Annotated in this window: 84 protein-coding genes, 1 tRNA gene and 2 pseudogenes; 32 read left to right on the top strand and 55 right to left on the bottom strand. The window is 69.1% G+C overall.

What is annotated here, in order from left to right; translation table 11 throughout:
• Positions 1-210: 210 nt before the first annotated feature.
• Positions 211-292 (bottom strand) — tRNA-Tyr (locus tag ACT3TD_RS07190).
• Between the two features lie 72 nt (positions 293-364).
• On the bottom strand, positions 365-1378 hold the full coding sequence (locus ACT3TD_RS07185) for a polyprenyl synthetase family protein (RefSeq protein WP_301442296.1): 1014 nt from the start codon (positions 1376-1378) through the stop codon (positions 365-367).
• Positions 1379-1544: 166 nt separating this feature from the next.
• Here ACT3TD_RS07185 and ACT3TD_RS07180 point away from each other — a divergent pair, with 166 nt between their 5' ends.
• Entirely contained in the window at positions 1545-2843 is a 1299-nt protein-coding gene (locus ACT3TD_RS07180) for a geranylgeranyl reductase family protein (RefSeq protein WP_441578932.1), read from the top strand.
• A gap of 15 nt (positions 2844-2858) precedes the next feature.
• Here ACT3TD_RS07180 and ACT3TD_RS07175 read toward each other — a convergent pair whose 3' ends face one another.
• The 5 genes and pseudogenes from ACT3TD_RS07175 to ACT3TD_RS07155 form a co-directional block, all read right to left on the bottom strand.
• On the bottom strand, positions 2859-3548 hold the full coding sequence (locus ACT3TD_RS07175; RefSeq protein ID WP_441578931.1) for a demethylmenaquinone methyltransferase: 690 nt from the start codon (positions 3546-3548) through the stop codon (positions 2859-2861).
• A gap of 11 nt (positions 3549-3559) precedes the next feature.
• A complete protein-coding gene (locus tag ACT3TD_RS07170) occupies positions 3560-4048 on the bottom strand; it encodes a DUF3592 domain-containing protein (RefSeq protein ID WP_441578930.1) in 489 nt (162 codons plus the stop codon).
• Positions 4049-4052: 4 nt separating this feature from the next.
• Complete coding sequence (gene menD, locus ACT3TD_RS07165; RefSeq protein ID WP_441578929.1) at positions 4053-5918, bottom strand: 2-succinyl-5-enolpyruvyl-6-hydroxy-3-cyclohexene-1-carboxylic-acid synthase; 1866 nt, start codon at positions 5916-5918, stop codon at positions 4053-4055.
• A gap of 45 nt (positions 5919-5963) precedes the next feature.
• Positions 5964-8293: pseudogene (locus ACT3TD_RS07160) on the bottom strand (excinuclease ABC subunit UvrA).
• 48 nt (positions 8294-8341) lie between these two features.
• The gene (locus ACT3TD_RS07155) at positions 8342-9394 is read right to left on the bottom strand and encodes an o-succinylbenzoate synthase (protein WP_441578928.1); all 1053 of its coding nucleotides are present in this window, start codon (positions 9392-9394) and stop codon (positions 8342-8344) included.
• A 22-nt stretch (positions 9395-9416) separates the two neighbouring features.
• Between ACT3TD_RS07155 and ACT3TD_RS07150 the strand changes: the two genes are divergently transcribed.
• The 6 genes from ACT3TD_RS07150 to ACT3TD_RS07125 all read left to right on the top strand — a co-directional run bounded on the left by ACT3TD_RS07150 (position 9417) and on the right by ACT3TD_RS07125 (position 15167).
• A complete protein-coding gene (locus tag ACT3TD_RS07150) occupies positions 9417-10361 on the top strand; it encodes a 1,4-dihydroxy-2-naphthoyl-CoA synthase (RefSeq protein ID WP_301442302.1) in 945 nt (314 codons plus the stop codon).
• A 362-nt stretch (positions 10362-10723) separates the two neighbouring features.
• A complete protein-coding gene (locus ACT3TD_RS07145; protein ID WP_301442303.1) occupies positions 10724-12142 on the top strand; it encodes an inorganic phosphate transporter in 1419 nt (472 codons plus the stop codon).
• Between the two features lie 3 nt (positions 12143-12145).
• Positions 12146-12433 (top strand): hypothetical protein, encoded by a 288-nt coding sequence (locus ACT3TD_RS07140; protein WP_301442304.1) that lies wholly within the window; start codon positions 12146-12148, stop codon positions 12431-12433.
• Positions 12434-12610: 177 nt separating this feature from the next.
• Positions 12611-12982 carry a hypothetical protein gene (locus ACT3TD_RS07135; RefSeq protein ID WP_301442305.1) on the top strand — a complete coding sequence of 124 codons (372 nt, stop codon included), beginning with the start codon at positions 12611-12613 and terminating at the stop codon, positions 12980-12982.
• 31 nt (positions 12983-13013) lie between these two features.
• On the top strand, positions 13014-14237 hold the full coding sequence (locus ACT3TD_RS07130) for an AMP-binding protein (protein WP_441578927.1): 1224 nt from the start codon (positions 13014-13016) through the stop codon (positions 14235-14237).
• A gap of 48 nt (positions 14238-14285) precedes the next feature.
• Positions 14286-15167 carry a 1,4-dihydroxy-2-naphthoate polyprenyltransferase gene (locus tag ACT3TD_RS07125; protein WP_441578926.1) on the top strand — a complete coding sequence of 294 codons (882 nt, stop codon included), beginning with the start codon at positions 14286-14288 and terminating at the stop codon, positions 15165-15167.
• A gap of 118 nt (positions 15168-15285) precedes the next feature.
• Here ACT3TD_RS07125 and ACT3TD_RS07120 read toward each other — a convergent pair whose 3' ends face one another.
• Positions 15286-15687 (bottom strand): DUF4229 domain-containing protein, encoded by a 402-nt coding sequence (locus ACT3TD_RS07120; protein ID WP_441578925.1) that lies wholly within the window; start codon positions 15685-15687, stop codon positions 15286-15288.
• A 119-nt stretch (positions 15688-15806) separates the two neighbouring features.
• On the opposite strand from ACT3TD_RS07120, the gene ACT3TD_RS07115 reads away from it, so the two are divergent.
• Positions 15807-16322: a hypothetical protein gene (locus ACT3TD_RS07115; RefSeq protein WP_441578924.1), complete on the top strand. Its 516-nt coding sequence runs from the start codon at positions 15807-15809 to the stop codon at positions 16320-16322.
• Between the two features lie 34 nt (positions 16323-16356).
• Here ACT3TD_RS07115 and rfbA read toward each other — a convergent pair whose 3' ends face one another.
• Both rfbA and ACT3TD_RS07105 read right to left on the bottom strand, forming a co-directional pair.
• Positions 16357-17232, bottom strand: a complete 876-nt coding sequence (rfbA, locus tag ACT3TD_RS07110; RefSeq protein ID WP_301442308.1) for a glucose-1-phosphate thymidylyltransferase RfbA — start codon at positions 17230-17232, stop codon at positions 16357-16359.
• The gene (locus tag ACT3TD_RS07105) at positions 17232-17903 is read right to left on the bottom strand and encodes a dTDP-4-dehydrorhamnose 3,5-epimerase family protein (protein WP_441578923.1); all 672 of its coding nucleotides are present in this window, start codon (positions 17901-17903) and stop codon (positions 17232-17234) included. Before ACT3TD_RS07105 ends, rfbA begins: the two co-directional genes overlap by 1 nt.
• 116 nt (positions 17904-18019) lie before the next feature.
• Here ACT3TD_RS07105 and ACT3TD_RS07100 point away from each other — a divergent pair, with 116 nt between their 5' ends.
• Together ACT3TD_RS07100 and ACT3TD_RS07095 are read left to right on the top strand one after the other, a co-directional pair.
• Positions 18020-19159: a flavin reductase family protein gene (locus ACT3TD_RS07100; RefSeq protein WP_441578922.1), complete on the top strand. Its 1140-nt coding sequence runs from the start codon at positions 18020-18022 to the stop codon at positions 19157-19159.
• 63 nt (positions 19160-19222) lie between these two features.
• Positions 19223-20503: a fatty acid desaturase family protein gene (locus tag ACT3TD_RS07095; protein WP_441578921.1), complete on the top strand. Its 1281-nt coding sequence runs from the start codon at positions 19223-19225 to the stop codon at positions 20501-20503.
• A gap of 36 nt (positions 20504-20539) precedes the next feature.
• On the opposite strand, the gene ACT3TD_RS07090 is transcribed toward ACT3TD_RS07095, so the two are convergent.
• Positions 20540-21361: a hypothetical protein gene (locus tag ACT3TD_RS07090; protein WP_441578920.1), complete on the bottom strand. Its 822-nt coding sequence runs from the start codon at positions 21359-21361 to the stop codon at positions 20540-20542.
• Between the two features lie 119 nt (positions 21362-21480).
• Here ACT3TD_RS07090 and acuR point away from each other — a divergent pair, with 119 nt between their 5' ends.
• Positions 21481-22140 carry an acrylate utilization transcriptional regulator AcuR gene (acuR, locus tag ACT3TD_RS07085; RefSeq protein ID WP_301443981.1) on the top strand — a complete coding sequence of 220 codons (660 nt, stop codon included), beginning with the start codon at positions 21481-21483 and terminating at the stop codon, positions 22138-22140.
• 85 nt (positions 22141-22225) lie between these two features.
• Positions 22226-23215, top strand: a complete 990-nt coding sequence (acuI, locus tag ACT3TD_RS07080) for an acrylyl-CoA reductase (NADPH) (RefSeq protein ID WP_441578919.1) — start codon at positions 22226-22228, stop codon at positions 23213-23215.
• 34 nt (positions 23216-23249) lie between these two features.
• Here acuI and ACT3TD_RS07075 read toward each other — a convergent pair whose 3' ends face one another.
• From ACT3TD_RS07075 to ACT3TD_RS07045, 7 genes and pseudogenes are all read right to left on the bottom strand, one after another.
• The gene (locus ACT3TD_RS07075; protein WP_441578918.1) at positions 23250-23951 is read right to left on the bottom strand and encodes a hypothetical protein; all 702 of its coding nucleotides are present in this window, start codon (positions 23949-23951) and stop codon (positions 23250-23252) included.
• A 200-nt stretch (positions 23952-24151) separates the two neighbouring features.
• Positions 24152-25204, bottom strand: coding sequence for a dTDP-glucose 4,6-dehydratase (gene rfbB / locus ACT3TD_RS07070; RefSeq protein ID WP_301443317.1), 1053 nt, complete (start codon positions 25202-25204; stop codon positions 24152-24154).
• Between the two features lies 1 nt (position 25205).
• Positions 25206-26321, bottom strand: coding sequence for a c-type cytochrome biogenesis protein CcsB (gene ccsB / locus ACT3TD_RS07065; RefSeq protein WP_301443316.1), 1116 nt, complete (start codon positions 26319-26321; stop codon positions 25206-25208).
• An 88-nt stretch (positions 26322-26409) separates the two neighbouring features.
• A complete protein-coding gene (locus ACT3TD_RS07060) occupies positions 26410-28152 on the bottom strand; it encodes a cytochrome c biogenesis protein ResB (protein ID WP_301443315.1) in 1743 nt (580 codons plus the stop codon).
• Between the two features lie 67 nt (positions 28153-28219).
• Positions 28220-28984 (bottom strand): annotated as a pseudogene (locus ACT3TD_RS07055) (cytochrome c biogenesis CcdA family protein); the annotation flags it as partial.
• Positions 28977-29597, bottom strand: coding sequence for a TlpA family protein disulfide reductase (locus ACT3TD_RS07050; RefSeq protein ID WP_301443313.1), 621 nt, complete (start codon positions 29595-29597; stop codon positions 28977-28979). The pseudogene ACT3TD_RS07055 and the gene ACT3TD_RS07050, both read right to left, overlap by 8 nt.
• A 4-nt stretch (positions 29598-29601) precedes the next feature.
• Positions 29602-30207, bottom strand: a complete 606-nt coding sequence (locus ACT3TD_RS07045; protein WP_301443312.1) for a histidine phosphatase family protein — start codon at positions 30205-30207, stop codon at positions 29602-29604.
• A gap of 106 nt (positions 30208-30313) precedes the next feature.
• Between ACT3TD_RS07045 and ACT3TD_RS07040 the strand changes: the two genes are divergently transcribed.
• Positions 30314-31372, top strand: coding sequence for an iron-siderophore ABC transporter substrate-binding protein (locus ACT3TD_RS07040; protein WP_441578916.1), 1059 nt, complete (start codon positions 30314-30316; stop codon positions 31370-31372).
• 17 nt (positions 31373-31389) lie between these two features.
• Here the strand turns inward: ACT3TD_RS07040 and hemL are convergent, their stop codons facing one another.
• The 14 genes from hemL to ACT3TD_RS06970 all read right to left on the bottom strand — a co-directional run bounded on the left by hemL (position 31390) and on the right by ACT3TD_RS06970 (position 46596).
• The gene (hemL, locus tag ACT3TD_RS07035) at positions 31390-32694 is read right to left on the bottom strand and encodes a glutamate-1-semialdehyde 2,1-aminomutase (RefSeq protein WP_444614793.1); all 1305 of its coding nucleotides are present in this window, start codon (positions 32692-32694) and stop codon (positions 31390-31392) included.
• 95 nt (positions 32695-32789) lie between these two features.
• Positions 32790-35531 (bottom strand): heavy metal translocating P-type ATPase, encoded by a 2742-nt coding sequence (locus ACT3TD_RS07030; protein WP_441588151.1) that lies wholly within the window; start codon positions 35529-35531, stop codon positions 32790-32792.
• A gap of 3 nt (positions 35532-35534) precedes the next feature.
• Positions 35535-36035 (bottom strand): hypothetical protein, encoded by a 501-nt coding sequence (locus ACT3TD_RS07025; protein WP_301442159.1) that lies wholly within the window; start codon positions 36033-36035, stop codon positions 35535-35537.
• A 12-nt stretch (positions 36036-36047) separates the two neighbouring features.
• Positions 36048-36773: a hypothetical protein gene (locus tag ACT3TD_RS07020; protein ID WP_441579051.1), complete on the bottom strand. Its 726-nt coding sequence runs from the start codon at positions 36771-36773 to the stop codon at positions 36048-36050.
• A 28-nt stretch (positions 36774-36801) separates the two neighbouring features.
• Positions 36802-37806: a porphobilinogen synthase gene (gene hemB / locus ACT3TD_RS07015; RefSeq protein WP_441579052.1), complete on the bottom strand. Its 1005-nt coding sequence runs from the start codon at positions 37804-37806 to the stop codon at positions 36802-36804.
• A gap of 31 nt (positions 37807-37837) precedes the next feature.
• Positions 37838-39691 carry a uroporphyrinogen-III synthase gene (locus ACT3TD_RS07010; protein WP_301442157.1) on the bottom strand — a complete coding sequence of 618 codons (1854 nt, stop codon included), beginning with the start codon at positions 39689-39691 and terminating at the stop codon, positions 37838-37840.
• Positions 39692-39761: 70 nt separating this feature from the next.
• Entirely contained in the window at positions 39762-40751 is a 990-nt protein-coding gene (gene hemC, locus ACT3TD_RS07005; protein ID WP_441579053.1) for a hydroxymethylbilane synthase, read from the bottom strand.
• The gene (locus ACT3TD_RS07000) at positions 40748-42199 is read right to left on the bottom strand and encodes a glutamyl-tRNA reductase (RefSeq protein WP_441579054.1); all 1452 of its coding nucleotides are present in this window, start codon (positions 42197-42199) and stop codon (positions 40748-40750) included. The genes hemC and ACT3TD_RS07000 overlap by 4 nt, the downstream gene beginning before the upstream one ends.
• A gap of 166 nt (positions 42200-42365) precedes the next feature.
• Positions 42366-42668 (bottom strand): glutaredoxin family protein, encoded by a 303-nt coding sequence (locus ACT3TD_RS06995; RefSeq protein WP_441579055.1) that lies wholly within the window; start codon positions 42666-42668, stop codon positions 42366-42368.
• 118 nt (positions 42669-42786) lie between these two features.
• Positions 42787-42888 (bottom strand): 30S ribosomal protein bS22, encoded by a 102-nt coding sequence (locus ACT3TD_RS06990; protein ID WP_003855542.1) that lies wholly within the window; start codon positions 42886-42888, stop codon positions 42787-42789.
• Positions 42889-43116: 228 nt separating this feature from the next.
• Complete coding sequence (locus ACT3TD_RS06985) at positions 43117-43317, bottom strand: helix-turn-helix domain-containing protein (protein ID WP_301442153.1); 201 nt, start codon at positions 43315-43317, stop codon at positions 43117-43119.
• A gap of 242 nt (positions 43318-43559) precedes the next feature.
• Positions 43560-44390 carry a pyrroline-5-carboxylate reductase gene (proC, locus tag ACT3TD_RS06980; RefSeq protein WP_301442152.1) on the bottom strand — a complete coding sequence of 277 codons (831 nt, stop codon included), beginning with the start codon at positions 44388-44390 and terminating at the stop codon, positions 43560-43562.
• A gap of 47 nt (positions 44391-44437) precedes the next feature.
• Entirely contained in the window at positions 44438-45352 is a 915-nt protein-coding gene (locus tag ACT3TD_RS06975) for a hypothetical protein (protein ID WP_441579056.1), read from the bottom strand.
• A 275-nt stretch (positions 45353-45627) separates the two neighbouring features.
• Positions 45628-46596 (bottom strand): Ppx/GppA phosphatase family protein, encoded by a 969-nt coding sequence (locus ACT3TD_RS06970; RefSeq protein ID WP_301442150.1) that lies wholly within the window; start codon positions 46594-46596, stop codon positions 45628-45630.
• 33 nt (positions 46597-46629) lie between these two features.
• On the opposite strand from ACT3TD_RS06970, the gene ACT3TD_RS06965 reads away from it, so the two are divergent.
• Positions 46630-47562 (top strand): hypothetical protein, encoded by a 933-nt coding sequence (locus tag ACT3TD_RS06965; RefSeq protein ID WP_301442149.1) that lies wholly within the window; start codon positions 46630-46632, stop codon positions 47560-47562.
• A 22-nt stretch (positions 47563-47584) separates the two neighbouring features.
• Here the strand turns inward: ACT3TD_RS06965 and ACT3TD_RS06960 are convergent, their stop codons facing one another.
• From ACT3TD_RS06960 to ACT3TD_RS06935, 6 genes are all read right to left on the bottom strand, one after another.
• Positions 47585-48292 (bottom strand): response regulator transcription factor, encoded by a 708-nt coding sequence (locus tag ACT3TD_RS06960; protein WP_301442148.1) that lies wholly within the window; start codon positions 48290-48292, stop codon positions 47585-47587.
• 147 nt (positions 48293-48439) lie between these two features.
• On the bottom strand, positions 48440-49672 hold the full coding sequence (locus tag ACT3TD_RS06955) for a sensor histidine kinase (RefSeq protein ID WP_441579058.1): 1233 nt from the start codon (positions 49670-49672) through the stop codon (positions 48440-48442).
• 38 nt (positions 49673-49710) lie between these two features.
• Positions 49711-50466, bottom strand: coding sequence for a phosphoglyceromutase (locus ACT3TD_RS06950; protein WP_301442146.1), 756 nt, complete (start codon positions 50464-50466; stop codon positions 49711-49713).
• A 53-nt stretch (positions 50467-50519) separates the two neighbouring features.
• Positions 50520-51068, bottom strand: a complete 549-nt coding sequence (locus ACT3TD_RS06945; RefSeq protein ID WP_441579059.1) for a YbjN domain-containing protein — start codon at positions 51066-51068, stop codon at positions 50520-50522.
• 10 nt (positions 51069-51078) lie between these two features.
• On the bottom strand, positions 51079-52431 hold the full coding sequence (gene mshA / locus ACT3TD_RS06940; RefSeq protein WP_301442144.1) for a D-inositol-3-phosphate glycosyltransferase: 1353 nt from the start codon (positions 52429-52431) through the stop codon (positions 51079-51081).
• Positions 52432-52465: 34 nt separating this feature from the next.
• Positions 52466-53605 carry a UDP-N-acetylmuramate dehydrogenase gene (locus ACT3TD_RS06935; RefSeq protein ID WP_441579066.1) on the bottom strand — a complete coding sequence of 380 codons (1140 nt, stop codon included), beginning with the start codon at positions 53603-53605 and terminating at the stop codon, positions 52466-52468.
• A gap of 89 nt (positions 53606-53694) precedes the next feature.
• Between ACT3TD_RS06935 and ACT3TD_RS06930 the strand changes: the two genes are divergently transcribed.
• The 10 genes from ACT3TD_RS06930 (at position 53695) to ACT3TD_RS06885 (ending at position 67492) form a co-directional block, all read left to right on the top strand.
• Positions 53695-54192 carry a DUF2505 domain-containing protein gene (locus tag ACT3TD_RS06930; protein WP_301442737.1) on the top strand — a complete coding sequence of 166 codons (498 nt, stop codon included), beginning with the start codon at positions 53695-53697 and terminating at the stop codon, positions 54190-54192.
• 92 nt (positions 54193-54284) lie between these two features.
• Positions 54285-55220, top strand: a complete 936-nt coding sequence (locus ACT3TD_RS06925; protein WP_301442736.1) for an LmeA family phospholipid-binding protein — start codon at positions 54285-54287, stop codon at positions 55218-55220.
• 291 nt (positions 55221-55511) lie between these two features.
• Positions 55512-57245, top strand: coding sequence for an acyclic terpene utilization AtuA family protein (locus tag ACT3TD_RS06920; protein WP_441579060.1), 1734 nt, complete (start codon positions 55512-55514; stop codon positions 57243-57245).
• Entirely contained in the window at positions 57239-58837 is a 1599-nt protein-coding gene (locus ACT3TD_RS06915) for an acyl-CoA carboxylase subunit beta (protein WP_441579067.1), read from the top strand. The genes ACT3TD_RS06920 and ACT3TD_RS06915 overlap by 7 nt, the downstream gene beginning before the upstream one ends.
• A gap of 26 nt (positions 58838-58863) precedes the next feature.
• The gene (locus tag ACT3TD_RS06910) at positions 58864-60942 is read left to right on the top strand and encodes an ATP-binding protein (RefSeq protein WP_441588150.1); all 2079 of its coding nucleotides are present in this window, start codon (positions 58864-58866) and stop codon (positions 60940-60942) included.
• A 46-nt stretch (positions 60943-60988) separates the two neighbouring features.
• The gene (locus ACT3TD_RS06905; RefSeq protein WP_301442738.1) at positions 60989-62146 is read left to right on the top strand and encodes an acyl-CoA dehydrogenase family protein; all 1158 of its coding nucleotides are present in this window, start codon (positions 60989-60991) and stop codon (positions 62144-62146) included.
• Positions 62147-62179: 33 nt separating this feature from the next.
• A complete protein-coding gene (locus ACT3TD_RS06900) occupies positions 62180-62929 on the top strand; it encodes an enoyl-CoA hydratase family protein (RefSeq protein ID WP_301442732.1) in 750 nt (249 codons plus the stop codon).
• 64 nt (positions 62930-62993) lie between these two features.
• Positions 62994-63599: a TetR/AcrR family transcriptional regulator gene (locus ACT3TD_RS06895; protein ID WP_441582111.1), complete on the top strand. Its 606-nt coding sequence runs from the start codon at positions 62994-62996 to the stop codon at positions 63597-63599.
• 98 nt (positions 63600-63697) lie between these two features.
• Positions 63698-65575: an AMP-dependent synthetase/ligase gene (locus tag ACT3TD_RS06890; protein ID WP_441579062.1), complete on the top strand. Its 1878-nt coding sequence runs from the start codon at positions 63698-63700 to the stop codon at positions 65573-65575.
• Between the two features lie 12 nt (positions 65576-65587).
• On the top strand, positions 65588-67492 hold the full coding sequence (locus ACT3TD_RS06885) for an AMP-dependent synthetase/ligase (protein ID WP_441579063.1): 1905 nt from the start codon (positions 65588-65590) through the stop codon (positions 67490-67492).
• Here ACT3TD_RS06885 and ACT3TD_RS06880 read toward each other — a convergent pair.
• The 9 genes from ACT3TD_RS06880 to ACT3TD_RS06840 form a co-directional block, all read right to left on the bottom strand.
• The gene (locus tag ACT3TD_RS06880) at positions 67483-68133 is read right to left on the bottom strand and encodes a 2-deoxyribose-5-phosphate aldolase (protein ID WP_441588149.1); all 651 of its coding nucleotides are present in this window, start codon (positions 68131-68133) and stop codon (positions 67483-67485) included. The genes ACT3TD_RS06885 and ACT3TD_RS06880 overlap by 10 nt on opposite strands.
• The gene (locus ACT3TD_RS06875; protein WP_301443330.1) at positions 68130-68432 is read right to left on the bottom strand and encodes a DUF2516 family protein; all 303 of its coding nucleotides are present in this window, start codon (positions 68430-68432) and stop codon (positions 68130-68132) included. The genes ACT3TD_RS06880 and ACT3TD_RS06875 overlap by 4 nt, the downstream gene beginning before the upstream one ends.
• Positions 68433-68453: 21 nt before the next feature.
• Positions 68454-69782, bottom strand: coding sequence for a DUF445 domain-containing protein (locus ACT3TD_RS06870; protein ID WP_301443333.1), 1329 nt, complete (start codon positions 69780-69782; stop codon positions 68454-68456).
• A 155-nt stretch (positions 69783-69937) separates the two neighbouring features.
• A complete protein-coding gene (locus ACT3TD_RS06865) occupies positions 69938-70270 on the bottom strand; it encodes a hypothetical protein (RefSeq protein ID WP_301443329.1) in 333 nt (110 codons plus the stop codon).
• Positions 70271-70393: 123 nt separating this feature from the next.
• Positions 70394-71143: a succinate dehydrogenase/fumarate reductase iron-sulfur subunit gene (locus ACT3TD_RS06860; RefSeq protein WP_301443328.1), complete on the bottom strand. Its 750-nt coding sequence runs from the start codon at positions 71141-71143 to the stop codon at positions 70394-70396.
• Positions 71143-73179 (bottom strand): fumarate reductase/succinate dehydrogenase flavoprotein subunit, encoded by a 2037-nt coding sequence (locus ACT3TD_RS06855; RefSeq protein ID WP_301443327.1) that lies wholly within the window; start codon positions 73177-73179, stop codon positions 71143-71145. Before ACT3TD_RS06855 ends, ACT3TD_RS06860 begins: the two co-directional genes overlap by 1 nt.
• A 28-nt stretch (positions 73180-73207) precedes the next feature.
• Positions 73208-73951 (bottom strand): succinate dehydrogenase cytochrome b subunit, encoded by a 744-nt coding sequence (locus ACT3TD_RS06850; protein ID WP_301443326.1) that lies wholly within the window; start codon positions 73949-73951, stop codon positions 73208-73210.
• Between the two features lie 92 nt (positions 73952-74043).
• Complete coding sequence (locus ACT3TD_RS06845; protein ID WP_441579862.1) at positions 74044-74673, bottom strand: response regulator; 630 nt, start codon at positions 74671-74673, stop codon at positions 74044-74046.
• A 17-nt stretch (positions 74674-74690) separates the two neighbouring features.
• A complete protein-coding gene (locus ACT3TD_RS06840; RefSeq protein ID WP_441588147.1) occupies positions 74691-76001 on the bottom strand; it encodes a sensor histidine kinase in 1311 nt (436 codons plus the stop codon).
• Positions 76002-76147: 146 nt separating this feature from the next.
• Here ACT3TD_RS06840 and ACT3TD_RS06835 point away from each other — a divergent pair, with 146 nt between their 5' ends.
• The 3 genes from ACT3TD_RS06835 to ACT3TD_RS06825 are packed head-to-tail and all read left to right on the top strand — an operon-like array spanning position 76148 to position 78444.
• Entirely contained in the window at positions 76148-77170 is a 1023-nt protein-coding gene (locus ACT3TD_RS06835; protein WP_441579859.1) for an FtsX-like permease family protein, read from the top strand.
• Positions 77171-77217: 47 nt separating this feature from the next.
• On the top strand, positions 77218-77838 hold the full coding sequence (locus tag ACT3TD_RS06830; protein ID WP_441579863.1) for an ABC transporter ATP-binding protein: 621 nt from the start codon (positions 77218-77220) through the stop codon (positions 77836-77838).
• Positions 77839-77886: 48 nt separating this feature from the next.
• On the top strand, positions 77887-78444 hold the full coding sequence (locus ACT3TD_RS06825; RefSeq protein ID WP_441588146.1) for a dihydrofolate reductase family protein: 558 nt from the start codon (positions 77887-77889) through the stop codon (positions 78442-78444).
• 32 nt (positions 78445-78476) lie between these two features.
• On the opposite strand, the gene ACT3TD_RS06820 is transcribed toward ACT3TD_RS06825, so the two are convergent.
• The 3 genes from ACT3TD_RS06820 to ACT3TD_RS06810 form a co-directional block, all read right to left on the bottom strand.
• Complete coding sequence (locus ACT3TD_RS06820) at positions 78477-81152, bottom strand: glycoside hydrolase family 65 protein (protein WP_441588145.1); 2676 nt, start codon at positions 81150-81152, stop codon at positions 78477-78479.
• A 77-nt stretch (positions 81153-81229) separates the two neighbouring features.
• Positions 81230-81949, bottom strand: coding sequence for an HAD family hydrolase (locus ACT3TD_RS06815; RefSeq protein WP_301443181.1), 720 nt, complete (start codon positions 81947-81949; stop codon positions 81230-81232).
• 229 nt (positions 81950-82178) lie between these two features.
• Entirely contained in the window at positions 82179-84374 is a 2196-nt protein-coding gene (locus ACT3TD_RS06810; protein ID WP_441588144.1) for a malate synthase G, read from the bottom strand.
• Positions 84375-84817: 443 nt separating this feature from the next.
• On the opposite strand from ACT3TD_RS06810, the gene aceA reads away from it, so the two are divergent.
• Entirely contained in the window at positions 84818-86110 is a 1293-nt protein-coding gene (aceA, locus tag ACT3TD_RS06805) for an isocitrate lyase (protein WP_301443179.1), read from the top strand.
• Positions 86111-86211: 101 nt separating this feature from the next.
• On the opposite strand, the gene ACT3TD_RS06800 is transcribed toward aceA, so the two are convergent.
• Positions 86212-87480 (bottom strand): MFS transporter, encoded by a 1269-nt coding sequence (locus ACT3TD_RS06800; protein ID WP_441579645.1) that lies wholly within the window; start codon positions 87478-87480, stop codon positions 86212-86214.
• A gap of 70 nt (positions 87481-87550) precedes the next feature.
• On the opposite strand from ACT3TD_RS06800, the gene ACT3TD_RS06795 reads away from it, so the two are divergent.
• Positions 87551-88516, top strand: a complete 966-nt coding sequence (locus tag ACT3TD_RS06795; protein WP_441579644.1) for a GlxA family transcriptional regulator — start codon at positions 87551-87553, stop codon at positions 88514-88516.
• Between the two features lie 29 nt (positions 88517-88545).
• On the opposite strand, the gene ACT3TD_RS06790 is transcribed toward ACT3TD_RS06795, so the two are convergent.
• Together ACT3TD_RS06790 and lpdA are read right to left on the bottom strand one after the other, a co-directional pair.
• Positions 88546-89658 (bottom strand): hypothetical protein, encoded by a 1113-nt coding sequence (locus ACT3TD_RS06790; RefSeq protein ID WP_441579643.1) that lies wholly within the window; start codon positions 89656-89658, stop codon positions 88546-88548.
• Between the two features lie 284 nt (positions 89659-89942).
• The gene (lpdA, locus tag ACT3TD_RS06785) at positions 89943-91367 is read right to left on the bottom strand and encodes a dihydrolipoyl dehydrogenase (protein WP_444614796.1); all 1425 of its coding nucleotides are present in this window, start codon (positions 91365-91367) and stop codon (positions 89943-89945) included.
• Positions 91368-91814: 447 nt separating this feature from the next.
• Between lpdA and ACT3TD_RS06780 the strand changes: the two genes are divergently transcribed.
• Both ACT3TD_RS06780 and ACT3TD_RS06775 read left to right on the top strand, forming a co-directional pair.
• Complete coding sequence (locus ACT3TD_RS06780) at positions 91815-93206, top strand: alpha/beta hydrolase (RefSeq protein WP_441579641.1); 1392 nt, start codon at positions 91815-91817, stop codon at positions 93204-93206.
• A gap of 22 nt (positions 93207-93228) precedes the next feature.
• A complete protein-coding gene (locus ACT3TD_RS06775; RefSeq protein WP_441579640.1) occupies positions 93229-94494 on the top strand; it encodes a hypothetical protein in 1266 nt (421 codons plus the stop codon).
• Here ACT3TD_RS06775 and ACT3TD_RS06770 read toward each other — a convergent pair.
• The gene (locus ACT3TD_RS06770) at positions 94451-95689 is read right to left on the bottom strand and encodes an MFS transporter (protein ID WP_441588141.1); all 1239 of its coding nucleotides are present in this window, start codon (positions 95687-95689) and stop codon (positions 94451-94453) included. The two genes, ACT3TD_RS06775 and ACT3TD_RS06770, sit on opposite strands and share 44 nt — an antisense overlap.
• 72 nt (positions 95690-95761) lie before the next feature.
• On the opposite strand from ACT3TD_RS06770, the gene ACT3TD_RS06765 reads away from it, so the two are divergent.
• Positions 95762-97858, top strand: a complete 2097-nt coding sequence (locus ACT3TD_RS06765; protein WP_441579639.1) for an acyl-CoA dehydrogenase family protein — start codon at positions 95762-95764, stop codon at positions 97856-97858.
• A gap of 881 nt (positions 97859-98739) precedes the next feature.
• Here ACT3TD_RS06765 and ACT3TD_RS06760 read toward each other — a convergent pair.
• The coding region (locus tag ACT3TD_RS06760; protein ID WP_444614797.1) for a hypothetical protein at positions 98740-98972 on the bottom strand (233 nt) is incomplete at its 5' end.

The raw sequence follows: 98972 nt of genomic DNA, 5'->3' as shown, positions 1-98972 counted from the left end.
CCACCGCTTCCCGGGACTTGACCCGTACGACCCGGTCGCCTGCAGGTCGGGACGGGCTGAGCCTTCGTCATGACGCGCCCGAGGCAGACACACATCCTGACCATTACCCCCATCAACCCGATGCTGAGGCCTCGACCCCACGCACGCGAAAACCGCCCGGGGAGTGTCTCCACTCCACGGGCGGTTCGCGGTACTCGACGTACCATGTTGTGCCAGGTAAAGGATTCGAACCTTTGAAGGCAATGCCGGCGGATTTACAGTCCGCTCCCTTTGGCCGCTCGGGCAACCTGGCGTGCACCTCACGGTGCGATGGATACCCTACTACGACCTCACACGGTTCAGGCAAATCAGCTGGTCAGCGAGGCTATCCCAGACGTTCCAGCGAGTAGTCCATGAGGTTGCGCAGCGCGCCCGTCGCCGGGAGCGCCGGCAGCTGCGCCAGCTCGTCCTCGCCCAGCCCGCGGTAGCGCCGCACGTCCTCCAGGGCGCGCTCACGCCCGTTGGACGCCCGGATCAGGGTCAGGGCCTCGTCGACCAAGGCATCGTCGGTCACGGGCCCGGTGAGCAGTTCACGCAGGCGCGCCCCACCCTCGGTCTGTTCACGCATGGCGTAGAGCACCGGCAGGGTGAACACGCCCTCGCGCAGGTCCGTGCCGGGGGTCTTGCCGGACTCCTCGGGGTCGGACCAGATGTCGATGATGTCGTCCACGATCTGGAACACCTGGCCCAGGTGGCGGCCGAACCGGAACAGCGCGTCGCGGTGCTCGGCGGACGCCCCGGAGTGCAGCGCCCCCAGGTAGCCGGCCGAGGCGATGAGCACACCGGTCTTCTCCTGGATGACCTGCATGTAGTGCTCGATCTCGTCCTCTTCACCGTCCGGCCCGATGGTCTCGCGCATCTGGCCGGTGACGAGCTCACCGAAGGTGTCGGCGAAGTGCCGGACGGTGTCGGTGCCGAGGTCCGCCATCAGTCCGGAGGCGACGGCGAAGATGTAGTCGCCGGCGAGGATGGCCACGGAGTTCGACCAGCGGGCGTTGGCGCTCGGTGCGCCGCGACGGCGCTCGGCCTCGTCCATCACGTCATCGTGGTACAGCGTGGCGAGGTGGGTGAGCTCGACGACCACAGCGGCGTCGGTCACCGTGTCGGTGAGTTCCCGGTCCTGCCCGTACTGTCCCGCCAGCAGGGCGAACATCGGACGGAAGCGCTTTCCACCGGAGACCGCGAGGTGACTGATCTTGTCGGTGAGGAAGCTCTCCCCGGACGACAGGACCTCGCGGAGCCTGGCCTCCACACGCGCCAGGCCGTCCGGGACAGCGGTGTTCAGGTACTCGTCACCGAGGTCGAGCCCCACCCGCACATCCGAGTTAGTGCTTGCCATGAATTACGTAGCCTCTGTCCGTCAAACGTCTTCTCTGGGTAATCTTGCTCCACGCTACTGTAGACCAGCACCTCGGCACGGACCCAGACGGACACCTGCGCCGCCACCCGTGCCGACACCTGTGCCAATGACCTCCACCCACGACACCGTGCCAGAATAGTCGACGATGAATGACATACAGTGCGAAGTTCTCGTCGTCGGTGCGGGCCCGGCAGGATCCGCCGCCGCACACCGCGCCGCCGTCGCCGGCCGCGACGTCCTGCTGCTCGACATGCAGGACTTCCCCCGCGACAAGACCTGCGGCGACGGACTCACCCCGCGCGCCGTCCACGCCCTGGAGGCGCTCGGCGCCGGTGACCTCGTCGCCCCCGCGGCAGGACGCCCCGAGATCCGCGGCCTGAAACTGCACGGCTTCGGCGGATCGGTCACCGCCCCCTGGCCCGACCACCCGGAGTTCCCCGCCCGCGGCACCGCCGTGGCCCGCACCGACCTGGACAACGCACTGGTGGACCTCGCCGTGGCGTCCGGCGCGCGTCGACTGACCGCGAAGGCGGTGGACGTGGAGACCGACCTGGTGGCCGGCGCCCGCCGGGTACGCGCCGTGCGTCTCGCCGACGGCTCCGCCGTGCACTGCCGCTACCTCGTCCTCGCCGAGGGCGTGCGCAGCGGACTGGCCAGGACGCTGGGCCTGCAGTGGCTGCGCGGGCTCGTCCACGGTGTGGCGGCACGGTCCTACTGTCCCTCCCCCTACAGCGACGAACCGTGGATCCACTCGCACCTGGAGCTACGCGACGCCGACGGCGTGGCGCAGCCCGGCTACGGCTGGATCTTCCCGCTCGGCGCCGACGGCGAGCACGGCCCGGCGGTGAACCTGGGGTGCGGGGCACTGTCGACCTCACGGCGTCCGGCGAAGGTGAACGTGCGCAAGCTGCTGGCGTCCTACGCCGCGCAGTGTGAAGAGGAGTGGGGCCTCGGCGCACCGACGCACGTCGCCAGCGCACTGCTGCCGATGGGCGGGGCGGTCACCCGGGTCTCCGGGGTGAACTGGGCCGCCGTCGGTGACACCGCCGCGCTGGTCAACCCGCTCAACGGGGAGGGCATCGACTACTCCCTGGAGTCGGGCGTGGACCTCGTCGACATGCTCGCGGCGGCCGACGGGACGTCCGACGGTCTGCGCTACATCTGGCCCGAGCACCTGCGCGCCCGCTACGGCGACGCCTTCTCCCTGGCCCGACGCGCCGCGACCCTGCTGACCATGCCCGGCCTGCTCTCCGCGGTGGGGCCGTTGGGGATGCGCGGGCCGGTCGCCGACCGGCTCATGGGCTCGGCCGCACGCCTGATGGGAAACCTCGTGACCCCCGAGGACCGCGACCTCACCGCCCGGCTCTGGCTCGGTGCCGGACGCCTCAGCAGCGCCCACGACCGCTTCTGGCACGCGGAGTCACGTCCCCTGTTCGGGGCGTGAGCGCCGCGCCAGCGCTCAGTTCGGCTTGGTGGCGCTGTGCATCGCGGTGATGCCGAAGGTGAGGTTCTGCCAGCCGCAACCCTGCCAGCCGGAGTCGTTGACCAGCGCGGCCAGGGCCTCCTGGTCCGGCCAGGCGCGGATGGACTCCGCGAGGTACACGTAGGCCTCCGCGTTGGAGGACACCGCACGGGCCACCGCCGGCAGCGCACGCATCAGGTACTCCATGTACACGGTGCGGAACACCGGGACCACCGGGGTGGAGAACTCGCACACCGTGAGACGCCCACCAGGCTTCGTCACCCGCGCCATCTCCCGCAGCCCGGCGGCAGGGTCGACGATGTTGCGCAGCCCGAAGCTGATGGTGACCGCGTCGAAGGTGTTGTCCGGGAACGGCAGGTTCATGCCGTCGCCGCAGACCTTCGGCACGTCGCGGTCCGCCCCGGCGGCCAACATGCCGTGCGAGAAGTCGCAGGCCACGCACCATGCGCCGGACTCGGAGAGCTCCACGGTGGACACCGCCGTGCCCGCCGCCAGGTCCAGCACCTTGTCGCCCGGCGCCAGGTCGAGGCGGCGACGCGTGCGCTTACGCCACAGACGGTCCTGCCCGAAGGAGAGCACCGTGTTGGTCAGGTCGTAGTTCTTTCCGACGGCGTCGAACATGCGGGCGACGTCGGACGGGTTCTTCTCCAGGCTGGCTCGTGACACGCTGACCAAGCCTAGTCGATCGCCGCGTCCCGCCCGTTCTTCCCCCGCCGCCACCACAGCCGTTCCACGCCGAACAGCAGCCCGACCACGACCATCGACACCAGCCACACCGACAGGGCGGGCACGATCGACAGCGTCCACCCGCGGCCCTGGACCTTCACGTTGTCGGGGTCGGAGCGCTGGTAGTCCACGTACACCCGGTCGCCCTGCGACAGGCCGGTCGGGTACTTCAGCCCCCGGTCCGGCTGGTGGTAGACCCCGGCGTCGTCGCGGTAGCGCACCACGGTGGTGTTCCCGCCGCCGAGGACGTCGGCCACGGCCACACCGCGGTCGCGGGCGATCTTCGCGTCGCCGATCGCGGCGTTGACGACCAGCATACCGCTGACCGCGGTGGCCAGCACCGCCAGCGCGAGGATCGTCTGCACCAGGCGGCGGTGCACGGTCGCCCGCGAGGGGCGCAGCGCCTCCACGGAGCTCAGGAACGACGGGCGGGAAACCACGGCGTCACCCCTCCTGTGCCGGCGTCGCCGGGGTGACAGTGGTCTTCTCCGTGAGCTGACGGTGCATGCGCTCGCGCGGGGCGCGTGTCACCGCGGCCTCGACGACGAGCATGCCACCGGCGCCCTCGGCGTGGTCCTCCAGCGCCAGGGCCAGTTCGTTGATGTTCGTCACGCGCCGGTGCGCCACGTTGTAGCCGTCGCACAGCGCCTCCAGGTCCGCGCCGGTGGGCGTGCCCACCACCCGGTCGAAGGCGGACACGCCGTCCTCGAACTCGCGCAGCCCCGGTACGCCGACCTCGAGGGTCTCGAAGATCGCGCCGCCGTCGTCGTTGGACACCACGATCACCAGGTTCTCCGGGCGCGGTTCGCCCGGGCCCACCGACAGGCCGTTGACGTCGTGCAGGAACGTCAGGTCACCCATCAGAGCCACGGTGCGCGGTGCACGCATCAGGTCCGGTTCCGCCGAGGCGTGCGCCAGGGCCACACCCACGGCCGTGGACACGGTGCCGTCGATGCCGGCGGCACCGCGGTTGGTCACCACGTGCACGCCGGGGAACGGCAGGCCGGTCAGTGAGGCGTCGCGCACGGCGGAGGACGCCCCGAGCACCACTGCGTCCCCGTCCGACAGGCTGTCCGTCACCGCGGCGGCGACGTGCAGGCCGGTGAACTCACCGGCGGCGATCTCCTCACGCACCGCCGTGGCGGCGACCTCGCCGGCGGCGGCGCAGGTGCGCAGCCAGCCGCGCGGGTGCTCACCGGTGACGCGCACCCCACGGAACGGTGCGGCGGTGTCGACGTCGGAACGTCCCACACTCGGGGCGGTGGGACGGTCGGAGACCGGCACGACCCGGATCGCCGGGTCCGCCAGCAGCCGGGCGGTGCCGCGGTGCAGCGTGGGACGTCCGACGAGGACGATCTGCTCCGGACGCATCTGCGCCCGGTAGTCGCCGTCGCCGACGCCCGCGCCGATCTCGGCGGCGAACAGGCCCGCGGCGGCCGGGTGCACCGGGGTGTCCGGGGCGGGGCTGCCGGGCTCGGCGATGGTCGGCACACCCGCGAGCTCGTCGAGGACCTCCTGCGCCCAGACGCGGTCACGCACATCACCGGTGACCACCAGGGTGCGCAGCGACAGGTCCACCGTCGCCGCCGGGTCGTGCGGGGTGCGCAGCCGGTCCGGGACGCTCCGCTCGCTGCCGGCGAGCGTCGCGGCGAGGGTCACGTCCGCCGTGGTGGCGGGGACCAGGGGCTCGGCGAAGGGGACGTCGACCTGCACGCCGCCGGCCCCGACCGGGCCCATGGCGTGCAAGACGGCGTGGGCCACCCGGTCGCGCACGGTGGCGTCGGCGGATGCGGCGTCCTGCGCGTCCCCCTCAGAGCCACGGACGGCGGCGTCGATGCCGACGGCCTCCACGGCGTGGCTGCCGAAGATGCCGAACTGGTCGATGGTCTGGTTCGCCCCCGAGCCCAGCATCTCCCACGGCCGGTTCGCCGACAAAACGATCAACGGCACCCCGGCGGCGGTGGCCTCCACCATCGCCGGCATGCAGTTCGCCACCGCCGACCCGGAGGTCATCACCACCGGCACCGCCCGTCCCGAGCGCTTGGCCAGGCCCAACGCCAGGAAGGACGCCGACCGCTCGTCCGTGCGCACGTGCAGGCGCAGCCGGTGACGCCGGTCCGCCTCGGCGAAGGCCAACGCCAACGGCGCCGACCTGGACCCCGGGCAGACCACCGCCTCGCGCACCCCGTTGGCGATGAGGGCGTCCACGACGACCGCCGCGACGCGGGTCGCCGGGGCCAGATGCGCGGCGCCCGTGTGGTCGCTACCGTTGTCGCCGCTGTGGTTGGGGGTGTCGATCAGGTCAGTCACACCCTCTGACGCTACCTGTCGACCTCGCCGCGACCACAGCCGGACCTACCTGCCCACCGCGCGGGCGAGGTGGCGTCCGGTGAGGGTCGTCGCATCCACCAGCTCCGCCGGCGTGCCGGTGAACACCACCTGCCCACCCTCGTGGCCAGCCCCGGGGCCGACGTCGATGATGTGGTCGGCCTGCGCCATCACCGCCATGTTGTGCTCGATGACGACGAGGCTGTAGCCGTCGTCGACCAGCGACTGCATCATCGTGACCAGCGTGCCGGTGTCCGCCAGGTGCAGGCCCGAGGTCGGCTCGTCGAGCACGATGACGTGTCTCCGTCCACACCCTTGAGCCCCTCACCGATCTTCGCCGCGAGCTTCAGACGCTGCCGCTCGCCGCCGGACAGGGTGTTCAACGGCTGACCGAGGCGCAGGTACCCCAGCCCCACCTGGGCCAGGCGCTCCAGCACCGCCACCACGTTGCGCGAACCCGCACTGGCCTTCACCTCCCCGGCGAAGAACTCGCGGGCGGCCCGCACCGTCATGTCCAGTACGTCGCTGATGGTGCGTCCGGCCAGGGTGAACTCCAGGACCTCCGGTCGGAAGCGGCGTCCCCCGCACTCCTCGCACGGGGTGGACACCCCCGCCATGATCGCCAGGTCGGTGTAGACCACGCCGAGGCCGTTGCACACCGGGCACGCGCCCTCGGAGTTCGGACTGAAGTGCGCCGGTGTCGCCCCGGCGGCCTTGTTCGCCCGGGCGAAGAGCTTGCGCACGTCGTCGAGCAGACCGGTGTAGGTCGCCGGGGTGGAGCGGCGCGAGCCGCGGATCCCGGACTGGTCCACCACCGTGACCCCGTCCCTGCCGGTCAGCCCGCCGTGCACCAGCGAGGACTTGCCCGACCCCGCCACGCCGGTGACCACGGTGAGCACGCCGAGGGGCACGTCGACCGAGACGTCCTTCAGGTTGTTGTCGTTGACGTGCTGCAGCGCGATCGTGCCGGTGGCCTCGCGCACGTGTCCGCGCAGGCTCACGCCGCGCTCCAGGGAGCGCGCGGTGACGGTGTCCGCCCCGCGCAGACCCTCGTAGGTGCCGGCGAACACGATCTCGCCGCCGGCGTCGCCGGAGCCCGGACCGACGTCGACCACGTGGTCGGCGGCGGCGATGACCTCGGGTTTGTGCTCGACGACGAGCACGGTGTTGCCCTTGTCGCGGATGCGGCGCAGCAGGTCGATCATCCGGTCGATGTCGTGCGGGTGCAGCCCGATGGTCGGCTCGTCGAAGACGTACGTGACGTCCGACAAGGACGACCCGAGGTGGCGGATCATCTTCACCCGCTGCGCCTCACCGCCGGACAGGGTGCCCGCCGGGCGGTCGAGGCTGAGGTAGCCCAGGCCCACGTCCACCAGGTTGTCGAGCATGCCGAGCAGGTTGGTGCGCACGGGTGCCACCGAGGGTTCGGCGTCCAGCGCCAGCACGAGCTCGCGGAGCTCTGTGACCTGCGTGGAGTTCCACTCGCCGATGGTGCATCCGGCGACGGTGGCCGTGCGCGACGCCTCCTTGAGGCGGGTGCCGTGGCAGTCCGGACACGGGCCGGTGGTGCTGATGCGCTCCACGAAGTTCACGATCTGCTTCTGCTTCGGCGGGGTGTCGCGGTCGATCCACAGGCGGCGGATGCGGGTGACCAGCCCGTCGTAGCTCAGGGTGGAGAATCCGCCGTTGGCGTCCTTGTCTTCCTTCGGGACCTTGATCTTCTGCGCCGGGGCGTACAGGAAGAACTCGCGCTGCTCCTCGGTGAAGTCGGCGACCGGGACGTCCGGGTCCAGGCGCGGGTTCTTCGCGTAGGACGACCAGTACCAGTCCCCCACGCCGAAGCCCGGCGCGTCGATCGCGCCCTCGTTCAGCGACTTCGACTCGTCGAGGAATGCCGACAGGTCCAGCGTGGCGCCCACGCCGGTGCCCTCACAAGTCGGGCACCAGCCCTCGGGCAGGTTGAAGGAGAAGTGGCCGGACGCGCCGACGTACGGCTGCGACAGGCGGCTGAACAGCAGCCGCACCAGGGAGGACGCGTCGGTGGCGGTGCCGACGGTGGAGCGTGAGTTCGCGCCCATGCGTTCCTGGTCGATGATGATCGCCGGCGAGAGGTTCTCCAGGACGTCCACGTCCGGTCGCGGCAGGCTGGGCATGAAGCCCTGGATGAACGCGCTGTAGGTCTCGTCGATCAGCCGGCGCGACTCCGCGGCGACGGTACCGAACACCAGCGAGGACTTACCGGACCCGGAGACGCCGGTGACCACGGTGAGCTTGCGCTTGGGCAGGTCGACGTCGATGTTCTTGAGGTTGTTCGCCCGGGCACCCCGGACGTGGATGGTGTCGTGGCTGTCGCTCATTGGCCCCTTTATAGCCGAAGGCGCGGGGTGGGCCGACCTCGCTACGGCTCACCCCAGGTGCCGGTAGGACGCCGCGAGGCGCTCGAACCACCAGTCGCGGCGCTCGGCGGAGGACGCCAGGGCGTCGAGCCGGTCGGCGTCGGGCGTCAGCGGTTCCACGGCGAGGCGTCCGTCCACGATCTGGCGCGGCGCGCAGATGTCCTCGGCGTACAGCGAGCCAGTGGCCAGGCCCGCGGCCTGCGGGACGACAGTCATCTCGTCGTCGTCGGTGTAGCCCGGCAGCGTCGCCGCCGCGAGGATGCCGGCGTACATGCCCACCCCGGACTCCAGGGCGGAGGACACGGTGACGGCCACGCCGAAGCATCCGACCTCCTCGGCGATCGCGCGGACCTGCGACACCCCGCCCAGCGGCGCGGCCTTGAGCACGGCCACGTCGCAGGCCCCGGCCTGCACCGCGGCCATCGAGTCGGTGGACTTGCGGATGAGTTCGTCGGCGGCGACGCGCACCATCATGCCGCGCGAGCCGAGGCGCTTGCGCAGTTCGGCGAGCTCGGCGACGGTGGCGCACGGCTGCTCCACGTAGTCCAGGGGCCCGCCGCCGCGCGAGGGGTCGGTCAGCGCGGTCGCGGCCTCGAAGGCCTCGTCCACGGTCCAGCCGGCGTTGGCGTCGACCCGCACGGCGATGCCGGGACGCGCCTCACGCACGGCGCGCACCCGCGCCAGGTCGTCCTCCAGCGTCTGTCCCTTCTCGGCGACCTTCACCTTCACGGTGGTGCACCCGGGGTAACGCTCCAGCAAGCGCGGCACGGCCTCCGGGTCGACCGAGACGTCCACCGCGGGGATCGTGGCGTTGACCTCCACTGACCCCGTGGTGGGCGCGGCCACCTCACCCCAGCCGAGCTCCACGGCGCTGCGCAGCCAGCGGGAGGCCTCCGGGGCCCCGTACTCCAGGAACGGCGACCACTCGACCCAGCCGGACGGTGCCTCGAGGAGCATCAGCTCGCGCTCGGTGACGCCGCGGAAGGGCACACGCAGCGGGCAGGTGACCACGCGGGCCCGGTCGCTGAGCTCGGAAAGGGACGGAAGGGCGTGAGGCAGCATGACCACACCCTACGATGGTCCCATGAGCGACAATCCTTTTGACCCTTCCCAGTGGCGCGAGGTCCCCGGCTTCGACTTCGACGACATCACCTACCACCGGCACGCCGGTGAAGGACGCGAGAACGGCATCGTGCGCATCGCCTTCGACCGTCCCGAGGTGCGCAACGCCTTCCGACCGCACACCGTCGACGAGCTCTACCGCGCGCTCGACCACGCACGGCGCTCCCCCGACGTGGGCACGATCCTGCTGACCGGCAACGGGCCGAGCCCGAAGGACGGTGGCTGGGCGTTCTGCTCCGGCGGCGACCAGCGCATCCGCGGCCGTTCCGGCTACCAGTACGCCACCGAGCACGACGGTGACGTCACCGAGGCCACCGCGGACAAGGTCGACGAGGCCCGCGTCAAGGCCGAGGGCGGACGCCTGCACATCCTCGAGGTGCAGCGGTTGATCCGCACGATGCCGAAGGTCGTCATCGCCGTGGTCAACGGCTGGGCCGCCGGCGGCGGACACAGCCTGCACGTGGTGTGCGACCTGACCATCGCCTCGCGCGAGCACGGCATGTTCAAGCAGACCGACGCCGACGTGGGATCCTTCGACGCCGGCTACGGCTCGGCCTACCTGGCCAAGCAGGTCGGTCAGAAGAACGCCCGCGAGATCTTCTTCCTGGGACGCTCCTACTCCGCCGAGCGCATGATGCAGATGGGCGCGGTCAACGAGGTCGCCGACCACATCGAGCTGGAGGACACCGCGGTGCAGTGGGCGCGCGAGATCAACGGCAAGTCCCCGACGGCGCAGCGCATGCTGAAGTTCGCCTTCAACCTGCCCGACGACGGACTCATGGGCCAGCAGGTCTTCGCCGGGGAGGCCACCCGCCTGGCGTACATGACCGACGAGGCCGTGGAAGGCCGCGACTCCTTCCTGAAGAAGCGGGCGCCGCGGTGGGACGAGTTCCCCTACTACTACTGACGGGGCGCCGGGCCCGCCGGGGGACGGCACAGCCCGGCACCGGTACCTGAGTGCCACATGTGAATCCGGGGAGCCGGAGGTCAGCGTCCTGCGAGAACAGGGGCGATGATGGGCGGGGTCAACGATCAGTCCAGCCCCGGATTCATTCCGCAGGTCACTCCGGTAGCACACTTTCCGATTTTCCCTTGAATTCACCCACTGTTTACCTGTTCCGTCATTCGCGGTGAATACGACCACTTCCACGACCTGCGGTTATGCCGCCTGTCCGACCCGCTTAAGTGAATACGATATACCCCCATTTAATACCCCCGTCGACGTCCGGGGAGTAGACGTTTGCGCCGATAAGCGGGATATTTCTAGGTGTGACTGAGCTTCTCATCCTCGTGCTCGTGATCGGGACCGCCCTGGCGTTCGACTTCACCAACGGTTTCCACGACACCGCCAACGCGATGGCCACCTCCATCGCCACCAAAGCCCTGAAGCCGAAGACGGCCGTCGCCCTCGCGGGCCTGCTGAACCTCGTCGGAGCGTTCCTCTCCGTGGAGGTCGCCAAGACCGTCGCCAACGGCATCGTGAACCTGGAGGACTTCGACCTCAGCGTCGTCGCGGAGGCCGACAAGCTTCTGCTCGTGGTCTTCGCCGGTCTCATCGGCGGCATCCTCTGGAACCTGTTCACCTGGCTCTTCGGGCTCCCCTCCAGCTCCTCCCACGCCCTGTTCGGCGGCCTGATCGGCGCGGCGATCGCCGCCCTCGGCGTCTCCGGCGTGGTGTGGGACGGCGTCCTGCAGAAGATCATCGTGCCGGCGCTGGCCGCCCCGGTGATCGCCGGGCTGGTCGCCGCCGTCGGCACCGCCGGGGTCTTCAAGCTCACCCGTCGCACCCGTGAAGGCGAGCGCGACAACCTCTTCCGCCTCGGCCAGATCGGCTCCGCCTCCCTGGTCGCCCTGGCGCACGGTACCTCCGACGCGCAGAAGACGATGGGCGTCATCTTCCTCGCCCTCGTCGCCAGCGGGAACCTGGACGCCGCCGCGGACATGCCCTTCTGGGTCACCGCGAGCTGTGCCATCGCCATCGCCGCGGGCACCTACGCCGGCGGCTGGCGCGTGATCCGCACCCTGGGCAAGGGCCTGGTGGAGATCACCTCCCCGCAGGGCATGGCCGCCGAGACCTCCTCGGCCGCGATCATCCTGACCTCCGCGCACATGGGTATGGCGCTGTCCACCACCCACGTGGCCACCGGCTCGATCCTGGGCTCCGGTGTCGGCAAGCCCGGTGCGAAGGTCCGCTGGAGCGTCGCCGGACGCATGGCCATCGCCTGGGTCACCACCCTGCCGCTCGCCGCCGCCGCGTCCTGGCTGGTGTGGTCGGCGTCCAACCTGGTCGCCGAGGCCACCTCGATGGCCGTCGGTTCGCTGTTCTCCTTCCTGATCCTGGCCATCGGTGTGGGCCTGATCGTGTACAAGGCGCGTAAGCAGCCGGTGCACGCCGACAACGTCAACGAGGACTGGGACGAGCACGGCCTGTCCCCCGAGGACGCCGCCACCGCCGCGGACGCTACCGCCGCCACCAACGCCGCCAGCGCCGCTGACGCTGCCGAGCCCGGGGCCCCCGCAGCCACCGACAACGACACCCTCGTCCACGCCCTGGCCGGCTCCGGCGCAAGCTCCGCCGACGCCGCCGCGGCCCCCACCGACGCTGCCGGGGACCCGGGGATCGGACGCGGCGACCCCGCCTCCGTGCTCGACACCTCCGCCGGACACCCGACCAGCCAGGAGAACTAGATCATGACCATCCTCGAGTCACTGCTCCAGGTCACCATCGCCGGACTCGTGCTGGGCGCCGGTCTGCCGATCCTCTTCGGCGTGGGAATCCGCCTCTGGGTGCCCGCCGCCGACGGCGCCGACAGCACCGTCACCCACAACACCGGGTGGCGCCGCTCCGCCGCCATGGTGATTTTCGCCCTCATCGCCCTGGCGATCCTGGTCGGACTGATGTGGGTCACCCAGGGCCGCATCTACTCCACCTTCGGCTGGGACGTCTTCGGGACGGCGACCACCGGCGGCGGGCACTGACGGCAGGCACTGCCACAGTCACATTCTGGACGGGCAACATCCCCTTCACGCAGGAGAAACAGAGATAATACTTGACGTCTCCCATTGTTTGCATCTACCATCTTGGGTAGATCGACGAACGTCGTCCTCTGTTCCCCCGCCACAACGGCGGTTACCTGCCTGAAGGAAGTGAATCCCGTGCCGTCCACGACATCCATCACCCGGCGACTGGTCAGCCTCTTCGACTGGTACCGCCGCCCCAGTTCCGGAGACCAGGCCTTCATCGACAACACCGTGCTCGGCGTCCTGCCCGGATCCTGCACCATGACGTTGCCGCGCACCGTGCGCCGCGAGGACACCGGCCCCAACACCCGCGTGTTCTCCCCGTCCGACCTGGGCGTGGGCACCGGTTCGACCGACGTCCTCGCCCTGCTCATTGACGAGGGACGCACCCCGGCAACCCCGCGCGAGGTACGCTACACCTTCCGCGCCCTGGAGGGCCGCCACCCGACCGACGCCGAGGCGTCCGCCGCCTGCTCCTACGTCGCCTCCTTCGGCCTGCTCGCCTGAGCGGGCACCACGGCGGCGTAGCGTTGGAGCAGTGAAGCTCGAAGCACTGCCCGTCGCCCTGAACACCGCCAGCGTCGCCGCCGCACTGCCTGTCCTGCAGGACGTGCTCGCCGGACGCCGCGCCGTCCTCCCCGTCCCGCCCGACGCCCGCGCGGCGACGGACCTGCAGGACGCCATGCGCGTCACGGACGTCACGCTCGACGAGGCCCCGGGCACGCTGATCGCCTGCACCTCCGGCTCGACCGGACTGCCGAAAGGCGCGCGCCTGCGCGCGGCCAACCTCCTGGCCTCCGCCGACGCCACGGCGTCCTACCTGCGTGCACGCTTCGGCACCGCACCCGGACCCTGGCTCCTGGCCCTGCCGCCGCACCACATCGCCGGTCTCCAGGTGATCCTGCGCAGCCAGCACGCCGGCCACTCCCCCACCGTGATGGACGACGACGGGCGGTTCACCGCGGCCGGCTTCGTGCGCGCCACCGCCGACCTGCGCGACCGCCATCCCGGGGAGAACCTGCACACATCCCTGGTGCCGACGCAGCTGCACCGTCTGCTCGACGGCACCGACGACACCGACGGCACCGACACTTCCCGCGCTCTCGCCGCGCTGCGCGAGTACGCCGCGATCCTCGTCGGAGGGGCGGCGACCTCGCCGGAGCTCGTGGCACGGTGCAGGCAGGAAGGCGTGCCGATCGTGCTGACCTACGGCTCCTCAGAGACCGCCGGCGGCGTGGTCTACGACGGTGAACCGATCCCCGGCACCGTCGCCACCATCGAGGAGGCCTCCGGGCGCATCCTGCTGAGCGGGCCGACCGTCGCCGACGGCTACCGCAACGTCGACGGTGCGGCGGAGCAGGACGCCTTCCCCGCCACCGGCACTTTCCGCACCAGTGACCTCGGCGCGGTGGAGGACGGGGTGCTCACCGTGCGCGGACGCGCCGACGGGGCACTCAACAGCGGCGGACTGAAGATCCTCCCCGAAGAGGTCGAGGCCGTGCTCTCCGCCATCGGGTACCGCTCGTGCGTGGTCGGCCTGGCTGACGACGACCTCGGCGAGGCCGTCGTCGCACTCGTGGAGTCCGAGGCCACCGCGGCCGAACTCACCGACGAGGTACGCGCCGCGCTGAAGGCGTCCGGCACCGCGGGCCACCTCATCCCCCGTCGCGTCCTCACCACGTCCGCCCTGCCGGCCACCGGACCAGGCAAGGTCGACCGGCGGGCCGTGCACGCGCAGATGCGGACTAGGCTGAGGAGCTGAGAGACACCGGGAGCAACCGGTGACGCACGCGCCCGTCAGGAGATCGACTTGTCCCACAACACCGCCACCGCCGGCGACTGGCTGACCGGAGCCCGCCCGCACACCTGGGCCAACGCCGTCGCCCCCGTGCTCGCCGGCACCGCCGCCGCCGTGTACGACGGACAGGCCTCCTGGATCCGCGCGGTACTCGCCAGCGTGGTCGCCATGGCACTGATCATCGGTGTGAACTACGCCAACGACTACTCCGACGGTATCCGCGGCACCGACGACGACCGCACCGGCCCACTGCGGCTCACCGGGTCAGGCCTGGTGCCGCCGGAGCGGGTGAAGTACGCCGCCTTCCTCAGCTTCGCCGTGGCCGGGGTCGCCGGTATCGTCCTGTCGCTGATGTCGGCCTGGTGGCTGATCCTCATCGGCGCACTGTGCATCCTCGGCGCCTGGTTCTACACCGGCGGCAAGAACCCCTACGGCTACCGGGGGCTGGGCGAGGTCGCCGTGTTCGTATTCTTCGGCCTGGTGGCGGTGACCGGCACGGAGTTCACCCAGTCCGGCACGGTCAGCTGGGTGGGACTGCTGCTGGCGGTCGGCGTCGGCAGCCTGTCGGCCTCGGTGAACCTGGTCAACAACCTGCGTGACATCCCCACCGACAGGGAGGCCGGCAAGACGACGCTGGCGGTGATCCTCGGCGACCGTGCGACCCGGGTGCTCTACGTGGTGCTCGTCGCGGTGTCGGTGGTGGTGACCGTGGCGGTGTCCGCCGCAGGCATCGCCGCCCTCATCGCGCTCGTCGCCGTGCCGTTGCTGTTCGTCGCCGCCCTACCGGTGGTCAAGGGTGCACAGGGCAAGGACCTGATCCCGGTGCTGGGGCTGACCGGCCGCGGGATGCTCGTGTGGTCGGCGGCGATGTTCATCGCGATGCTGCTGAGCTGACGCCCCGGGCGGGTCCGGGACCGTTCCTGGGCGGGCCCCAGAGACAGCAATCCCGGAGGTTGGTCGTACCCAACCTCCGGGGTTGCTGTCTGCCCGGGCCTTTCACGGCGCGGCACGCTCAGTCGAGGCGCTCCTCGAGCTGGGCACGCATCTGCTCCTTGTGGGCCCGACGACCCGCGTCGCGCACCGCGATCTGCTCGTTCACACGCAGCCGCAGCTTGCGGAACAGGAACATCGACAGCGGCAGGGCCACGATCAGGGCCAGCAGCGCGCTCATCAGCAGCGGGAACGACTGCCCCATCCCCATCAGGATCGCCACCGACTGGATGACCACCGTCAGCACCACGAACACCAGCACCCGGGCCAGGCCGTACAGGGCGATGTCGCGCCAGGCGCCGGCGGGCAGCTTGCCGGGGTTCAGGTCGGCGTCGGCGGTACCGGAGGCACCGGTGTTCTCGGCGCTGTCGGCGTCGACCGTGTCGTCGGTGTCCCTGGTGTCCCTGATATCCCTGTCTTCCACGTCCCCCACCTTACGACCCCGTGCAGCACGCCCCCAAAACCCTGCGGACCCCGCACCGCCGGACCGGGATGAATGTGATTCACACCCGCCGATCGACTCTGTGTCCCCAGGTGGTTAGCATGGAGGGACGTGTCGGTCCGGCGACCGACCACCCCTACGCCGACAGGAGGTCGACAACAATGGGACGTGTAATACTCGTGGTGCTCGTGATCGTCACGGTCATCGTGCTGTGGAAGGCATTCGGTCCGAAGACCTGGAACAACGCAGCCGGGGGATCGCAGAAGAGCCAGTTCCCGCCGCTGGGAATCCAGAAGAACCGGGGCGGCAAGGGTTCCGGAGGCGCGGGCGCGAAGGGCCCGGACGACGACCCCGACTTCCTCTGGAACATCAAGAAGGAACGCTTCAAGGCCCAGCGTGAGGCGGAGAAGCGTGAGCAGGAGGCGGTGGAACGCGCCCGGCGCGGGGAGCACTGGGACGCCGGCGAGACCGGGAAGGCTCCGGAGAAGCAGACGGAGAACCCGCCCGCCCAGGACCCCTCCACGGAGAAGCCCGAGAACAAGCCAGAGAACAAACCCGAGCACAAGCCCGGCTCCAACGGCTCCCAGGAGAAGAAGGACGGCGAGGCTGGCGCCTAATTGGGCCTGACCAGCCCGCACCTGCCAGCCCCCGTCAGTTCTCCTTGCCCCGCTTCAGCAGCGTGAACAGGTACGAGGCGTACGCCGAGGCCCCGTGGGCCCCCGCGCGCTCGGCGAGGTCGTCGTCGCTGAGGTACCCCATCCGCCAGGCGACCTCCTCCGGGCACCCGATCTTCAAGCCCTGACGTTCCTCGATGGTGCGCACGAAGTCCCCGGCGGCCATGAGGTTGTCCACGGTGCCGGTGTCCAGCCAGGCGGTCCCCCGCGGCAGGATCTCCACCTGCAGGTCGCCGCGCTCCAGGTACGCACGGTTGAGGTCGGTGATCTCCAGCTCGCCTCGGGCGGACGGCTCCAGCGACCGGGCCACGTCCACCACGTCCGGGGCGTAGAAGTACAGCCCCGGCACCGCGAAGTTCGACCGTGGGTCGGTCGGCTTCTCCTCCAGGGACGTCGCCGTACCGTCGGCGTCGAAGTCCACCACACCGTAGGCGGTCGGGTCGGCGACCCAGTAGGCGAAGATCGCCCCGCCGGCCACGTCGTGGAAGCGGCGCAGCTGGGATCCCAGGCCCGCGCCGTAGAAGATGTTGTCGCCGAGCACCAGGGCGACCGGTTCATCGCCGATGAAGTCGGCGCCGAGGATGAACGCCTCGGCCAGCCCGTTCGGGGCGTCCTGCACGGCGTAGGTGATCTCCACGCCGAACTGGGATCCGTCGCCGAGCAGGCGGCGGAACTGGTCGTTGTCCTCCGGGGTGGTGATCACCAAGATCTCCCGGACGCCGGCGAGCATCAGGGTGCTCAGCGGGTAGTAGATCATCGGCTTGTCGTACACCGGGACGAGCTGCTTGGAGACCCCCAGGGTGATGGGACGCAGCCGGGACCCGGTGCCGCCGGCGAGGATGATGCCGCGCATCACTCGCCCTCCCAGTTCTCCGCGTCCTGCTGGGCCTGCTCCCACGCCAGACGCAGCTCCTTCTCCCAGCCGCGGCACTCGTTCCAGGACGGCAGGACGACCCCGTCAACGCCGCCGCGTTCCACGTCGGCGACCGTCGGGGCCTCACGGTCCTTGTCGGACAGGACGATCTCCTGCACGCCGAGGGACGCCCAGTCGATGCCGATCCCGGCGTCCAGCGGGCTGACCGCGTGCTCGGCGCCCGGGTCGTAGCCCTCGGAGACCAGGTAGCTCATGGTGGCCTGGCCGGCACCGGCGGGCACGCCGAAGGCGTGGCCCACGCCGATCGGCACGTAGACCCCGCGTCGGTTCTCCGCGGAGAGTTCCACGGCCACGTGCTGCAGGAACGTCGGCGATCCGCGGCGCAGGTCCACGAGCACGTCGACGACGCGTCCTGCCACGCAGGTCACGTACTTGGCCTGTCCGGGGGGCACGTCGGCGAAGTGCACGCCGCGCACCACGCCCTCCCGCGACGTCGAGAGGTTTGCCTGGGGGATGTCGAAGGGGTGGCCGAGCTTGTCGGCGACGACGTCGGCGCGGAACCACTCGTGGAAGGTTCCGCGGTCGTCGCCGAAGATGCGGGGTTCGGCGACCCAGGCACCGGGGATCTCGAGGTCGGAGATGTCAGTCATGCCCACCACTGTAACGGCCCCCGCCGGCGGCGCCGCGTCGCCGACAGGGGTACACCAGGATATTCACATCTCCTTTATCTTGGAACATATATCTTTCTGTCTGTAATATCGCTGTGATGAACAAAGCGCGACTCGGGAAGGTCGTGGCCCGCGCCACGAAACCGCTCACGCCTGCCCTCCGCAAACTGACGACCCCGCTGACCCCCACCGACTACGCCGGTCTCTTCGACCCGCTGCGTGGCCGGGAGATCCGCGGACGGATCCTCGGGGTGACCCGCCACGGCGGCTACACCACCCTGACCATCTCCCCGGGCCCGGGCATGGGCGGCGCCTTCCACGCCGGGCAGTTCATCGGCCTCGGCCTCCAGATCGACGGACGGTGGCGGTGGCGCTGCTACTCGCTGACCAATGCACCGGTGCGTTCCGGGCACGGGCGCGGCCGCACCCTGACCGTCAGCGTGAAGCCGGTGCCCGGCGGCATGGTCTCCGTCCACCTCGCCGAGCACGCCAACGTGGGCCAGATCATCCGCCTGTCCGCCCCCGGCGGCGACTTCCACCTCCCGTCGCCGCTGCCGGAGCGGTTGCTCTTCGTCACCGCCGGCGCCGGCATCACCCCGGTGATGTCGATGCTGCGCTGGCTGCGCGAGGAGTGCACGCCGCAGACCTGGCCGGACGTCGTGCACGTGCACAGCGAACGCGGTGCGCGTCCGCCGTCGCCCTTCGCCGACGAGCTCGAGGCGCTGGACGCCCTGGACGCCCTGGACGCCGACGAGGCGTCCTACCGTCTCATCGGCTGGGACTCCTCGCGGCGTGGCCGCCTGAGTGCGCAGGACGTCACGACGGCCGTGCCCGACTGGGCGGCGCGCGAGACCTTCGCCTGCGGTCCCGGCCCGCTGCTGGAGTCCCTCACCGAGGCGATGCCCGGCACCCGCACCGAGACCTTCCACGCCCAGGGCGCCGCCTCCGGCAGCGCCGGCACCGGACCGGACGCCGCCGACCTCGGCGGCACCATCGAGTTCGGTGACTCCGGCGTGACCACCGAGTCCACCGGTTCCACGACGATCCTCGACGCCGCGGAGAACTGCGGGGTCAACCTCGTCCACGGCTGCCGGATGGGCATCTGCCGCACCTGCGTCGCCCCGATCACCGACGGCACCGCCGTGGACCTGCGCGACGGCGCCACCTACGGCCCAGGCGAACAGGTGCGCACCTGCTGCAGCGTCCCCTCCGGATACCTCCACATCGCCAGCAGCTGACCGGCACAACCCCGCCCGAACCCCCTGCACGACCCCTTGCCGACCCACCCCTGAGGAGCACCCATGGCAGTCCAGGACATCACCGCCTACGCCCACCTGTCCGACGACGACGTCCGCGACATCGGCCGCCGCCTCGCCGCGATCGAGAAAGCCCACCGCGATTCCCTGGGCACCAAGGACTCCGACTACATCAAGAGCCTCATCCGCGCCCAGCGCGCCCTCGACCTGATCGCACGCATCGCCACGTCCACCTCCTCCAACGTGGCCGTGCCCGCCGGGCTGATGCTGGGGCTGGCGAAGATCCTCGAGAACCTCGAGATCGGCCACAACGTGATGCACGGCCAGTGGGACTGGATGAACGATCCGGAGATCCACTCCTCCACCTGGGAGTGGGACAACACCGGCCCCTCCTCCGGCTGGAAGCACTCCCACAACGTGGTGCACCACACCTACACCAACATCATCGGCATGGACAACGACGTGGGATACGGCATCCTGCGCGTGACCCGCGACCGCAAGTGGACCCCGCAGGCACTGTTCCAGCCGCTGATCAACGTCGTGCTCGCCAGCCTCTTCGAGGTGGCCGTGGGCTTCTACGACGTGGAACTGGGCCGCTACTTCACCGGACGCCAGAGCTGGGAGGAGACCAAGCCCCGGCTGATCGCCGCGGTCGCCAAGACCGGACGCCAGTTCGGCAAGGACTACGTCGGATTCCCCGCCATCGCCGCGGCCACCGGCTTCCTGTTCCCCGGGTCGAAGGACGGGGTGAAGCTGTCGCGCGCCGCCGGGGCGAAACGCCGCGCGGCGGCGGCGCTGAAGACCGCCGTCATGGCCAACCTCACCCGCAACGTGTGGGCGTACGCCGTGATCTTCTGCGGCCACTTCCCCGACGACGTGGAGACCTTCACCCGCCGCACCCTCGCCGAGGAGACACAGGACGAGTGGTACCTGCGTCAGATGCTCGGCTCCGCGAACTTCCGTGGCGGCCCGGTGCTCTCGGTGCTGTCCGGGAACCTGAACTACCAGATCGAGCACCACCTCTTCCCCGACATGCCGTCCAACCACCTCGCCGAGATCAGCAAGGAGGTGGAGACCATCGCCAACGAGTACGGGCTGCCCTACAACACCGACAGCTTCCCCAAGCAGCTCCTGCAGGTGCAGCGCACGCTGATGAAGCTCTCCCTGCCGAACTCCATGCTGCGTGCGGACGCCTCCAACGCCCCGGAGGTCCGGTCGGACGCCGCATTCAGCTCCAACCCGGACATCGCCGAGCAGACCGGACACAAGGAACTGAGCAAGGGCCTCAAACTGCTGAAGAAGGCCCGCCCGAAGTTCCTGGCGTAGGTCGCCCTCCCGGACCGTCACGGACGGTCCCGGTGGTCAGCTCCAGCGGATCGGCTCGGTGCCGTCGAGGTCCTCGACGTCGGTGACCGCAGAGCTCCCGGTGGTCTCGGTGTTCTCGGTATTCGCAGTGTTCTCGTTGCCGCCGACGGTCTCCGCGGTCTCGCCGAGGTCGTAGGCGAACGCCATCCCGGTCGGGTTGATGCCGCGGGTGCGCTCCTTGTCGACGTAGCTCAGGCCGAACCCCGAGTAGGTGGTGCCGACCTCGACGTCGTTCATGTCGCCGGGCAGCATATCCTCCTCGTCGACACCGCACACCGACGGCTCAGCGCGTTCGACGAGGTTGGCCGCGGTCCCCGCGTCATCGGAGGGGTACGGCACCGGGGCGACGAGGTCGGCGCCCTCCCCTGCCCCGAGGAACTCCACCTCGTAGGGCAGGCACAGGAAATGGTCGACGTCGTCTGCCCCGTCGCCCACCGCGACCTCGTCGGCGTCCAGCACACTGGACCTCAGCGCGGTGACCTTCCAGAACTGCAGCGGTGCGTCCGACGCGACGTCCGTCTCACCACCACCGTCGCCAGCGGCCTGGCGGGTGACCACGTAGGCCGGCTCGTCGAGATCGAGCTCCGTGCCCGGCTCCGTCGGACGGAAGCCCTTCGGTGCGTCCCCGAGATCCAGGCCCGCTATGAGTTCGCTCTCGTCGGTGTCCTCCTCGACGACGTCGGAGGTCGCCGCCTCGTCGCTGTCGCCGCCGTCCTCACCGATGGAGCATCCGGTGACGGCAAGAACAGGGACGGTGAGCGCGGTGAACAGCACTCTTTTCCAGGTCGACGGCACCATCGGTGGCAGCGAAACAGTCATACTCCCGAGGATAGTGCAGGGGGTACCCACCGAGACGGCGGCGTCGCCTAGCCTGAGGTGACCCCCTCGTAGCCCCTGCGACCTCGACCCACCTCTCATCCGACGGAGCACGCACCCCCATGACCGAGACCCCGCCTACCAGCACCCGACCCCGGAAACGTGGCCGTCCGCGGAAGTCGGAGAGCGCACGTCAGGACACCCGCGAGCTCCTGTGCCGTACAGGTGTCGCCGCCCTGACCGAGAAAGGCTACTGCGCGACCGGCATCGAGGAGATCCTCACCTCCGCCGGGGTACCGAAGGGTTCCTTCTACGCCTACTTCGACAGCAAGGAAGCCTTCGGGGCGGCGGTCATCGTCGAATACGACCGCTACTTCACCCGCAAGCTCGACCGCCACCTGGGTGACGGGTCCGTCCCCGCCCTCGACCGCATCGACGCCTTCTGCGCGGATGCCGAGGCAGGCATGCAACGCCACTCCTACCGGCGCGGCTGCGTGATCGGCAACCTCGGCCAGGAGATGAACGCACTTCCCGAGGCCTACCGCGCGCAGATCGTCGATGTCCTCGCCGGATGGCAGGCCCGGGTCGCCGCATGTCTGACGTCCGCCAAGGACAACGGTGAGATCCCCGACGGGGTCGACTGCCGTCAGGCGGCGGAGGCCTTCTGGATCGGCTGGGAGGGCGCGGTACTGCACGCCAAGCTCCACCGTAGTGCGGAGCCGTTGAGGATCTTCCGGCGCTTCTACCTCGCTGGCCTGCGCGTACCGCCGGAGGATGCATAGGTTTCGCACCAACCGTCGAATTTCATAGACGATCGGTCTAATATTGGCGGGCGAACCCTTCCCCGCCCAGCAAGGAGCACCCGCCATGTTCACAGGTGTACTGATCGAGAACGACGACGCCGGCTACCGCGCACGACTGGCCGAACTCGACGAACAGCAGTTGCCCGACGGCGACGTCACGGTCCGCGTGAGCCACTCGGGCATGAACTACAAGGACGCCCTGGCGATCACCGGAAACGGCAAGATCGTGCGCGACTTCCCGATGGTGCCCGGCATCGACTTCGTCGGCCAGGTCGAGCACACTGACGGCGGTGCCGACTACGCGGAGGGCGACTGGGTCGTCCTCAACGGTTGGGGCGTCGGGGAACGCCGGTGGGGCGGACTGGCCCAGAAGGCCCGGGTCAACGGCGACTGGCTCGTGCCCCTCCCCGACAACTTCACTCCCGCCCAGGCCATGTCCATCGGCACCGCCGGCTACACCGCCATGCTGTGCGTGATGGCCCTGGAGCGCCACGGTGTCACGCCCGACCAGGGCGAGATCGCCGTGACCGGGGCCTCCGGCGGTGTCGGCAGCGTCGCTGTCGCCGTGTTGGCGAAGTTGGGGTACACCGTGGTGGCGATCACCGGCCGACCCGACGAGAACCGGTACCTTAAGGACCTCGGCGCATCGGAGATCCTCGACCGGTCGGACTTCTCCGGGGCCGGAAAGCCGCTGCAGAAGGCACGCTGGGCCGGCGCCGTCGACGTGGCCGGGAGCCACACCTTGGCGAACGTGCTGGCGGGGACGAAGTACCGCGGCGTCGTCACCGCCTGCGGCCTGGCCGCGGGCATGGACCTGCCCGCATCGGTGGCACCGTTCATCCTGCGCGGCGTGACCTTGGCCGGCATCGACAGCGTGATGTGCCCGATCGAGGACCGGCTGGAGGCCTGGCGCCGGTTGGGCGAGGACCTGGACCCGGAGAAGCTGGCGATGATCACCGAGGACGTCGGCCTGGACGAGGCCGTCCCCGCCGCCGAGCGGCTCCTGGAGGGCAAGGTGCGCGGACGCGTGGTCGTGGACGTCGACAAGTTCTGACGGCCCGGCGGCACCGCGGGAGGACGGCGCCGCCTCAGCGCCAGACGACGCGCCTGCCGTGCAGGGGGTCCAGGTCGGAGCCCTCGGCCTGGAACAGGAAGCGCACGCCGACAGGCTTGCGCGCGGCGCCGGAACCGTCCTTGCGCACGCAACCCAGCACCGCACCACGGTACGTCCTACCCTCGACCAGCTCGTCGAGGACGCCGGGGACCATGCCGGACGGTTCGACACCGCAGTGCAGCTCCGCCGAGTAGAGCAGCGGCTCCACAGCGTTGCCGTCGGCGTCGGTGGCGATCAGCACCGGAACGGCGACGGCGGGCTGGACGACCGGGTTGCCGTCTCCTCCGTCACCGAGGAAGGTGATCTCGTAGGGGGTCAGGATGTAGTGGTCGACCTCCTCCGGCGCGGGGTTCACCCCGACGGCGAAACTGCGGCCGAGGTCGAGGTCCTCCGGCGGGACGGTGCGGGAGCAGCCGGTGGCGATCTCCCAGTAGAGCGTGGGGCCGTGGGGCAGCCGGGTGAGCACCTCGGCGGTCTGACCGTGGGTCAGCGTGGAGTCCGGCAGGGTGAGTTCGAAGTCGGCCGGCGGGCCCGGCAGGACGACCGCCTCGTCGCCGACCTGGTAGCCGTCGCAGGGCTTGGCGCAGGCCAGACGGGGCACCGTAGCGCCGGTGTTGAGCATCGTGCGCCAGGTACGGCGGGCGGAGGGGACGGTGACGACTCGTGACGTGGTCATGCTGGTGGTCCTTTCCCCGGTGTGGCGCCGGGTGGGGGCATGTGGAGGCTTACATCGGTCAACCTACCCTTATTTGTTTTCACGAAAGGACACTCTGGAGCAATTGCTCCGGAACAATCCCCCACCACAAGAGTGTCCCAGCTCACAGCACACTTCCGATCCCCCCGGACGCCACCCCCGTACCGCCGACTGTCGGCAGATCAGTCGAGGATCTCCTCGGCCTCCCGGTAGGTGACCTCGGCGTCCTTGCGGCTGACCTCCCACCACGACCGGTTGTCCCGGTACCACTGCACGGTGGCCGCCAGTCCCGCCGAGAAGTCGGTGTAGCGAGGCTCCCAGCCCAGTGACCTCATCGACGAGGGGTCGATCGCGTAGCGGCGGTCGTGCCCGGGACGGTCGGTCACGTGGACCACGTCCCCGGCGTCCCGCCCGAAGAGTTCGAGCAACGCCTCGACACACTGCCGGTTCGAGCGTTCCCCGTCCGCACCGATCAGGTAGGTCTCCCCCGACACCCCACGGTCCAGGATCGCCCACACCGCATGGTTGTGGTCGTCGACGTGGATCCAGTCGCGCACGTTGTCGCCGGCGCCGTACAGGCGCGGGGTCTCCCCCTCGATCAGCCCGGTGATCTGCCTCGGCAGGAACTTCTCCGGGTGCTGGCGCGGACCGTAGTTGTTCGAGCAGTTCGAGATCGTCGCGCTCAGGCCGTGACTGCGCACGAAGGCGCGGACCAGGTGGTCGGCGGACGCCTTGGACGCCGAGTATACCGACGACGGTGCGTACGGGGTGTCCACGGTGAAGCGGTCGTCGCCGTCCAACGGCAGGTCGCCGAACACCTCGTCGGTGGAGATGTGGTGCAGGTGCACACCGTGGCGCACGCACGACTCGGCGAGCACACCGGTGCCCTCGGTGTTGGTGCGCACGAAACGCAGCGGGTCCCGCAGGGCGTTGTCGTTGTGGCTCTCCGCGGCGAAGTGCACCACCGCGGCCCCGCCCGCCTCCTGACCGGGAATGGCCAGTCCGGCGACCAGCTCGTCGACCAGGGCGGCGTCGCACACGTCACCCTCGACGAGGCGCACACCGTCCAGGCCGGCGAGGTTGGCCGGTTTCGCCGCGTAGGTCATCGAGTCCAGGACGGTGACCTGCACGTCCGGCCGGGTGAGGCGGGTGAGCCGGACGAAGTTGGAGCCGATGAAACCGGCACCGCCGGTCACCAGCAGTCTGGTGATCCGGCGGTCGGGGGTTCGCGTCATGTCAGTTCAGTCCGGCGTAGGAGTGCAGACCCGAGATGACGATGTTGATGAAGAACAGGTTGAACACCATCGTGGCGAACGCCAGGACGTTGATCCACGCCGCGGGCTTGCCGCGCATGCCCGGCGTCGCGCGGGCGTGCAGGTAGGCGGCGTAGAGCAGCCAGGTGATCAGCGAGACGGTCTCCTTGGGGTCCCAGCCCCAGAAGCGGCCCCAGGCGAAGTGTGCCCATGTGGCGCCGAAGATGACACCGAGGCCGAACACCGGCAGCGTCCAGATCGCCGCCCGGTAGGCCAGGGCGTCCAGCTTGGAGGCGTCCGGCAGCGGGGTCGCGATGGCGCCGAAGAACCCCTTCTCCTGGCCCTTCGGCTGAGCACGACGCAGCAGGTAGAGCAGCGAGGCCATACCGGAGACCAGACCGATGCCGCCACCGATCGACACCGTGGACACGTGGATGACGAACCAGTAGGAGTTCAGCGACGGAACCAGCGGCGCGACGTCGGCGTAGAGCTCGGTGCCCGCGTAGAACATCAGGACCAGGATCGGGGTGAGGATCCACGGCCACAGCACACGCATCGCCTTGCGGCGAAGGACGTAGCAGGCGATGACCATCGAGACACCCGAGACCACGGAGACGTACTCGAAGAGGTTGCCCCACGGGAAGCGTTCCGCGGCAAGCCCGCGCATCACGAGGAAGAGAATGTGCATCGCCACACCGAGCCAGATGACGGCCTGGGCCATGCCACCCCAACGGTCCGCACGGCGGAACCCTGCCCGGATGGACTCGACCTGGAACCGCGGCGGCAGCTCGTCCTCCGACAGAGAACCCGTCGCGATTCCGGAGACGTCGTGGGATCCGCCGTCAGCGGCGTCCTTGTCGGTGCCCGCGCCCGCCTCGTCGCTGGCGCTACCGGCCCCGGCGGAGACGGCGACCTTCTGCTTCTCCGCCTTGCCCTCGCCCAGGATCCGCGCCCGCTCACGCCTGGCTTCGGTGGCGGAACGGAGCATCCCGTAGAAGATGAGGGAGATGGCGAGACCGACCAGGTACAGCCCTGCCGTCGTGGCATAGGCCAGGTCGGAAAAATTCGCCAAGCCCTCGTTGACGTCATGGATGTCCATCCGTCGTTTCCTCCGTCGATAGTCACTGGACCGTATCTCGGCCCACGTTACTGCGCTCTACTAGCCAAAACCAAAAGTGAACTGGGGTTTAGCGTTCCTCAGGACGGTCTTCTGTGTCCCCGGTCTCAGTGGGCTCGGCCGGGTCGGCGAGCTCACCCTCGGCCTTCTCGCGGGCGAGTTCGCGATCGAGCTCGTCCTCCCAGTCCTCCCACTCGCTGTCCGTCTGGTCGAACTCCTCGTCCAGCTCCTCGTCCTCGAGGTGCAGCAGCTCCTCGGCGACACGGTTGAACTCACGGCCCCAGCCGGCGGAGTCCGTACGGGCCAGCCCGGCGATCTGCAGCGACGTGGTGCCGTCCTGGTTGTCGGTGACCCGCACCCAGAAGCGGCGGCGCTTGATCGTGAGTGAACCGACCAGGCTGATCAGCATCAGCAGGGCGAAGCCCAGAACAAACGGGGTCGTGGGATCGCGACTGACCTGGAGGTTCACGAACTCCTGGGCACCGTCGAAGCTGATCTCCGTGCCGTCGTCCAGGGTGACCGACTCGCCCTCCATGAGGTTGACGCGGTCCAGCTTCTGCAGGGCACCGCTGTGCATCTGCGTGGAGTCGAGCGAGAAGATGTCCTGGCCGGTACCGGCGTCCAGCCCCGTGTCGCCACGGTAGATGTCGATGGCGACCGCCGGATCGTTCATGGCCGGGAAGCTGGAGGTCAGCAGGGCGTCGTTCTCACCGGAGAACTCTGCGGTCGGGGCGAACAGACCCTGGATCGCCAACTGGTTCTGGCGGCGGTCGTAGAGGTCGTCGTACATCCCGGCCGGCGGGTCCATCTTGATCGCACCGGAGGACAGGAAGTACGTCAGGTCGTCCGGACGGAACTGGATGGTCTCGGTACGGGTCTCACCGTTCGGCCACTTCACGGTGAACGTCGGCGCGTAGCCGTGTCCCTGGAGGTAGACCAGGTCGCCGTCCACGTTGAGCGGGTGGTTGACCCGCAACTGCTCCTTGTCCCACTCGTCGGTGGGCAGCATCGCGTCCTCGCCCTCGGCGAAGTCGATGTCCGAGGAGAAGCTGGTGGCCTGTCCGGTGGCCTCGTACTCCGCCTCGAAGTTCTTCACGTTCACGCAGAACGGGGTCAGCGTGGTGCCGTCGAACAGGGGGCCGTAACGCATCGAGTCGAAGTTCGCGACCGCGGAGTTGCAGAACTCCGAGCTCGGCGAGTCGGTGCCGGCGATCACGATGACCTGGCCCTCGTAGTAGACCATGCGCCCCAGCAGCACGGTGATGAGGATCCCGACCAGGGAGAGGTGGAAGACGAGGTTCGAGGCCTCGCGCATGTAACCACGCTCGGCGGCGAAGGACCACTTCCCCGCCCGGTCCTCGGAGGCCTCGGTCGCCCCGCCACGCCATTTCGCGAAACGACGGGACACCTGCTTCTCCACGTCCTCCGCCGGGGCGTCGACCGTACCCTCCACGAAGTTGGGCATCCGGGTCAGCCGCTTCGGCGCCGACGGCGGGCGCGTCTTCAGCGCCTTGTAGTGGTCCCACGTGCGCGGCAGGATGCAGCCGATCAGCGACAGGAACAGCAGGACGTAGATGGCGGCGAACCACGGCGAGCTGAAGACGTCGAACAGTCCCAGCTTGTCGTAGATCTCGCCGACCCGACCGTTGTTCTCGATGTACTCCGTGACGTTGCCCTCGTTCAGCGACCGCTGCGGAAGTATGGCACCGGGAAGGGCGCCGAGGGCGAGCAGGAACAGCAGGACCAGTGCCGTCCGCATACGGGTCAGCCATTGCCAGGCCCGTTTCGGCAGACGCAGGAGCCAGCGGATCATGGAAACCTTTCGGGAGGGGAACTCGGGTGAAACCTAGAACGGCCTTGATCGGCAGAGTGGTGTCGGAGACCAGGCCCTGTCGGAGCCAGTCGACGAACACCGCCCACTGGCCGGTGACCAGCAGGATGCCGACGATGATCAGCAACGCGCCGCCGATGATCTGGATGGTGCGGGAGTGCTTCCGCAGCCATCCGACGCCGCGCAGTGCCCTGGCGGAACCCAGGGCGACCAGAATGAACGGTAGTCCCAGGCCCAGGCAGTACGAAATGATGAGGATGACGCCGCGCGCCGCGGTCATGCCTCCGGTGCCCGCGGACACCGAGATGATCGCGCCCAGCGTCGGCCCCAGGCACGGCGTCCAGCCCAGGGCGAAGACGCCGCCGAGCAGCGGCGCGCCGGCGAGGGTGGACCAGCGCTTCGGGGCCATGCGGGTGTCGTTCTGCAGCGGGCGGATGAAGCCCATGAAGACGACACCCATGAGGATCGTCACCACACCGCCGACGCGCATCAGCGTCTCCTGATTGATCTTCAGCGCACTGATCGCGCCGAAGACCGTGGCGGTGGCCAGGACGAAGACGACGGTGAAACCGGCGACGAAGAGCAGCGCCGCGCCACCGGCGCGGCCCCGCCTGCCCGTGACGACCGTGCCGTCCTTCGTGTACTCGGTGTCCGCGCCGACGACACCGGCGAGGTAGGAGACGTAGCCCGGCACCAGCGGGATCACGCACGGGGAGGCGAAGGACACCAGACCGGCGACGGCGGCGGCGAGCAACGCGAGCAGGATCGGCCCGGTCGTCACCGCCTCCGAGAACGCGGTACCGAGGTCACTCATCGTTCAGCAGCGGCTCCACGGCCGCCCACAGCTCGTCGTCGTTGACCTCCCGCAGGAAGACCTTCGCCGGACGGTGCTGCTTGTCCAGCACGATCGTCGTCGGGATGACCGAGGCGGGCAGGCCACCCAGGGCCAACGCCGACTTGAACGGCGGATCGTAGATCGACGGGTAGCTGATCCCGTTGTCCGTGACGAAGTCGCGGGCCTTGTCCGCCACCGAGTCACGCACGTTGATGCCCAGGATGGTGCCACGCCCGTCGTCCTCGAGCTTCTCCTGGACGCGCTGCAGATCGTCCGCCTCGCTGCGGCAGGGTCCACACCACTGGCCCCAGGAGTTCAGGACCACGACCTGGTCCTCGAAGTCGTCGAGCTCGATCGTCTCGCCCGGCTCCATGAGCGACTCGCCCTGGAGGTTGCCGACCGGGTCGCGGTCGTCCTCGTCGTAGCTGATCTCCGTCTGCCCGCCCGGGGAGACGAACTCGAAGGTGCCACCACTGGCCACGGCATCGGTGCCGGCGGTGTTGCTCTCGCCGCACGCGGCCACGGTGAGCGCCAGCGACGCGGTGACCAGCGCCGCCGCGATCCGTCGTCCCTGCTGTCCCACGTTGCCCATCAGATCAGATCTCCTGTGCCGGCTCCGAGTAGACCATGTCCACGAGGTCGTCGCCCTCGAAGACCAGCGAGGTCACCGAGGCCAGCTCACACCGGCGTGCCGCCGGGTTGTGGCTCAGCGGCAGCCCCTGCACGTCGCGCTGCACGCAGACGATGGGCAGCTGGTGCGTCACGCACACCGCTTCCCCGCCCTCGGCACCCTTGCGGGCGCGGTCGACGGCCCGCCACATGCGGTCGAGGATCTCGGAGTAGGGCTCGCCCCAGCTCGGGACCGTCGGGTTCTTCAGCATGGGCCAGCGCTTCGGGTTCCACAGCGCCGAGCGCACACCCTTGATGTGCAGACCCTGCAGGTCATTACCGGCCTCCAGCAGGTCCTCGTCCACACCCGGGGCCACGTCGAGCGACTCCGCCAGCGGCGCGACGGTCTCGCGCGCGCGCTCCAGCGGGGAGGAGACGACGTACCGGATATCGTGGTCGGCGAGGTCCGCGGCCACCGCGGCGGCCATCTGCCGACCGCGGACACTGAGGTGCCAGTCGGGCAGACGACCGTAGAGGATGCGGTCGGGGTTGTGGACCTCCCCGTGACGGACGAGGTGGACGATCGTTGTCATGGGTCCCGACACTACCTCGCATGGTGCTCAGGTCATAAGCGAACCACGCCAAGCAGACCACTCGGTGAACGACGATCACCCGCTGGTGTCATGCTAGCCTGCCCTCATGCATTCTATCCCCCGGAAAACCTCTGGACGCGGCCTGCGCCGCGTCGTCGCCACCATGGCGGCAACCCTCCTGACCTCGGCCACCCTGGTCGCCTGCACCTCAGAGTCCACCGACGGATCCTCCGACGGCTCCGGGTCAGGGGACTTCGAGCCCGTGACCATCACCCACGCGCTCGGTGAAGCCGAGATCACCTCGAAGCCCGAGAGGATCGTCACACTCGGCCAGGGTTCCGCCGAGACCGCCATCGCCCTGGGCGTGACCCCGGTGGCCACCGAGAGCTACGAGTGGGGCGCGGACGACTCCGGCCAGCTCCCCTGGGTCCGCGAGGCCGTCGAGGAGCAGGACGGCGACCTGCCCGAACTCATCACCGGTGGTGACGACGTCAGCGCCGAGGAGATCGCCGCCCTGGACCCCGACCTCGTCCTGGCACCGTGGTCCGGACTCACCCAGGACCAGTACGACCAGATCTCCGAGGTGGCCCCCACCGTGGCCTACCCCGAGAGCCCGTGGACGATCGACTGGAAGGACCAGATCACCACCATCGCCACCGCGCTGGGTGAGTCCGACCAGGCCGAGGACCTCATCACCGGTATCGAGGACGACTTCGCCGCCGTGCGTGAGGAGCACCCCGAGTTCTCCGAGCACGACTTCGCCTTCATCTACAACCAGGGCCCCGCGGAGAACATGGGCGTCTTCCTGCCCACCGAGCAGCGCGCCGCGATGGTCGCGAACATGGGCCTGAAGGTCGCACCGGTCGTGGAGGAGATGAAGGAGGACGAGGTCGTGGGCACCGACTCCGCCCAGTTCAGCCTCGAGGACGCCGACCGGCTCAACGACGTGGACCTGATCTTCACCTTCTACTCCGACGAGACCAACCGCGAGGAGATGCACGACAACCCGGTCTACGGCAACATCAGCGCCATCCGGGACGGCCGGGAGGTCGCCCCCACCGACCAGTCCTTCGTGACCGGGTCCTCGATGATCAACCCCCTGACCGTCCCCTGGGCCCTGGAGCGCTACGTCCCGATGATCACCGAGGCGCTCGACGCAGAGTAACGGGTCAGGGTGACGGGTCAGTCGGACGCCGGGCGCGCGGCAGCCGCCGCCTTCGCCGCGGGCACCAGCGCCGACTCGATCCGCTCGAAGTCGGCGTCCGTCAACGCGGTGGAGACGAACCAGGTCTCGAAGACGCTCGGCGGGGCGAAGACCCCGTTGTCCAGCAGCGAGTGGAAGAACGGCGCGTAGCGGAAGGTGTCCGCCGCCTGCATCTCGCCGAAGTTGTGGCCCTGCCCCTCGGCGAAACGCACGGACAGCATCGTCGTGGCCCGCTGCATGTGGTGCGCCACTCCCTCCCGCGACAGCGCCTCGCTGACCAGGTCGGACAACCGGTCGGCGTTGGCCTGCAGGGTGGTGTAGGTCGACTCGTCGGCCAGACGCAGCGACGCCAGCCCCGAGGCCGTGGCCACCGGGTTCCCCGACAGCGTGCCCGCCTGGTAGACGGGCCCCTCCGGGGCGAGCATGCCCATGATGTCGGCGCGTCCGCCGAAGGCCGCGGCCGGCATACCGCCGGAGACGACCTTGCCGAAGGTCGTCAGGTCGCCCGCCACGCCGTCCACCCCGAACCAGCCGGAGCCCGAGGTACGGAAACCCGTCATGACCTCGTCGAGGATCAGCAGCGCGCCGTCGGCGTGGGTGATCTCCTTGAGTGCGGCGTTGAAGCCGTCCTGCGGGTGCACGGTACCCATGTTGCCCGCGCTGGCCTCGGCGATGACCGCGGCGATCTGGCCGGGGTTCTCGGCGAAGGCCGCGCGCACGGCGTCGAGGTCGTTGTAGTCCACCACGATGGTCTCCGCCGCGGCGGAGGCGGTGATCCCCGGGGAGTCCGGCAGGCCCAGGGTCGCCACACCGGAACCGGCGGCGACCAGCAGCGAGTCCACGTGGCCGTGGTAGCAGCCGTTGAACTTCAGGATCTTGTCGCGTCCGGTGAAACCACGCGCCAGGCGCACGGCCGACATCGTCGCCTCCGTCCCGGAGTTGACCAGGCGCACCTGCTCCACGCTGGTGCGGTCGATGATCTCCTGGGCCAGATCGATCTCGGCCAACGTCGGCGCGCCGAAGGACAGTCCCTTGCCCGCGGCCTCACGGACCGCCTCGACGACCGCCGGGTGGGCGTTGCCGTGCAGCATCGGGCCCCAGGAGCAGATGAGGTCGACGTAGTCGTTGCCGTCGATGTCGGTCAGACGCGAACCGGCCGCCGAGGCGATGAAGGGGGCGGTGCCGCCGACCGAGCCGAAGGCCCGCACCGGGGAGTTCACCCCACCCGGGGTGACCGCCCTGGCCTGGTCCATCGCCTGCGAACTGTTCGTCCGTCCACTCATCTGCCGCTCCTTCGTCGTCCTGCTGGTTCGCGTGTCTTACTGACGTGCCCCAGCATAATGAGTGGGCTGCGGTCCCGGGTGCGCGGGGGAAGCGCTCAGCGCGACTGCCAGGGGCTCAGGTTCTCCCCCGCCCAGGCGCGCAGCCGGGCCAGGCGCGAGTCGCCGTTGCTGCCCGGCACCTCCGCACCGTCCCTGCCCAGCGGGTCGCCGATGCTGAAGTCACGGTGGCTGATGCGCGCCGACCGCCACTCGATGAGCAGCGAGGACCCCAGCATCAGGGCCGTGGCCAGCAGCGGGTTCAGCAGGCCGGAGACCGCCAGCACCAGGGCGAGGATGTTGTAGCCCCAGGCCAGCCACAGGTTCCAGTCCACGGTGGCACGCACGTGCCGGGCGAGGTTCACCGACTCCGCCACCACGGACACGTCGTCGCGGATGATCACCACGTCGCTGCCCGCGGAGTCCAGCCCACGGACCTCCCCGTGCTCCCCGCCGATGTTGTCGAGCCGGTCGGCCGACCCCATGAGGATGCCCACGTCGGCGACCTCGAGGCAGTCGAGCACGTCCTGGTCGCCGACCATGGCCACGGTGGCACCGTGGGCGTGCACGTTGCGCACCGCCGGGGCCTTCTGGGAGGGGATGATGCCGGCGAGCACCTTGGAGATGCCGATGGAGTCCGCCATCCTCCGTGCCACCGGGTAGGTGTCGCGGGAGAGCATGTAGGTCTCGACCCCGGCGTCCTCGAGCCAGTGGACGGAGGACTCGGCGTCCGGCTTCACCGCGTCGGCCACGTTGATCACCCCGCGCGTCCTGCCCCGCCAGCTGACCACCAGCGGGGTCCCGCCGCTGAGCACGGCGTTGGCCAGGGTGGGGTCGGTGAGTTCGGAGAGGTCGCGTGGACGCCACAGCTGGGCCTGGACCGGGCGCAGCGCCTTCTCCCCGGTCTGGGGGTCGGCGACGGGCAGGTCGACGGTGGCGGTGAACACGCCCTTGCCGTCGACCTCCACCGGGCCGGCCTCCAGCCAGTGCGGCACGTCCGCTCCCCCGGCGCCGCTGTCACGCGATTCCCGGTCGGCGCGCACGATCGCGCGCGAGACCCCGTGGGGGCTCTCCAGGCTCAGCACGCCGGCGACGCGCAGCACCAGTTCACCGACCTCGCCCTTGGCCGGGGTCACGCCGACGACGTTCATCGGACCCTTCGTCAGCGTGCCGGCGCGGTTGAAGATGATCGTGTCCACTGCGGCGAGTCGGTGGACGGTGCCGGTGTCACGCAGCAGCATCCCGTCGGACGCCGCGCGCGCCAGCCCCAGGCGCAGCGCCAGGGTGGTCGACAGGGCCAGGGCGACGGGGGCGACGGCGACGAGCACGGTCAGCGTGGTGGAGACCGCCGCGGTCATGCTGGACGAGGCCGTCCACCAGGCGATCCCGGCGATCACCGCGATCACCGCGGCCCAGGGCACCAGCAGCGAGGCGGTGCGCGTGGCGAGTTGCTCCAGGCGGTTCTCCTCGCGCTCGGCGGCGGCGATCCAGCGACGCACGGCCGCGACCCTGGTCCGTGACCCGGTGCGGTTCACCCGCACCTTCAACGGGTCGCCGGAGTTGGTGGACCCGGCGAAGACCGTGGCGCCGACCTCGACGGGCACGTCGCCGCGTCCGCCACTGAAGGGGCCGACGTCGACGACGGAGCGTCCTCCCACGACCTCACCGTCGCACGGGATGACCTGGCCGGTGCCGACGAGCACGTCGTCACCGACGCGGATCTCGGTGGCGGGGATGACCGACTTGGTGGGTTGGCCGCCGCGGGACTTGCGCACCACGGTCACGTCGCCGCCGCGCTCCACCGACAGCATGTTCAGCGCCAGCAGGGAGCGCAGCCGGGTACGGCGCGAGGCGAGCCTGCCGAACAGCAGCAGGATCGTGCAGCCGCAGGCGACGTCGAAGAACAGCGCGTCGGTCTGGTAGCCCCAGGAGATCAGGATGTTGCCGGCCCGCCAGCCCGGGTCACCGGCGGGGCCGGTGAGCAGTTCCACCAGGGAGTACAGGTAGGCCAGCAGGATGGCGGCGGAGGACGCCGCGTCGAGGGCGGGCATGCCACGGCGCAGCCCGCCGAGCATCGCGCGGTGGAACGGCCACGCGCTCCACAGCACCACGGGCGTGGCCAAGCCCAGGCACAGCCACTGCCAGTGGTCGAACTGCCACGACGGCACGAGCTGCAGCACCACCACGGGCAGGCCGAAGAGCAGCGCGACGAGCAGGCGCGCCCCGGTGATCAGGTTGCGGGCGGTGTAGAGCACCTCGGTGCCGACCTGGTGGCGTCGACGGCCCTGGCCGAGCTGGTGGAAGGACTCCCCCTCCAACGCCATGCGGGCACGGTTCTCCCTGTGCCGGTGCGCGTAGAAACTCGCCGGACGGGGCCGGGCCAGGCGTTCGGCGCGGCGTCGCAGCGAGGCGACGGTCAACCAGGACTCCACGCCCGCGTCGGTCATGACGTTGCGCAGCACGTCCGGTTTCAGCGACTCCGGCGCCGTCACCCACGCCATGGATGTGGAGTACACGACGCGGGCCTGCACGCCGGGCAGCACGTTGAGCGCGCCCTCGACGCGTCCTGCATGCGCGGCGGACTCCAGCCCCTCCAGGTGGAAGGTGAAGGACGTGAGCCGCATCCCGCCGCGACCCTGCCGACCCTGCCGGCCCTGCCGTAAGGAGTGCTCGAACGCCTCGGCGTCCTCGGGGTCATCGGGGTCGTCGGGGGCGAGTCCGGCCGCGCGGGCGGCCTTGCGTGCCTCGGCGATGGCCCGCGACACCGCGTCGGACACCTCGTCCGATACCTCCGGTTCCACGGCTCAGCCCTCCCGGTCCTGCAGTTCGCCCGGGGACCCGCCGAAGTAGGTCCGCACCGCCGGGCGGTACATCGCCAGGCAGGCCACCGCGAGGAACAGGGCCACGAGCGGCTGCTCCAGGCCGCCGACGTTGAAGACCCAGCCGACCAGGGTGAAGCCCATGGCCACCGCGGCGGCGATCATCAGCCGTCGGCGCCGACGGGCGTCGCCCTTCAGCAGCCCCGGCACCAGCACCCCCACCGCCACGGCGGCGATGACCTGGACCGTACCGACCCAGCGCATATTCGCCGAGAGGGTCTCGACGTAGGCCATCTGCTCGGCGTCGTCGACGACCGGGCGCTCGACCACCCACATCATCACCCCGCTGAGCAGCAGGCCGATGCCGGCTGCCACGAACAGCACCACGGCGACCTTCACCGAGCCGGGGATTCCGTCACCCGGGGTCCAGTAGCGGATCGCACGGTTGCGGTCACCGGGGTCGGAGTTGTGGGAGACCGGGAACATGCTGGGCACGGTTCAGCGTCCCCTGTTCTTCTTCTCGGCCTTACGCTTCTTCTTCTCGGCGCGTTCCTTGTCGAGTTCCTCGTTGCGCCTGGCCATCTTGTCGGCGTACTCCTCGACCTCCTGCTTGTCCGGCAGGCCGAACCAGTCGGCGTTGTCCGGGCGGGTGATCAGCCAGATGCCGACGGCGGCGACGACACCGGAGATGATCGTGCCCGCTCCGACGAGCAGCACCAGCGGCGTCGCGCCCGTGTCCGGCGGGGACGAGAACACCTGCAGCAGCGCCATGAGCGCCAGGTACACCGAACCGACGCAGAGGAACAGCCGGCTGCGCACCCCACCCCGGGCGACCCGGGAGGTCAGGTACACGCAGACCGCCACCGCCACGAGGTTGAACAGCAGGTTCAGGATGGCGGTGCCGGTGACCAGCGTGGTCTCCGACACCCCGTCGGGGATCGAGCCGGAGCTGACCTGCTCACGGACCTGACTGGTCAGCTGGCGGGGGTCCTGCAAGGTCATGACCAGCTGCAGGACCGCGGTGAGAGCCTGCACGGCACCGACGATGTACCAGGCACGCGCACCGTCGCGGACGTTCTCCGGTGCATCCTTCGACGAGGACGCGAGCCCGCCCGGGCGTCCGACCTTCGGCGGTTGCGGCCTGTCGGACCTGCCGGGGTCCTTCGGGCCGTCCGGCATGCCCGGCAGTCCCTGCTGCTTGTTCGGGGGTGTCTGCTGTGTCATATCGACGCCCAGCTTAGCCAACGGGCAGTCAGCCGCGCAGGAGGTGGGCCGCCTCGGTGGCCCAGTAGGTCAGGATGATGTCGGCGCCGGCGCGGCGGATGCCGGTCAGCGAGTCCATGATGGCGGCCTCGCGGTCGATCCAGCCCTTCTGCGCGGCGGCGGTGATCATCGAGTACTCCCCCGACACCTGGTAGGCGGCCACCGGCACGGTGGAGAAGTCGGCGACCTGGCGCAGGATGTCCAGGTGCGGCATGGCGGGCTTGACCATCACCATGTCCGCGCCCTCGGCGATGTCGAGCTCGACCTCCATCAGTGACTCGCGGGCGTTGCGGGGGTCCTGCTGGTAGGTCTTGCGGTCGCCCTGCAGCGAGGAGCCGACGGCCTCACGGAAGGGACCGTAGAAGGCGCCGGCGTACTTCGCGGAGTAGGCGAGGATGGAGACGTCCTGGAAGCCGGCGTCGTCCAGCGCCTCGCGGATGACGGCGATCTGGCCGTCCATCATGCCCGACGGGCTCACGACGTGCGCCCCGGCCTCGGCCTGGGCCACGGCCATGCGCGCGTAGAGCGGGAGGGTGGCGTCGTTGTCCACGACGGTGGCCCCGAAACGGTCCACGGTGAGCACGCCGCAGTGGCCGTGGTCGGTGAACTCGTCGAGGCAGGTGTCCGCCATGACGATGAGGTCGTCGCCGAACTCGCGGCGCAGGGCGGCCAGGCCCCGGTTCAGGGCGCCGTCGCGGGCCCAGGCCTGCGAGCCCTCGGCGTCCTTCGCCTCCGGGAGGGGGACGCCGAACAGGTCGACGGAGCCGACCCCGGCGTTCAGCGCCTCCTCGGCGGCGCGCAGCAGCGAGGAGTCGGTGTGCTGGTACACCCCGGGCATCGCGGAGATCTCGCGTGCCTCGTCCAGCCCGTCGGCGATGAACATCGGCAGGACCAGCTGGTTGGGTTCCAGGTGGGTCTCGGCGACGAAGTTTCGCATCGCCGGGGTGGTGCGCAGGCGGCGGGGACGGCGGACGGGGTGAGCGTGATCAGTCATGGTGCTGATCGTACGCCGGGCGCCGCGCGGGTTACTGCCCGGTGGTCGGACGACGCCGGCGACGGCGCTTGCGCGGCGGCGGGAGCTGGCCGGCGGTGCGCAGCTCGGCGACGTGGTGCGCCAGGGCGTCGATGAGCTCGGGGACCCCGGCGACCTCCGGCATCACGTCCACACGCAGGCCGTGCTCGCGGGCGGTCTGCGCGGCCATCGGGCCGATGCAGGCGATGATGGTGCGGGTGTGCGGCTTGCCGGCGATGCCGACCAGGTTCTTCACCGTCGACGAGGAGGTGAAGCACACCGCGTCGAAGCCGCCCGACTTGATCATGTCGCGCACCTCCTGGCTGGGCGGGGCGGCGCGCACCGTGCGGTAGGCCACCACGTCCTCCACGGACCAGCCGAGCTCCACCAGGCCGTCGACGAGGGTGTCGGTGGCGATGTCGGCTCGCGGCAGCAGGACCCGGTCCACCGGGTCGAGGTCGGCGTCGTACGCCGGGAAGACGTCCACCAGGCCCGAGGCGTTGCGCGCATTGGACTTCGGCAGCAGCTCCGGAGTGATGCCGAGGTCGCGGACCGCCTGGGCGGTCTTCGCGCCGACGGCGGCGACGCGCACGCCGGCGAGTGCCCGGGCGTCCAGACCGAACTCGGCCAGCTTCTCCCACACGGCCTTCACGGCGTTGACGGAGGTGAACACGATCCAGTGGTAGCGGCCGTCCACCAGCCCCTTGATCGCACGTTCCATCTGGGCGGGGCTGCGCGGCGGCTCCACGGAGATCGTGGGCACCTCGATGGGGATCGCACCGTGGGAGGCCAGGCGCGCGCTCATCGGACCGGCCTGGTCCTTGGCGCGCGGCACCAGCACGGTCCACCCGTACAGCGAGCGGTTCTCCCACCAGGAGTACTTGCTGCGCCGGCTGGCCTGGGTGCCCACCGTGACGACGAGCTCCTGGGGCATCTCCCCCTCCTTCGCCAGCGGCCCGGAGGCGGCGACGACGGACTTGAGGGTGTCCAGGGTGACGTCGTAGGAACGCTGACGCCGGGTGGTGGCGTGGGTGGTCACGGTGACCTGGGTGCTGCCCACCACGTCGCGCTTCTTGAGTTCGCTGGTGATCACCGGCAGGTCGGACGGTGCGGCGGTGAGGATCAGCGGCTTGGGTGCCGCGGCGATGCCGTCCCAGTCGGGCCCGGAGCCGGTGTCGGTGGTCAGGTCCACCGCCGTGTAGCCGTCGCCGGTGGCGATGCCGGTGTAGGCGGGCAGTGCCGAGGCCCCGGTCATACCGGGGACGACCTCGAACTCCACGCCGAGGGCGGCGACCTCCTGCAGCTCCATGAGCACCGCGGGGTTGCTCACCGGGTTGCCGGCGACCAGGCGGACCACGCTGTGGCCGTGGTGCACGTGATCGACCATGGAGTGGGCGACCTCGGCGGCCTCGACGGGACGGATCTCGTCCGGGTCCGGGCTGTCGGGGTAGGCGGCGTAGCCGGACGCCTCGGCGTCGCGGGCGGCCTCCTCGGCGGCGGCGTGCACGGCCACCGCCTCGGCGGTGTGGGGCGCGGCGAAGACGATCTCGGCGGCGGTGACCTCGGCGGGACGGCGCGGGCGGCGGCGGGCGCCGGCGGCCTTCGCCGCCTCCAGCTCGGCCTCCCACTCCTTCTCCGCGGCGGCGCGCTTGTCCTCGGGGACGGGCAGCCGGTCGGCGATGATGCCGCGCACGGCGGCGGTGACGGCGGGGTCGACCCACACCCTCGAGGTGTTCTCGAGGATCTCGCGGGCACGGACAGTCAGCAGCTCCGGGTTTCCGGGGCCGGCGCCGACGAACAGGACGCGTCCGCGGCCAGTCAGGGGACTGTTCGTGGGTCCCGTCTGGGGGATTCCGGCATTCGTCATGGAGGTGACTTTCTCAGGTAGGTCAGGCTGTGCTGTGTGGACGTGGTGCGACGGACCGGTCAATACCAGGTCAACGTGCACCGACGATGTCGGTGATGATCTCGGCGGCCCCGCCGTCGATGAGCTCGCGTCCCACGGCATGGCCGAGGTCGGCGGCGGTGGACAGCCACGGGCCCTGCGGTATCTCCAGGTCGACGGACCGCTCCCGGAGCAGCTGTCTTGACCCGTCGAGGGCGAAGACGCCTCCACGCAGGGTCAGGGTGCCGTCGACGTAGGTCGACCAGGCACCGACCGGGGCGGTGCACCCGGCCTGGAGTTCCGCCAGCACGGCACGTTCGGCGACGGCGGTGGCGTGGGCGACCGGGTCGTCCAGCCCGAGCACGGCGGCGACGGCCTCCTCGTCGTCGGCGCGGACCTCCACACACAACGCACCCTGGGCGGGTGCGGGCAGGATGTCGTCCACCGACACCGTCTCCGAGGCCCGGTCGAGCACGCCGACGCGCTCCAGCCCGGCACGGGCGAGGACGACGGCGGCGAGGTCGTCGTCGCTGACGCGTCCCATGCGGGTGTCGATGTTGCCGCGCAGCGGGCAGACCTCGAGGTCCGGGCGCAGGGCGCGGATCTGGGAGACCCGTCGCGGTGCACCGGTGCCGACCTTGGCACCCTCGGGCAGCTCGCGCAGGGACAGTCCGTCGACGCTGACGAGAACCTCACGCGGGTCCACCCGCGGCGGCACGACGGCGATGAACCGGTCGTCCGGCGCGGTAGGCAGGTCCTTGAAGGAGTGCACCGCGACATCGCACTCGCCGTCGGCCAGCGCATTGCGCAGGGTCTCGGTGAACACACCGACGCCGATCCGGTTCACCGGCGTCTGCGCCTTCTGCGAGGCGTCGCCCGGGGTGTGCACGAAATGCAGTTCGGCGACACCGGCGGCGTCCCCGAGCATGTCCTTCAGGACGCCGGTGAGGGCGTCGCGTACGGTGCCGGCCTGGGTGCGTGCCAGGTTGCTGGCCCGCGTCCCGACGAGGAGGTCGCGCGCCTCAGCGGACTGACTGCTCACGAAGCCTCCTCGATGTTCTGTCCGTTCTCCGACTCATCCCCTGCTGGCGCTGGTGTGGTGGCGTCCTGCGCCGGGGGTTGCAGCACGTTGCCGATGCGGGCCTTGCCCGCGTCACCCGGCTCGATGGCCTGGGACACCGAGGACGTGGAGCCGGCCGGCAGGTTGAACAGTGTGGCCAGCGCCTCGGCGTAGTTCACCGTCCCGTCCTGCGAACTCAGCTTCTTGACCTGCACCGTCGGGGTGTGGAGCAGCTTGTCCACCACGCGGCGCACGGTGCGGGCGACCTCGGCACGGTCCTCGTCGGCCATGCCCGGGGTCCGTCGGACCAGCTGGCCCAGCTCGTCGTCGACGACGTCGGCGGCACGGCGGCGCAGCGCCTTCACCGTCGGCACCACCGACTGCACGCGCACCTGCTCCAGGTACTCCGAGAGCTCCGTGGCCACGATGTTGCGGGCCGCGGACTCGTCACGGGCCCCGTCACCGGCCAGGGCGGTGAGCTCCTCGATGTTGAGCAGCCGCACGTCGGCGACGTCCGTCACCGCGTCGTCGATGTCACGCGGCATCGACAGGTCGACCAGCACCATGCGGTGCGGGCTGTTGCGCTGTGCCTGCGCCAGGTCGTCCGGCCCCAGCACCGTGCCCACGGCACCGGTGGCGGAGACGACGACCGCCGCGCCGTCCAGCGCGTCCTGCAGTCCGTCGAAGCCGCTCGCCGCGGCGTCCACCCCGGCCTCCCGGGCGTGGGCGGCGAGGTTCTCCGCACGCGCCACCGTGCGGTTGACCACGGTGACGTGGCGGACGCCGGAGCGTCCGAGGTAGGTCGACGCCAGCGAGGCCATTGCCCCGGCGCCGATGACCACCGCGTCGCGTCCCTCCATGTCCGCCACGCCGAGCTCGGCGAGCGCGTGGTCCAGCGCGAAGCTGACCATCGAGGAGCCGGCCTCGTCGACGGCGGTCTCGGTGTGCACCCGCTTGCCCGTGCGCAGTGCGCGCTGGGTGAGGTCGTGCAGCGTGGTGCCCACCGCGCCGTTGTCCGAGGCGGAGGTGTAGGCGTTGCGCAGCTGACCGATGACCTGCTGCTCCCCCACCACCATCGAGTCCAGACCGGCGGCCACGGTGAGCATGTGCTCCGCGGCGGCGTCGGCGTAGCGGACGTAGAGGTAGGGCTCCAGCTCCACGGCCTCCATGTCGGCGTGGGCGGCGATCGTCTCCACGACGTGGTCGAGTGCGGGGTGGAAGGCGGAGGTCGCGACGTAGAACTCCATGCGGTTGCACGTCGAGAGGATCAAGGCCTCGGTGACGCAGTCGCCGGCGACCAGGTCGCGCTCCAACCGGTTGAGTTCCGCCGGGGAGACCGACGCCTTCTCGAGAACCGGCACAGGTGCCGACCGGAAGGACAAGCCGACCAGGAGGACGGCCGCCGGTCCGGTGATCCCGAGTCCTGCCATGGCTGCACAGCCTCCCGCGAAATCGTCAGTGGTTACTCTTTCGCTGCGACGGTCCCACCCACCGACGCGCGGCGGGCGACGCCGTCCAGCGTTACCGGGTACCTACGGTATCCCCTTATGGTCCCCAATAACAAAAGCACCGGAGAGCACTCCTACCGACCCCCGGTTAACGGGAGCGGGCTGAGGGAGCGGCCGGGGGCGCCTCCGGACGGGCCGTGGAGAGGGCCTCCAGCAGCTCGTCGTCGTCGATCTCCCAGCACGCCACCTCCTCGTCGTCGACGAGGACGACCGGCACCCGGTCGCCGAACTCCACGGCGAGAGCGCGGTCGGTGTCGACGTCGACGACCTGCAGGACGACGCCCTGCCCGGCGCACACCGGCTCGATCTGCCGGCGGACACGTCCGCAGGACCCGCAGGTCTCGCGGACCATGATCGTCACCGTCGGGCTGTACCCACTGCTCTGGTCCATGTCCCCCACCCTAGAACAGCCTCCCGGCGGACACGACGGGCCATGCCGGGACACAACGAAGGCGCGGCCCCGTTCCCCGAAGAAGGGGAGGCGGAGCCGCGCCTTGGCTGGCATCGGCCTATTTACCGAGCTTCCGTCGCTGAACGCGGGTACGGCGGAGCATCTTGCGGTGCTTCTTCTTCGACATGCGCTTGCGACGCTTCTTGATGACAGAACCCATGGGTCCTCCCTCGTGGTAGGTCTTCGGTTAAGGATCATGCTGCTGGTCGGTTCCCGCACGGTACGCGACGGCACCGCAGGCGGACGGCAAACGGCAGGATAACCTCACCGATCGGGACCGATCCGACACGAATGCGGTCCAGTTTAACTGGCGGAGCGTTGCAACGGCAAAAGACCCCTCCCTCACACCGACTCAGGGTCGACGCGAGGGAGGGGTCTGGAGTCCCGGCTAGCCGGTCTGGCCCGCCTCGTAGATCGAGGCACCCAGGTATTCCTGCACCGCCTGCTCATGCACGCGGAAGGAACGTCCGACACGCACCGCCGGCAGTTCACCGGAGTGAACCAGGCGGTAGACGGTCATCTTGGACACCCGCATCAGCTCGGCGACCTCTGCGACCGTCAGGAACGTACCACTGTCATTGTTTGCCATAATTTCCAATCCTTACGACGCACGCACGCGCTGCAGGCTTCCCCTCCTGCAGAACTTCGACACGTCGGGCGCTCGCCCCATCCTATCGTTAATCTTGTGAATATTGCGACGAGAATGACAAAAGTTGACGGCTGGAGACCGGGGAGACGGGAGGCACTGGTGACACGGCTGTGACGAGAGTGACGCAGGGGGTGTTGCACCGTTACCCCCACCCCCGGACGGGGGAAGCGGGGGGTTGAAGCCTACTTCTCGTCGGCCGGGCGGCCGAGCTCCACGGAGCGGTCCACACAGGCCTGCATCGCCCGGAAGAACGCGGTCCGCAGACCGTTCTCCTCGAGACCGCGGGTCGCCGCGGCGGTCGTCCCGCCGGGGCTCGTGACGTTGGCGCGGAGATCCACGGGGTTCTTGTCCCCCTGGGCCATCATCGTGGCCGCACCCTCGACCGTGGCGATCGCGAGCTGCTGGGCGACGGGACGGGCCAGGCCGAGCTGCACGCCGGCGTCCGTCATGGCCTCGGCGACCATGAAGATGTAGGCGGGCCCGGAGCCGGAGACGGCGGTGACGGCGTCGATGTCCTTCTCTGCCACGGCGACGGCCTGGCCGACGGTGGCGAAGAGGTCCTTCACTGCCTCGACCTGATCGGCGGAGGTGAACCGTCCACCGGCGACGGCGCTCATGCCCTTGCCGACGAGCATCGGAGTGTTCGGCATGACCCGCACGGCCGGCACACCGGCGGCAAGGGCGGATTCCATGGTGCCCAGGCTCACGCCTGCGGCGACGGAGACGACGACGGTCTCGGCGTCGTTGTTGTCCAGCGTCGAGGAGATGTCCTCCAGGACGGAGACGACGATGTGGGGCTTCACGGCGATGACCACGAAGTCGGCCTCCGCGGCCGCGGTGGCGGCGTCGTCGGCGCCGGTGATCCCGTACTTCTCGTGGAGGAAGTCGAGGCGGTCGGAACTCGGGTCGAAGACGACGACGTCGGGCTTGTCGGCCGACCCCCCGTCAGCCACGAGACCCGAGATCAGGGCCTCACCGATGTTTCCTCCGCCGATAAATGCAATACGTGTCATACCCACCAGCGTGCCAGGCGAGGGTGAAGCACGCCACTTGCGGGGTGTCAGACGGACATGATCAGGCGTGGTCCGAGTGTGATGACCAGGCCGACGATGAACGCCAGGATCAGCACGAGCGTGTGCCGGTGGCGCAGCAGGGCGTGGACGACGCCGACGCACACCAGCGTGACCACGCCGGCCATGGCCAGGACCAGCGCGGTGGGCAGCTTGTCCCACAGCAGGGTGAAGCCGAAGAAGATGACGACACCGACCACCAGGGCGATCGCGGTCTGGCCCAGCAGTGCGGGCCAGGAGATGGCGTCGTCCTCGTACTCGACGATCTTGTCGGGGTCGTGCTCCTCGGCCTCGGCGGCGGGCTCGTGGGCCTGCTCCGGTGCGACGGCGGCCTCGTCGGCGCTCTCGTCAACGCTCTCGTCGACGTGCTCATCGTCCTGCGCCACCTCGTCGGTGGAGTTCTCAACCGAGTCCTCGGCAGAGTCCTCGGCAGGTTCCTCAGCCGCATCACCGGCGGACGGGTCGACGCGGGGAATGACCGTGGTCTCGCCGGCGCTGAACAGGCCACCACGTGCCGGCTCGGCGGCCGGTTCAGCGGCAGGCTCCTCCACCGGCTCGTCGTGGAGCTCCTCGTCGACGACCTCCCCGTCGACGACGTCTACCTCGTCGACCTTCTCCTCGGTGACGTCCCCGGCCGGGTCGTCCTCGAGTTCGTGGCCACCGCGGTGGGGGTGCTCGTCGGCGACCGGCGCGGCATCGGCGCGGTCGGCCCGGGCAGTGCTGTCACTGCCGTCGCCGGCGGCGTCGAGGTCCTCATCGTTGACGACGGGAATGGAACCGGTCAGCTCGGAGACGGAGACTCCACCGTCATCGAGGTTGCGTCGACGCCGAGGACGGTCTGCTCTGCGAGCACCGTCCTTGGCGTTGCGGGCCATAAGCTCCGCAACAGTCAGCTTCTCACTCATCCGTCGTTCCCATCATCGGTCATCACCTGCCGGACCGGTCGGCAGGCCCGAGACACCTTCGTGACCGCCGAACTTACCCGACGACCGTCACCCATGTCTCAATTATCAGGTGACAGTTTACAGTTATCACGTGTACAGCCCACATCGGCGCAACGACGGGCCCACGAAATCCGCGTGAACCGTGCGTCCACCTGTGGTTTCATCGGGCCCCGCTACCCCACCGGCGTAGCCCCCTCCCCGGGGAACACCGGTGTCCGGGGCGGACGTCCCGCCGGTCAGCTGCTCTTGTCGACCTCGACGTTCGGGTCGAAGTCCGCCGCGTCGGCGGCGTCCGCCCGACGCAGGATCACACCCTCACGCAACGCCCACGGGCACAGCTGCAGCTGCTCGATACCCAGGTGGCGCATCGTGGCCTCAGCCACTAGGGCGCCTGCCACGACCTGCGCCGAGCGGTCCACCGACACACCCTCCAACTCCGCACGGTCCGCCGCGGTCATCCTGGAGATGAACGAGGTCAACTGCCGCACACCGGGGCGGGTCAGCACCCGGCGCACCCGTGGGCCCGCCGAGGACGGTGCCGCACCGGTGAGGCGCGCGAGCATCCGGAACGTCTTCGACGTACCCACCGCCAGGTCGACCGGACCCGCCTCCTTGAGCTGCTTGACCGGTTCCTCGAGCGTTTCGTCGATGTGGGCGGCCAGCGCCTTGATCTCCTTACGGCTGGGCGGATCCGTCCGGAACCAGTCGTGGGTCAGGCGCCCTGCACCCAGGTTCACCGACAGCGCCACGTCCGGCAGCTCGTTGACCCCCACCGACATCTCCAACGACCCACCGCCGATGTCCAGGTCGCAGATACGTCCGGCAGACCAGCCGAACCAGCGGCGCACCGCCAGGAAGGTCAGCTCCGCCTCGGCCGTGCCGGACAGGATGCGCAGCTGCACACCGGTCTGCTCCTCGACCTCGGCCAGCACGGCCTCGGAGTTCGTCGCCGAGCGCAACGCCGAGGTCGCGAACGGCAGCATCTCGTCGCAGTGGAACTGATCCGACATCTCCGCGGCGAGCCCGACCCCCTTGATCAGCTTGCGGACGCCCTTCGCGGTGATGGCGCCGTCCTCGTCGAGGTACTCGACGAGCCGCATCGGCGTCTTCCAGTTGCTCATGGGGGTCGGCGGACCACCCGGGGCCATGTCCACCACCACGAGGTGGACCGTGTTGCTTCCCACATCCAAGACACCTAGTCGCACGGTTTCAACCCTATCCGGTCTACGGTGTTGACCGTGACCCATTCTGTTCTTTCCAACATCACCAGCGGCTACCCGGACGGGACCCCGGCCGACCTCGCGGTGCGTTCAGGACAGGAGACTCCCGCCGACCATCAGCGCGAGTACCTGGAGTTCACCGACCCGGCGGATTCCGAACACATCGTCTCGGTCGATCTTACGTGGCTCCTGTCGACCTACCGGTGCCGCTTCGGCACGGACGCCTGCCACGGAATCGACGCGGAGCACCCTGACGTGGGTTGTTGCGTCCACGGCGCCTTCCTCACCGACGATGACGACCGTGGTGCCCTCGCCGAGATCGTGCCCCACCTGACCGACGAGGACTGGCAGTTCCGGTCGATGGTGATGGACGGTGCCCGGAACACCGACGGTAACGCGGACGGGGACGCCGACGGCATCGAGCCGTGGCTGGTCTGGGACGAGCTCGACGGCGACGACACCGACTCCGGGGAACCGGAGCCAGCCCTCAAGACCCGGGTGCACGAGGGTGCCTGCGTGTTCGCCAACCGTGCCGACCACCCCGCCGGCGCCGGCTGCGCCCTGCACGGGTGGGCGCTGAAGAACGACGTCGCCCTCACCGTGGCCAAGCCGGAGGTCTGCTGGCAGCTGCCGTTGCGCCGCCTGGAGGACTGGGAGACCAGGTCGGACGGCGCGGAGGTGCTGCGCACGACGGTGACCGAGTACACGCGGCGCGGATGGGGCGCCGGCGGGGAGGACTTCGACTGGTACTGCACCTCGGACCCGGGCTGCCACACCGGCGACGACGCCCTGTGGTCCACCCACGCCGATGAACTGTGTGAACTCATCGGCGCCGAGGCCTACGAGGTGGTGGCCGAACACTGCCGGCAGCGCGAGGAGATGGCGCGCCTGGCGCCGTCCGGCTTCCCCCTGCTCTCGATCCACCCGGCGACCGCCGCGGCGCACCGCTGACGGCGCCCGGACACAGCGGCCACTACCCCTCGAACTTGTAGCCCAGCCCCCGCACGGTGACCAGGATCGACGGGGAGGACGGGGTCTCCTCGATCTTGGAACGCAGCCGCTTGACGTGCACGTCGAGGGTCTTGGTGTCACCGACGTAGTCGATGCCCCACACCCGGTCGATCAGCTGGCCGCGGGTGAGCACGCGCCCCTCGTTGCGCATCAGGTACTCGAGCAGGTCGAACTCCTTGAGCGGCAGGGCCACCGGGTCGCCGTCCACCGCGACGGTGTGGCGTTCCACGTCGAGCACCACCCGAGGGCTGCGCAGCACCAGGCTGTCGTCGCCCTCCCCCTCGTCCAGCGCGTTCTCGCCCCCGCGGCGCAGCACCGCGCGGATGCGGGCGATGAGTTCGCGGGCGGAGTAGGGCTTGGTGACGTAGTCGTCGGCCCCGATCTCCAGTCCCACGACCTTGTCGATCTCACTGTCGCGGGCGGTGACCATGATCACCGGCACCGAGGACACCGCGCGCAACTGCGTGCAGACCTCCGTGCCGGACATGCCCGGCAGCATCACGTCCAGCAGGACGAGGTCGATGCCGTGCGCGTCGAAGAGCTTCAGTGCGGTCGGCCCGTCGGCGGCGGTGTAGACCCCGAACCCCTCCTTCTGGAGGAGGAAGGCCAACGGTTCGGCGAGTGATTCCTCGTCCTCGACGAGCAGGACGGTGGGACGGTCACTGGACATAGGGTGAAAAGGTCCTCACACATGTGCGACGGCCGTTGTACGGCCGGATGGGACGGAACTTCGGACGGAACTGACGATTCCCGGCGAGGTTGCTGGGAGACGACGTCATTGTAAACTCCGCACGTCGATCCTGCCGGGTGAACGGCGTCATTCACCACCGGCGAGCAGTTGCTCGGCGGTGAAACGCTCCTGGTCCGGCACGTGCTCCTCGGGGACGGCGGAACGGTCCAGCACCGGGAACTCCAGGGAGAAGGTCGACCCCGTGCCCGGCTGCGACCACAGCGAGACGTTGCCGCCGTGGTTGATCACGGTGTGCTTGACCACCGCGAGTCCCAGACCGGTACCGCCGGTTGCCCGGGACCGGGCCTTGTCCACGCGGAAGAAGCGTTCGAACACCCGCTTCTGCTGGTCCGGGGCGATGCCGATGCCCCGGTCGGTCACCCGGATGACCACCGAGGATCCACGGACCGCACGGCTGATGCTGACCGGGGTGTCGTCCGGCGAGTAGTTGATGGCGTTGGCGATCAGGTTCGTCACGGCGGTGACGAGGAGTTCCTCGTCGCCGGTGAGCCAGGCGTCTCCCGGGGAGTCCGTGATCAGGTCGATGTTCTCCACCTCCGCGGCGACGCGGGAGCGTTCCACGGCCTTGTCGATGACCCGGTCCACGCTCACGGGGCGCACGTCCGGCAGCGACTCGGCCCCCTGCAGCTTCGACAGTCCGATCAACTCGGAGATCATCGTGGAGACCCGTCGGGTCTCCATCTGGAGCTTGTCACCGAAGTACTCGACCATGTCCGGGTCGTCGCTGGCCTCCAGCATGGTCTCCACCAGCAGGGAGATCGCCCCGACCGGGGTCTTCAACTCGTGGGAGACGTTGGCCACGAAGTCGCGGCGCGCGGCCTCCATACGCACGTTCTCGGAGTCGTCGTTGGCGTAGACCACCACGAAACGGCTGTCGACCGAGGTCAGCTGCCGTACGGTCACCGCCACGGAGAACACCGGGCCGACCGCCCCGGTGCCGGGGTGCAGCACGCCGTCGCGCGGCTCCCCGTCGTCGAAGACCCGCTGGGCCAGGCGGTGGACCTCCGGGACGAGATGGCGGCCCTCCACCACCCCGAGGTCCTGCACGCTGCGGTTCGAGAACACGAGGTCCTCGCGCAGGTCGACCACCGCGACCCCCAGCGGGGACGACTCCAGGGCGAAGTGCATCACCTGGGCGATGGTCGACACACGGTTGTGCTGGGTCTCCCGGCGGATCCGTTCCTTCTCACGCCGTTCCGCCCGGCGGCGGAGCACCGTCACCACCAGGGTGACGGCGACCCCCACGACGAGCCCCAGCAGGACTCCCCCGGCCAACGGCAGGACGATCTCTGATTCCACGTCCGTTGCGTCCTACCCGTCCCGTCCTGCTCCGAGGCCTACTTGCCGCCCTGGGCGGCGACCGCGGCGGCCCCCGCCTCGGCGGCCTCCGGGTCGAGGTACTCGCCGCCCGGGTTGAGCACCGAACCCTTCTCGTCGAGGCGGTAGACCAGCGGGATGCCGGTCGGGATGTTCAGCCCGGCGATGTCCTCGTCGGAGATCTTGTCGAGGTGCTTGACCAGCGCACGCAGCGAGTTGCCGTGCGCGGCGACGACCACGGTCTCCCCCGCCTCCAGGCGGGGCAGGATGGAGGTCTCGTAGTAGGGGATGAAGCGCTTGACCACGTCGAGCAGGCACTCGGTCTTCGGGACCTCGGCGAGGTTGGCGTAGCGGGGGTCGTCCGACTGGGAGTACTCGGTGCCGTCCTCCAGCTCCGGCGGCGGGGTGTCGTAGCTGCGACGCCAGGCCATGAACTGGTCCTCGCCGTACTTCTCCTTGGTCTCGGCCTTGTTCAGGCCCTGCAGCGCACCGTAGTGGCGCTCGTTCAGGCGCCAGTCACGCACCACGGGGATCCAGTGGCGGTCGGCGGCGTCCAGCGCCAGGTTGGCGGTGGTGATCGCCCGGCGCAGCAGGGAGGTGTACAGGACGGTGGGCTCCAGGCCGGCCTCGGCGATCATCTTGCCGCCGCGCACGGCCTCCTCCCGTCCCTGGTCGGTGAGGTCGACGTCGACCCAGCCGGTGAACTGGTTGGAAGCGTTCCACTCGCTCTGCCCGTGGCGGAGGAGGATCAGCGTGCCATGGTTGTTTTCACTCATGGTCCTCATTGTGCCACGCATCGGCGCACCGCACAGGGGGACGCGACAGGACGTTACGGCGTCGGCGGCGCCGACGGGGTGCGTCCTGCGCGTTCTGCACGGTCCTTGCGCTCGGCGGCGCGTTCGTCCTCGTAGCCGGGACGCAGCCGCTGGAACGCCTCCAGGTTGTGGGTCGACTCCCCGCGGTCCAGACGCCACTCCCATTCACGCCTGATCGACGTCTCGAAGCCCAGCTCCAGGATGTGGTTGAAGTCCCCGTCGGCGAGCTCCAGGACCTGGCCGAGGATGCGCTGCACGTCCTCGGCGGTGGTGGTGTCGGGGAACTGGCCGGCGAGGTAGATGTCGTTGTTGTTGTCCAGCGTGTAGTGCACGCCGTAGGCCTTGCGGTTGTGCTGCAGCAGCAGGCGGTAGACCTCGGCGTGGGCCTCCTCGACGGCGCGGCACACGAACGCCTCGACGCGCAGCATGCCGTCCTGCGGGATGAACAGGGCGTTGGTCTTCAGCCGGCGCTCACCGGGCAGCACGACCACGGCCACGTCGTTGGAGACCTCGAAGTCGACCTCCGCGGCGTGAAGAAGCTCTTGCAGCTGCTGTAGTTCCATGGGACCGAACCTACCCGCCCGTGGTACCGCTGGGGTCACGGGAGGCCAGGGAACTCAGCGCCACACCGGGTTCCGAGCATCCGTGGGAACGCCAGCGCTCCACGAGCGAGGAGTACTCGGCGACCATCCGGTCCACGGTCACGTCCCAGGAGTACTCGGCGGCGTGGGACGGGGCGAGGTCGGACATGGAGTTACGCAGGTCGTCGTCCATGATCAGGTTCTCCAGCGCACTGGCCCAGTCGGCGGGGTCGTGCCCGTCGACGAGCACGCCGCTCTCCCCCTCCGTCACGGTCAGCGGCAGACCGCCGACGCGGGCGGCGACCACCGGGGTGCCGGATGCCTGCGCCTCCAGCGCCACCAGGCCGAAGGACTCGTTGTAGCTGGGCACGGCGATGATGTCGGCGGCCTGGTACACGCTGACCAGTTCCTCCGGCGGACGCGGCGACAGGAAGCGGACGTAGCCGGACACCCCGAGCTCGGCGGCGAGTTCGTGCAGTTCATCGGGTCGTTCCATACCCGTGCCGGACGGCCCGCCGCAGATCACCACGCGGATGTTCTGCTCCGGGTGCCGCCGGATCAGGTCGGCGGCGGCGCGCAGCAGGATGTGCGGCCCCTTGAGCACCTGCAGGCGTCCGATGAAGGCGATGACCTTGGCGCGCAGCGGGATGCCGAGCTCGCGGCGGGCCCGCTCGGTGGCCCGGTCGGAGCCGGGGGTGAACCGGTCGACGTCCACGCCCGGCGAGACGACCGTGAGGTCGGCGGTGTCGGCGTCGTAGGCGGTCACCAGGGCGTCCGCCTCGTCCTGCGTGTTGACGATGATGCGGTCGGCGTTGTCGATGATCTGCTGCTCGCAGATCCGGCGGGACTCCGGCTCCGGGGTGTCGCCCTCGGCCAGCCCGAGGTTCTTCACCGCAGCCCAGGTGTGCGCGGTGTGCACCAGCGGCACCCCCCACAGGTCGCGCAGCAGCCAGCCGACCTGGCCGGACAGCCAGTAGTGCGAGTGGATCAGGTCGTAGCGTCCCGCACCGGTGCGGTCGCCGGCCCCGGAGGTGCCGGCCGCACCCGCCTCGCGACGCACGAAGGACAGCACCGAGCCGGTGAATGCGGCGAGCTGCGTGGGCAGCGACTCCTTGGGCAGCCCCTCGAACGGCCCGGCCACGCAGTTGATCACCCGCAACCCCGGCGCGACCTGAACGACCTCCCCCTGGGAGGCACGCGTGGCGCGGGTGAAGACGTCGACCTCCACGCCGTGGCCGGCGAGATGCTCGGCGACGTTACGGACGTAGACGTTCATCCCGCCGGCGTCCCCGATCCCGGGTTGTTCCAGCGGCGATGTGTGCATGGAGATCATGGCGACGCGCATAACGTCCCAGAATATGCCGGGCTGCGACCGCGTGCTACTCGGGGTCGAGCGTCACGCCGATCCACACCGGCTCGGGCACCAGCGTCACCCCGAAGGTGTCACGCACCCCGTCACGCACCGCACGGGCGAGCTCCACGACGTCCGCCGAGGACGCCTGCCCCCGGTTCGTCAGCGCCAGGGTGTGCTTGCCCGAGAGGCCCGCACGGGCGTGACCGGGGACGTGCCAGCCCCGGTCGAAACCGGCGCGCTCGATCAGCCAGGCCGCCGAGAGCTTCTCCGTGTTCTCACCGGCGGCGTCACCGGCCGGGAACCGCGGCATCGCCGCGGCGTCCTGTTCCCCACGCGACGACGCCACCAGGCGCTGCACCTCGTCGGCCGTCGCCGTGTCGACGACGGGGTTGGTGAAGAACGACCCGGCCGACCACGTGTCGTGGTCGGCGGCGTCGAGCACCATGCCCTTGCCGCGACGCAGCTCGAGCACCATGTCACGGACCTCGGCGGCAGGACGACGCGACGTCCCGTCCTGCGCGGTCACGCCGAGTCGGCGTGCCAGCTCCCCGAAACGCAGCGGGGCGCTGAGCCCGTCGGTGGACAGGGCGAACTCCACGGCGGTGACCACCGCACGCGAGGTGAACTTCAGGTTGGAGTAGCGGTAGCCCAGTTCCAGGGACTCCGGCGACACCCACGAGGTCTCCCCCGTGGAGCGGTCGAACAGCTGCACGCGGTGCAGGGTCTGGGAGACCTCCGCACCGTAGGCGCCGACGTTCTGCACCGGGGTCGCACCGACGGAGCCGGGGATGCCGGACAGGCACTCCAGGCCACCGAGGCCGGCGTCGACCGTGGCGGCGACGAGGTCGTCCCACACCACCCCGGCGAAGGCCCTGACCACGCCGGACGCCGCGTCGATCGCGACGTCCGCCGCGTCCTTGCCGTCCTCGCCCTCACTCTCGAGCACGACGGCGACCAGGCCCGCGACGTCCTCGCCGACGACGAGGTTGGAGCCGCCACCGACGACGAGCAGGGGGACGCCGGCCTCGTCGAGGCTGCGTACGACCTCGGCGACGGCGTCCGCCGAACGACAGCACAGGGTGTGGGCGGGGGCACCGCCGACCCGCAGGGTGGTCAGGTCAGCGAAGCTGCGCGACGACGTTTCGACGTCATTCCTCCTGGTCAGACGCTGTAACGTTGCGGAGGGAACGGAAACTGTTCTCGGCTGGAACGTAAAATCAGGACGTGGCACACTTATGATGTTAGCCTTTCTGCATGACAACACACATCGAGTCCTCCACGACCGTCAACCACCCGCTGGACAAGGTCATCAAGGCCCTGAGCTCCAAGGAGTACTGGGAGTACGAGGCCCAGAACCTCTCCGAGGTCCCCGGCGAAGTCAACTCCTTCACCGCCGAGCCCATCGAGGTCGTCCTCTTCGAGGTCCTGCCCACCGACGCACTGCCCGAGGCCGTGCGCTCCATGGTCTCCCAGAACCTGAAGCTCAAGCGCACCGTCACCTTCGGCGACGAGAAGGACGGCGTCGTCAACGGCGACATGGCCGCCGAGGTCAAGGGCGCCCCGGTGAAGTTCGGCGCCGAGCTCACCCTCACCGGTGAGGGCGACTCCACCACCCTGTCCGCCGAGGCCGACATCGACGTCACCATCCCCATGGTCGGCCCGGTCATCGAGCCCAAGGTCGCCGACGCCGTCCGCGACATCATCAACAACGAGAACACCCTCATCGACACCTGGATCAAGGAGAACCTCTGATCCACCCCGTGAACCTGCGGATCACCGCACAATCCACCGGGTAATCGCCGTATACCTGGCGCCGGTGGGTGGTCATGGTTCACACTGGTCCGGTGAGCACTTCAAACAGCACCGGACCATCCGCCACCGGCCCGCAGGGCTGGGGGGCCCAATCACCGCAGGACGGCGGCAACGCCGGCAAGAAGCGGTCGGGCCGGTGGTGGAAGATTCTCCTCGTCGTCGTCATCGTCCTCGCCGTCCTGGCGGCGGTGGCCGAGTTCGGACTGCGTGCCTACGCGAAGAACACGGTCGTCGACGAGATCCGTTCCTCGGCCGAGGAACGCGGCACCGCGCTCACCGAGGACCCCTCGGTGAGCTTCGGCACGTCTCCCCTCCTGCTCGGGCTGCTGCAGGGCAAGATCCCCTCCTTCGAGGCGGACCTGCCCTCCAGCCTGGACGTGTCCTACGAGGACTCCGACCAGTCGCGCCCGGTCGTCTCCGGCCAGCCGGCGATGACGATCAACGCCAAGGACATGTCCACCGACACCGACAACCCCACCGCCGGTGAGATCACCGTGGACACCACCCTGCCGCCGGACCTGCTTCTCTCGGAGATCCAGAAGTCGCAGGCGGAGGGTTCCGGTGACGACGCCGAGGGCGCCGGCGGCCTGCTCGAGGGCCTCATCGAGGTCACCGGTGTGCAGATGAACACCGCCGACAACACCATGGACCTGGAGATCACCGGCGGCCTGGCGACGCTGAGCATGACCCCGGTCGTCGAGGACGGCGCACTGAACTTCGAGGTGCAGAACCTCCAGATCCTGGGCATGGACCTGCCGGAGTCGATGGTGCAGTCACTGACCGACTCCCTGCAGGAGACCGTCAACGACGTGGAGGGCCTGCAGATCCAGGACGCGACGATCACCGAGGACGGCCTGAAGGTCCAACTGCACGGCACCGACGTGAGCCTCGACGACGTCTCTTCGTCCACCTCCAGCTTCTCGGAGGACTCGGGGCAGGACTCGGGGCAGACCACCCAGGAGGGCTGATCCCCTCCCCGACCTCCCCGCCCCGCGCGGGCATCCCGAAAGAGCAACCCCACAGGTTGGTGCGACCGACCCGTGGGGTTGCTCTCTGCGTCGGGGAGGGTGCGCCGCGGCAGGATCGACATCCCCCTCCCCCACATGGGGGTGTGATGTAGCGCACATGACACGAATGTTCCAATCGGTCACGCGTGATTGTTTCCGGGTGCTACAACTGGCAGCATGATTTCCGTAGGCTAACCACAGTATTAGCCGTCGGAAGCATTCCACTGCACAGACAACACTCGGAGGCTTTCCGTGAGTGACACCCCACCCGTGAGAATCGCGAACTTCTCCGGCTTCTACGGTGACCGCGACAGCGCGATGAAAGAGATGCTCGACGGCGGTGAGATCGACTACCTCACCGGCGACTACCTCGCAGAACTCACCATGCTCATCCTCGCCAAGGGGATGATGAAGAACCCCACCCTCGGCTACGCCAGGCGGTTCATCGACCACCTGGACTCCTGCCTGGACAGCATCGCCGAGCGCGGCGTGAAGGTCGTGACCAACGCCGGCGGACTCAACCCGTCCGGCCTGGCGGACGCACTGCGCAAGAAGGTCGAGGAGCGTGGACTGGACCTCACCGTCGCCTACGTCGACGGCGACGACGTCCGGGAACCATTACGACCGACTGTTCCTGACGCCCTGTGCGCGAACGCCTACCTCGGGGCGTTCGGCATCGTCGAGTGCCTCGCCGCCGGCGCCGACATCGTGGTCACCGGACGCGTCACCGACGCCTCGGTGGTCGTGGGCCCCGCCGCCCACCACTTCGGCTGGGGCCCCGGCGACCACGACCAGATCGCCGGCGCCATGGCCGCCGGGCACGTCATCGAGTGCGGCACCCAGGCCACCGGCGGCAACTACTCCGGCTTCAACCGCGGCGTCCTCGACGGCCGCCCCGTGATGCCCGGCTTCCCCCTCGCCGAGGTCCACGCCGACGGCTCCTCGGTGATCACCAAGCACGAGGGCACCGGTGGTGCGGTCACCGCCGGCACCGTGACCGCCCAGCTGCTCTACGAGGTCACCGGTGCCCGCTACGCCGGGCCGGACGCCGTCCTGCGCCTCGACCACCTCCGTGTGGAGGACCTCGGCGACGACCGGGTGCGCATCAGCGGCGCCACCGGTGAGGCTCCCCCGCCCACCACCAAGGTCAGCGTGAACAAGCTCGGCGGGTTCCGCAACGAGGTCCAGGTCCTGTTCTCCGGGCTCGACGTGGAGGACAAGGCGGACCTGTTCACCCGCCAGCTCGACACCCTCGAGCCGCGCCCGCGCACCGTGGAGTACCGCCTGGAGCGTACCCACCACCCGGACGCGGACACCCAGGCCGCGGCGTCCGCCCGTCTGGTGTGCGTGGTGTGGGACCCCAACCAGGACCTCATCGCCGAGTGGGGCCGCGGCGTGGTCGGCACCGCCCTGGCGTCCCCGCCGGGCACCTTCTTCGACGGGGTTCCGCCGAAGCCCGGCATGTACGGCACCTTCTCGCCCGCCTACGTCGACAACGACGTGCCGGTGCACACCGCCAACCTCGCCGACGGCTCCACCGTGACCGTCGCACCGCCGCAGGTGACCGCCGAGCTCGGGTCGTCCTACACCGACGAGCCCGTCCCGGGTCCGGATGCGTCCGGAGAGACCCGGCGCGCACCGATCGGCCTGCTCGCCGACGCGCGCAGCGGCGACAAGGGCGGCAGCGCCAACATCGGACTGTGGACCCGCGACGACGCCGCCTACCCGTGGCTCGTCGAGACCGTCACCCCCGAGTCGGTCCGGCGGCTGCTGCCGGAGACCGCGGAACTCGACGTGGAGGTCTTCGCCCTGCCGCACCTCAACGCGGTGAACGTGGTGTTCCAGGACATCCTCGGCCAGGGCGTGGCCCACGGTGCCCGCTTCGACCCGCAGGGCAAGGGGCTCGGCGAATGGCTGCGTTCGCGCCACGTCGACGTGCCCGTCTCCCTGCTCAACACCAGCAACGACAGTGAGGACGCATCATGACCGCATCGACAGCGGTGGTCCCGGGCTCCGAGGAGTACCAGGCCAACCGGCAGTCCATGGAGGACAAGCTCGGCGAGATCCGGGAGGCCTACGAGTCCGCCTTCTCCGGCGGCGGCGAGAAGTCCCTGGAGAGGCTCCGTAGCCGAGACAAGATGACCCCGCGCGAGCGCATCGACTCCCTGCTCGACCAGGGTTCACCCTTCCTCGAGCTGTGCACCATGGCGGGCTTCGGCACCGACTTCGCCGTCGGCGGTTCGGTCGTCGGCGGCATCGGCACCGTCGAGGGCGTGGACTGCCTCATCGTGGCCAACGACCCCACGGTCAAGGGCGGCGCCTCCAACGAGTGGACGCTGCGCAAGTGCAACCGTCTGCAGGAGATCGCCCGCAAGAACCGTCTGCCCGTGCTCACCCTGGTGGAGTCCGGCGGTGCGGACCTGCGCAGCCAGAAGGAGGTGTTCGTCCCCGGCGGCGCCATGTTCCGCGACATCACCCAGCTGTCGAAGGAGGGCATCCCCACCATCGCCATCGTGTACGGCAACTGCACCGCCGGCGGTGCCTACATCCCCGGCATGTCCGACCACGTGGTGATGATCAAGGAGCGTTCCAAGGTCTTCCTCGCCGGCCCGCCGCTGGTGAAGGCGGCCACCGGTGAGGTCACCGACGACGAGAGCCTCGGTGGTGCGCAGATGCACACCGACGTCTCCGGTCTCGGCGACTACCTCGCCGTCGACGAGCTGGACGCCGCACGCATCGGACGCTCCATCGTCCGGCGCCTGAACTGGCGCCGCAAGGGCCAGACCCCGTCGACGGACGTCGCCGCCCCGGTGCTCGACGAGGAGGACCTGCTCAGCATCGTCCCCGACGGGCTCAAGGTCCCCTACGACCCCTACGAGATCATCGGACGCTTCGTCGACGCCAGCGAGTTCGACGAGTTCAAGCCCCGCTACGGCTCCGGTCTGGTCACCGGCTGGGCGCAGGTCCACGGCTACCCGGTGGGCATCCTCGCCAACTCCCGCGGCGTGCTGTTCAGCGAGGAGGCGCAGAAGGCCACCCAGTTCATCCAGCTGGCGAACCAGACCGACACCCCGCTGATCTTCATGCACAACACCACCGGCTACATGGTCGGCAAGGAGTACGAGCAGCAGGGCATCATCAAGCACGGCGCGATGATGATCAACGCGGTGTCCAACTCCACGGTCCCGCACATCTCCCTGATCACCGCGGCCAGCTACGGCGCCGGCCACTACGGGATGTGCGGACGCGCCTTCGACCCGCGCTTCGTGTTCGCCTGGCCGTCGGCCCGCTCGGCGGTGATGGGTTCCGAGCAGCTCGCCTCCGTGATCAGCAGCATCAGCGCCCAGTCGGCCCGTGGCCGCGGCCTGGACTACTCCGAGGACGCCGAGAAGCAGCTCTACGACATGCTCAAGACCCAGGCCGACGCCGAGTCCGCCCCGCTGAAGATGTCCGGGATGCTCTACGACGACGGTGTCATCGACCCCCGCGACACCCGTGCCGTGGTGGGTGCGGCACTGTCCGCCATCCACTCCGGACCGGTGGAGGGCGCCGACGGCTTCGGCGTCTTCCGGATGTGACGGGCGACAACCAGATGAAGGAAGAAATGACACACTCTGCACCGACGACCATCCTCGTCGCCAACCGCGGCGAGATCGCCCGACGCGTGTTCACCACCGCACGCAACCGCGGCCTGTCCACCGTCGCCGTCTACTCCGACGCCGACGCCAACGAACCCTTCGCCCTGGAGGCCGACGCCGCCGTCCGGCTGCCCGGCAACGCCCCGGCGGAGACCTACCTCAACGCCGAGGCCGTGCTGGACGCCGCGAAGCGCACCGGCGCCGACGCCGTCCACCCCGGTTACGGTTTCCTGTCGGAGAACGCCGGCTTCGCCCGCGCCGTCATCGACGCCGGGCTGACCTGGATCGGCCCCTCCCCCGCCGCCATCGACGCGATGGGTTCCAAGACCGAGGCCAAGAAGCTCATGGAGGCCGCCGGCGTGCCGGTGCTCACCAACCTGGAGACCTCCGAGATCACCGAGGACATGCTCCCGGTGCTGGTCAAGGCCTCCGCCGGTGGTGGTGGCCGCGGTATGCGCGTGGTGCGCACCATGGACGAGCTGGAGTCCGAGACCGCCGCCGCCGTCCGCGAGGCCGAGAGCGCCTTCGGCGACGGCACGGTGTTCATCGAGCGCTACATCGAGTCCGGCCGCCACATCGAGGTCCAGCTCATGGCCGACAACCACGGTGGCGTGTGGGCGGTGGGCGAGCGCGAGTGCTCGATCCAGCGCCGTCACCAGAAGGTCATCGAGGAGGCGCCGTCGCCGCTGGTCGAGCGGGTCGACGGGATGCGCGAGCGGCTGTTCGAGGCGGCCCGCGCCGCCGCCCACGCCATCGACTACAGCGGTGCGGGCACCGTGGAGTTCCTGACCAACGACAAGGGCGAGTTCTTCTTCCTGGAGGTCAACACCCGCCTGCAGGTCGAGCACCCCGTCACCGAGGCCACCACCGGGCTGGACCTGGTGGGCCTGCAGTTCGACGTCGCCGCCGGACTGCCCCTGCCGGCGGAGAACCCGCCGGAGCTGAACGGTTGGGCCGTGGAGGCGCGCGTCTACGCCGAGGATCCCCGCCACGACTACCGGCCGATGTCCGGCGAGGTCCTGCGCTTCGACTTCGACGACGTGGTCTCCTCCTTCGCCGGGCCGCACGTGCCCGGCATCCGGCTCGACGCCGGCCCGGAGGCCCGCCCGGGGCGTCCTGCCGTGGTCGGCGTGAACTACGACGCCATGCTCGCCAAGGTCATCTCCTGGGCACCGACGCGTGCCGAGGCGGTGGGACGGCTCAGCGGCACGTTGCGCCGCGCGCGCATCCACGGCCTGGGCACCAACCGTGACCAGCTGGTCTCCATCCTGGACGACGCGGACTTCCGCGCCGGCGACATCAACACCGCCTTCCTGGAGAAGACCCACCCCGAGGTCTCGGCCATCACGCTCGCCGACGGCGCGGCGGTGGCGGTCTCCGCCTTCGCCGCCGCCGTCGTCGCCGAGGCGGCCACCGCCGCCACGCGCCCCACCAGGCACGTGCGCAGTGGTTTCCGCCTCTTCGGCGACGCCCGCACCACCCACCGCTTCCTCAGCGACCAGGCGCAGAACAAGGACGGTGGCCAGGACGACGACGCGGTGCAGGTCGAGATCGTGCGGTCCTCGCGCTCCACCGGCGCAGAGACCGTCACGCTCGGCGGCGAGCCGGACGTCCGGCTGGTGGAGGTCACCCCGGGCGACGGCGTCACCCGCGACACGGGCACCCCGGCGACCGTCGTCGTCGAGGTGGACGGCATCCGCCGCACCCTCACCGTGCACCGCTACCCCGGTGGCGGTGTCGGCGTGGACTCCGCCCTGGGCCCGGTCACCCTCACCGAGCGGCCCCGCTACGACGACCCGGCCGACATCGTCGCCGAGGGCGCGCTGGTCGCCCCCATGCCCGGGACGGTCACCAGCGTGTCCGTCGCCGTGGGCGACACGGTCACCACCGGCCAGAAACTCATGACGATCGAGGCCATGAAGATGGAGCACACCATCTCGGCCACCTCCGACGGCACCGTGGCCGAACTCGCCGCGGCCGCCGGCGACCACATCGAGACCGGCACCCTGCTGGCGGTCATCGACACCCCCGAATCAGACGACTAACCACCACTTTCCAAGGAGAAAACCCATGTCACAGCCCCAGGTCAGCATGCCCCTCAACGACACCCCCGAGCAGGAGGAGCTGCGCAAGACCGTGCGCGCCCTCGCCAAGAAGTACGGCTACGAGTACATGGTCAAGAAGGCCGACGCCGACGAGTACCCCACCGAACTGTGGAAGGAGGCCGGCGAGCTCGGCTTCGTCGGTGTCAGCCTGCCGGAGGAGTTCGGCGGCGGCGGAGCCGGCCTGCTCGAGCTGTCCATCGTCCAGGAGGAGCTCTCCTCCGAGGGCTGCGGACTGCTGATGCTCGTCGTCTCCCCCGCGATCTGCGGGTCGATCATCGCCGCCTTCGGCACCCCCGACCAGAAGCAGCGGTGGCTGCCGGGCATCGCCTCCGGCGAGTTCATCAGCGCCTTCGGCATCACCGAGGCCGACGCCGGCACCAACAGCCACAACATCACCACCACCGCCAAGAAGGACGGTGACGAGTGGGTGCTCAACGGGTCGAAGACCTTCATCTCCGGTGTGGACCAGGCCGACGCCGTGCTCATCGTCGCCCGCGCCCACGACGAGCGCACCGGCAAGCTCAAGCCCGCCCTGTTCATGGTGCCCACCGACGCCGAGGGCTTCTCCAAGTCCCACATCCCCACCGAGGTGATGCTGCCGGAGTCGCAGTACACCCTGTTCATGGACGACGTCCGACTCAAGGACGAGGACCTCGTCGGCGACAGCGACGCCGGCATCTTCCAGCTCTTCGTCGGCCTTAACCCGGAGCGCATCATCGCCACCGCGATGGCCACCGGCATGGCCCGCTACGCCCTGGACACCGCCGTGAAGTACGCCAACGAGCGCGTCATCTGGAAGACCCCCATCGGTGCCCACCAGGGTCTGTCCCACCCGCTGGCCCAGTGCCGCATCGAGCTGGAGCAGGCACGCCTGATGTGCCGCAACGCCGCCGCCCGCTTCGACCAGGGCGACCTCGACGGTGCGGCCACCGCGGCGAACATGGCCAAGTACGCCGCCGGCGAGGTCTCCGCGCGCTCCATCGACCAGGCCGTGCAGACCCTCGGCGGCAACGGCCTCACCTCGGAGTACGGCCTGGCCCGCATGTACGCCGCCTCCCGCCTGCCGCGCATCGCACCGGTCAGCCGCGAGATGCTGCTGAACTACGTCGCGCAGACCGTCATGGGCCTGCCGAAGAGCTACTGACCGCCCCACGTCCACCCCGAAAGGAGGCCGACCATGGCCATCACCACCAGCACGGAGAACAACACCGCGCGCATCACCATCGACGCGCCGGACCGTCGTAACGCACTGTCGCCACAGCTCATCAGCGACCTCGCCGAGGCACTGGGGGCCGCGGCGCGGGACGACGCGGTGCGCAGCGTGATCCTGGACCACACCGGGACCACGTTCTGCTCCGGCGCGGACCTCGCCGCCGTCGGCGACACCCCGCCGGAGCAGGTCACCGCCAACTTCATCGCGCTGCTGCGCACCATCGTGGAGTTGCCGAAGCCGGTCACCGCGGTGGTGGACGGCAACGTCCGGGCCGGTGGCGTGGGCCTGGCCGCCGCCTGCGACATGGTGTTCGCCTCGCCCGGGTCGTCCTTCGCGACGACCGAGACGCGCATCGGCGTCGCGCCGGCGATGATCGCCCTGACCGTCCTGCCCCGCCTGGCGTCCCGCGCCGCGTCGCGCTACCTGCTCACCGGGGAGCGCTTCGACGCCGAGACCGCCGAACACCACGGATTCATCACCGCGGTGGTCGACGACCCGCACCAGCAGGCCCGCGACACCGCGGAGAACCTGGTGCGCTGCTCGCCGCAGGGGCTGAGGGAGACCAAGGCGATCATCAACCGGGATGTCGTCGACGGGTTCGACACCGGTGCCGCGGCGCTGGCGGAGAAGTCCGCCGAGCTCTTCGCCACGCCGGAGGCGCTCGAGGGGATCACCGCGTTCCTGCAGAAGCGCCCGCCGAACTGGGCCGCGTGAGGTCCGACCGCCGTGACGACGGTGTTAGAGTGACTGACCAATGACCGAGGAGAGTGGGAGACCGGTGCCGAGCAGGGTGGCCCAGCAGGAGCGCAGCAGGGTGACGCGACGTCGCCTGCTCGAGGCTGCGCTGGACACCCTGTCGGACGACGGTTTCCCCGCGACGACGGTGAGCGCCGTCGCCGCCCGGGCCGGGGTCTCCCGTGGTGCCGCACAGCACCACTTCCCCACCCGCGACTCCCTCGTCGAGGCCGCACTCGAGGAGTTCTTCTCCGAGCGCACCCAGCAGTTGCGTCGCAGCGTCGCCGACCTGTCGACCGGCAGCAACGGCGCCCCCGTCACGGAGGTCCTGGAGCTGGTCTTCGGGTTCTTCAGCAACCGCCCGTTCCACGCCGCCCTGCACATCTGGGCAGCGGCGAGCACGGATGCCAGCCTGCGGGAACTCATCATCCCCGCGGAGGCGCGCTACGGCCGTGAGGTCTACCAGCTCACCGGCCTGGCCCTGAACGCCGACCTGTCCGACCAGCGCACCCGGCGTCTGCTGGGACTGACCCTGGACGTGGCCCGCGGACTGGGGCTCGGCTCGGTGCTGGTGGACACCCGCTCGCACCAGCGCAGCGCACTGGAGACCTGGTCGGCGATCCTCGCCGACATCAAGCGCAACGACTAACGCTCCTCCCCTCCCCTTCCCGTCGCACCGGCACCACGGGACACGCCCGTCCCGACGTACTTAGGTTTCACAACAATAGGTCTACCGGAGGACCACCCATGACCACGAGCACGGAGGACGACACCGTCGGACGCATGCTGCGCCGACGAATCGCCGACACCCCGCACCGCCGCGCCTTCACCCACCCTACGACCACCACCACCGGTGCCACCGGCACCGACCTCGGCTGGACCTCCGTGACCTGGTCGCAGGTCGGCCGGCACACCGACGAACTCGCCGCCGGGCTCATCACCCTGGTCGTCGACGCCGGCGACCGCGTCGCCATCGCCAGCACCACCCGCTACGACTGGGTGGTGGCCACCTACGCCACGATGTGCGCCGGCGCGGCCACGGTGGCGGTCTACCCCACCACCGTGGCCCGCGACGTCCGGCACATCATCGGCGACTCCGGGAGCTGCGTCGTCTTCGCCGAGGACGCCTGCCAACTGGCCAAGCTCACCGCCCTGCGCGACGAGCTGCCGGACGTCCACACCGTGGTCGTCTTCGACAACGACATCCCGGACCGTCCCGACGACTGGGTGGTGACGCTCGACGAACTCGCCCGCCGCGGGCGCGGGCACCTGCGGGAGCACCCTGACGCCGTCGCCGCACGTACCGACGCCACCGGCCCGGACGACCTGGCCACGCTGATCTACACCTCCGGCACCACCGGCACACCCAAGGGCGTGCTCCTGCCCCACCGGGTGTGGACGGGGCAGGTCCGCAGCATCGACAGGACCGTGAACAGCGGGGACACGCTGCTGGGCATCGACGACAAGCAGTTCCTCTGGCTTCCCCTGGCCCACGTCATGGGCAAGCTGATGATCCTGCTGCCGGTGCACATCGGCTTCGAGACCACGGTGGACGGGCGCATCGACCGCATCGTGGACAACATCGGGGTGAGCCGTCCGACGTTCATGGCCTCCGTGCCGAGGATCTTCGAGAAGGCCTACACCGGCATCACCACGATGACCGCGGAGGACCCCGGACCGTGGCGGGTCAGGGAGCGGCTGTTCCACTGGGCGTCCCGGGTGGCGGTCGAGGTCCACGCCGCCGGCGGGGACGGGGACGGGGACGGGAACGCCGCCTCGACCACACGGTGGCAGCGGCTTCAGGCCCGGCTCGCCGACCGCCTGGTCTTCGCCAAGGTCCGGGCCCGGTTCGGCGGGCGAATCCGCTACTTCATCTCCGGCTCGGCGGCGCTGAACTCCGACGTCGCCCGCTGGTTCGGTGCCGCCGGACTGCCGATCCTGGAGGGCTACGGGATGACCGAGACCAACGTGGCCACCCTCGGTCTGCCGCACACCAACCGGCCCGGCACCGTCGGCGCCGCATTGGACGGCTTCGAGGTGGACATCGCCGACGACGGCGAGATCCTGGTGCGCGGCCCCGGGGTCATGGCCGGTTACCACGATAACCCGACGCAGACCGCCGAGACACTCACCGACGACGGCTGGCTGCACACCGGCGACATCGGCACCCTCGACCCACACGGCCGGCTGCAGGTCACCGACCGCAAGAAGGAGCTGTTCAAGACGTCCAACGGCAAGTACGTCGCCCCGGCCCCCACGGAGGCCCGGTTCAAGGGTCTGTGCCCGGTGGCCTCGCAGATCGTGGTCGTCGGCGAGTCCCGTCCCTACGTGACCGCCCTGATCGCCCTGGACGAGGCCGCGCTCGCCGCCTGGGCGCAGCGCACCGGCGTGCCGGGCGACTACGCGGGCGTCACCGCCGACCCGCGGACCCACGCGATGGTGCAGGACTACGTCGACGAACTCAACACCACCCTCAACCCCTGGGAGCAGGTCAAGCGCTTCCGGATCCTGGACCGCGAGCTCTCGGTGGACGACCAGGAGCTCACCCCGTCACTGAAGCTGCGACGCCGCCCCGTGATGGAGCACTTCGCCGCCGACATCACCGCCCTCTACCCCACCACGTGAAGGAGTCCGACCGTGACCACCACCGACCTCACCACCTTCGACCCCGCGATCCGTTCCACCGGCCACCTGCTGCGCGACCGCGTGGCCGCGACGCCCGAGCGTCGCGCCTTCTCATTCCCCGACCCCGCCAATCCTGATACGACCGACCCAGACAAGTGGGTGACCCTGACCTGGGGCGAGGTCGGCCGACAGGCGGTCGAGGTGGCCGCCGGACTGATCTCCCTGGGCGTGCAGCCCGAGGACCGCGTCGCGATCGCCTGCACCACCCGCTACGAGTGGGCGCTCGCCGACTACGGCATCGTCTACGCCGCCGCCGCGACCGTCACCGTCTACCCCACCACCCTGGCCGACGACGTCTGCTTCATCCTCGACGACTCCGACAGCGAGATCGTCTTCGTGGAGGACGCCGCACAGCTCGCCAAACTCACGGGCCTGCGCGACCGCCTGCCGAAGATACGCACGGTGGTCCTGCTGGAGGGCGAGGTGCCCGGGAATCTGCCCGGGGAACTGTCCGGCGACGAATCCTGGGTGATCACCATGGACGACCTGCGCGCCCGCGGACGTGACCGGCTCGTCACCGATCCCGGCGAGATCGACGGGCGCATCGACTCCACCGACCTCCACAACCTCGCCACCCTGATCTACACCTCCGGGACCACCGGCCGCCCCAAGGGCGTGCTGCTGCCGCACCGGGTGCTGGTCTTCGAGGTCCTGGCGATGGCGGGCACACTGGAACGCACCTCCCCGGGCACGAACCTCACCATCGACGACAAGCAGTTCCTGTGGTTGCCGCTGTCGCACGTGATGGGCAAGCTGCTGCTCACCATGCCGCTCTACATCGGGTTCGAGTCGGCCATCGACGGCCGCGTCGACCGGATCGTGCAGAACCTCCCCGTGGTGCAGCCCACGTTCATGGGCTCGGCACCGCGCATCTTCGAGAAGGCCTACAACGGCATCGTCACCATGATGGCCGACGACCCGGGCCCGCTGCGCATCAGGGAGCGCCTCTTCCACTGGGCCAGCCGGGTGGGCTCGAAGGTCTTCGAGGCCGACCACGGCGACGGTTCCACGACCGCTTCCCGCCTCGACCGGATCCAGGCCAGGATCGCCGACCGTCTGGTGTTCTCCACCATCCGCGAACGCTTCGGCGGACGCGTCCGCTACTTCATCTCCGGGTCCGCCGCGCTGAACACCGACATCTCCCGGTGGTTCGGGGCGACCGGGATGATGATCCTCGAGGCCTACGGCATGACCGAGTCCGGCGGCGGCTCCTGCCTGGGCATGCCGGAGGCCTACCGCACCGGACGCATCGGGCGTCCGCTGGACGGCGTGGAGCTGCGCATCGCCGACGACGGCGAGATCCTCTTCCGCTGCGCCGGGGTGATGGACGGCTACCACAACAACCCGGAGGCCACCGCCGAGGCGCTCGACGACGACGGGTGGATGCACACCGGCGACATCGGTGACCTCGACGCCGACGGCTACATCCGCATCACCGACCGCAAGAAGGAGCTGTTCAAGACATCCAACGGCAAGTACGCCGCACCGGCGTTGATGGAGGCCACGTTCAAGGGGCTGTGCCCGGTGGCATCGAACCTCGTGGTCATCGGCGAAGGACGCCCCTACGTGAGTGCCCTGGTGGCGTTGGACGAGGACCCGCTGCTGGCCTGGGCACAGCGCGAGGGGGTACCCGGCGGCTATGCCCAGGTCGCCGCCGACCCCCGCACCCACGAGATGGTGCAGGACTACGTGGACGAGCTGAATTCCTCGTTGAACAGGTGGGAGCAGGTCAAACGCTTCCAGATCCTGCCGCGTGACCTCACCGTGGAGGACGCCGAACTCACCCCGTCGTTGAAGCTTCGCCGCAAGCCCGTGGAGCGCAACTTCCCGGAGCAGGTGGCGGCGAACTACGCCTGAGGGGTCTCCCCGAGCACGTCACCGAGCGCGTCGGACGCCACGGCGACCCGCCGGGCTCCGGTGCCCAGCGCGCGGGCCGCGTCGGCGGCGGTGCGCACGCCGGTGGCCTTCACGGGCACAGCACCCTGTGCCGCCGCGGCCGTCCATCCGTGGGGCACGGCGACCATGTCCGCCCCGGCGGTGGCTGCGGCGCGGCAGAAGGCCAGGATCCTGTCGTCGTCCAGGGCCAGGTCGGTGTCCGGTCCCCCCACCGCGACCTGGAGCGTGGCCGGGTACGGCACGGCCTCACGCAGGGTGACGATCTCGCTGATCAGTGCGTTCACGTCTGCGGCGACCACGTTCGCGGCGTCCACGACGGCGTGGACCTCGTGGGCGCCGTTGACGATCGACATGTGCGCTTCACTGCCCTTGACCAACGGGTGGTGCTTGCCGCTGGGGTACCCGGCGACGGCGACCAGGCGCAGGTCCTCCGGGACGTCGCGCAGCGGGAACAACGTCGGCGGCAGGCACACGGCCGCGCAGCCGTGGGCCGTGGCCTGCCCGGTGACCCGGGCGGCGTCCTGCCGGGTGGACGCGGGGTCGAGCATCACCAGCTCGACCCGGGAGGGGTCGACGTGCGAGGGGTCGAAACCGTCGGTCACTGTGCGTTACCGAGCACGTCGCGGATCGACGGGCGGATGTCCTGCCAGTAGATGCCCACGATCACCGCGCCGGCGATCCAGATGAAGCTGATGAACGGCCCGAGCACCAGCACGCCCACGGCGGTCCCGCCGAGCAGCAGGAGCCAGTTCTGCTTCGACCGGTCGATCACGGTGAAGGCGTCGTCCCGGGTCATGGCGACCTGGATCGCACCCCAGACCGCCCCGACGACCACGAGGACCAGGAAGCCGACCTGGAGATAGGCCAGGCCCTTGAACGCCATGTTCACAAGTTCAATCATGGCTACCGAGTCTATCCGACCTCACATGACCGTGAACAGCAGCTCGGAGACCGTGTAGATCGTCAGACCCGCGAGGGACCCCACCACGGTGCCGTTGACCCGGATGAACTGGAGGTCCTTGCCCACCATCAGCTCGATACGGTCACTGGCCTCGTCGGCGTCCCAGCGTTCCACGGTCTCGCCGATGATGCCGGTGACCTCGCCGGCGTAGTTCTCCGCCAGGTAGGACGCCGCGCGCACGATGCGCGTCTCCAGGGAGTCCCGCAGCTCCTGCTCGGTGCGCACCCGGGTGGCGAAGTCGGTGACCCAGGTGACGATCTTCGTGCGCAGCAGCGAGTCCTCGTCGCGTGCCATGGTCGTCAGGGTGGAGCGCACCGACTCCCACAGGGTGCCCGGCAGGGCCTGCACGGTCGGCGAGTTCATGATGTCGCCCTTGAGGTTCTCCACCCGGGTGATCATCGCCGGGTCGTGCTGCAGGTCCTGGGCGAGCTGGCCGATGAACCGGCGGATGGCGTGGCGGGCCTCGTGCTCGGGGTTCTCGCGCACGTCGCCGGTGAACTGCACGACCTCGCGGTACACCCGGTCACCGACGAGGTCGCGGACGAACCGGGGCGCCCAGCTCGGTGTCCTCTCGTCCAGCAGACGGACGATGAGGTCCTCGCTGTCGCGGGCCTTGTCGTCCAGCCACACCACCACCGCGTCGACGACGGGTTCGGTGCGTCCCTCGCTGATGAGCTGTTCAAGGCCACGGCCCAGCGGCGGGCCCCAGGTCGGTTCGGAGACCTTGTCGATCACCAGGGTGCGGATCAGCTGTTCGGCCTCCGCCGGGTCCACCCCGTTGACCACCAGGTCCACGAGGCGGCATGCCTCGGCACCGGTACGTTCGGCACCTCCCCCGTCCAGCACCCAGTCCGCCGCCCGCTCGGGGATGCGCGCCTGTCCGAGTTTCTCGGTGATCAGCGCGGCATTGAGGAAGTTCTCGCCCACGAAGGAGCTCAGGGCGTGGCCGACCTGGTCCTTCTTGCGTTTGATGATCGCGGTGTGCGGGATCGGGATGCCCAGCGGGTGGCGGAACAGGGCGGTCACGGCGAACCAGTCCGCCAGGGCGCCGACCATGCCGGCCTCGCTGGCGGCGCGGACGTAGCCGGTCCAGCCGCCGTCGCGTCCGGTCGCCTCCAGCCAGCGGCACACGAGGTAGATCAGCGTGGCGATGACCAGCAGGCTGGTGGCGAAGGCCTTGTGCCGTCGCAGGTCGCGGCGCCGTTCGGCCTCGGACTCGGGGGACGGGCCGGGGACGGCGAGTCGTCCGTCGGCGGTGCTGGTGTTCTCAGGTGTCGTCACCCGCCCCATTATTCCACCCGTGACGGACATGGCTCGGAGATGGCTCAGAGACGGTTCGGAGACGGTACGGACATGGCTCGACCCCCGTCCCGCCGGCACTGTCTGGCAGCTGGCGGAAAACGGGGGTCGGAGGCCCGCTGGAGGTGCGGGAGGAGGCTGGTGCGTCAGAAGACGCGGCCGGTCTCCTTGCGGTAGTTGCGGGTACCGGTACGGCCGATGTGGATGCCGATGAAGGAGGCGATGAGCAGGACGAAACCGACGGCCCAGCCGACGATGCCGATGGTCACGCCGTTCTCCTGCGCGTCCACGCTGGCCGCGGCGAAACCGAAGATGCCGACGCCCATCAGGGAGACAGCCAGCATCAGCAGTGCCATGGACAGCCAGGTCGTGGCACGCTGCAGCGAGGAGTGCGGTGCATCCCAGCTGGACGGCACGTAGCCGTCGAGGTAGTCCGGCGAGGCCGAGAACTTGCCCTTGGTGTCGAGATCTGCGGACATCGTCATCCTCTTTCGTCTTTTGGTGTGCCCGGCGCCCTTTTCTGCCCGGGTGACGTGATGATTCTAGCGCACGGGTGTCGGCGGGTGCCTACTCCCGATGCCCGGGGGGAATCCCCCGGGGTGCTAGTCGGCCTTGCCGCGGATGGCGGCGCGGGCACGCTCCTTGGTGATCGCTGCGACGGCGGTCAGCGGGATACCCGCCGGGCACACGTCGGCGCACTCGCCGTAGAGCGAGCACGGGCCGAAGGTTCCCTCGGCCTCGTCGACCATGTTCTTGGCACGACGGCCACGCTCGGTGCGACCCAGCGGGGACAGCGTCATGTGCACCAGCTTCGCGCCGGTGAACAGGTGCGAGGCACCGTTCGGGCAGGCTGCCACGCAGGCACCGCAGCCGATGCAGGCGGCGTGGTCGAGGGCGAGCTCGGCGTCCTCGTGGTTGACCAGGAGGCTGTCGGCGTCCGGTGCGGTACCGGCGGCCATCGAGACGAAGCCGCCCTTCTCCATGACGCGGTCCAGGGCGGACCGGTCGACGACCATGTCCTTGATCACCGGGTACGCCGCGGAACGCAGGGGCTCCAGCTTGAGGGTGTCACCGTCGGTGAAGCTGTTCAGCCGCTGCTGGCAGGCCGGCTTGTTCTTGTCGGGGCCGTGGGGACGACCGTTGACCTGCAGACCGCAGGTGCCGCAGATACCCTCACGGCAGTCGGAGGCGAAGGCGAAGGGCTCCTTGCCGGCCTCGACGTACTTGGAGTTCACGTGGTCGAGCAACTCCAGGATGGACATTGCCTGTTCGGCATCGGGGACCTCCACCGACTCGAAGTGTCCCTCCGAGGTGTGGTCCGCCTGACGCCAGATCTCAAGATGCAGTTTCATTACTTGTAGTTCCTTGTCATCAGCGGGATGCGGTCGAAGTACAGGGGCTCCGCGTGACGCACGAAGGTCTCCGGCTTCTCGCCCGGCTCCCAGGCGGAGACGAAGCACCATTCGTCGTCGTTACGCTCGGCCTCGCCGTCCTCGTCGAGGTGGTCCTCGCGGTAGTGGGCGCCACAGGATTCGTCACGGTCCAGGGCGTCGACGCACATGAGCTCACCGAGGTCCAGGTAGTCGGCGACGCGCAGGGCGTTCTCCAACTGCTGGTTCATCTCGTCGCGACCACCGGGGACGAAGACGTTCTCCCAGAAGTCGGCGCGGACCTTGCGGATCTCCTCGATGCCGGACTGCATGCCCTCGACGGTGCGGGCCACGCCGCAGCAGCGGTAGAGGATCTCACCGAGCTGGCGGTGGTAGTACTCCGCGCCGTGCGGGTCGGAGCCACGGATGTTGAGGATCTTGTCGATACGCTCGTCGGCGCGCTTGAGCGCGTCCTTCGCGGCGTCCGACTCGGCGTCCGGCACGTCCTGGCCCAGCAGCGGGGCGATGTAGTTCGGGACGGTGAACGGCAGGGTGAACCAGCCCTCCACCGACGACGACAGCAGCGAGTTCGCACCCAGGCGGTTCGCGCCGTGGTACATCCAGGACGACTCGCCGGAGCAGAACAGCCCCGGGATCGAGGTCATCTCGTGGAAGTCCGTCCACAGGCCACCCATGGTGTAGTGGCAGGTCGGGGCGATGCGCATCGGCTCCTTGTAGGCGTCGTCACCGATCGCCTCCTCGTACATCTGGATGAGGTTGGAGTAGCGCTCGCGGATGGTGTCCTCGCCCAGCTTCTTGATGGCGTGGGTGAGGTCCAGGTACACCGAGTTCTTCTTCGGGCCCACACCGTAACCGCCGTTGATCTGCTGCGCGTTCGCACGTGAGGCGATGTCACGGGGCACCAGGTTGCCGAACGCGGGGTAACGGCGCTCGAGGAAGTAGTCGCGCTCGTCCTCGGGGATGTCGTTGGGGTGGCGCTCGTCGCCCTTGGTGGTGGGGGTCCAGATGCGGCCGTCGTTACGCAGCGACTCCGACATCAGGATCGTCTTCGACTGCCAGTCCGAGTTGACCGGCAGGCCGGTCGGGTGGAACTGCACGAAGGACGGGGACGCCATGTAGGCGCCCTGGTCGTAGGCACGCATGATCGCGCTGGCGTTGGAGTTCTTGGCCAGCGTGGACATGTGGTACACGTTGCCGTAACCGCCGGTGGCCAGCACCGTGGCGTGCCCGGTGTGGGTGGACAGCTCGCCGGTGATGATGTTTCGGGTCACGATGCCCTTGCACACGCCGTCGTCGACGATGATGTCCTGGACGTCGGAGTGGGTGAAGATCTCCACGTTGCCGGCACCGATCTGACGGTACAGCGCGGCGGTGGTCGCCAGCTGCAGCTGCTGACCGGTCTGTCCACGGGTGTAGTAGGTGCGGGACACCTGCACACCACCGAAGGAACGGGTGGCCAGGGTTCCGCCGTACTCGCGGGAGAACGGGGCACCGATGGCGTTCATGTGGTCGATGACCTTGCCGGACTCCATGGCCAGGCGCCAGCAGTCGTTCTCGCGGCACCGGTAGTCACCGCCCTTGACGGTGTCCTTGGTGTGGTTGTACGTGGAGTCGTTGTCCAGCTTCTTGGACCGCGAGGAGTTCACGCCACCCTGCGCGGCGATGGAGTGCGCGCGGCGGGGGCTGTCGTGGTAGGTGAACACCTTCACGTCGTAGCCGAGCTCGCCGAGGGCGGCTGCGGCGGCGCCGCCGGCCAGGCCGGTGCCGACGATCAGGATGCGGAACTTCGCACGGTTCAGCGGCGAGACGAGCTTGAAGTGCTCCTTGTCGAACTGCCACTGCTGCTGCTGGCCGACCTCGTGCGGCGCGTTGTCGCCGATGGTCTTGCCGACGGCCACACCGTCGACCGAGGACTTCGGCGAGGTGAAGGCCTGCAGGGCCTCGTCGTAGTCGAAGTCCGGGGTCTGGTTGTGGGGGTGGGGCTTACTGGTTCCCATAGTCTCTTCTCTCTTCCTAGTTCCCGGACTAACTCACGACGCCGAACATCACCATCAGCGGGATGGAGATGTTGCCGATCATCACGACGGCGGGGAGCAGGTAGGCGATCCACAGCATGACCTGACGCGTGCGGTGGCCGGTGATCCCCAGGTCGGAGGACGCGGTCCAGATACCGTGGCTCAGGTGCAGGAAGAGGACGAGCATGCACAGGATGTAGAAGATCGCGACGACGGGACGCTCGAACGAGGCCACCAGGTTCGCGTAGGCCTCACCGTGCTCGAAGACGTTCGACGCCGCCGGTTCCGCCCCGATGGTCAGGTCGAGGATGTGGAAGATGATGAACAGCAGCAGCACCATACCGGTACCCAGCATGGAGCTGGCGGTGAAGGTGTTCAGGCCACCGACCTTGCCGGTGCGCTTGAAGGCGCCGCGGGACTCCCGCGAGCGCTTCTTCAGCGCGAAGGCACACCACACGTGCAGGACCAGGGCGACCAGCAGGACCACGCGGGCGATCCAGAGGAGACCCTCGCGCGGGATGAGCGGCTCGCCGACCTCACGCAGGAAGTGGGCGTACTCGTTGAAGTGGTCGGCACCCGTGTAGACCTTCAGGTTTCCGACCATGTGGACGAGGACGAAGAGGCCGAAGATGATGCCAGTCACGGCCATCGTCAGCTTCATCGCCCAGGAGGGGAAGCCCGGCTTCTCCCTCAGCGGTTTGATGGAAATTTTCCCGTGCTCGATTGCCGCGGGATCGTCGTATTTAACAGTCATGGCACCTCCAGTGTCATAGACACTGTACGACCCTCATAGTGGCAAGTACCAACCGACCCCCGCCCTCGTGAAGAAGATCACAGTTGACCTCCTCATCCTCCCCCGAGAAGCCCCCGTGAGCGGGCCTCGGCCACCGCGGCGGTCCGATTCTCGACACCCAACTTCTGATAGATATGTATCAGATGCGTCTTCACCGTGGCCAATGAGATCACGAAGCGCGAGGACAGCTCCCGGTTGCTCGCCCCCGTCGCCAACCCCGCCAGGATCTCCAGCTCCCGCTGCGACAACGCCTCCCCCGACCCGCCGGACGTGGTGGCCCGGCTGACCTGCTCGGCCAGACGGGCGGCGATCTCCGGGGGAAGCGTCCGGCGTCCGGCGGCGGTGTCGAGGACGGCCCGGTGCAGGACCTCCTCCGGGGCGTCCTTGAGCAGGTAGCCCAACGCCCCGGCCTGCAAGGCGTCCATGATGTGGTGTCCGGTGTCATAGGTGGTGAGCACCAGGACCGGCGGGCCGCCGGCGGCGGTGTTGCGCCGGGTGGCCTCGATACCGTCCACCCCGGGCATCTGGATGTCGACGACCAGGACGTCCGGGACGGGGTCGAGCTCACCCACCTGCGCGACGTCGGCACCGTCGGACCCCTCGGCGATGACACGGACGTCATCGAAGGCGTCCAGGATCGCGCGCAGCCCGGCGCGCACCACCGGGTGGTCGTCGACGAGCATCACTGTGACGTTTCCGCTCACCGGCCCGCCTCCACGTCTGGCAACTCGCTTGGCAGGTCGCCGGCCAGGTCGGCGGGCAGGTCGGCACACACCCGGGTGCCCTCCCCCGGCGCCGCAGTCACCTGGAGACGACCGCCCAGGTCGGCGGCACGGAGACGCATGCCCACCAGGCCGAAGCCACCGTCCTGCGGTGGGCGCGTCGCGTCCTCAGACTCCGGCGCATCCGGCGCCTCGGCCCAGCCGCACCCGTCGTCCTGCACGCTCAGGGTGAGCCGGCCACCGGCGCGGCCCAACTCGACGCGCACCCGCGTGGCGTCGGCGTGACGGACCACGTTGGTCAGCGACTCGCGCACGATGTGCACCACCGCGTCCTGCACCGCAGAGGGCAGCCCCGCGGCCGACCCGAACTCCTCGGGCACCACGAGATCGACGTCGAGGAGATCGCCGAGGGCGCGTTGACGTGCGACGACGTCGTCGACGATGCGGCGCAGCACCGTGGCTGTGTCGTGTACCCGCCCGCCGGCGGCGAGGTCGCGGATCAGGTTGCGCGCCTCCCCGAGGTTGTCGGCGGCGGTGTCCTCGATCAGCGACAACTGCCCGAGCGCGTCCTGCGTCCGGTCCTGACGCACCGCCGTCGACGCCGCGCGCGAGAGCAGCACCACCGCGTTGAAGCCCTGGGCGAGCGTGTCGTGGATGTCCCGGGAGATCCGCTCGCGCTCCTCCAGGCGTCCGGTGTTCTTCTCCGTGGCCAGCAGACGGTCGCGGGTGGCGTGCAGTTCCCGCACCGTGGCCAGCTGCCGCTCCGCCTCCGCCGCCAGCAACCGGTAGGTGCGGTAGGCGCCGGCGGCGAACAGCACGCCGATGCCCGGACCGACCGCGGCGGCCACTCCCCCGCCCTGCCCGGTCAGCATCGGCACGAACGCACCGACCGCCCACGCCGCCGTCAGCACCGCCACCTGCACAGTTACCTGCACCGTGCGGTGGCCTGCGGGGCGCCCGTCGAGCACGGCGAGGATCAGGAACGCCAACGGGAACAGCAGCCACACCGCATGGTGGCTCAGCGCCGTCGCCGCCGTCCACGCCACCAGCAGGACCGCCAGCCACCACGGTGACCACCGGCGCGGAAGCGCCGTCACCGTGCCCGCCGCGTACACCGCCACGAGCAGCAGGATCACCACCACCGCCGCACAGCCGCGCAACGTCGGCGCGCCGGAGACCACGTCGACGACCACGCGCACCAGCGCGAACAACGCCAGGGCGACGATGACCACGTGGAGCGTCACACGCAGGGTACCGAGGATCTGCGGCAGGGAGGTTCGGGGGTTCACGTGTCCCGAGCCTAGGCGAGGCGCCACGGCGGGGACATCGACCGATCGGTTGATCCGAAGTTCAGTTCTCCGGTCGATGTCCCGCACCCCGCCGCCGGGCGACGATGAGCACATCGACTCCACCCCACAACCACAGGAGGACACCCATGTACCTGGGCCTCAGAGACATCGCCGCGGCACGGGGCCGCTTCTCGTTGATCACCTCGGTCGTCGCCCTGATCACGCTGCTGCTGGTCATGCTCACCGGGCTGACCGGAGGGCTGGCCGACCAGAACACCTCCGCGCTCAAGGCCCTGGGCCCGGACCGGTTCGTGTTCGGCGGCGAGGTGTCGTTCACCTCCTCCAGCATCACTCCACAGGACGAGAAGGCCTGGCAGGACGCCCTCGGCGCCTCCTCGGTGGTGCCCTTGGGTGTGGCCTCCACCCGCCTGCAGGTCCCCGGCGACGGGCAGGACGCCCTGGCGTCCGTCACGCTGATGGGCCTGCCGTCCGGCACGGCCGTGCCCGGCGGCGAGGTGCCCGCCCGCGGCGTCCTGCTGCCCGACGCGCTCGGCGGCACGGCCGACACCGTGCACCTGAACCACCAGCCCGTCGCCTGGGCCGACATGGACACCTGGGCGCGGATGACCGGGGCGGACGGGCCGTCCTCCCCCACCGTCCTGATGGTCAGCGGTGACGGACCGGGCGGCGCAGTGGACGATGACCGGTTCGACGCCGTCGCCGAGGCCACCGGCACCACCGCCGTCGGCGTAGAGGACTCCTTCGCCGGACTGCCCGCCTACCAGTCCGAACGCGGCTCTCTGCTCGCCATCCAGGGGCTGCTCTACGGCATCTCCGCGCTGGTCGTCGTCGCCTTCCTCAGCGTGTGGACGATCCAGCGCACCCGCGACATCGCCGTGCTGCGCGCCCTCGGGGCGTCCACCGGCTACGTGGTCGCCGATGCCGCGGTGCAGGCCGCGGTGATCCTCGCCGTCGGCGTGGTCGGCGGCGCCGCACTCGGCGGGGTCCTCGGCGCCCTCGCCGCCGGGACGGTGCCCTTCGCCGTGTCGGCCGCGACCTTCCTCCTCCCACCCGTCGGCGTGTTCGTGCTCGGCATGGGCGGCGCCCTCGTCGCCATGCGCCGGGTGTCCACCGTCGACCCCCACCTCGCACTAGGAGCATCAGCATGACAACCAGCACCAGCAGCAGCACCGAAACGATCACCGACACCTTCCGCATGCAGGACATCTGCCTGACCTACCCGGACGGCGGGTCCACCGTGACCGCCCTGGACCACGTGAGCCTCGACGTGCACCCCGGCGAACTCGTCGCCGTGGTCGGCGAGTCCGGCTCCGGTAAGTCCACGCTGCTCTCCGTCGCCGCCGGGCTGACCACCCCGGACTCCGGGACGGTGTCCACGACCGGCACCACCTCCGTGGTCTTCCAGTCCCCCAACCTGCTGGACGCCCTGGACGTGCGCGAACAGCTGCTGGTCACCGACCACATCGCCGGACGGCGCATCACCGCCGCACGTCGACGCCGTGCCGACAAGCTGCTGGCCCGCGTGGGGCTGGACGGTTTCGGCGCACGCCGCGTCGCCCAGCTCTCCGGCGGCCAGCGCCAGCGGGTGAACATCGCCCGGGCGCTGATGCCCGGGCCCAGCCTGCTGCTCGCCGACGAACCGACGTCCGCCCTGGACGAGCGGCTGTCGCACCAGGTCGTGGACCTGCTGCGCGAACTGACCGACGAGCACTCGCTGGCCACCGTGCTGGTCACCCACGACCGCAACCAGCTCGACCGGGCCGACCGGGTGGCCCAGATGCACGACGGACGGCTGTCGCAGGAGGGACGGCGGTAGCATCGGGGTTCCTGCGCGCACCCCCTGCGACACGAGAGAAGGTCCACCATGAGGCCCCTTCGGTACGCAATCAACGTGACCCTCGACGGCTGCTGCCACCACGAGGCCGGGACGCCCCCGGACGAGGAGACCATGGCCTTCTGGGCCCGCGAGACCGCCCGCGCGGACGCCATGCTCCTCGGACGCACGACCTACCGGATGATGGAGGACGCCTGGCGCAGGCCGCCGGACGGCACCTGGCCACAGTGGATGGACACCTGGGAGATCCCCTTCGCCGAAGCGATCGACCAGGCCAGGAAACACGTGGTGTCCGCAACGCTGGACCACGTGGACTGGAACGCCGAACTGCTGCACGGCGACCCGGTGGCGGCGGTACGCAGGCTCAAGGAACAGCCCGGTGACGGGATCCTCCTCAGCGGCGTGACCCTGCCCACCGCGCTCGTGGCGGCGGGGCTGGTCGACGAGTACGTGTTCGTGGTGCAGCCCGTCCTCGCCGGGCACGGGCCGAGGTTGCTCGACGGTCTACCCGGGCACCTGAGGCTCACCCCGGTGGCGCGCGAGGAGTTCGCCTCCGGCGCCGTCGCCGCGCACTACCGTCCTGCCTGAACTGCGCAGACTACGCGCAACTCACGCGCGGCTCACGCGCGCAGCAGCGTCTCCCCGGTGACCGTGACCGGCTCGGGGCCGACCATGGTCTCCTGGCCGCACACCGTGATCGGGCCCACGACCTCGGGATCCTCGTCGGTGGTGTGCAGGGTGACCTCCCCGTCGGCGACCGTCACCTGGATGATCCGCCCACGCAGGGTGATGCGGTACTCCAGGGCGCCCCACTCCTCGGGCACACGCGGGTCGATGCTGTACTGCCCGTAGTTGTCGCGGAAACCACCGAAGCCGTAGACCAGGCAGCTCCACACCCCGCCGCACGAGGCGATGTGCACGCCGTCGGGGGTGTTGCCGTGCAGGTTGTTGAGGTCGATGAACAGGCCGCGGTGGAAGAAGTCCATCGCCTTGTCGTGCAGGCCCAGCTCGGCGGCCATGATCGACTGCACCACCGCCGACAACGAGGAGTCGCCCGTGGTCAGCCGGTCGTAGTAGTCGTAGTCGCGCAGCTTGGTCTCCGCATCGAACTGGGAGCCCTGCAGGAACAGGGCCAGCACCACGTCCGCCTGCTTGAGGATCTGGTACCGGTAGATCGTCAGCGGGTGGTAGTGCAGCAGCAGCGGACGCTTCGGCCCGACCTCCGGGTCGTCCAGGCTCCACAGCTGGCGCTGCATGAACTGGTCGTCCTGCGGGTTCACCCCGGTGGTCTCGTTGAAGGGGATGTACATGGCGTTGGCCGCCTGGTCCCACAGGTCCAGCTCGTCCTCGCTGAGTCCGGTGCGCCGCAGCATGTCACGGTAGGCACCGGGCCGGTCGGAGCGCATCTGGCGCACCACCTCGGCGGCCACACGCAGGTTGTACTGCGCCATGACATTCGTATACAGGTTGTTGTTCACCACGGTGGTGTACTCGTCGGGGCCGGTCACCGAGTGGATCTCGAAGCGGGTACCGGAGTTGTTGAAGAACCCCAGCGACATGAAGAACCGGGCCGTGCCGACCAGGATGTGGATGCCCTCGTCCAGCAGGAAGTCGGTGTCACCGCTGGCGTAGATGTACTTCATCAGCGCGTAGCTCACGTCGGCGTCGATGTGGTACTGCGCAGTACCCGCTGCGTAGTAGGCGCTGGACTCGTGGCCGTTGATCGTGCGCCACGGGAACAGGACGCCGTCGTGCGAGAGCTCCAGGGCACGCGCACGCGCGGCGGGGAGCATCTTGTAGCGGAAGCGCATCGCGTTCCGCGCGAACTGCGGGTTGGTGTACGTCAGGAACGGCATCACGTAGATCTCCGTGTCCCAGAAGTAGTGCCCGCCGTAGCCCGAACCGGTCAGCCCCTTGGCCGGCACACCCTGGGTCTCCGCCCGCGCCGAGGCCTGGATGAGCTGGTAGATGTTCCAACGCACCGCCTGCTGGAGCTCCGGCTGACCGGGGATACGCACGTCCGAGCGCTCCCAGAAGTCGGCGAGCCAGTTCTTCTGGTCCTCCTGCAGTCGCTCCAGCCCCACCGCCTTGGCCCGGTTGATCGTGCGCGCACAACGGAACGCCAGTTCATCGGCGGCGACGTGGCGCGAGGAGTGGTAGGAGATGAACTTCTCCAGCCGCAGCTTCATGCCCTTGCGTCCGGCCATGTGGTAGACGACCCGGGCGACGTCCTCGCGCAGTTCGGTCTGCACCTCCACCCCGGGGACCGGGTGGTCGCCGGCGTCGTCGGTACCGCTGAGCTGCATCTTGTGGTCCATGCTGACCGCCACGGTCATGCCGGAGTGGTTGATGCGGTAGCCCAGCGTGACCCGCTCGTCCTCCGGCTGCGCCTGGTAGGTCGGGATGAAGACCCGCTCCTTGAACTGCTCTGCCTTGCGCGGGTCCGCGCCGTCGCCGACTGCCCCGCCACCGGTACCGACCGGCCCGTCGGCGGTGGTGCCGGTGTGGTCGATGACGGTGGAGTACTCGTCCTCCCCGTCCTGCCGGTTGAGGATCTGCGACGACACCACGACGGCCGCCGGGGCGTCCAGCAGCTCGATCTCGGTGCTGGTCACCATGAGGTGACGCTCGGTGAAGCTCACCATGCGCTCGTTGGTGACCCGCACCCGCTTGCCGGACGGCGTGCGCCACACGAAGCTGCGGCGCAGCACGCCGTCGCGGAAGTCCAGGCCGCGCGAGTAGTCCTCGATCTCGTTCTGCGACAGGCGCAACGGCTCGTCGTCGACGTAGATGCGCACCGTCTTGGCATCCGGCACCTGCACGATCGCCTGGCCCTCGCGGGCCAGTCCGTAGGCGTCCTCCGCATGGGAGATCGGCCAGGTCTCGTGCACCCCGTTGATGAACGTGCCGTGTTCGTCGGAGTCTCGGCCCTCCGGCGGGGTGCCGCGCACGCCGAGGTAACCGTTGCTCAGCGCGAAGTGGCTCTCCGTGAGCCCCAGGGACGTGCGCTCGGGACGCTTCTCGTACCAGCCCCACTCGTCGACGGGGTTGTTCTCGCGGTCGAGCCCGGTGGTGGGGTCGGTGTCGTGGTGGTGCTGGTCGGCGCGGTAGCCCGACGGGAACAGGCCCTCACCGTCGATCTCACCGACTGCGCTGGCCGCGCTGGCGCTGTCCGCGGTGTCGATCGGACGGTTGACGACGGATGCCACCCGTCGGCGTTGGTCGAAGAACCGCTCGAGGGCCGTGTCCGTGCCCCCGTTGGTTCCGCTGCCGTCGGTCGCGTCGTTTCCGCTCATCGTTGCTTGTCTCCGGTTTCCTTGCATGTCAGGTGGTCAGGTGTTCAGCGTGGGGTCAGCGTGGGGTCAGCGCAGGATTAACGCGGGACGAGTTCGGCGAGGTCGGACACGACGGTGTCCGCGCCGGCGTCGAGCAGCGCGGCGCGTCCGGCACCACGGTCGACGCCCACGACGAGGCCGAAGTCCCCGGCGCGTCCCGAGGCTACGCCGGACGTGGCGTCCTCCACGACGACGGCGCGCGACGGGTCCACGCCCAGGGAGGACGCGGCGAAGGCGTAGGTGTCGGGCGCGGGCTTGCCGGCCAGGCCCTCCTCCGCGGCGACGTTGCCGTCGACGATGAGCCCGAAGCGGTCGATCAGCCCGGCGGCGGTGAGGACCTGGCGGGCGTTCTTCGACGAGCTGACGATGGCGATCTGCGGGGCCTCCGGCGCCGCCAGGGCGTCCAGCAGTGAGACGGACCCGGGGTAGGCGTCGATGCCGCGGTCGAGGGCGCGCAGGAAGTCCTCGTTCTTGCGCAGGCCGAGGCCGGTGACGCTCTCGTCCGAGGCGGTGGCGGTGTCGTCGTCGCCGAGGGGGAGTTCGATGTCGCGGGAGGCCAGCAGGCTCTGCACCCCCTCCACGCGGGAGCGTCCGTCCAGGTACCCGTAGTAGTCCTTCTCCGTGTACGGCTCGGCGTCCCGGGCGTCGAGGTACTCGGTGAACATCGTCCTCCACGCCGCGCGGTGGATCTCCGCGGTGGGTGTGATGACGCCGTCGAGGTCGAAGAGGACCGCGTCGTAGGTTCTCAGGTCAGGCATCCTGGGCAGACTCCTCGGTGGGTTGGTTGTGGTGCTCGGCTGGTGCACAGCGTGTACTCGGGTGGCCTATCCTAGTGCCCCCGCGGGCCCACCGCCGGACAACGGTGTGCACCACCCGCGACCTGCGCAGAGGACGGGAACACCCCAGGGTGACTCCCCCTTTCGTGAAGGGGAACCACCCTGGGGTGATCAGGTCAGGCTGTCGCGCCTGTCAGGAGTTTCAGGCCTGTCAGGCGATGCCGTTCTTCTCCTTGTACTCGCGACGACGCGCGTGCAGGATCGGCTCGGTGTAGCCGGCCGGGGACTCGGTGCCCTTGAACACCAGGTCCTTGGCGGCCTGGAAGGCGACGGAGGCCTCGAAGTAGTCGGCCATGTTGTTGTACTCCGGGTCACCGGCGTTCTGGCCGTCGACGATCTTCGCCATGCGCTGCAGGGCGTCGGTGACCTCCTGCTCGCTGACGACACCGTGCTTGAGCCAGTTCGCCAGGATCTGGGAGTTGATGCGCAGCGTGGCGCGGTCCTCCATCAGGTCGACGTCGTGGATGTCGGGGACCTTGGAGCAGCCCACACCCTGCTCGACCCAGCGGACCACGTAGCCCAGCAGCGACTGGCAGTCGTTGTCGACCTCCTGCTTGATCTGCTCCTCGGTCCAGTCGGCCGCGGGGTGGACCGGCAGGGTGAGGATGTCGCCGAGGGTGTCGCGGCGGCCGTCGGTGAGCAGCTTCTCCTGGACGGCGAAGACGTCGACCAGGTGGTAGTGGGTGGCGTGCAGGCTGGCGCCGGTCGGGGACGGGACCCACGCGGTGGTGGCGCCCTCCTTCGGCTGGCCGATCTTCTCCTTGATCATGTCGGCCATCAGCTCGGTCTTGGCCCACATGCCCTTGCCGATCTGTGCCTTGCCGGGCAGGCCGTGGGCCAGGCCGGCGTCGACGTTGTTGTCCTCGTAGGCGATCTTCCAGGCGGCGGTCTGCAGCTCCGGCTTGCGGACCACGGGGCCGGCGAGCATGGAGGTGTGGATCTCGTCGCCGGTGCGGTCGAGGAAGCCGGTGTTGATGAAGGCCAGTCGCTCGGAGGACGCCGCGATGCAGGCGTCAAGGTTGGCGGTGGTGCGGCGCTCCTCGTCCATCACGCCGACCTTCAGGGTGTTGCGCGGCAGGCCGAGCAGATCCTCGACGTCGGAGAAGAGCTCACCGGTGAAGGCGACCTCCTCCGGGCCGTGCTGCTTCGGCTTCACGATGTAGATCGAGCCCTTGCGGGAGTTGCGGCGCTGGTTGTCCAGGTCGGTGCCGGGCACGGCGCAGGCGGAGGTGATGACCGCGTCCATGATGCCCTCGAAGATCTCCTCGCCGTCGGCGTCGAGGATGGCGGGGTTCTGCATCAGGTGGCCGACGTTGCGGACGAAGAGCAGGGAGCGGCCGTGCCGGCGCAGCTCCTCGCCGTCGCGGCCGGTGTAGGTGCGGTCGTCGTTGAGGGTACGGGTGAAGGTCTTGTCGCCCTTGGCGACCTCCACGCTGAGCTCACCGGTGTTCAGGCCGAACCAGTTGGTGTAGCCGAGGGTCTTGTCGGTGGCGTCGACGGCGGCGACGGAGTCCTCGAAGTCCATGATCGTGGAGACGGCGGATTCCATGAGGATGTCCTTGACCCCGGCGTTGTCGTCCGACCCCACCGGGTGGGACGGGTCGATCTGGATCTCGAAGTAGAGGCCGTTGTGGCGCAGCAGGACGCCGGTCGGCGCGTCCTTCTCACCGGAGAAGCCCGCGTAGACCTCGGGCTCGCGCAGGTGGACGTCCTTGCCGTCGATGACGGCGACGAAACGGCCGGACGCCACGTCGTACTTCTCGACGTCGGCGTGGGAGCCGGACTCCAGGGGGACGGCCTGGTCGAGGAAGTCGCGTCCCCAGGCGATGACCTTGTCGCCGCGGACCTTGTTGTAGCCCTTGCCCTTCTCCGCGCCGTTCTCCTCGGAGATGACGTCGGTGCCGTAGAGCGCGTCGTAGAGCGAACCCCAGCGTGCGTTCGCCGCATTGAGGGCGAAGCGGGCGTTCAGGATCGGCACGACCAGCTGCGGGCCGGCGGTCTCGGAGATCTCCGTGTCCACGTTCTGCGTGGTGATCTCGAAGTCGCCGGGCTCGTCGACGAGGTAACCGATCTCCTTGAGGAAGTCCGTGTACTGCTCGGCGTCCTGCTCCCCGGGGTGCTCGGTGTACCACTGGTCGAGCTTGGTCTGCAGCTCGTCACGCACGGCGAGCAGCTCGCGGTTGCGCGGCGTGTGCTTGGCGACGATGTCGCCGAAACCAGCCCAGAACGTCTCCGCGTCGACGCCGATGCGGGGCAGAACCGTGTCGGTCACGAAGTTGTAGAGGGTCGCGGAAACCTGGAGGCCTCCGGCCGTGACCCGTTCCGTCTGCTGGGACTGTGACGTCATTGACTGCTCCTTCGTAAAGATGGGACTCGCATGACGGACGCCGGTGGGACGCCCGTCGCTGTAGGAACCACACTAGGTGAGCCACGTCACCGGCGACGAGCAACCACGGGTACCGGCGGGACCGTCACCCCCACAGGTGGGAATATCCGGAGAGGGTCGGCGGGAGCGATGACCGCTACGTAGGTACCCCTTACGTGACGAAGGTCGCACGTAACCCCTGCAAGTGGACCATGCCGCCCACATCGTGAGAAGTTTTGTCCCGCATATAGAGAACAGGGGTGAAGTGGTTTTCGCGCTACCCCCGGTGTTACCTGGAACACCCAAACCCTTTGACGTGCCCTTTTCCATCGGTATCCTCAAATGCAGCCGACCCGGGAGATCGCCAGCCGGGTGCAGCGCCGTTACCGCCAATCTCTCACCACTTAAAGGGAGTGACTACTTACATGTCGAACGTCGGACAGGCACGTACCGCCGCCGAAATCCAGAAGGACTGGGACGAGAACCCCCGCTGGAAGGGGATCACCCGCGATTACACCGCCGAGCAGGTCGCCGAGCTCCAGGGCACCGTCGTCGAGGAGCACACCCTCGCCCGCCGCGGTGCCGAGATCCTGTGGGAGGGCGTCAACCAGGGTGGCGACTCCTACATCAACGCCCTCGGTGCCCTCACCGGTAACCAGGCCGTCCAGCAGGTCCGCGCCGGCCTGAAGGCCGTCTACCTCTCCGGTTGGCAGGTCGCCGGTGACGCGAACCTCTCCGGCCACACCTACCCGGACCAGTCGCTGTACCCGGCCAACTCCGTTCCGGCCGTGGTCTCGCGCATCAACAACGCCCTGCTGCGTTCCGACGAGATCTCCCGTGTCGAGGGTGACGACTCCGTCGACAACTGGCTCGTCCCGATCGTCGCCGACGGTGAGGCCGGCTTCGGTGGCGCCCTCAACGTCTACGAGCTGCAGAAGGCCATGATCAAGGCCGGCGCCGCCGGTACCCACTGGGAGGACCAGCTGGCCTCCGAGAAGAAGTGCGGCCACCTCGGTGGCAAGGTGCTGATCCCCACCCAGCAGCACGTCCGCACCCTGAACTCGGCCCGCCTGGCTGCCGACGTCGCGGACACCCCGACCGTCGTCATCGCCCGTACCGACGCCGAGGCCGCCACGCTGCTGACCTCCGACGTCGACGAGCGCGACGCCAAGTTCCTCACCGGTGAGCGCTCCGCCGAGGGCTACTACTACGTGCAGAACGGCATCGAGCCCTGCATCGCCCGTGCGAAGTCCTACGCTCCCTACGCGGACATGATCTGGATGGAGACCGGTACCCCGGACCTCGAGCTCGCCAAGAAGTTCGCCGAGGGCGTCCGCGAAGAGCACCCGGACCAGCTGCTGAGCTACAACTGCTCCCCGTCCTTCAAGTGGTCCGCCCACCTGGACGACGACGAGATCGCCAAGTTCCAGAACGAGCTGGGCGCGATGGGCTTCAAGTTCCAGTTCATCACCCTGGCCGGCTTCCACGCCCTGAACTACTCCATGTTCGATCTGGCCCACGGCTACGCCCGCAACCAGATGAGCGCCTTCGTCGACCTGCAGAACCGCGAGTTCAAGGCAGCCGACGAGCGTGGCTTCACCGCCGTCAAGCACCAGCGCGAGGTCGGCGCCGGTTACTTCGACCGCGTCGCCACCACCGTGGACCCCAACTCCTCCACCACCGCCCTGAAGGGCTCCACCGAGGAGACCCAGTTCTAGTAACTGGTTCCCCGTCCTGACGGACGGGAACGGTAGGCCACACGACACCGGCCGGTCAGCAGAGATGCTGACCGGCCGGTGTCGTTGTGTGCGGGGAGGCTTCAGCTCTGCGCTCCCACGACCTCACGCCCCACCCTGCTGCGTCGAATACACAGACACAGAAGCGCCCCAACGCCGCAGAGCGCCGCGGCGCTGAACCATGCGCCGTCGTAGCTCCCGGTAGTATCCCGAATCATCCCGGCACCTGCTGCCGCGACTCCTGCACCGACCTGGTGACTGGCGAAGACCCAGCCAAACACCACAGGGCCAGAGTCGCCGAAGTGCTCCCGACACAGAGCCATCGTCGGTGGCACGGTCGCCACCCAGTCGAGGCCGTAGAACACGATGAATGCCCATAGCGGCGGTTCCACGACCGGCCCCATCATCATCGGCAGCAACAACAACGATATTCCGCGCAGCCCGTAGTAGGCGACGAGAAGTATCCGAGGATCAATCCTGTCGGTCAACCACCCGGAGGCCAGCGTGCCGATGATGTCGAATATCCCGACCAGGGCAAGCAGGCTGGCCGCAGTCGTGGCAGGCATGCCGTGGTCGTGGGCGGACGGGACGAAATGAGTGCCGACCAGGCCTACCGTGGTCGCCCCGCAGACCGCGAACGTCCCGGCGAGCAGCCAGAACTCCCTACTCTTGCCCGCGAGCCGCAGACTCCCCAGCGCCGTCAATGCGGGACGGGCCGCAGCGACGGTGTCTCGGGAAGAATCGGGGTTCTGGCCATAGCTGACAAGCCCCACGTCCTGCGGTCGGTCCTTGAGCAGCAGGAACACGACCGGCGCCGCCAACACTGCTGCAGCAGCGATTACCAGGGAGGCGGCCTGCCAACTGTGCCTATTCGCCAGGTGCGCCAGCAGAGGCAGGAAGACGAGTTGCCCGGTCGAGCTTGCCGCGGTGAGAACACCTGAGACCAGGCCACGACGCTGCGTGAACCACCGTCCGGATACCAACGCGGCGAAGGGCATGGACACCGCACCGGTGCCTGCCCCGATGAGAAGACCCCACAGGACCCACAGCTGCCAGGGTTCGCTGACGAACACCGACAGCGCGCTTCCGATTCCGACCACAGCCAGAGCGACAGCAGCAACACGGTGAACACCGAACCGTTCCATCAGGGACGTGGCGAAGGGCGAGAAGAGTCCGAAGAGCAGGAGATTGAGTGACACCGCACCACTGATGGTGCCGTGGGACCAGCCGAATTCGCTGTGGAGCGGATCCATGAGTACGCCGGGTGCCGAGCGAAAACCCGCGGCCGCGAGCAGCGCCACGAATGCGACCACGACGGTCAGAGGGAACCAGAAGGAGTGTCGTTGAGCCATGAGCCCATTCTTTCGATGTGAAACCCTTCTGCCTATTGGCAGGAAGGCCAATATGTGTAAGGTTTTGGTCATGACACCGCGCCACCATGTCGTAGTCCTACTTCTGCCTCCTGTCATCGGGTTCGACGCAACCATTCCCCCGCTCGTCTTCGGCAACGCCCGGAACGAGGCCGGTGAGAAGCTCTATCGGGTTTCCGTGTGCTCCGCGGACCCCGGCCCCGCCACATGCGCAGATGGATTCGCTCTGACCCCAGGATCCGAGACCGACGCGCTGAAGACCGCGGACACCGTCGTGGTTCCCGGCACGATGCGCAGCAGCGTACGCAAGGATGGACGACTTGATACCGCTGCCCGTGCCGCATTCGACCTCATTCCGGGCGACGCGCGCGTGATCTCGCTGTGCACCGGTGCCTTCGGGCTGGCCGCCGCAGGCCTCCTGGATGGACGACGGGCAACAACACACTGGCAGACGGTGGCTCAGTTCCGTCGCCTCTACCCACAGGTCCACCTCGAGGAGTCTTCACTCTTTCTCGACGAGGGAATGGTCATGACCTCGGCGGGACTGTCCGCAGGCCTTGATCTCTGCCTTCACGTCATTCGCAGCGATGCCGGATGGAAGACTGCCAACGATGTCGCGCGTCACTGCGTCACCCCACCCCACCGCGACGGGGACCAATCTCAGTTCATCAAGTGGCCGGTTCCCACACAAGGGAATACCGGAACGACCGCAACTCAGGAATGGGCGCGGGGTCGCCTCAGCGAACCGTTGACTGTGCAGCAGCTCGCCGGGCATGCCCAGATGAGTTCCCGGACGTTCGCCCGCCGTTTCACAGAAGAAACCGGGGCCTCTCCTGCCCGGTGGCTCGCACGGGAACGGGTCCGTCGGTGCCAGGAACTGCTGGAATCCACCGACCTCACGGTCGACACGATCGCCCAACGCGTCGGGTTCGGAACCGGGGCCACCCTCCGTGCACGTCTGCGGGCAGAGACGGGAACGACGCCGAGCAGCTACAGGCGTCGCTTCGCGAGAACCTGACCCAGAGGAAGGTCACCGGCCATGCCCCGCTACCTGTTCTTCCTGCGGAAGCGTGTCGGGGGCTTGTCCTCGTAGAGGCCGGTGATCTGACGTCGGATGTGCTCACGCCGGTTGTAGGTGGCCTCGCGGATGGCCTCGTCATCGTCGAAGCTGGAACCGATCGCCCCGGCCATCGTGCCCAGCGACGCCGTCAGCCAGGCCAGCTTCGCGTAGCCCCACGGGAAGGGTTCGTCGCTCACCTGGGCGCGGAAGTAGTTCGTGTCCACGATGACCACCGAGAGCACGAGCAGTGCGATGAACACGGTGGTGTAGATCATCGCCGCGGCGATGAGCACCGTGCACAACGTGGCACGGTTGTCCATGCGTGCACGCCACGCGGCCACGCTGTCCGCCTCACGGTCGGGCCACCGGTTCCAGAGGCCGTTGTGGTAGACCAGCCAGAACGTCAGCGCGCCCACCGCGAAGATGCTGATGACGAACATGCGCAGCAACGAGATCGTGTGGGACATCTGCCACATCGACCCGTAGAAAATGCCGTAGGCGCCGGTGGCGACACCGATGGCCAGGCAGCCGGTGAGCACGCGGTAGAGCACCGCCGGACGGTTGCCCGCGACCATCCCCAGCAGAAGCCGCAGGGACCTCCCCCACCCGTCGATCACGCGGGTGGAGTCCGCCTCGGCGTCACCGCCCTCGATGTCGCTGGTGTCGGTGACGTCCTCGAGGATGCCGGCGCCGGCGGGTTTGCCCTTGAGCAGACGGCTGAGCTCCTGCCGCAGGCCCTCCTGGGCGCGCAGCAGACCGAAGGCCGGCAGGCAGAGCATGGTGACACGGCCCCGGTTCACCGTCTGGCTGATGACCGGACGCCGCGTGGTCAGCGGCAGGTCGGTGACGTAGACCATCCGGTCCCAGCCGTGGCTCTCCATGATGCCGGTGGAGCTGTCGGCCAACCGGACGCTACCGTCCAGGCCCATGGGCAGGGTGCTGGTGCGTACCTCGACCCGCGGCAGTCCGAGGGCGGCGAGGTCGTCGTCGGTGAGATGGGTCTCGTCCGGGTCCACCCCGAGCTTCTCGAGCACCTTGCGCACGCGTTTCTCCGGCAGCCCCCGGTCGACCATCACACCGACGGTCATCACCTTGCCCATGCCCGGCCCCCTGCCTGGCTCCGTACCTGCCCCAGCACATGCTCCATGATCGGCCAGTTTCTCCTGCCTCCGAACGTCCCGACGTATTGGCGTGAATCGTACCTGTCCGCGACCGCCCGCGTGGCAGGCATGTGCACCGACGGTCCCGTGCAGCCTCATCACTCAGCCGACCCGCACGCCCGTGGCCACCCCGTCATGGAAAACACCCTCCCAGGTAGGCGTTCGCGGTGAAACGCTGCCTGGGAGGGTGAGGATCCTGCACCTGGTAGGTGCGGGAGGGGGAACTACAGGTTGATCATGTGACCCATCGTGCCCTCGGCGGCCTCCTTGATGGCCTCCGACAGCGTCGGGTGGGTGTGGACGTTGCGTCCGATCTCCTCGGCCGTGAGGTCGAAGCGCTGCGCCAGCGTCAGCTCGGGCAGCAGCTCGGAGACGTCCGGGCCGACCATGTGCCCGCCGATGAGCTCACCGTACTCGGCGTCGACGACGATCTTCACGAAGCCGACACCCTCGTTGAGGCCCATGGCCTTGCCGTTGGCGCTGTAGGGGAAGGACGCGACCTTGATCTCGCGACCGTTCTCCTCGGCCATCTTGCGGGCGGCCTCCTCCGTGTAACCGAAGGACGCGACCTGCGGGGAGCAGAACGTCGCGCGGGGCATGTTCATGTAGTCGCCCAGTTCCTGGGTCTCCACGTCCGCGATGGTCTCGGCGGCCACCACGCCCTGCGCCTCGGCCACGTGGGCGAGCTGCAGCTTGGCGGTGACGTCGCCGATGGCGTAGATGCCGTCGACGTTGGTGCGCATGCGCTCGTCGATGTCGATGGCGCCACGCTCGGTGAGCTTCACACCGGTGTTCTCCAGGCCGAAGCCCTCCACGCGGGGGGCGAAGCCGATGGAGACCATGACCCGGTCGGCCTTGATGGTCTCGGACTTGGAGCCGTCGGCGGTCTCGATGTCGACCTCGACGCCGGCGTCGCCACCGAGGTCGCGCACGGCGGTGGTCTTGTGCCCGGTCTTCAGGTTCACACCGAGCTTCTTGTACTGCTTGGCGATCTCCTTGGAGACGTCCTTGTCCTCGTTGGGCAGGACGCGGTCCATGAACTCCACGACGGTGATGTCGACGCCGAAGTTGGCCAGCACGTAGGCGAACTCCATGCCGATCGCGCCGGCGCCGATGACGACCATGGACTTCGGTGCGTTCTCGTCGAGGATCTGCTCCTCGTAGGAGACGATGTTGCCGCCGATCTCGACACCCGGCAGGGACTTCACCACGGAGCCGGAGGCGATGATGGCGTTGTCGAAGGTGATGGTCTTGCCGGCGTCGTCGCCGTCGGTGACCTCCACGGTGTGGTCGTCGGTGAACGAGCCGAGACCGTTGATCTCGGTGATCTTGTTCTTCTTCATCAGGTAGTGGACACCCTTGACGATGCCCGCGGACACCTTCCGCGAGCGCTGGTGCGCCACGGAGTAGTCCATGCTGATGTTGTCACCGGAGATGCCGAAGGTCTTGGCGTCGTGGGTGAGGATGTGCGAGATGTCCGCGTTACGGATCAGCGCCTTGGAGGGGATGCAGCCGACGTTCAGACAGACGCCGCCCCAGTACTGCTTCTCGATCACTGCGGTCTTCAGGCCCAGCTGTGCCGCACGGATGGCGGAGACATATCCGCCGGGGCCCGCACCGATTACTACTACGTCATAATGTTCAGCCACGTGGTCAAGGATACGACTTTTCGGGCGGGACGTGCAGACCAGGGGCACCGAAGGGACTGTTCCCCGACAAAACAACAGGTCAGGGAGGTCACCGGACCTACAGGAAGCGGACGACGAAGTCGGTGACCATGGACAGGAAGTTGTTGATGTTTCCGCCGAGGACCTCGTTGGAGCTGACGATGAACTGGTCGATGGGGGCGAGATTCACGGTGGTTCCTCTTTCACGTGGGGACGCCCCGGGCCGGTGCCCGGGGACGGTTTCGGACACCAGCATAAACGGCGGGAGGTCCGGTTGCGCTACGTCCGACGGGGATCCGGTCACCGGAACGGGTAACGGTACCCCCGCCCGGCGCGTTTTCGTTTGGGAAATCAGGCTTCAGGGTTACACGGTGCACGTCCACCGGCTAAGCTGTCGAGGTCTGACCCCACTGACTTCTTGAGGACCGAATGAACAAGCGCGCCATCGCACGCGTGACGGCTGCTGCCGTCGCGACAGCCCTGCCCCTGTCCGTCATGAGCGTGCTCGGCGCGGGTCCGGCGTTCGCCGGTATCGCCCAGCCGGACGTGGCCTCCGCCTCTGAGGACAGCGGCGACGGCCGCCCCGCCTCCGAGTTCCGGAACACCGCCACGGTCAACAACCCCTTCCCCACCCGCGAGGCGGCCGAGGGTGAGAACTACGTCGAGGAGTCAAAGGCCGCCTGGCGCGACTACGTCTACCACGCGGAGGCGGGCGTCAGCGAGACCGACCCGGACGACACCTGGGAAGCCGGCGAGCGCTACGGCCGCATGGAGGAGCGCATGGTGCACTCCAAGGCGATGAACCGCGACATCCCCGTCGTCACCATCCGCGCCAAGGAGGATCCCCAGAACGCTCCCACGATCTACCTGCTCAACGGTGCCGACGGCGGCGAGGGTGCAGCGAACTGGCTGCGCCAGACCAACGCCGTGGACTTCTACGGCAACCAGATCGGCAACGTCAACGTGGTCATCCCCATGGAGGGCGCGTTCTCGTACTACACCGACTGGCAGGAGCCGAACGCGACTCTCGACAAGGGCGGCAACAAGCAGGCCTGGGAGACCTTCCTGGTCCAGGAGCTGCCCGGCCCGATGGAGACCGCACTGGGAACCTACAACCCCAACCGCTCGATCATCGGCATGTCGATGACCGGATCGACCACCCTGGTCTACGGCGAGAAGTACTCCGGTTTCTACGACTCCATCGGCGCTTACTCCGGCTGCGCGGCGACCTCCGGCGAGGCCGCCCCCACCGTGGAGATCGTCCTGGGCCGCGGCAACGCCACCTACGAGCAGATGTGGGGTGACCGCAACGGCCAGGTGGCCCGCGACAACGACGCCCTGGTCAACGCCGCGGACCTCAAGGACCAGCACAACGTCTACGTCTCCACCTCGACCGGCCTGATGGGCGAGCACGACGTCTCCTCCGGCGACCGCCTCAACGGCATGGTCATCGGTTCCATCGTCCCGGCGACCGAGGGCGGTGTGATCGAGGCGGCCACGAACGCCTGCACCCACCTGCTGAAGTCCACCACGGACGCCGCGGGCATCACCCAGGAGTCCAACAACCTGGTCTACAACTTCCGCAACACCGGCACGCACCAGTGGGGCTACTGGCAGGACGACATGTTCGACGCCTGGCCCACGATCTCCGAGGGCCTGTTCCCCGGCGGCGGCGCCAACGCCGTCGCGCAGCGGGACGCGGCCAAGGCCGCCTACCTCGAGGACAACCCGGGTGCCGGTGCCGCCGGTTCCACCCCGGTCTCCTCCCTCCCCACCTGGGACGAGGTCACGGCGAACGCCGAGGAAGCCGACGACGAGTAGTCGACGCCGTCCCACAGGTGCCGTGAGAGCACTGTCCGCCGCCACCCTCGTGGTGGCGGTTTCCGGTTATGCGGTCATCGTCGTCGCCGGCCGCGCGCTCGACACGGTCGGCTACGAGGTCTTCGCCGTCTTCTGGGGGCTCTTCTTCGCCCTCGCCGGCCTCATCGACGGTCTCCTCCAGGAGACCACCCGCTCCGTCGCGGCCCGCACCACCGCCGCAGGACGCACCGGGCAGGCGCCACGCGCCGCCGCAGCGTCCTCCGTCCGCCCGATGGCGGTCGCGGCGGGCCTCGCCGTCGTCGTCGCCACGGTCGTCGCGGCGTCCGGCCCGCTGTGGGCGGGACGTATCCTGCCGGACGGGTCGGGCCTGGCGGGCGCCGGCGTGGTGCTGATGGCCGTCGGGTTGGCGTCCTACACGTTCCAGGCCGCGGTCTGCGGCCTGCTGTCGGCGGCGATGCGCTGGACCACGTTCGCCTGGCTGATCAGTGTGGACAGTGCGGTGCGCATCGTGCTGGCGCTGATCGCGTGGGCGGCGGGCTGGCAGCTGTTGGCCTTCCTGCTCGTCACGGTCGTCGGCGCGGCGACGTGGTTGGGGCTGCTGCTCGTGTCCCCGTCGAGCCGGCGTCTGCTGCACGAGGTCGGGGACGTGGGCACCGCGGAGTTCCTGCGGCGCACGTGCAAGGCGATGCTGGCGTCCGGCGCGAACGCGGTGCTGATCACCGGTTTCCCCGTGCTGATCACGTTCACCTCGGGGGCGGACGTCTCCCCCGGTGCCTTGGCCGCGGTGATCACCGCGGTGACGCTGACCCGTGCGCCGCTGCTCGTGCCGCTGCAACGTTTCCAGCCGGCGCTGATCGTGCACCTGACAGCGCACCGCGACCGGGTGCTGCGCGCCTGCGTCCTGCCGGCGACGGTGATCGTGGCGACGGCCGCGGTCGGCGGCGTGGCGGCCTACGGGCTGGCGCGTCCGCTGATGCTGCTGTTCTTCGACGAGGAGCTGGTCAGTTCGCCGGTGGTGCTGGCGGCGTTGACCGTGGCGTCGGCCTCGACGGCACTGCTGATGGTGACCGGCTCTGCAGCCCACGCCGCCGAACGCCACTCCCTGTACCTCGCGGGGTGGGCCGTGGCGACCGTCGCGGCCGTGGCGCTGCTGTCGGTGGACGCCTCACCGGAGGTGCGGGCCGTGCTGACCCTGGGACTAGCCCCGCTGACGGGCGTGGTCGTGCACGTCGTGGCGCTGACGCTCAGTCGGCCTGCGCGGGAATGTTCTTCCGCGAGAACACGGTGACGATGACCAGGAAGACCACGGCCACGACCACACCGGCACCCAGCATCACCGGGTAGCTCAGGTTCGCCGAGAGGCGGGTGAGGATCATCGGGAAGAAGAAGCCGATGTAGGTCAACGTGTAGTAGGCGGCGGTCAGGCCGGCCAGGTCGTCCGGCCCGGCGATGCGCTGGACCTCGGTGAGGCCGCTGATCAGGCACAGGCCGTAGGCCGCACCCAGGATGATCGCCACGACGATCGCGCTCCACACGGCGATGTCGCGGGACGCCACCGCGGCCACCGCCATACCGACGATCACGAGCACCAGCGCCACGATCGGGCCGCGTGCGTTGTAGCTGGTGTTGATGCGCGGGCCGAACTGCTGGATCGTGAAGCCGGACGCCAGGGCGATCACGGTGAGCAGCCCGGAGAACGCCACCGGGCTGCCGACCTGGTCCTGGACCAGGCGGGGCGTGATCGCGTAGGCCACGCCGGCGGCGCCGAAGACCCAGGGGGCGATCGGTGCGACCACGGTGAGGAAACGCGGGTGGCGGATGGTGGGCACCAGGATGTCGGACCAGAACGAGCCCTTCACCTTCAGGTGCGCCGACTGGCGGGTCTCGGGCACGGTCATCAGCCCGGCGAGGGCGACCACCGAGATCAGGCAGTGCACGATGTAGGGCAACTGGCCGGGGATCGGGCCCCACTCCGCCAGGACGCCCGCCAGGCCGGCGCCGAGGCCGAAGCCGGCGGTCAGCGACATCGTGGCGCGTTTCGCACCGGCCGACGGTGCCACGCCGGGCTCGAAGGTGGGGGTGGAGAGTTCCTTGATCCACGAGCCGCCGACGGACATCGCGATGCCCACGGCGAGCCCGGCGAGGATGCGTCCGATGAACATCACCGACTCGGTGGTCTCCCCCAGCGCGATGAAGACGCTGCCGAGCAGGGCGATGGCCGGGGACGGCAGCATCACGACCTTGCGTCCGAAACGGTCGGACAGCGGCCCGCAGATCAGCAGCCCGGCGACGATGCCCACGGCGTAGGAGACGAGCAGTGAGTCGACGAAGACGTCGCTGAACACCGCCTCCTGGCGGTAGAACACGAGCATCGGGGTGGCTTCGTTGCCGCCCCACGCCACGCTGAAGACGGCGAAGGCGACGAAGAGCCATGCCCGGGAGTAGGCGGGTGAGGTCCGCGTGGTGTGCTCGTTCTCGGTCATGGTGTCTCATCGTAGGAGGTGACCGGTCGCGTCCGCTCACTGAGGACCCGGTTCCCGCTAATATGTAGTGGTATGGCACACACTGAGAAGGCCCTCGACACCACTGAAATCGCCGCGAGCCTCACCCGCCGTGGCAACGAACGTCCCGCCAAGTTGCGTGACCGGGCGGACCGCGCCGTGCGTGAGGCCGTCGCCGCCGAGCTCCAGGAGGTCCTGGACGGCCGCTGGGCGGACGTGAAGAACGAGACCCGCGCCCTGATCGTGGAGAAGGACCTGCACCCGGACGACACCCTGGGACTGGACGAGGCCCGCGAGCGGACCCTGTCGCAGATGCACGACATGCTCTCGACCGGCGCCCCGCGCGGGACGTTCCGCACCGACCACGGCGGTACCGGCGACATCGGCGCGACGCTCTCGGCGATCGAGTCGGTGGGTGGCGCCGACCTGTCGCTGATGGTGAAGGCCGGCGTGCAGTGGGGCCTGTGGGGTGGTGCGGTGGAGAACCTCGGCACGGAACGCCACATCCCCCTGATCAAGGACATCATGGAGCTGCGGACGTTGGGGTCGTTCGCGATGACCGAGCGTGGGCACGGCTCGGACGTGCAGTCGGTGGAGACCACCGCGGTGTACGACCGGGAGACCGGGGAGTTCGTGATCGACACACCCACGGCCTCGGCGGAGAAGTGGTACATCGGCAACGCCGCCAAGCACGCCCGCATGGCCGCGGTGTTCTGCCAGCTCTACACCCCGGACGCCGACGGCGAGCTGGGCGAGTCCCACGGCGTGCACTGCATCGTCGTGGAGGTCCGCGACGAGGACGGCAAGGCGAAGCCCGGCGTGGGCATCGGCGACCACCTGTACAAGGGCGGTCTGAAGGGTGTCGACAACGGCACCTTCACCTTCGACCAGGTGCGCGTGCCGCGGGAGAACCTGCTGAACCGGTTCGCCGACGTCTCCGAGGACGGCGAGTACTCCTCCCCCATCGAGTCGGTGGGTGCCCGTTTCTTCACGATGCTCGGGACGCTGATCCGTGGACGCATCACGGTGGGTGCGGCGTCCGGCGCGGCGGCGCGCTCCGGGTTGGCGATCGCCACCGGGTACGCGAACCTGCGGCGTCAGTTCGCCCCGGACGACGGGCTGCCGGAGAAGAAGCTCATCGAGCACCGCAAGCACCGTCTGCGTCTGATCCCGCTGATCGCCCGGACCCACGGTCTGCAGCTGACCTCGAACCAGCTGATCGCCCGCCTGCACGACCTGGAGGGCGCGGGCATCGACCGGACGGACATGACCAAGGAGCAGCGGTGGGACCAGCGTGAGCTGGAGGCCCATGCCGCTGCCGTGAAGGCGGCGAACACCGACCATGCGATGCGGGTGCTGCAGGAGTGCCGTGAGGCGTGCGGCGGTGCCGGCTACATGGCGGAGAACCTGCTGACCACTTTCACGGCGGACGCGGACGTGTTCACCACGTTCGAGGGCGACAACGTGGTGATGATGCAGCTGGCGGCGAAGGAGCTGCTGACCGGCTTCTCCCGCGAGGTCGGGGACCTGAAGCCCCTGGAACTGGTGCGTTTCGGCCTGGACAACTTCGGCACCCTGCTGAAGCGCCGGACGGCGGCGGACACGCTGATCCAGAACCTGGTCGACTCGTTCACGGACAAGGAGGAGACGTCCCTGTTCGACCCCGCCTACCAGGTGGAGTTGTTGACGGAGCGCGAGGACCGTCTGCTGATGTCGCTGATCCGGCGGATCAAGCCGGCGCAGAAGATGAGCACGGAGGACGCCGCCGACCTGGTGGACAAGGCCCAGGACCACCTCCTGGAGTGTGCGTGGGCGCACGTGGACCGGATCATCCTGGAGGCGATGCTGGAGGGCGAGGCACAGCTGGCGGACGGCCAGGCCAAGGAGGTGATGGAGCAGGTGCGTGACGTGTTCGTGTTGAGCATCATCCACGAGCACAGCGGCTGGTACCAGGAGCAGAACCTGTTGACCGGTACGCGCACCAAGGCTGCCCGGGCCGCGCTCAACGACCTGGTGGACTCACTGGGGCCGTGGTCGCAGACGCTGGTGGACGCCTTCGCGGTCCCGGAGAACATCGTGGGCGTGCCGTTGATGACGGACTACGACGACATGGTCCTCCGGGCGAAGACGCATCCGGCCGCGGAGTCCTGACGGCGACGTCCGGCCCGGCACCGGGCCGGACGATAACGATGGGGTAACGACGTTCACTACACCGAACGTAACCACCCCCGTGGTGAACAAGATTTATGCACCTGACGGGGTTCCACTCACCCCCGATCGAAGCCCCGCAAGATCGTTATCTCTTCGTGACGTAACACCCGGCAATGGGTGTCCGTTACTGTTAATAGTGCGCCACAGAGCCTCATCAGCTCGCTTCGGCGCATGACCATACACGTTCCTTCGAAAGGTAACTATCATGCTGGATATCATCGGAACCATCGTCAACGCCGTCGGCACCTTCTTCACCGACGCCATCGAGCTGGTCACCGGCTCCATCGCCGGTAACTAATCAAGCATCCGGCCCCCGCAAGGGGGCTGTGAGCTTTTCCCCGCCCAACCTCACGGTTGGGCGGGGTTTTGGCGTTTCGCCGGCCACTCCAGCAGCGTCACGCAACTCAAGTCTGACGGGCTTTCCACCCTTTCACCAGACCCCACAAGTAGGGGCCTATATTTGACTACAAAGATGCTCCCCGGGCGATACCGGAGCGTTATAGTTCTCCCTGTGCCCCACGGACTGTACGGTCCCGCACGGCGCGCATCGTATACGTCCTATCGAAAGGTATCCCATCATGCTTGGTATCCTCACCACCATCGTCGAGACCATCGGCGGCTTCTTCACCGCCGCCATCAACCTGGTCACCGGCTCCATCACCGGCGGCGGCGCCGGCGACGACGTCATCTAGTCTGCCGCCTCGGCAGCAATGACACGGCCCCCGCCCCGGCATCGCCGGGACGGGGGCCGCTCGCCGTCCGCAGCCTCTCCAGATATTTTCGTTTTATGACGTAACAGACCTCGCCGACGGTCGATGTACCTACTGAGAGCGCAACGGAGCCACTCCGGCACCACGGCGCACCACCACTTCAATCGAGAGGTAATCACCATGCTTGACATTGTCGGCCAGATTGTTGACGCCATCGGCACGTTCTTCACCAGCGTGATCGGACTCGTTACCGGTTCCATCACCGGTAACTGACATTCGGTAGCCTTCGGCAACGGAGGCGCGGAAGCGAAAGCCCACCCAGCAGGCGCTGGGTGGGCTTTCGT

This window comes from Corynebacterium sp. AOP36-E1-14 (assembly GCF_052377495.1).
Classification (GTDB): Bacteria; Actinomycetota; Actinomycetes; order Mycobacteriales; family Mycobacteriaceae; genus Corynebacterium.
Note: the sequence above shows the minus strand (reverse complement) of the source record. Positions and strands in the feature narration are given on the sequence as shown.

What these genes read in the sequence shown, in the direction of transcription:
- ACT3TD_RS07185 (WP_301442296.1), bottom strand. Translation starts at nt 1,378, where the DNA reads ATGGCAAGCACTAACTCGGATGTGCGGGTGGGGCTCGACCTCGGTGAC.
- ACT3TD_RS07180 (WP_441578932.1), top strand. Translation starts at nt 1,545, where the DNA reads ATGAATGACATACAGTGCGAAGTTCTCGTCGTCGGTGCGGGCCCGGCA.
- ACT3TD_RS07155 (WP_441578928.1), bottom strand. Translation starts at nt 9,394, where the DNA reads ATGCTGCCTCACGCCCTTCCGTCCCTTTCCGAGCTCAGCGACCGGGCC.
- ACT3TD_RS07150 (WP_301442302.1), top strand. Translation starts at nt 9,417, where the DNA reads ATGAGCGACAATCCTTTTGACCCTTCCCAGTGGCGCGAGGTCCCCGGC.
- ACT3TD_RS07140 (WP_301442304.1), top strand. Translation starts at nt 12,146, where the DNA reads ATGACCATCCTCGAGTCACTGCTCCAGGTCACCATCGCCGGACTCGTG.
- ACT3TD_RS07115 (WP_441578924.1), top strand. Translation starts at nt 15,807, where the DNA reads ATGGAGGGACGTGTCGGTCCGGCGACCGACCACCCCTACGCCGACAGG.
- rfbA (WP_301442308.1), bottom strand. Translation starts at nt 17,232, where the DNA reads ATGCGCGGCATCATCCTCGCCGGCGGCACCGGGTCCCGGCTGCGTCCC.
- ACT3TD_RS07105 (WP_441578923.1), bottom strand. Translation starts at nt 17,903, where the DNA reads ATGACTGACATCTCCGACCTCGAGATCCCCGGTGCCTGGGTCGCCGAA.
- ACT3TD_RS07100 (WP_441578922.1), top strand. Translation starts at nt 18,020, where the DNA reads ATGAACAAAGCGCGACTCGGGAAGGTCGTGGCCCGCGCCACGAAACCG.
- ACT3TD_RS07095 (WP_441578921.1), top strand. Translation starts at nt 19,223, where the DNA reads ATGGCAGTCCAGGACATCACCGCCTACGCCCACCTGTCCGACGACGAC.
- ACT3TD_RS07090 (WP_441578920.1), bottom strand. Translation starts at nt 21,361, where the DNA reads ATGACTGTTTCGCTGCCACCGATGGTGCCGTCGACCTGGAAAAGAGTG.
- acuR (WP_301443981.1), top strand. Translation starts at nt 21,481, where the DNA reads ATGACCGAGACCCCGCCTACCAGCACCCGACCCCGGAAACGTGGCCGT.
- acuI (WP_441578919.1), top strand. Translation starts at nt 22,226, where the DNA reads ATGTTCACAGGTGTACTGATCGAGAACGACGACGCCGGCTACCGCGCA.
- ACT3TD_RS07075 (WP_441578918.1), bottom strand. Translation starts at nt 23,951, where the DNA reads ATGACCACGTCACGAGTCGTCACCGTCCCCTCCGCCCGCCGTACCTGG.
- rfbB (WP_301443317.1), bottom strand. Translation starts at nt 25,204, where the DNA reads ATGACGCGAACCCCCGACCGCCGGATCACCAGACTGCTGGTGACCGGC.
- ccsB (WP_301443316.1), bottom strand. Translation starts at nt 26,321, where the DNA reads ATGGACATCCATGACGTCAACGAGGGCTTGGCGAATTTTTCCGACCTG.
- ACT3TD_RS07060 (WP_301443315.1), bottom strand. Translation starts at nt 28,152, where the DNA reads ATGATCCGCTGGCTCCTGCGTCTGCCGAAACGGGCCTGGCAATGGCTG.
- ACT3TD_RS07050 (WP_301443313.1), bottom strand. Translation starts at nt 29,597, where the DNA reads ATGGGCAACGTGGGACAGCAGGGACGACGGATCGCGGCGGCGCTGGTC.
- ACT3TD_RS07045 (WP_301443312.1), bottom strand. Translation starts at nt 30,207, where the DNA reads ATGACAACGATCGTCCACCTCGTCCGTCACGGGGAGGTCCACAACCCC.
- ACT3TD_RS07040 (WP_441578916.1), top strand. Translation starts at nt 30,314, where the DNA reads ATGCATTCTATCCCCCGGAAAACCTCTGGACGCGGCCTGCGCCGCGTC.
- hemL (WP_444614793.1), bottom strand. Translation starts at nt 32,694, where the DNA reads ATGAGTGGACGGACGAACAGTTCGCAGGCGATGGACCAGGCCAGGGCG.
- ACT3TD_RS07025 (WP_301442159.1), bottom strand. Translation starts at nt 36,035, where the DNA reads ATGTTCCCGGTCTCCCACAACTCCGACCCCGGTGACCGCAACCGTGCG.
- ACT3TD_RS07020 (WP_441579051.1), bottom strand. Translation starts at nt 36,773, where the DNA reads ATGACACAGCAGACACCCCCGAACAAGCAGCAGGGACTGCCGGGCATG.
- hemB (WP_441579052.1), bottom strand. Translation starts at nt 37,806, where the DNA reads ATGACTGATCACGCTCACCCCGTCCGCCGTCCCCGCCGCCTGCGCACC.
- ACT3TD_RS07010 (WP_301442157.1), bottom strand. Translation starts at nt 39,691, where the DNA reads ATGACGAATGCCGGAATCCCCCAGACGGGACCCACGAACAGTCCCCTG.
- ACT3TD_RS07000 (WP_441579054.1), bottom strand. Translation starts at nt 42,199, where the DNA reads ATGGCAGGACTCGGGATCACCGGACCGGCGGCCGTCCTCCTGGTCGGC.
- ACT3TD_RS06995 (WP_441579055.1), bottom strand. Translation starts at nt 42,668, where the DNA reads ATGGACCAGAGCAGTGGGTACAGCCCGACGGTGACGATCATGGTCCGC.
- ACT3TD_RS06990 (WP_003855542.1), bottom strand. Translation starts at nt 42,888, where the DNA reads ATGGGTTCTGTCATCAAGAAGCGTCGCAAGCGCATGTCGAAGAAGAAG.
- ACT3TD_RS06985 (WP_301442153.1), bottom strand. Translation starts at nt 43,317, where the DNA reads ATGGCAAACAATGACAGTGGTACGTTCCTGACGGTCGCAGAGGTCGCC.
- proC (WP_301442152.1), bottom strand. Translation starts at nt 44,390, where the DNA reads ATGACACGTATTGCATTTATCGGCGGAGGAAACATCGGTGAGGCCCTG.
- ACT3TD_RS06975 (WP_441579056.1), bottom strand. Translation starts at nt 45,352, where the DNA reads ATGAGTGAGAAGCTGACTGTTGCGGAGCTTATGGCCCGCAACGCCAAG.
- ACT3TD_RS06960 (WP_301442148.1), bottom strand. Translation starts at nt 48,292, where the DNA reads ATGTCCAGTGACCGTCCCACCGTCCTGCTCGTCGAGGACGAGGAATCA.
- ACT3TD_RS06950 (WP_301442146.1), bottom strand. Translation starts at nt 50,466, where the DNA reads ATGAGTGAAAACAACCATGGCACGCTGATCCTCCTCCGCCACGGGCAG.
- ACT3TD_RS06945 (WP_441579059.1), bottom strand. Translation starts at nt 51,068, where the DNA reads ATGGAACTACAGCAGCTGCAAGAGCTTCTTCACGCCGCGGAGGTCGAC.
- mshA (WP_301442144.1), bottom strand. Translation starts at nt 52,431, where the DNA reads ATGCGCGTCGCCATGATCTCCATGCACACATCGCCGCTGGAACAACCC.
- ACT3TD_RS06930 (WP_301442737.1), top strand. Translation starts at nt 53,695, where the DNA reads ATGACAACACACATCGAGTCCTCCACGACCGTCAACCACCCGCTGGAC.
- ACT3TD_RS06910 (WP_441588150.1), top strand. Translation starts at nt 58,864, where the DNA reads ATGACACACTCTGCACCGACGACCATCCTCGTCGCCAACCGCGGCGAG.
- ACT3TD_RS06905 (WP_301442738.1), top strand. Translation starts at nt 60,989, where the DNA reads ATGCCCCTCAACGACACCCCCGAGCAGGAGGAGCTGCGCAAGACCGTG.
- ACT3TD_RS06900 (WP_301442732.1), top strand. Translation starts at nt 62,180, where the DNA reads ATGGCCATCACCACCAGCACGGAGAACAACACCGCGCGCATCACCATC.
- ACT3TD_RS06890 (WP_441579062.1), top strand. Translation starts at nt 63,698, where the DNA reads ATGACCACGAGCACGGAGGACGACACCGTCGGACGCATGCTGCGCCGA.
- ACT3TD_RS06875 (WP_301443330.1), bottom strand. Translation starts at nt 68,432, where the DNA reads ATGATTGAACTTGTGAACATGGCGTTCAAGGGCCTGGCCTATCTCCAG.
- ACT3TD_RS06870 (WP_301443333.1), bottom strand. Translation starts at nt 69,782, where the DNA reads ATGGGGCGGGTGACGACACCTGAGAACACCAGCACCGCCGACGGACGA.
- ACT3TD_RS06865 (WP_301443329.1), bottom strand. Translation starts at nt 70,270, where the DNA reads ATGTCCGCAGATCTCGACACCAAGGGCAAGTTCTCGGCCTCGCCGGAC.
- ACT3TD_RS06860 (WP_301443328.1), bottom strand. Translation starts at nt 71,143, where the DNA reads ATGAAACTGCATCTTGAGATCTGGCGTCAGGCGGACCACACCTCGGAG.
- ACT3TD_RS06855 (WP_301443327.1), bottom strand. Translation starts at nt 73,179, where the DNA reads ATGGGAACCAGTAAGCCCCACCCCCACAACCAGACCCCGGACTTCGAC.
- ACT3TD_RS06850 (WP_301443326.1), bottom strand. Translation starts at nt 73,951, where the DNA reads ATGACTGTTAAATACGACGATCCCGCGGCAATCGAGCACGGGAAAATT.
- ACT3TD_RS06845 (WP_441579862.1), bottom strand. Translation starts at nt 74,673, where the DNA reads ATGCTCGTCGACGACCACCCGGTGGTGCGCGCCGGGCTGCGCGCGATC.
- ACT3TD_RS06835 (WP_441579859.1), top strand. Translation starts at nt 76,148, where the DNA reads ATGTACCTGGGCCTCAGAGACATCGCCGCGGCACGGGGCCGCTTCTCG.
- ACT3TD_RS06830 (WP_441579863.1), top strand. Translation starts at nt 77,218, where the DNA reads ATGCAGGACATCTGCCTGACCTACCCGGACGGCGGGTCCACCGTGACC.
- ACT3TD_RS06825 (WP_441588146.1), top strand. Translation starts at nt 77,887, where the DNA reads ATGAGGCCCCTTCGGTACGCAATCAACGTGACCCTCGACGGCTGCTGC.
- ACT3TD_RS06820 (WP_441588145.1), bottom strand. Translation starts at nt 81,152, where the DNA reads ATGAGCGGAAACGACGCGACCGACGGCAGCGGAACCAACGGGGGCACG.
- ACT3TD_RS06815 (WP_301443181.1), bottom strand. Translation starts at nt 81,949, where the DNA reads ATGCCTGACCTGAGAACCTACGACGCGGTCCTCTTCGACCTCGACGGC.
- ACT3TD_RS06810 (WP_441588144.1), bottom strand. Translation starts at nt 84,374, where the DNA reads ATGACGTCACAGTCCCAGCAGACGGAACGGGTCACGGCCGGAGGCCTC.
- aceA (WP_301443179.1), top strand. Translation starts at nt 84,818, where the DNA reads ATGTCGAACGTCGGACAGGCACGTACCGCCGCCGAAATCCAGAAGGAC.
- ACT3TD_RS06800 (WP_441579645.1), bottom strand. Translation starts at nt 87,480, where the DNA reads ATGGCTCAACGACACTCCTTCTGGTTCCCTCTGACCGTCGTGGTCGCA.
- ACT3TD_RS06795 (WP_441579644.1), top strand. Translation starts at nt 87,551, where the DNA reads ATGACACCGCGCCACCATGTCGTAGTCCTACTTCTGCCTCCTGTCATC.
- ACT3TD_RS06790 (WP_441579643.1), bottom strand. Translation starts at nt 89,658, where the DNA reads ATGGGCAAGGTGATGACCGTCGGTGTGATGGTCGACCGGGGGCTGCCG.
- ACT3TD_RS06780 (WP_441579641.1), top strand. Translation starts at nt 91,815, where the DNA reads ATGAACAAGCGCGCCATCGCACGCGTGACGGCTGCTGCCGTCGCGACA.
- ACT3TD_RS06770 (WP_441588141.1), bottom strand. Translation starts at nt 95,689, where the DNA reads ATGACCGAGAACGAGCACACCACGCGGACCTCACCCGCCTACTCCCGG.
- ACT3TD_RS06765 (WP_441579639.1), top strand. Translation starts at nt 95,762, where the DNA reads ATGGCACACACTGAGAAGGCCCTCGACACCACTGAAATCGCCGCGAGC.